Origin of the sequence: Pseudoalteromonas sp. BSi20429 (assembly GCF_000238895.1) — a bacterium.
In the GTDB taxonomy this organism is placed as follows: Bacteria; Pseudomonadota; Gammaproteobacteria; order Enterobacterales; family Alteromonadaceae; genus Pseudoalteromonas; species Pseudoalteromonas arctica.
Map to the genome: position 1 here is coordinate 1 of NZ_BADV01000066.1, position 115,343 is coordinate 115,343.

At 38.9% G+C, this 115,343-nt stretch carries 109 protein-coding genes (1 of these 109 running past the window's edge); 32 read left to right on the forward strand and 77 right to left on the reverse strand.

All coding sequences use genetic code 11. From position 1 onward, the window contains the following. Both P20429_RS19665 and P20429_RS07645 read left to right on the forward strand, forming a co-directional pair. The coding region (locus P20429_RS19665) for a hypothetical protein (RefSeq protein WP_033026906.1) at positions 1-1,750 on the forward strand (1,750 nt) is incomplete at its 5' end. 65 nt (positions 1,751-1,815) lie between these two features. After that, positions 1,816-4,749 carry a TonB-dependent receptor gene (locus P20429_RS07645; protein ID WP_007584246.1) on the forward strand — a complete coding sequence of 978 codons (2,934 nt, stop codon included), beginning with the start codon at positions 1,816-1,818 and terminating at the stop codon, positions 4,747-4,749. Positions 4,750-4,840: 91 nt separating this feature from the next. On the opposite strand, the gene P20429_RS07640 is transcribed toward P20429_RS07645, so the two are convergent. The 9 genes from P20429_RS07640 to P20429_RS07600 form a co-directional block, all read right to left on the reverse strand. Next, the gene (locus P20429_RS07640) at positions 4,841-5,560 is read right to left on the reverse strand and encodes a hypothetical protein (protein ID WP_007584248.1); all 720 of its coding nucleotides are present in this window, start codon (positions 5,558-5,560) and stop codon (positions 4,841-4,843) included. A gap of 54 nt (positions 5,561-5,614) precedes the next feature. After that, entirely contained in the window at positions 5,615-7,087 is a 1,473-nt protein-coding gene (locus P20429_RS07635) for a S41 family peptidase (RefSeq protein ID WP_007584250.1), read from the reverse strand. Positions 7,088-7,260: 173 nt separating this feature from the next. Next, positions 7,261-7,632, reverse strand: a complete 372-nt coding sequence (locus P20429_RS07630; protein ID WP_007584259.1) for a DUF3703 domain-containing protein — start codon at positions 7,630-7,632, stop codon at positions 7,261-7,263. 97 nt (positions 7,633-7,729) lie between these two features. Then, complete coding sequence (locus P20429_RS07625) at positions 7,730-8,974, reverse strand: sodium:proton antiporter (RefSeq protein WP_007584260.1); 1,245 nt, start codon at positions 8,972-8,974, stop codon at positions 7,730-7,732. 196 nt (positions 8,975-9,170) lie between these two features. Beyond that, a complete protein-coding gene (locus P20429_RS07620) occupies positions 9,171-9,719 on the reverse strand; it encodes a DoxX family protein (protein ID WP_007584262.1) in 549 nt (182 codons plus the stop codon). 26 nt (positions 9,720-9,745) lie between these two features. Then, entirely contained in the window at positions 9,746-10,573 is an 828-nt protein-coding gene (locus tag P20429_RS07615) for a DNA-binding domain-containing protein (RefSeq protein WP_007584263.1), read from the reverse strand. Then, entirely contained in the window at positions 10,570-11,496 is a 927-nt protein-coding gene (locus tag P20429_RS07610; RefSeq protein WP_007584264.1) for a DUF692 domain-containing protein, read from the reverse strand. Before P20429_RS07610 ends, P20429_RS07615 begins: the two co-directional genes overlap by 4 nt. Continuing rightward, on the reverse strand, positions 11,486-11,833 hold the full coding sequence (locus tag P20429_RS07605) for a DUF2282 domain-containing protein (RefSeq protein ID WP_007584265.1): 348 nt from the start codon (positions 11,831-11,833) through the stop codon (positions 11,486-11,488). The genes P20429_RS07610 and P20429_RS07605 overlap by 11 nt, the downstream gene beginning before the upstream one ends. 583 nt (positions 11,834-12,416) lie before the next feature. Beyond that, on the reverse strand, positions 12,417-13,937 hold the full coding sequence (locus P20429_RS07600; protein ID WP_007584266.1) for an aldehyde dehydrogenase family protein: 1,521 nt from the start codon (positions 13,935-13,937) through the stop codon (positions 12,417-12,419). A 172-nt stretch (positions 13,938-14,109) separates the two neighbouring features. On the opposite strand from P20429_RS07600, the gene P20429_RS07595 reads away from it, so the two are divergent. Continuing rightward, positions 14,110-15,003: an AraC family transcriptional regulator gene (locus P20429_RS07595; protein WP_007584276.1), complete on the forward strand. Its 894-nt coding sequence runs from the start codon at positions 14,110-14,112 to the stop codon at positions 15,001-15,003. An 84-nt stretch (positions 15,004-15,087) separates the two neighbouring features. Here P20429_RS07595 and P20429_RS07590 read toward each other — a convergent pair whose 3' ends face one another. The 4 genes from P20429_RS07590 to P20429_RS07575 all read right to left on the reverse strand — a co-directional run bounded on the left by P20429_RS07590 (position 15,088) and on the right by P20429_RS07575 (position 17,539). Next, entirely contained in the window at positions 15,088-15,540 is a 453-nt protein-coding gene (locus P20429_RS07590) for a nuclear transport factor 2 family protein (RefSeq protein WP_007584284.1), read from the reverse strand. A gap of 157 nt (positions 15,541-15,697) precedes the next feature. Continuing rightward, positions 15,698-16,078 (reverse strand): STAS/SEC14 domain-containing protein, encoded by a 381-nt coding sequence (locus P20429_RS07585; protein ID WP_002960091.1) that lies wholly within the window; start codon positions 16,076-16,078, stop codon positions 15,698-15,700. A 98-nt stretch (positions 16,079-16,176) separates the two neighbouring features. Beyond that, a complete protein-coding gene (locus tag P20429_RS07580) occupies positions 16,177-16,869 on the reverse strand; it encodes a cupin domain-containing protein (RefSeq protein ID WP_007584295.1) in 693 nt (230 codons plus the stop codon). A 49-nt stretch (positions 16,870-16,918) separates the two neighbouring features. Then, on the reverse strand, positions 16,919-17,539 hold the full coding sequence (locus P20429_RS07575; RefSeq protein WP_007584301.1) for a glutathione S-transferase family protein: 621 nt from the start codon (positions 17,537-17,539) through the stop codon (positions 16,919-16,921). A gap of 390 nt (positions 17,540-17,929) precedes the next feature. Between P20429_RS07575 and P20429_RS07570 the strand changes: the two genes are divergently transcribed. Beyond that, positions 17,930-18,448, forward strand: coding sequence for a TetR/AcrR family transcriptional regulator (locus P20429_RS07570; RefSeq protein ID WP_007584304.1), 519 nt, complete (start codon positions 17,930-17,932; stop codon positions 18,446-18,448). An 85-nt stretch (positions 18,449-18,533) separates the two neighbouring features. On the opposite strand, the gene P20429_RS07565 is transcribed toward P20429_RS07570, so the two are convergent. The 5 genes from P20429_RS07565 to P20429_RS07545 all read right to left on the reverse strand — a co-directional run bounded on the left by P20429_RS07565 (position 18,534) and on the right by P20429_RS07545 (position 25,384). Next, positions 18,534-20,003, reverse strand: a complete 1,470-nt coding sequence (locus P20429_RS07565) for a carbon starvation protein A (protein ID WP_007584306.1) — start codon at positions 20,001-20,003, stop codon at positions 18,534-18,536. Positions 20,004-20,273: 270 nt separating this feature from the next. Next, positions 20,274-21,191 carry a carbohydrate kinase gene (locus P20429_RS07560; RefSeq protein WP_007584308.1) on the reverse strand — a complete coding sequence of 306 codons (918 nt, stop codon included), beginning with the start codon at positions 21,189-21,191 and terminating at the stop codon, positions 20,274-20,276. 2 nt (positions 21,192-21,193) lie between these two features. Then, entirely contained in the window at positions 21,194-22,717 is a 1,524-nt protein-coding gene (locus P20429_RS07555) for a mannitol dehydrogenase family protein (RefSeq protein ID WP_007584310.1), read from the reverse strand. Between the two features lie 60 nt (positions 22,718-22,777). After that, positions 22,778-24,499, reverse strand: coding sequence for a cytosine permease (locus P20429_RS07550; protein ID WP_007584312.1), 1,722 nt, complete (start codon positions 24,497-24,499; stop codon positions 22,778-22,780). 210 nt (positions 24,500-24,709) lie between these two features. Then, positions 24,710-25,384, reverse strand: coding sequence for an HAD family phosphatase (locus P20429_RS07545; RefSeq protein WP_007584314.1), 675 nt, complete (start codon positions 25,382-25,384; stop codon positions 24,710-24,712). A gap of 427 nt (positions 25,385-25,811) precedes the next feature. On the opposite strand from P20429_RS07545, the gene P20429_RS07540 reads away from it, so the two are divergent. Both P20429_RS07540 and P20429_RS07535 read left to right on the forward strand, forming a co-directional pair. Next, entirely contained in the window at positions 25,812-27,338 is a 1,527-nt protein-coding gene (locus P20429_RS07540; protein ID WP_007584316.1) for a catalase, read from the forward strand. Between the two features lie 134 nt (positions 27,339-27,472). After that, entirely contained in the window at positions 27,473-27,988 is a 516-nt protein-coding gene (locus P20429_RS07535; protein ID WP_007584318.1) for an ankyrin repeat domain-containing protein, read from the forward strand. A gap of 72 nt (positions 27,989-28,060) precedes the next feature. On the opposite strand, the gene P20429_RS07530 is transcribed toward P20429_RS07535, so the two are convergent. Together P20429_RS07530 and P20429_RS07525 are read right to left on the reverse strand one after the other, a co-directional pair. Next, a complete protein-coding gene (locus P20429_RS07530) occupies positions 28,061-31,216 on the reverse strand; it encodes a M1 family aminopeptidase (protein WP_007584320.1) in 3,156 nt (1,051 codons plus the stop codon). Next, positions 31,210-32,073, reverse strand: coding sequence for an ABC transporter ATP-binding protein (locus tag P20429_RS07525; protein ID WP_007584322.1), 864 nt, complete (start codon positions 32,071-32,073; stop codon positions 31,210-31,212). Before P20429_RS07525 ends, P20429_RS07530 begins: the two co-directional genes overlap by 7 nt. A 343-nt stretch (positions 32,074-32,416) precedes the next feature. Here P20429_RS07525 and P20429_RS07520 point away from each other — a divergent pair, with 343 nt between their 5' ends. Together P20429_RS07520 and P20429_RS07515 are read left to right on the forward strand one after the other, a co-directional pair. Further along, positions 32,417-33,925, forward strand: a complete 1,509-nt coding sequence (locus P20429_RS07520) for a sensor histidine kinase (protein ID WP_007584324.1) — start codon at positions 32,417-32,419, stop codon at positions 33,923-33,925. Continuing rightward, positions 33,919-34,599 (forward strand): LytTR family DNA-binding domain-containing protein, encoded by a 681-nt coding sequence (locus P20429_RS07515; protein ID WP_007584325.1) that lies wholly within the window; start codon positions 33,919-33,921, stop codon positions 34,597-34,599. Before P20429_RS07520 ends, P20429_RS07515 begins: the two co-directional genes overlap by 7 nt. A gap of 60 nt (positions 34,600-34,659) precedes the next feature. Here the strand turns inward: P20429_RS07515 and yddG are convergent, their stop codons facing one another. Beyond that, on the reverse strand, positions 34,660-35,574 hold the full coding sequence (yddG, locus tag P20429_RS07510; RefSeq protein ID WP_007584327.1) for an aromatic amino acid DMT transporter YddG: 915 nt from the start codon (positions 35,572-35,574) through the stop codon (positions 34,660-34,662). A gap of 182 nt (positions 35,575-35,756) precedes the next feature. Between yddG and P20429_RS07505 the strand changes: the two genes are divergently transcribed. The 7 genes from P20429_RS07505 to P20429_RS07475 all read left to right on the forward strand — a co-directional run bounded on the left by P20429_RS07505 (position 35,757) and on the right by P20429_RS07475 (position 43,504). Continuing rightward, positions 35,757-36,410, forward strand: a complete 654-nt coding sequence (locus P20429_RS07505) for a TetR/AcrR family transcriptional regulator (protein ID WP_007584328.1) — start codon at positions 35,757-35,759, stop codon at positions 36,408-36,410. A 3-nt stretch (positions 36,411-36,413) separates the two neighbouring features. Then, positions 36,414-36,896 carry a putative 4-hydroxy-4-methyl-2-oxoglutarate aldolase gene (locus P20429_RS07500; RefSeq protein WP_007584329.1) on the forward strand — a complete coding sequence of 161 codons (483 nt, stop codon included), beginning with the start codon at positions 36,414-36,416 and terminating at the stop codon, positions 36,894-36,896. Positions 36,897-37,360: 464 nt separating this feature from the next. Further along, positions 37,361-38,563, forward strand: coding sequence for an amidase family protein (locus P20429_RS07495; protein ID WP_007584330.1), 1,203 nt, complete (start codon positions 37,361-37,363; stop codon positions 38,561-38,563). After that, on the forward strand, positions 38,560-40,161 hold the full coding sequence (locus tag P20429_RS07490) for a gamma-glutamyltransferase family protein (RefSeq protein WP_007584331.1): 1,602 nt from the start codon (positions 38,560-38,562) through the stop codon (positions 40,159-40,161). Before P20429_RS07495 ends, P20429_RS07490 begins: the two co-directional genes overlap by 4 nt. Then, positions 40,149-40,973 carry a sulfite exporter TauE/SafE family protein gene (locus tag P20429_RS07485; protein WP_007584332.1) on the forward strand — a complete coding sequence of 275 codons (825 nt, stop codon included), beginning with the start codon at positions 40,149-40,151 and terminating at the stop codon, positions 40,971-40,973. The genes P20429_RS07490 and P20429_RS07485 overlap by 13 nt, the downstream gene beginning before the upstream one ends. 3 nt (positions 40,974-40,976) lie before the next feature. After that, positions 40,977-42,206, forward strand: a complete 1,230-nt coding sequence (locus P20429_RS07480) for an alanine--glyoxylate aminotransferase family protein (protein ID WP_007584333.1) — start codon at positions 40,977-40,979, stop codon at positions 42,204-42,206. Between the two features lie 14 nt (positions 42,207-42,220). Beyond that, on the forward strand, positions 42,221-43,504 hold the full coding sequence (locus P20429_RS07475; protein ID WP_007584335.1) for an allantoate amidohydrolase: 1,284 nt from the start codon (positions 42,221-42,223) through the stop codon (positions 43,502-43,504). 128 nt (positions 43,505-43,632) lie between these two features. Here P20429_RS07475 and P20429_RS07470 read toward each other — a convergent pair whose 3' ends face one another. The 16 genes from P20429_RS07470 to P20429_RS07415 all read right to left on the reverse strand — a co-directional run bounded on the left by P20429_RS07470 (position 43,633) and on the right by P20429_RS07415 (position 54,437). Continuing rightward, positions 43,633-43,935: a hypothetical protein gene (locus P20429_RS07470; protein ID WP_007584337.1), complete on the reverse strand. Its 303-nt coding sequence runs from the start codon at positions 43,933-43,935 to the stop codon at positions 43,633-43,635. Between the two features lie 44 nt (positions 43,936-43,979). Further along, the gene (locus P20429_RS19670) at positions 43,980-44,228 is read right to left on the reverse strand and encodes a DUF1272 domain-containing protein (RefSeq protein WP_033026910.1); all 249 of its coding nucleotides are present in this window, start codon (positions 44,226-44,228) and stop codon (positions 43,980-43,982) included. Next, positions 44,222-44,584: a 2OG-Fe(II) oxygenase gene (locus P20429_RS07465; protein WP_007584341.1), complete on the reverse strand. Its 363-nt coding sequence runs from the start codon at positions 44,582-44,584 to the stop codon at positions 44,222-44,224. Before P20429_RS07465 ends, P20429_RS19670 begins: the two co-directional genes overlap by 7 nt. A gap of 236 nt (positions 44,585-44,820) precedes the next feature. Continuing rightward, the gene (locus P20429_RS07460) at positions 44,821-46,359 is read right to left on the reverse strand and encodes a glucan biosynthesis protein (protein WP_007584344.1); all 1,539 of its coding nucleotides are present in this window, start codon (positions 46,357-46,359) and stop codon (positions 44,821-44,823) included. Between the two features lie 480 nt (positions 46,360-46,839). Next, positions 46,840-47,136: a YcxB family protein gene (locus tag P20429_RS20585; protein ID WP_007584346.1), complete on the reverse strand. Its 297-nt coding sequence runs from the start codon at positions 47,134-47,136 to the stop codon at positions 46,840-46,842. 501 nt (positions 47,137-47,637) lie between these two features. Then, positions 47,638-47,955 (reverse strand): hypothetical protein, encoded by a 318-nt coding sequence (locus tag P20429_RS07455; RefSeq protein ID WP_007584349.1) that lies wholly within the window; start codon positions 47,953-47,955, stop codon positions 47,638-47,640. An 87-nt stretch (positions 47,956-48,042) separates the two neighbouring features. After that, a complete protein-coding gene (locus P20429_RS07450) occupies positions 48,043-48,267 on the reverse strand; it encodes a hypothetical protein (protein WP_007584351.1) in 225 nt (74 codons plus the stop codon). Positions 48,268-48,366: 99 nt separating this feature from the next. Beyond that, entirely contained in the window at positions 48,367-48,879 is a 513-nt protein-coding gene (locus P20429_RS07445) for a hypothetical protein (protein ID WP_007584353.1), read from the reverse strand. 101 nt (positions 48,880-48,980) lie between these two features. Further along, complete coding sequence (locus tag P20429_RS07440) at positions 48,981-49,328, reverse strand: hypothetical protein (RefSeq protein WP_007584355.1); 348 nt, start codon at positions 49,326-49,328, stop codon at positions 48,981-48,983. 401 nt (positions 49,329-49,729) lie between these two features. After that, on the reverse strand, positions 49,730-50,164 hold the full coding sequence (locus tag P20429_RS07435) for a hypothetical protein (protein WP_007584357.1): 435 nt from the start codon (positions 50,162-50,164) through the stop codon (positions 49,730-49,732). A 79-nt stretch (positions 50,165-50,243) separates the two neighbouring features. Continuing rightward, positions 50,244-50,642 carry a hypothetical protein gene (locus tag P20429_RS19680; protein ID WP_033026913.1) on the reverse strand — a complete coding sequence of 133 codons (399 nt, stop codon included), beginning with the start codon at positions 50,640-50,642 and terminating at the stop codon, positions 50,244-50,246. Positions 50,643-51,138: 496 nt separating this feature from the next. Then, positions 51,139-51,534, reverse strand: coding sequence for a hypothetical protein (locus P20429_RS07430; RefSeq protein ID WP_007584359.1), 396 nt, complete (start codon positions 51,532-51,534; stop codon positions 51,139-51,141). 100 nt (positions 51,535-51,634) lie between these two features. After that, a complete protein-coding gene (locus P20429_RS19685) occupies positions 51,635-52,324 on the reverse strand; it encodes a hypothetical protein (protein ID WP_033026917.1) in 690 nt (229 codons plus the stop codon). Positions 52,325-52,438: 114 nt separating this feature from the next. Next, a complete protein-coding gene (locus P20429_RS07425; protein ID WP_007584363.1) occupies positions 52,439-52,810 on the reverse strand; it encodes a hypothetical protein in 372 nt (123 codons plus the stop codon). A gap of 518 nt (positions 52,811-53,328) precedes the next feature. Beyond that, complete coding sequence (locus P20429_RS07420; protein WP_007584365.1) at positions 53,329-53,580, reverse strand: Rho-binding antiterminator; 252 nt, start codon at positions 53,578-53,580, stop codon at positions 53,329-53,331. A 17-nt stretch (positions 53,581-53,597) separates the two neighbouring features. Beyond that, the gene (locus P20429_RS07415; RefSeq protein ID WP_007584366.1) at positions 53,598-54,437 is read right to left on the reverse strand and encodes a DUF417 family protein; all 840 of its coding nucleotides are present in this window, start codon (positions 54,435-54,437) and stop codon (positions 53,598-53,600) included. 286 nt (positions 54,438-54,723) lie between these two features. Here P20429_RS07415 and P20429_RS07410 point away from each other — a divergent pair, with 286 nt between their 5' ends. After that, a complete protein-coding gene (locus P20429_RS07410) occupies positions 54,724-56,190 on the forward strand; it encodes a DASS family sodium-coupled anion symporter (RefSeq protein ID WP_007584367.1) in 1,467 nt (488 codons plus the stop codon). Between the two features lie 348 nt (positions 56,191-56,538). Next, entirely contained in the window at positions 56,539-56,883 is a 345-nt protein-coding gene (locus P20429_RS19690) for an N-acetyltransferase (protein ID WP_033026919.1), read from the forward strand. A gap of 3 nt (positions 56,884-56,886) precedes the next feature. On the opposite strand, the gene P20429_RS07405 is transcribed toward P20429_RS19690, so the two are convergent. The 6 genes from P20429_RS07405 to P20429_RS07380 form a co-directional block, all read right to left on the reverse strand. Beyond that, a complete protein-coding gene (locus P20429_RS07405; RefSeq protein ID WP_004334621.1) occupies positions 56,887-57,522 on the reverse strand; it encodes a trimeric intracellular cation channel family protein in 636 nt (211 codons plus the stop codon). Between the two features lie 172 nt (positions 57,523-57,694). Further along, positions 57,695-58,114, reverse strand: coding sequence for a hypothetical protein (locus P20429_RS07400; protein WP_004334618.1), 420 nt, complete (start codon positions 58,112-58,114; stop codon positions 57,695-57,697). A gap of 12 nt (positions 58,115-58,126) precedes the next feature. Continuing rightward, a complete protein-coding gene (locus P20429_RS07395; RefSeq protein WP_007584370.1) occupies positions 58,127-58,441 on the reverse strand; it encodes a hypothetical protein in 315 nt (104 codons plus the stop codon). Positions 58,442-58,516: 75 nt separating this feature from the next. Further along, positions 58,517-59,002: a hypothetical protein gene (locus tag P20429_RS07390; protein ID WP_007584378.1), complete on the reverse strand. Its 486-nt coding sequence runs from the start codon at positions 59,000-59,002 to the stop codon at positions 58,517-58,519. A 21-nt stretch (positions 59,003-59,023) separates the two neighbouring features. Next, the gene (locus P20429_RS07385) at positions 59,024-59,488 is read right to left on the reverse strand and encodes a hypothetical protein (protein ID WP_007584380.1); all 465 of its coding nucleotides are present in this window, start codon (positions 59,486-59,488) and stop codon (positions 59,024-59,026) included. Positions 59,489-59,502: 14 nt separating this feature from the next. Continuing rightward, complete coding sequence (locus P20429_RS07380) at positions 59,503-60,099, reverse strand: RDD family protein (protein ID WP_007584382.1); 597 nt, start codon at positions 60,097-60,099, stop codon at positions 59,503-59,505. A 681-nt stretch (positions 60,100-60,780) separates the two neighbouring features. Between P20429_RS07380 and xdhA the strand changes: the two genes are divergently transcribed. The 8 genes from xdhA to puuE are packed head-to-tail and all read left to right on the forward strand — an operon-like array spanning position 60,781 to position 69,851. Next, a complete protein-coding gene (gene xdhA / locus P20429_RS07370) occupies positions 60,781-62,280 on the forward strand; it encodes a xanthine dehydrogenase small subunit (RefSeq protein WP_007584389.1) in 1,500 nt (499 codons plus the stop codon). Beyond that, positions 62,267-64,606, forward strand: coding sequence for a xanthine dehydrogenase molybdopterin binding subunit (gene xdhB, locus P20429_RS07365; RefSeq protein WP_007584391.1), 2,340 nt, complete (start codon positions 62,267-62,269; stop codon positions 64,604-64,606). The genes xdhA and xdhB overlap by 14 nt, the downstream gene beginning before the upstream one ends. Then, positions 64,599-65,489 carry a xanthine dehydrogenase accessory protein XdhC gene (gene xdhC, locus P20429_RS07360; protein ID WP_007584393.1) on the forward strand — a complete coding sequence of 297 codons (891 nt, stop codon included), beginning with the start codon at positions 64,599-64,601 and terminating at the stop codon, positions 65,487-65,489. The genes xdhB and xdhC overlap by 8 nt, the downstream gene beginning before the upstream one ends. Then, positions 65,486-65,986 carry a 2-oxo-4-hydroxy-4-carboxy-5-ureidoimidazoline decarboxylase gene (gene uraD / locus P20429_RS07355; protein ID WP_007584395.1) on the forward strand — a complete coding sequence of 167 codons (501 nt, stop codon included), beginning with the start codon at positions 65,486-65,488 and terminating at the stop codon, positions 65,984-65,986. Before xdhC ends, uraD begins: the two co-directional genes overlap by 4 nt. Beyond that, on the forward strand, positions 65,983-66,333 hold the full coding sequence (uraH, locus tag P20429_RS07350; protein WP_007584397.1) for a hydroxyisourate hydrolase: 351 nt from the start codon (positions 65,983-65,985) through the stop codon (positions 66,331-66,333). The genes uraD and uraH overlap by 4 nt, the downstream gene beginning before the upstream one ends. A gap of 2 nt (positions 66,334-66,335) precedes the next feature. Beyond that, entirely contained in the window at positions 66,336-67,700 is a 1,365-nt protein-coding gene (gene guaD, locus P20429_RS07345; RefSeq protein ID WP_007584399.1) for a guanine deaminase, read from the forward strand. Between the two features lie 5 nt (positions 67,701-67,705). Further along, on the forward strand, positions 67,706-68,917 hold the full coding sequence (locus P20429_RS07340) for a urate hydroxylase PuuD (protein ID WP_007584401.1): 1,212 nt from the start codon (positions 67,706-67,708) through the stop codon (positions 68,915-68,917). A 1-nt stretch (position 68,918) separates the two neighbouring features. Continuing rightward, positions 68,919-69,851, forward strand: coding sequence for an allantoinase PuuE (gene puuE / locus P20429_RS07335; RefSeq protein WP_007584403.1), 933 nt, complete (start codon positions 68,919-68,921; stop codon positions 69,849-69,851). Positions 69,852-69,919: 68 nt separating this feature from the next. Here the strand turns inward: puuE and P20429_RS07330 are convergent, their stop codons facing one another. Beyond that, entirely contained in the window at positions 69,920-72,421 is a 2,502-nt protein-coding gene (locus P20429_RS07330; protein ID WP_007584405.1) for a S8 family serine peptidase, read from the reverse strand. Positions 72,422-73,004: 583 nt separating this feature from the next. On the opposite strand from P20429_RS07330, the gene P20429_RS07325 reads away from it, so the two are divergent. Genes P20429_RS07325 through P20429_RS07310 form a run of 4 tightly spaced genes read left to right on the forward strand, consistent with a single transcriptional unit; the run spans position 73,005 to position 76,135 of the window. After that, on the forward strand, positions 73,005-74,507 hold the full coding sequence (locus P20429_RS07325; RefSeq protein WP_007584406.1) for a curlin: 1,503 nt from the start codon (positions 73,005-73,007) through the stop codon (positions 74,505-74,507). Positions 74,508-74,545: 38 nt separating this feature from the next. Next, positions 74,546-74,947 (forward strand): curli production assembly/transport protein CsgE, encoded by a 402-nt coding sequence (locus tag P20429_RS07320; RefSeq protein WP_007584407.1) that lies wholly within the window; start codon positions 74,546-74,548, stop codon positions 74,945-74,947. Next, on the forward strand, positions 74,937-75,362 hold the full coding sequence (locus P20429_RS07315) for a curli assembly protein CsgF (protein ID WP_007584408.1): 426 nt from the start codon (positions 74,937-74,939) through the stop codon (positions 75,360-75,362). Before P20429_RS07320 ends, P20429_RS07315 begins: the two co-directional genes overlap by 11 nt. After that, complete coding sequence (locus P20429_RS07310; RefSeq protein ID WP_007584410.1) at positions 75,362-76,135, forward strand: CsgG/HfaB family protein; 774 nt, start codon at positions 75,362-75,364, stop codon at positions 76,133-76,135. The genes P20429_RS07315 and P20429_RS07310 overlap by 1 nt, the downstream gene beginning before the upstream one ends. A gap of 147 nt (positions 76,136-76,282) precedes the next feature. Here P20429_RS07310 and P20429_RS07305 read toward each other — a convergent pair whose 3' ends face one another. From P20429_RS07305 to P20429_RS07280, 6 genes are all read right to left on the reverse strand, one after another. Then, positions 76,283-76,972, reverse strand: coding sequence for a response regulator transcription factor (locus P20429_RS07305; protein ID WP_007584415.1), 690 nt, complete (start codon positions 76,970-76,972; stop codon positions 76,283-76,285). A 248-nt stretch (positions 76,973-77,220) separates the two neighbouring features. Then, entirely contained in the window at positions 77,221-77,742 is a 522-nt protein-coding gene (locus P20429_RS07300; protein ID WP_007584417.1) for a hypothetical protein, read from the reverse strand. A 56-nt stretch (positions 77,743-77,798) separates the two neighbouring features. Then, positions 77,799-79,337 (reverse strand): EAL domain-containing protein, encoded by a 1,539-nt coding sequence (locus tag P20429_RS07295; protein ID WP_007584420.1) that lies wholly within the window; start codon positions 79,335-79,337, stop codon positions 77,799-77,801. 78 nt (positions 79,338-79,415) lie between these two features. Next, the gene (locus tag P20429_RS07290) at positions 79,416-80,051 is read right to left on the reverse strand and encodes an SGNH/GDSL hydrolase family protein (protein WP_007584423.1); all 636 of its coding nucleotides are present in this window, start codon (positions 80,049-80,051) and stop codon (positions 79,416-79,418) included. 8 nt (positions 80,052-80,059) lie between these two features. Continuing rightward, positions 80,060-80,569 carry a DsrE family protein gene (locus tag P20429_RS07285; RefSeq protein ID WP_007584424.1) on the reverse strand — a complete coding sequence of 170 codons (510 nt, stop codon included), beginning with the start codon at positions 80,567-80,569 and terminating at the stop codon, positions 80,060-80,062. Positions 80,570-80,641: 72 nt separating this feature from the next. Continuing rightward, complete coding sequence (locus tag P20429_RS07280) at positions 80,642-81,115, reverse strand: flavodoxin family protein (RefSeq protein WP_007584426.1); 474 nt, start codon at positions 81,113-81,115, stop codon at positions 80,642-80,644. A 76-nt stretch (positions 81,116-81,191) separates the two neighbouring features. Here P20429_RS07280 and soxR point away from each other — a divergent pair, with 76 nt between their 5' ends. From soxR to P20429_RS07265, 3 genes are all read left to right on the forward strand, one after another. Then, positions 81,192-81,650 carry a redox-sensitive transcriptional activator SoxR gene (soxR, locus tag P20429_RS07275; RefSeq protein WP_007584428.1) on the forward strand — a complete coding sequence of 153 codons (459 nt, stop codon included), beginning with the start codon at positions 81,192-81,194 and terminating at the stop codon, positions 81,648-81,650. A 411-nt stretch (positions 81,651-82,061) separates the two neighbouring features. Then, positions 82,062-82,703 carry a hypothetical protein gene (locus P20429_RS07270; RefSeq protein WP_007584429.1) on the forward strand — a complete coding sequence of 214 codons (642 nt, stop codon included), beginning with the start codon at positions 82,062-82,064 and terminating at the stop codon, positions 82,701-82,703. Further along, complete coding sequence (locus P20429_RS07265; RefSeq protein ID WP_007584430.1) at positions 82,693-83,778, forward strand: rhomboid family intramembrane serine protease; 1,086 nt, start codon at positions 82,693-82,695, stop codon at positions 83,776-83,778. The genes P20429_RS07270 and P20429_RS07265 overlap by 11 nt, the downstream gene beginning before the upstream one ends. A gap of 60 nt (positions 83,779-83,838) precedes the next feature. Here the strand turns inward: P20429_RS07265 and P20429_RS07260 are convergent, their stop codons facing one another. From P20429_RS07260 to tssM, 27 genes are all read right to left on the reverse strand, one after another. Next, positions 83,839-84,345, reverse strand: a complete 507-nt coding sequence (locus tag P20429_RS07260) for a DUF6795 domain-containing protein (protein ID WP_024592003.1) — start codon at positions 84,343-84,345, stop codon at positions 83,839-83,841. 401 nt (positions 84,346-84,746) lie between these two features. Beyond that, on the reverse strand, positions 84,747-85,730 hold the full coding sequence (locus P20429_RS07255; RefSeq protein ID WP_007584432.1) for a hypothetical protein: 984 nt from the start codon (positions 85,728-85,730) through the stop codon (positions 84,747-84,749). Positions 85,731-85,738: 8 nt separating this feature from the next. Beyond that, positions 85,739-86,068, reverse strand: a complete 330-nt coding sequence (locus tag P20429_RS07250) for a hypothetical protein (protein ID WP_237715159.1) — start codon at positions 86,066-86,068, stop codon at positions 85,739-85,741. A 377-nt stretch (positions 86,069-86,445) separates the two neighbouring features. Further along, positions 86,446-87,420 (reverse strand): transposase, encoded by a 975-nt coding sequence (locus tag P20429_RS07245; protein WP_007584437.1) that lies wholly within the window; start codon positions 87,418-87,420, stop codon positions 86,446-86,448. Between the two features lie 219 nt (positions 87,421-87,639). Then, entirely contained in the window at positions 87,640-88,563 is a 924-nt protein-coding gene (locus tag P20429_RS07240; protein ID WP_007584438.1) for a hypothetical protein, read from the reverse strand. Next, positions 88,564-88,746, reverse strand: coding sequence for a hypothetical protein (locus P20429_RS07235; RefSeq protein WP_007584439.1), 183 nt, complete (start codon positions 88,744-88,746; stop codon positions 88,564-88,566). A 51-nt stretch (positions 88,747-88,797) separates the two neighbouring features. Beyond that, positions 88,798-89,295 (reverse strand): hypothetical protein, encoded by a 498-nt coding sequence (locus P20429_RS07230; RefSeq protein ID WP_007584441.1) that lies wholly within the window; start codon positions 89,293-89,295, stop codon positions 88,798-88,800. Positions 89,296-89,501: 206 nt separating this feature from the next. Beyond that, complete coding sequence (locus tag P20429_RS20885) at positions 89,502-90,116, reverse strand: hypothetical protein (protein WP_007584443.1); 615 nt, start codon at positions 90,114-90,116, stop codon at positions 89,502-89,504. Between the two features lie 486 nt (positions 90,117-90,602). Next, positions 90,603-91,349, reverse strand: coding sequence for a hypothetical protein (locus P20429_RS07225; RefSeq protein ID WP_007584445.1), 747 nt, complete (start codon positions 91,347-91,349; stop codon positions 90,603-90,605). 100 nt (positions 91,350-91,449) lie between these two features. Beyond that, complete coding sequence (locus P20429_RS19705; protein ID WP_237715160.1) at positions 91,450-92,649, reverse strand: dolichyl-diphosphooligosaccharide--protein glycosyltransferase subunit 2; 1,200 nt, start codon at positions 92,647-92,649, stop codon at positions 91,450-91,452. 51 nt (positions 92,650-92,700) lie between these two features. After that, the gene (locus P20429_RS07220; protein ID WP_007584449.1) at positions 92,701-96,555 is read right to left on the reverse strand and encodes a toxin VasX; all 3,855 of its coding nucleotides are present in this window, start codon (positions 96,553-96,555) and stop codon (positions 92,701-92,703) included. Beyond that, entirely contained in the window at positions 96,552-97,577 is a 1,026-nt protein-coding gene (locus tag P20429_RS07215; RefSeq protein ID WP_007584451.1) for a DUF4150 domain-containing protein, read from the reverse strand. The genes P20429_RS07220 and P20429_RS07215 overlap by 4 nt, the downstream gene beginning before the upstream one ends. Next, complete coding sequence (locus tag P20429_RS07210) at positions 97,574-98,473, reverse strand: hypothetical protein (RefSeq protein ID WP_007584456.1); 900 nt, start codon at positions 98,471-98,473, stop codon at positions 97,574-97,576. Before P20429_RS07210 ends, P20429_RS07215 begins: the two co-directional genes overlap by 4 nt. After that, positions 98,463-99,494 carry a DUF2169 domain-containing protein gene (locus tag P20429_RS07205; RefSeq protein ID WP_007584465.1) on the reverse strand — a complete coding sequence of 344 codons (1,032 nt, stop codon included), beginning with the start codon at positions 99,492-99,494 and terminating at the stop codon, positions 98,463-98,465. The genes P20429_RS07210 and P20429_RS07205 overlap by 11 nt, the downstream gene beginning before the upstream one ends. Further along, positions 99,484-100,644, reverse strand: coding sequence for a hypothetical protein (locus tag P20429_RS07200; protein ID WP_007584467.1), 1,161 nt, complete (start codon positions 100,642-100,644; stop codon positions 99,484-99,486). Before P20429_RS07200 ends, P20429_RS07205 begins: the two co-directional genes overlap by 11 nt. Before the next feature lie 4 nt (positions 100,645-100,648). Continuing rightward, positions 100,649-101,065, reverse strand: coding sequence for a hypothetical protein (locus tag P20429_RS07195; RefSeq protein WP_007584469.1), 417 nt, complete (start codon positions 101,063-101,065; stop codon positions 100,649-100,651). A gap of 17 nt (positions 101,066-101,082) precedes the next feature. Next, a complete protein-coding gene (locus P20429_RS07190; protein ID WP_033026923.1) occupies positions 101,083-103,104 on the reverse strand; it encodes a type VI secretion system tip protein TssI/VgrG in 2,022 nt (673 codons plus the stop codon). Between the two features lie 25 nt (positions 103,105-103,129). Next, positions 103,130-105,865 carry a type VI secretion system ATPase TssH gene (gene tssH, locus P20429_RS07185; protein ID WP_007584473.1) on the reverse strand — a complete coding sequence of 912 codons (2,736 nt, stop codon included), beginning with the start codon at positions 105,863-105,865 and terminating at the stop codon, positions 103,130-103,132. 18 nt (positions 105,866-105,883) lie between these two features. Further along, complete coding sequence (gene tssG / locus P20429_RS07180) at positions 105,884-106,867, reverse strand: type VI secretion system baseplate subunit TssG (RefSeq protein WP_007584475.1); 984 nt, start codon at positions 106,865-106,867, stop codon at positions 105,884-105,886. Continuing rightward, a complete protein-coding gene (gene tssF, locus P20429_RS07175) occupies positions 106,864-108,582 on the reverse strand; it encodes a type VI secretion system baseplate subunit TssF (protein WP_007584477.1) in 1,719 nt (572 codons plus the stop codon). The genes tssG and tssF overlap by 4 nt, the downstream gene beginning before the upstream one ends. 21 nt (positions 108,583-108,603) lie before the next feature. Continuing rightward, positions 108,604-109,011: a type VI secretion system baseplate subunit TssE gene (tssE, locus tag P20429_RS07170; RefSeq protein WP_007584478.1), complete on the reverse strand. Its 408-nt coding sequence runs from the start codon at positions 109,009-109,011 to the stop codon at positions 108,604-108,606. A 56-nt stretch (positions 109,012-109,067) separates the two neighbouring features. Beyond that, a complete protein-coding gene (locus tag P20429_RS07165; RefSeq protein ID WP_007584479.1) occupies positions 109,068-109,553 on the reverse strand; it encodes an Hcp family type VI secretion system effector in 486 nt (161 codons plus the stop codon). A gap of 245 nt (positions 109,554-109,798) precedes the next feature. Beyond that, positions 109,799-111,325: a type VI secretion system contractile sheath large subunit gene (gene tssC, locus P20429_RS07160; RefSeq protein ID WP_007584480.1), complete on the reverse strand. Its 1,527-nt coding sequence runs from the start codon at positions 111,323-111,325 to the stop codon at positions 109,799-109,801. 10 nt (positions 111,326-111,335) lie between these two features. Next, complete coding sequence (tssB, locus tag P20429_RS07155; RefSeq protein ID WP_007584482.1) at positions 111,336-111,857, reverse strand: type VI secretion system contractile sheath small subunit; 522 nt, start codon at positions 111,855-111,857, stop codon at positions 111,336-111,338. 76 nt (positions 111,858-111,933) lie between these two features. Beyond that, positions 111,934-113,505 carry a TssA family type VI secretion system protein gene (locus P20429_RS07150; RefSeq protein WP_007584484.1) on the reverse strand — a complete coding sequence of 524 codons (1,572 nt, stop codon included), beginning with the start codon at positions 113,503-113,505 and terminating at the stop codon, positions 111,934-111,936. Beyond that, entirely contained in the window at positions 113,502-114,494 is a 993-nt protein-coding gene (gene tagF, locus P20429_RS07145) for a type VI secretion system-associated protein TagF (RefSeq protein WP_007584486.1), read from the reverse strand. The genes P20429_RS07150 and tagF overlap by 4 nt, the downstream gene beginning before the upstream one ends. Before the next feature lie 10 nt (positions 114,495-114,504). Next, positions 114,505-115,343, reverse strand: the end of a protein-coding gene (tssM, locus tag P20429_RS07140) for a type VI secretion system membrane subunit TssM (RefSeq protein WP_007584492.1). Its footprint extends 2,833 nt past the window's final position; only the last 839 of its 3,672 coding nucleotides appear in the window; the start codon falls outside the window, past its right edge; its stop codon occupies positions 114,505-114,507.

The window sequence follows — 115,343 nt, forward strand, 5'->3', positions numbered from 1 at the left end:
TATAGATGCTAGCGCATTTGAAAACGGCCAAACCTTTGCTATTGATTACGTACGTGTTTATCAATGTGCGTCAAACCCTGAAACAGGTAAAGGCTGTGAAACTATTCGCCCGGGTTACAATAGCCTAGACGATGCATTGCTTGAAGGCGATGCACCAATTCCTAGCCCACCTTCGACAGGCATTGCAACACCACTGACTATTTTTGGTGAGTCATTTAATCCAAATTGGCCTGCATGGGATTGTTGTGGAGGATCTACTCCCGCTATTGTTGCAGATGAAACCCAAGGTGATGTAGTTGAATTTGTAGTAGGTGCAGAACCCACTGTAATGGGCTTTATTAGCCGTGAGATTTTTATTACTGACGAAGCAGGAAAAGCCAGCCCGTTTGATGCTTCTCCAATGCTGGATGAAGGTTACGTTCGTTTTAAAATGAAAGTAACAAATGCACCAGGCACTGCTGATGCAGCTTGGCTTGTAAAACTTGAAAGTAATGAAGGTTCTAGCGCATTAGAAATGCCGATTACAGATAGCATTGAAGGCGAAAGTCCTGTTGTTGGCCAATGGCAAACTTATACATTTTTATTAAAAGATCTAGATGCTGCAAATTTAGATATTAGTGCAATTGATGTGATCATGGTGTTTCCAGCATGGGGCGCAGGTGAAGGCGCTGTTTATTTAATTGACGATGTTGAGATTACTCAAGATAACTTAGGCGTATCACCTGAGCTTACTATTTTTACTGATGAGCAAAATCTAGCATGGCCAATGTGGGATTGTTGTGGTGGCTCAACCCCTGTTGAAGCTATGGATGATGAAGAGCATGGTTTAACCGCAGAATTTAGCATTGGTGCAGAGCCTACTGTAATGGGCTTTAATAGCCGCACATCGTCAGGTGGCGCAGGTGAATCGTTTGATGCTAGTAGCATTTTAGATGAAGGCGTTATTCAATTTGATTTAAAAGTAACGTCTGCACCGAGTGACCCAACTACACCGTGGTTGTTTAAAGTTGAGTCAAACGAAGGTGACTCTGCAGTAGAGCTTGAATTAACGGCAAGTGTTGAAGGCGTAGCGCCAGTTACTGGCGAGTGGCAAACATATACGTTTAAGCTGTCTGATCTTGCAGCTGCTGGCTTAGATGTAAGTACTATAGATGTACTAATGATTTTCCCAGCGTGGGGTGCAGGTGAAGGCTCTGTTTACCGTGTAGATAACGTTAAGATTTATAATCCAAATGCAGCGCCAGCTGCAACGGGTGAGCTTACTGTATTTAAAGATGCAGCTGCCGATCAGTGGAGTATTTGGGATTGTTGTGGTGGCTCTACACCAACAACAGAAACCGATGATGACGCGCATGGCGCAGTAGCGCAATTTAGCATTGGTTCTACTGCTACAGTAATGGGCTTTATTGCTGATGAAGACGTATCGTTCGATGCCTCTGCAATACTTGAAAATGGTGTAGTTCAATTTGATATGAAAGTTGTATCAGCCCCTTCAGATATTGACGCACAATGGCTATTTAAAATTGAATCAATTGGTACATCGAGTGCCGTAGAGCTTGCTTTATCTAGCAGTGTTGAAGGCCAAGTACCTGTAACGGGCGAATGGCAAACATACACCTTCCCTCTTCAGCAATTATTTGATGCCGGCTTAGACATTAGCGCATTAAACGTAATTATGGTTTTTCCTAGCTGGGACATGGGCGATGGCGCGCTTTACCGTATAGACAACGTGATTATTGCAAATCCATAAAACACACACCAATAGGCGCTTAGCGCCTATTGCTACACAACAACATTTTATAAAGCAGAGCTATTATGAACACATTCAATTTTAAAAAGAGCCAACTTGCGGCTTCTGTGTCTCTCATCATTGCTGCAAGCACATTAAACACAGCTATTGCGGCAGAAGCAGAAACAAGCGTTTCATCTGATGTAGAAGTTATTGAAGTAAAAGGTATTCGTGGTTCACTTATTCGTTCTATGGATATGAAACGCGACTCTTCTGGTATTGTAGATGCTATCTCGTCTGAAGAAATGGGTAAATTCCCAGATACCAACTTAGCAGAATCATTACAACGTATTACCGGCGTATCGGTGAGCCGTGCAAACGGTGAAGGTAGCCAAATTACAGTACGTGGTTTTGGCCCTGAGTTTAACTTAATTACCTTAAATGGCCGCCAAATGCCGGGCACAGGTTATACACGTTCGTATAACCTTGAAAACATCGCCTCTGAAGGTGTAAGTGCCCTTGAAGTATTTAAAACAGCACGTGCAGACGTGCCAAGCGGTGGCTTAGGTGCAACGGTAAATATTTCTACTGGACGCCCTTTTCAAAAGCCGGGTCAGAACTTTTCAGCAACCGTTAAAGCAAATCACGACTCGTCAAACGAAGCTGGCGATGACGTAACACCAGAGTTTTCTACTGTTTACAGCAATACTTTTGTAGATGACACTTTTGGTTTTGGTTTTTCGTTTTCGCACCAAGAGCGTGACTTTCAAAAACAAAGTGCCAATATTCAAGGCTGGCAAGCAAACGTAGACCTACCTGATTTAGATAGCAGCAACGTTGTTGATAACCGTACAGATACATCAGGTAACTACTACTTCCCTAAAGACATGAACTACTCTATTGAAGATGTAGAACGTGAACGTACAAACGGACAAGTTACTTTTCAGTTTGCACCGGTAGATGGCTTTGTAGCAACACTTGATTACACCGCAAGTAAAGCTGTAACAGGTTCTCAAAGTATTGGTTGGGGTATTTGGAACGACTTTGGTAGCAATATTAATGGCTACGAACTAGATGAAAATGGTACAGCTGTTTATGCTGATATTAGCGGTAACGATGCATCATTCACAGCTAATAAAGGTACTACAGAAGTAAAAGCGCGCTCTCTAGGTTTAAATCTAGATTGGGAAATTAACGACACGTGGCACGTAGAGCTTGATTACCACGACTCTAAAAACGAAACTGATAACGGCGCCGACAAAGGGCTGGGAAGTGCCGGCCAAGTAATTTTAGGTTCGGATCAGCTAGCTAATAAGATTTATGATTACCGTACGGGCGAAGTACCCAGTGCACAAGTTAATTGGTTAAATGGCACAAGTGAATTAACGCCTGGCGAAATTGATTCAAACTTTAGTCAGTTTATTCATTCACCAGGTGAATCAAACATTGAACAATTACAGCTACATACAACATGGTATAACGAAAGCTATGACATTGGTTTAGTTAAAGTTAAATTTGGCGCATCACGTACAGAACAAAACACCGGTGGTTACACCGCGTGGAGTGGTTTAGTAGGTGGTCCAGGCTTTAACCCATCGTATACAGAAATATTCCCAGATAGTATGTTTACCCGCAACGACACATCAGGCCTTTTAGATCAGTTTGATGGCGGCGGCAGCGACTTACAACCTGGTTACTACTATACCTATGACTTTGACGAAGCTGTTGCGCGCCAAATTGCGTATTTAACGGCTGATGTAACGGGTGGCGATGCATATACAGCTAATGCATACGCAGACGGAATAGATAGCGAGAGCTACGTAGAAGAAATCACTAATAGCTTTTATGTTCAATCAAGCTGGGAATTTGACGTAAGTAACTACTACGTAAAAGTAAATGCAGGCCTACGCTATGAGCAAACAGACGTAACAAGTACTGTGCGTCAACGCGTTGAAGATCAAGTTAATTGGATCAGCGCTTCAGAGTGGATCATGCAATACGCTGCTGGCGGCGATGATAACTTCTTAGAGCAACAAGGTGATTACGATGTTTTACTGCCTTCAATCGACGTAAGTGTTGATTTAACTGAAGACGTAGTAGCCCGCGTATCTTGGGGTAAAACAATGTCGCGTGCACCACTAGGTAATTTAGCCGGTGGTCGTAGTTTAACAGGCAGCCCAAAACCAGGTTCTCGTACAGGTGGCCAAGGTAATACAAACTTATTACCGTTTGAATCAACAAACCTTGATTTATCACTTGAGTATTACTACGCAGAAGGCAGCTACGCATCTGTTGGTTACTTTAAAAAAGATGTTGATAACTTTATTCAAACCACCATTACGCAAACCACTATTGATGGCTTGCACGATATTTTAAACGGCCCTCGTTACTTACAAGCCGTAAGCGATATTGAATCACGTGGCGAGCAAGCAACAACCGACGCTATTTTTGCACAAATGATTGCCAGCGGTTACGGCAATGCAAATGGCGTTATTGAGCCAAACAGCGACGATCCGCTAATTACATGGAATATTAGCCAACCGCAAAACACCGACAGTAAATCGGTAGATGGTTTTGAAGTTGCAGTTCAACATCTAATTGGTGAAACCGGTTTTGGTGTAGGTGTTAACGCGACGTTTGTAGATGGCGACGTTGAATTTGATAGCGAAAGCCTTGACCAACAAGCACCACTTACAGGCTTAAGTGACTCAGCTAACTTCCAAGGCTTTTACGAAAAAGACGGCCTATCAGTTAAAATTACTTATGCATGGCGCGACTCATACCTAATTGGTGTTGGCCAAGCACAAGGTTCAGCTGATGCGCCTCCGCAATATGCTAAAGCGTATGGCCAATGGGATATGAGCGTAAACTACGATGTAAACGAAAACGTAACGGTATTTTTTGATGGCATAAACTTAAATAATGCAACCGAAGAAGGTTACGGACGTTACGAAGAGCAGTTCTTATTTGCTAATCAATACGGTCCTCGTTACTCAATTGGTGCTCGTTACACGTTCTAACTAAATTTCCTTTAGTAAAAAATGCAAAAAAACCGCTCACTGAGCGGTTTTTTATTGCCTTAACTCTTAGTTATTTACCAGTAATGAGCTGTTAACCTCCGACCTTTGGTAAAGGCTTCTTACTTAATATTTCAAATGTAATTAAATCCACAAGCATTGAATAAACCACATTATTATTAATAAAAATAACAAAAAGCTCCCCGTCAGAATTTAAACCTGATTCAACTATACGATTATAATCTGTAATAATTTCAGTGTAATTAGAGCCATCAACTTTACTTAAAGCAAAAGTCCGATTGTCGGTGTTATCCAATTTATTATCTAAATTTGTATCACTATTTATTACTTCATAAGAGATAGCGCGGGTGGCTGACCTTTCATTAAACTCATCATCTACAAGTGGCATTATATCTATAATCAACTGATCTATAGATTTAAATAACCAAACAGAGTTATTCGTAATGCTATTAGTGAAGAGAACGTTTTTTGATCTAGTTGGTTTATAGCTACTTCCGCCAAACTCATTATATATCCCCAGTACTTCACTTTTTTCTACAAACAGTTTTTCGGACTCAAGTGCAATAAAATAAAAATCAGTACCACTTATTTTATGTGGATAACCTAAGCGCCAGTTTTCTTCTTTGTTATCGTCTTGAGCTAAATTTAATGTTGTTTGTTTTACGAGAATTTGATCTTTAAAAATGACAGAAGCAAGTTGATAAAAAACAAACAATATAGCAATTATAAGTCCACTAAATAAAACTAGCCCATTAAGATTCCATACCCATTTAAAAAATTTATCTGATTTCATGTTATTCCAACTTCTAAGCTACTTAATTCTAAAGTAGGTAATTATTTACAAATCCTAGTATTTTTTAATCTGCTCAAGCAGCCGATTGGTTGTCCAATCAATGCCGTTATACGCAATATCTGGCTTGTAGTAAGCCCCTGCCCCTCGCGCTCTGTTTACGTATACTTTGTTAGGTACAATAACTTTGCCTAAGCCTGAAGGTAAATCAGCTAAACGTACCTCCATATACATAGAATCAGCACTACTTGGTGCACCAAATAACGTTGTATTTTCAAAAAGCTTAAACTTATCAAGTGCATCTAAACAAGCACTAGCACATTGCGGCGGAACAATAACAAACACCTTGGTTTTAAAGTCACTCACTAAAGGTGTATGTGGTATGTTATTTAGCGTATTAGTCTTTTCTTCTACATAAAACGGGGCATCATTTTCAAGTGATAGAGCCATGCCAGCAGCGACGGTTTTAAGAGTTTTCAGTACTTCGGGTTGATCTTTTACAACGCTAAATAAAGACTCTACATAGTCAGTATTATCTTTTGATGCTCTCCACCATACTTGCGTGTTTTGAGAAGTATTATTTGCTTTTTGCTCTACTACTTTTTGGCCCCATAATCCTTTTGCTATTTGTGAGCTCCAATAAGATGAGCCACCTTGGTTATGGCGCAAATCTAATACCACGGCTTTTGCAGTAAGTAACTTGCTACGCTGCTGTTGTATTTTTTCAAATACTTTATTGTAGGCAGCAGTTTGTTTATCGGTTGATGAAAAGCTAGGCATAGCAATCCAACCAATGTTTTTTTCAGGCCACGTTAAATCAATGGGGAGTTCATCACCGTTATAAGCATTTTCTAAATGCTTGCTTGCTGACTTAGGCTTTACTGACCAATTTAATACTTGTGTATAGGTATCACCATTGGCTTTAACAAATTCACATGCTTTTAAAGGAGTTAAAAATGGATTGCCCTCGTCAATTAGTAACCGCCAACCTTGCTGCCACCAATGCCCAGGTTGTGCAACTTCACCATGAAACTTAAATATTCTCTCACGCATTAAGGTATCAGTGCTTTGCCCATCACATTGGCTTACAACGTCACCTTTGCTAATACTTTTGGTTTCGCTGTAATACACTTTTAGCGCATCACCTCGCCAAACAGCACTAAAGCCTGGCCAGCGGCGCGCGGGTCTATCTACGCTTGAAAACGCGCCAGCATGGCCATCTTGTAAAACAGTACTAAAACGAGCAATTGCCGCAACATGAACCTGCGGCCCACTCGCTTGAGCCGACAATGTAAGCGCCTCTGCTTTTGCTTGTTTTAATAAATCAGGGAAAGTTGGGTTATTAACATCAAACATACCGGGGTGATTTTGTGTAGTAATACTATAAGCCGCGTTAATATCGCGCTCTGTTATACTGCGCCACTGCTCTGGCGTTGTGGGTACAGCTTGCTCATGTCCAGCATTTACAAGTGGTGATAGTAGTAAAGTTGGGAGTAATACATAGTTGATTATTTTTGTTTTTATAGTCATAAAAATCCATTTAATTATTAGCTTTTTAAACATGCTAAGTTAAATATAAGCTGACAATAATGCAAAGTTTACTTTTATTTATAATTAAGAGCTAGTTAGCTAACTGAAGCATTTTTAAAAATTAGTCGGGGAAGCTATTTTTCGCCAAAAATGAAGTACTAATCAATAATGCTTTATTGTACATCTGATTTAGCGCGTGCAATATAATCTGAATACTCAGCAGAAATAGGCATGACTTTGAAGGGGCTGACGTTTGCCCCGCCAGTGTTACCGCTGGGAATTAATCCAAACGCAGTTTTGGTAGCTGCTCCAGCAATACGAAATGTCTGTCCTAAAAGCTCACGTAAATCGTTTTGCTTAAACGCCCAGCAAAACATCAATATATGCACTTTAACATGAAAATAAGTAGATTCTTGACCGAGTACATGAGCATTTTCTAAATGCTCAAATGCCTCTATAAACTTGCCATTTTTATTAGCTAAATGAGCTAAATCTAATTCGGCATTTACATATAATTTTATATTTTTAGTGAATTGACTAAACATACTTCTATCCCTGTAAGCGTATAACGAGTATTTAAAGCAACTCGTTTATAGCCTATGTTTATTAATGGCCAAACAATAACCGAGTTCCTATTTTGGTTCAATTGCTACTTTTGTTTTTTAGTTTTGCGAGCTCTCTTGATTTAATTTTTAGCACTTTAATTTTAGCGCCGTACCAATTAGCCATAGGTGCTGCTGCAATACCGTGTATTAAAGTGCTCATCCATACAGCGTTAATTGCAACAATTAAAACTGAGTGACCGTACTGGCCTAAAATATCTTTAGAAATAATAAGTGCAAAAAGCGCTGTGGCAAGACCTCGAGGTCCAAAGAACCCCATAAACACTTTTGTTAATACTTTAGCTTTAGTGCCAATTAACGATAGGTAAATAGCAAGAGGCCGTACAATAAATATACTTACTAAAATATAACCAACAACAGGGAGGGTTAAATGCTCAACAGCTGAAGGAAGTAAGCCAAGTCCAATAATAACAAACGAAGTCCAAATTAATATTTGCCCTTCACTCTCAGTAAATTGGTATATAAATCGACAATGGCCTTTTACAATATTACCAAAGGCTAAACCTGCAACAAACGCTGATATAAATCCATTTCCGCCCAGTAAACTTGCCATTAGGTATGATGTGCCGGTAAGTGCTAAAACACCAATGCCTTCATATATAGTCGATGATATTTTTTTTGACTCAGAGTATAAAAATAAACGTCCGCTCGAGAACCCCATAAATGCGCCAACCAAAATACCTATAAATATTTGGCTAAATCCAAACACTAACCATGACATTTCATTTTCTTGAGAGCCGGTTTCCATAGCAACTATACTGGCAAAAAATAAAATAACAGGTAATGCTAGTCCGTCATTTAAACCACTCTCAACGGATAAACTTTGTCGCTCGTTTAAAGGGACACTTTCATTGCTAACAACAGCTTGACCTAAAGCTGCATCAGTCGGTGCTAAAATTGCCGCAACTAAGGCTAGCATTGCCCAAGGCCACTGTGGGAAAAACAAATAAGCAAAGCCTGTACCAATCAAAATACTCAACGGCAAGCCTATCAATAGCATTCTTAAAGGCCATGTATTTTGCCTTTTTAATCTGCGTAGGTTTATTTGTGAAGCATCTAAAAACAATAATACAACTAGCGATATTTCTGCTATTAAATACACGGTTTCATGTGCATCGCCTATATTAATAAGTCCAGCCTGAGATACGGCAAAACCAATACCTAAAAATACCATTGGCGCGGTAATAATGGTTGTGGACAGCTTTTTTGCTAGCATAGAGTAAGCACTAACTGAAAAAAGAAGAATGAGTAATCCTATTTCCATTGGGAGATCCTATTAGGCGTGGCTTAGTATTTTTATTAGAAAATATCAGGGCTGGGGTTAGTTATATTAAATCAGCACAATTTATTGAGTTAATTTGTATTCGTTTACTTAATCTAAAATAATAACCGGCACCTAAATAACACTAGTCTGCCGGTTACGTTTAACCTTTAACTTTTAACTTTTAATATGCAAAAGCTTATTTAGCTGCTGCACGTTTTGCGTCTAAACCAAGTAACTTATCAATAGATAAAAAGCCAGGTCCACGAGCAAAAATCACTAATAATGAAACAGCCCACCACGATGCCGGATTAATCCAATGATCCAGTGTAGGAAAAACTGCAAGCTGAATAAACATTGTCATACCAATAAGGCCTAACGCTGCAAAGCGAGAAAACAAACCGATAATCAGTAATATTGGGAGTAACACTTCAACAACACCAGCAACCACAGCAAGTGTTTCAATTACTTTTACAAGAAATGAGCCATCAACATAATCTAATGTTTGTGGGTTACAAAGTTGCAAGGCACCTTCTCTAACAGGATCAGGACAGAAAAATTCGTATTTAAATAGGTCGTATTTATCAACATTAAATTGTAAAAAGCCATCCCATTTGCTCAAACCAGAGTCTAGGAATACTTTAGCGACCATAAAACGAAGAAAAAACAGCGCTATGGGCTCTAAGAACCGCGATAACTGCTCTCCCATCTGCACGTACAGTTGTTGTATTTTTTTTATCATGCCCATATTTATTCCTACTCTTGTAATGTGTACTAATTGATTTGGATTTCTAATAATTCATTTTGTAAGCATGCTGTAAAAGCTTCGCTCACTTCAAAGTTTTCATCTACTGTTATTGCTGCATCAAAAGCTTCACCCAACGACCTACCTGTACCTTGTAGGGCCTGCATAAGTTTAACTTCAGCAGCGCAAAGGGAACGGGCTTGCACCGCACCTTGCAAGCGCCATAACATAATAAAATCCTCAGTGGAGGATTTAGTTACAGCGACATCATTATTATTTGTTTTTAGCGAAATCCATTCAAAAAATGCGCCTTCACTCACACTAAGTAACAGTACGCTGGGGTTAAGCTTTACATTGAGTTCAGTAAGCTCAGTACCTTGTTCCATTAGTTGAGTAACATATTCTATAGTTAAAGTTTCAGTTGAATCAGCGCTCATCAAACTCATTAGCCACGCGTAATCTAAATGCGCAATATCAACTAAGTTCATATATAAATTTGATGCGCTTTGCTGATTCACAGTGACTTCAAAAATATGTTTATTTTCAATTTCACCATCTTCAATCAAGCCTGCAACAAAGTCTGGAAAGCTTAATCCGTATCCCACCAAAGTGCCCTGCTCTGGTGGAAAACGGTCAACATAAAGTCGTGCCATTTTACGAAAGGTCTCACTACCTACTTTTTTTTCACACATAGGAAAGTTAGCTATTAATGCATCAACGCAGCCTTTATAAAACCCGTTTCTATACACAGCTAATCTTTTAATGTGCGATGGATTTTCGCAAAAATGCTCCATTGCACTTGGATCGCCCGTTCGCAAATAGCGAGTAAAAGCATCAATATATTGATTGGTACTCATTGGGGAACCACTTCTTTATGAGATATATTTAAGCGGCTTTGTAACTCGCTTTGATTCAAATAGTTTTGCGCAGTTTCTCGCTCGCTCATAAGCTCTTCAAACGATGGTATATTAGCATCTCGCTCAACAAGCACTGGTCGCTGACCAAATATCTCAATTGCTTGTTCTAGCAAATCCCATACAGGAGTCGCTACCGGTGCTGCATGGCTGTCTATCAATAGTGACTGACCAAGAGCTGGATCCGGATCGTGCCCTGCAATATGAATTTCTCCAACAAGCTCAGCGGGGATCTGCTTTAAATAATCAAGCGCATCAATACCCGTGTTTTTACTACTGATATATAAGTTATTAATATCGATCAGTAAGCCACAACCAGAGCGCTTAGCCGCCTCAACTAAAAATTGAGGTTCATCCATATCACTTATAAAATCTAAATAGTTACTTGGGTTTTCTACTAAAATTGACCGACCTATGCCCGTCTGGTAACAATCAATCCCATTAATTAAAGACTCAAGAGCGTCTTGTGTGCGAGGTAAAGGCATTAAGTCTGCAAAATATTTGCCCTCAGACTTAGACCAAACTGCATGTTCAGATACCAGTGCTGGTTGAAATTCATCAATCAACGCTTTAACTCGTTTAGTATGAGCAAGCATCGCTTTATGATCAGAGCCTAACGAGCCGCCAACACCATGAAAACTAATATCAAAATTTTCACGTATCGCTCTCAAATAATTTAACCGAGGTCCACCTGCTACAAAATAATTTTCTGTATGCACTTCAAACCAAAGGTTATTATTTGTAACTGGCTGTTTTACTGGTAAAGCTAAAATGTCGTCAAGATGTTCTGGCTTTAAACTAAGACCTGCACCTAATTGCTCCCCAGCAACAATGTACTGGGGAAAACCTGCTTTATTAACCTTCAAGCGAGCCTTTTCCATTAGGAGTTACAATTGATTCACACACGCCTTTAGGTGCATATGTCCATGCATTAGCTTGGAAGTCTGTAGTTGAAGTGCCTTCACAACTTGTTCCTGCACCTGCTTTACAATCATTTTCACCAGCTAAAGCAATACCAAAACATTTATCTTTACGACCGCGAACTTTATCACCAGCTACCCAGCCTTTAAATTGCTCTTGTACTTTTGCTGAAGCGCCTTCTGCAACTTTTAACTGGCTGTTAGGACCAGCTACTGCGCCTGCACTTAATACTGCTGCTGATGCGCCAATTAATAAAGCCGTAGTTAAATTTACTTTTTTCATTTGTATGCTCCTGATTAAAATATTTTTTCTTGTTTTATCAATGGATGCTAATAAACATCCACATTTTCATAAACAAGTACAATAAGGATAAGCGGTATCGCCGTTTTATCAATTTAATAGACCTATCGTTGTTATAAAAACTTTCAGATTATTTGCTTACAACGAAAATACAACTGTAAACAAGAAGTAAATATAGTGGACTAAGCAGTTAATACAAACATTAGAAAAGCTAACCTAATTGTTTTGATAATGAATAAGCTTGGAAAAGTTCATATTTAGTGGATTAGATGCATTGAGGCACTTTGTTTTGGTAATGATCTACAAATAGAAATTTACTTAACTGAGGAAGGATAAAAATATTATTTAAAGGCTCCTTATATTTACACCACTGTATACTCGCTAAATTAGCGCTTTTTAAGTAGGACTCGTAAACACCGTCATTATAATGTTATTTTCTGCAACGCTAAAATGTTGGACTACATGGCCATTATCAACGGTTGATTGCCTATAAAAAAAGCGCTACAAATAGGTAGCGCTGGCATTATTACTTAATGGTTGTTTATTTAAAGCTTAGGCTCTTTATTTAAAAGAAGCCGAGCGGATCTTCACTGTAGCTCACTAATAGGTTTTTAGTTTGTTGGTAGTGCTCCAGTGCCAGTTTGTGCGTTTCGCGCCCTATTCCTGATTTTTTATAACCACCAAACGCAGCGTGTGCTGGGTACATGTGATAGCAGTTAGTCCACACTCGCCCTGCTTCTATTTTGCGACCCATACGATAAGCACGATTCATGTTTCTGCTCCACACACCTGCACCTAAACCAAACTCAGAGCTGTTGGCAAGCTCGAGTGCTTCGGCTTCATCTTTAAAGGTCGACATTGAAATAACAGGGCCAAAAATTTCTTCTTGGAACACACGCATATCGTTTGTGCCCTTTAATAACGTAGGTTGTATGTAGTAACCACCGTTTAAGTCATCACTTAGCTGCTCTACATTACCGCCAGTGAGTACTTCAGCGCCTTCTTTTTTGCCTATTTCAATGTAGCTCAGTATTTTATCAAATTGCGCTTTTGAAGCTTGTGCGCCAACCATAGTTTCGCTATCTAGCGGGTTTCCGCGTTTAATTTTTAAGGTACGTTCGAGTATTCGCTCAATAAACTGCTCGTAAATGTCTTCTTGAATAAACAGCCTTGATGGGCACGTACACACCTCGCCTTGGTTGAAGTAAGCAAGCACAGCGCCTTCAATAGCTTTGGATAAAAACGCATCGTCTTTTTCCATTACATCATTAAAAAATATATTAGGTGATTTACCACCGAGCTCGACCGTTGAAGGAATAATATTTTCAGCAGCGCATTTCAAAATATGTGAGCCCACAGGCGTTGAACCTGTAAATGCAATTTTAGCGATACGCTTGCTTGTTGCCAGTGCTTCACCCGCTTCTTTACCAAAGCCGTTTACTATATTTAATACGCCTGCAGGGAGTAAATCGCCAATTATCTCCATTAAAACTAAAATAGAAGCTGGTGTTTGCTCAGCCGGTTTTAAAATTACACAGTTACCTGCAGCAAGTGCTGGTGCTAGTTTCCAGGCGGCCATTAAAATAGGGAAGTTCCACGGAATAATTTGCCCAACAACCCCTAGTGGCTCATGAAAATGATACGCAACGGTGGTTGCGTCTATTTCACCTATAGTGCCGTCTTGCGATCGTAGGCACCCTGCAAAGTAGCGAAAGTGATCTGCCGCTAGCGGAATATCAGCAGCGAGTGTTTCACGAATTGCTTTACCGTTATCCCATGTTTCGGCAACAGCTAGTAACTCTAGGTTTTGCTCAATTCGGTCGGCTATTTTTAGCAGTATGTTACTTCGGTCGGTCACCGACGTTGTGCCCCATTGCTCTCGCACTGCATGCGCTTTGTCGAGAGCCAGCTCTATGTCGTCTTTGTCTGAACGCGGTATCTGGCAAAATACCTTACCGTTTACTGGGCTTATATTATCAAAGTATTGGCCATTTACAGGCTTTACCCACTCTCCGCCAATGTAGTTCCCGTATTGTTGTTTAAAGTTTACGAGTGCGCCGTCGCTACCTGGATTTGCATATATCATGTGTGTGCTCTCTTTATTGTTGTTAGCTAAAGGTCGAACATTTATATAAAACAAAATGCTTTATATTTAATCAGTGTTGTTTGACATTAGCCTAACAAGCGCCTAAAAACTTGATTAGCTGTCCACAAAAGTTGTCTGTGAGTCCAAACTAATAAAAACCTAAAGGATTGATATGCACACATCTCAGTTAAACAAAAAACGCCAACAACTTGATGTATTAATAGAAAACAAAGTCACATTCGCTGCAGATAGCAGTGAGTTGAGTATTTACGACACGTATCAAAGCGCGCAAAAGGTGGCACTGCACTCAAACGAGCTGCTGTTTTGTGCCATGCTTAGCGGCAAAAAGGTAATGCACGTAGAAAGCAGCCAATACCATAAAGCATTTTTACCACACGAGTCGTTTGTATTAGCGCCAGAGCAAGGTGTATTAATTGATTTTCCACAGGCATCAATGAGCACTCCAACTACTTGTTTAGCCATTGAAATTAGCACAGATAAAATAACGAGCGTGGCGAATGCACTAAACATGCAGCAAAACTTTGCACACGATGGCTTGTTTGAATATGTACCGCAGTTAGTGCATACCCAACATAATATGCAAACGCAGCAATTATTAGAGCGCATGGTGCATTTATTTAGCGAGCAAGGCGCACAGCGGCATTACTTGATTGACTTGTCATTAAACGAATTGATCACCCGTTTATTGCAACAACAAAGCCGCGAGCTATTGCTGGCTAGCTGCGATAAGCCACGCCTTAAAACAAAAGTCAGCGATGCCCTGCTTTATATTGAAGAACACTTAAGTGAAACGCTCGACATAAATACCTTATGCAAAATAGCCTGCATGAGCCGCAGTAAGTTTTATCAGCAGTTTAAACTTGCATTTGGCACTAGCCCAGCCCTTTGGCAGCAACAATTAAGACTTAAAAAAGCGCGTACTCAATTGCTACAAGGCCATGCAATTAGTAAAGTTTGCTTTGATGTTGGATTTAATAGCGCGAGCCACTTTAGTCGTTTATTTAAACAAACGTTTGGCATTGCGCCTAAAGAGTGTCGACATTAGCCCTAAAGGGGCATTACCTGAGTTGGCTGATATAATTTAAACGATTAAAGCCCCATATTACGGGGCTTTAAGTTAGAGTTATATCTATTGCTTTATAAAAGTGACACCTTTTGGTATTTCATCTTGGGGTAACCGAGTAGAGTGCATTTGCGATAACAACCATTTGTCGCCCACTTTTGATACAACGGCACTTTCTAACCAATAAATATCAATACTTCTTTCGGTGTTTTTAATATTGGCTTTATTCCAGTAATTAATAAATGCAACATCACCCACTACACGCGAATTTATAACACTAAAATAATTAGTTCTTATAAAGTCAGAAGGCTTAACAACATTTATAAAGTCATTAATAGTCCACACTTCACCGTGCTCTAAAAGTAAAAATGAATCATCAACGGCTGCACGCATTTGCGTGTGATCAACGTTAGAAACAGCCAAAAAAAGATCGCTCACCGGCGTGAATATGTTGTTATCTTTTGCATGTATCGATGTCGAAAATATCAGGAATGTAATAAAGGTAAGTACTTGTTTCATTGTTTTTATAATGTGTAGTTTGCTCAATAATAATGAGTGTATTTTAATAGAGCAGTATTAACAATTGAAATAAACCGAATGTAACTACCTAACAATGTTACCCATAGAGCAAAAAAGCACTCTATAAGAGTGCTTTAATTTAATTTTTTCAATCAAGCTATTCATCTAGCCAATCTATGGCTGCGGTAGCATTTTCAAAGTATTGAACCTCACCCGAGATAAACCAGTTACCTATTTTTGCCATTCGAGCTTGCCACTCTTTATTACCGTAAATAGCTACTTTTTTAAATTCTTTAGAGTGCTTAACACCTAACTTTAAGTCATCCCACGCTGCGCGTAGTTCCCAACCTTCAAGTTCGCTACCATCTATTAAGGCGTTTACAACTGGGTGCTTAACTTCGCCAAGAGCTGAGTTTATCATTGGGGTAATTATTTTGTAGTCGTCGTGAGTAAGCGTACCAACGGCTTTAAGTTTTAAAAAAAACTCTCTTCCTGCACGTTCAAGACCAATCGATAAACCATGTGTTGTGTGTACCATTACTGCTCTCCTTAAATAGGCTGAGCGGTAAAAGTACACCTTCTAAAATTAATTAGTCCTGAACTAAATCAATAAACAACCTCAAATAAACGACTCAGTTACGCATTTTTTACGCGAGATATCTGGTTTTCTACATCAGTTAAATGGCCCGTTTTAAGCCATACTTTTGCACCATTAATTCCCGCTTTAACGTTAACGGAGCTATTAATAGGCACTCTTAACCAACTGTTTTTTACAAGGGTATCGGCTTGCTCTTCAAATGAGCCTTCAAGTACTAGCAGCTCTGCTCCACCTTTTGCGCTTATAACCATGCAGGCATTGGGCTCAAAGTGCAACAAGCTTACCTCTTCAAAGTCGTCTTTGTATAAAGGGGTTACGGCTACATTGTTAAAACTAGGATGCGCCGCACTTTGCATCAAGTCTGTTTGCAAACGCACGTGCGTTCGATCCCCTGGCTGAAACTGCCATAACTTTACAAATATAACGCAGCCATTTTCAGACCCCGGTTTATGCTTTGATTGCGGTGGATTACGGATATAAGAACCTGCCGCAAAGTCACCATGTTCATCTTGAAATACCCCTTCAAGCACAACAAACTCTTCACCGCCTGTATGTACATGCGGCGAAAATTCACTGCCAGGTGCATAACGAACAATGGTCGTTGCGCGAGCAACTTCGTCGCCCACTCTATCGAGCGCTCGCCTATCAACCCCCGCCATTGGCGATGCAACCCACGGGAGCGTTTCGCTATGTACCACAACTCGTTTACTAAAATCGGCAGCAATTTTCATATTTGGCTCCTAACCGTAACTCCACTTAAATTTTAAACTAACAACCTAATTAACCAGCAACACTTGGGCGTTTTGCCACTTTTTCTTGCCATGCAACTAAATGGGTAAGCTCATTCGGGATTACTATTTGGGCAAATCCAGCAAATACCAGCCCAGCATACAATGTAATATCAGCAATACTAAACTGCTCACCGCCAACAAACGCCGATTGCGCCAAAACATCATTAAAATAGCTAAACCCTTGGCGTGCTTTTTCGCCTTGTTTTTCACCCCAAGCCACATTTTGATACGTTTCAAGCTCTGGACCTAAGCCATCAGTTGCATGATGAAAGTAAGTTGCCACAGCGTCAAGCACCATAGATTCTGCGCGCTTTTGCATCATGTTAATTACTGCACGCTCTTTTGCGGTTTCACCCATTAAAGATGGGCCTTCAAATGCGGTATCAATATACTCAGTAATAGCGGTACTTTCTGATATAAATGTGCCGTCATCTAGCTCTAATACGGGCACACCTGCTAATGGGTTTTTAGCTAAGAAGGCTTCTGTTCTGTGCTCACCATTTAATAAATCAACAGGTACAAACTCAACATTTGAAGTGGCATTTTTTTCAGCTAAAGCGATACGAACACGAAGTGGGTTTGGAAAGTTTTCTACATCATAAATTTTCATAGCAATCTCTATCTTTATTGTTTAAAAGTGAATTAATGGCAGTAACCTACCTACTGATAGGTAATTTATAATATTAAACTAAATTTAAGTCAACGTTTAAATTTTTCTGATTTATAGGATTTAACTTAATTAATAATAAAATTAGGGGGTTGCTTAAAAATAAAAACGCTTGTAAATAACTACCTACTGGTCGATAATTTTGCTATACCAATTGCATTAAATAAGTGATCTATTATTGCGCTAAGAAAGTAGCGCAATAACAAGGCGAAAATTATGACATCTAGTTATTCTATATGAATAATTTTTAACGCAGTTAGTGAGTTGTTTAATGCGATACAATGATCATGTTTTAATAAAATTGGTATTACTGCAGATAGGAAAATATTAAAAGTGAGTAAAAAAGAAGCGTTATTAAAAGCAGCTGAAAACAAGGTGCGCCTTGGCGGGTACAGTAATTTTAGTTTTAGAGAGCTCGCCAGCGAAGTTGGAATTAAGAGCGCCAGTGTGCACTATCACTTTCCGACTAAGGCCGATTTAGGTGCTGAGCTTGCTCATCAATATACTAATTCTTTTTTAGCTGCGTTAGGCGAGCCAAGCGAGCTTAAAGCAAGCGGTAAAAATCCTATTGATGTGTACACTCAGCTTTTTAGAAGTGCATTAGTAACCGATAAAAAAATGTGTTTATGTGGTTTGCTAGGAGCCGAAAGCGATAGCCTTCCAGATAAAGTACGCCTTGAAGTAAAACGCTTTTTTAATCAAAATTTAACATGGCTTAGCGCTGCGCATTTAGCTAATGGTGAACTCAACCCTACTAAAGCGGCTATTCAAACAGTGAGCTTGCTTGAGGGCGCTATGATGATAAGCAAAACGCTCGACGATAACAGTTACTTTGAACTTGCAACTCAGTAATACCTAAATTTAGTACACAAAAAAAGCGGGCTATTCATAATGAATAGCCCGCTTTTTTTAATGCTTGAAATAACTTATGTGATTATTAAACCGCTGTTGGTTTAACTTTATGCTTAGAGTGCACAATAGCTAAAACAATTAAGCCAATCACTGTTACTACAGCACCAATAGGTTTACCTAAATCACTTGATAAGTTAAGACCAATTGCGGCAGTACCAATATAAGAAACCGTTACCGCAGTTGCTATAACAGCAGGAACACTCGCAATCCAATGGAATGTACCACGGTCAAACAAGTACTTAGTGGCAAGCCATAATACGCTTGTAGAAAGCAGCATGTTTGAAAATGCAAAGTAGCGCCAAATTAATGAGAAATCGAGCTTCGTCATAAAGTACGCTATGGCAAGTATAGGTAACGCCACTAATAAGCGATTACGTAAACTTTGTGGAATATTAAACGCATCAACAACTGTTAAACGTAGTGAGCGGAACGCTGTATCACCAGAAGTAATTGGGAATACGGCTACTGCAATAATTGCCATTATACCGCCAAATACGCCTAAGTAACTGTTAGCTACATGGTTAACAACTAAACCTGGACCACCTTGATCAAGCAACGCTTTTAAGCCCGCGTAACCATCTGGGAACGCTGCAATACCAGCAAGTGCCCATACACAACCTACAATACCTTCACACATCATAGCGCCGTAATAAACTGGACGTACGTATTTTTCGTTAGTTAAACAACGCGCAATAATAGGCGCTTGAGTAGAGTGAAAACCACTAATAGCACCACAGGTAATTGTTATAAATAACAGTGGCCATGTTGGTAATCCATCTGGGTTTGGCTCTAAAAAGTCATGTGCGTGGTCAGCTTCAAAGTAAGCTAAAAAGTCACTTGGTACCGGTAAGTGCGGCGCATTAATAAGTAATGAAATAGCAATTGCCACTGTCATTACAATCATTAGGGCACCAAAAATTGGGTAAAATTTAGTAATGATTTTATCAATTGGTAGCAAAGTAGCTAAAAAGTAATACGCTAAAATAGCAAGTACCCAAAAGGTATTATTTGCCAGTATTGTACCTTCAAAAAAATCAAGGTTACTTAGCAAACCTGCAGGGCTCATAATAAATACTACACCTACAAAAAACAGTAGCATGGCAGTAAATACAAGCATAAAGCCTTTAAATACGACGTTGTAATAATGGCCTGCGATTTCTGGTAAGCTTTTACCGTCTTCTTTTATACTCATTACACCTGAGAAGAAGTCGTGTACAGCGCCACCTAAAACATTACCAAGTACAATCCATACTAGTGCAACTGGTCCGTATAAAGCACCTAAAATTGGGCCAAATATTGGACCTACGCCAGCAATGTTTAAAAACTGAATTAAAAATGCTCGTACAGGGTGAATAGCTACGTAATCAACACCTTCGCTAAAGCGTTTTTGTGGTGTGTCAGCAGTTGAATCCAAACCGGCTTGTTTTTCAACAAATGGGCTGTAAAACTTATAGCCCAGTATTAAAATAGTGAGGCAGATAAAAAAGATGATCATAAAGCACGTTTCTCTTTTTGTATTTTAGTTATAGAGCGCATTGTGTGTCGCCCCGCCTTTTCAATCCGTGAATAATCGACGAACAATAACAAAGCTTCAACCCTCAAACAATAAGACGTTTAGCTAATACAATAATCGATATAAGCCACTATTTACGCAACCTGCACACTTAACGCTCCACATTGAATATTTATTACACACGTCTTATTTTGGGCACAAAAAAAGCGGTTAAACTTTTACGTTATAACCGCTTTCACACACAATGTTTTTTTAAAGTGGGTTCATAAACTCACTAATTTGTTGATGCGTTAAAGTAGGTGTTGCGCCAGAACTTTCGGCGACCATTGCTCCAACGGCACATGCAAAGTCAACGGCATATTGCGCGTCGTCGTTGCTACAAAGCTGATAAATTAACGAACCTAAAAACGAATCCCCTGCGCCAACAGTGTCAATTACGCTAATTAAATAACCTGAATTATAAAAATTTTCGCCTTTGATTGTTAATAAAGCACCGTGGCTACCTTTGGTTACACATAAGTAATCGGTATTTGTTTGCTGTGCTATAAACGCTAAATTTTGTTCAAGCGAATGAAACTTACAACCCATCGCTTTTGCTATTTCGTATAGCTCTTCATCGTTTAATTTAATAAAGTCTGCTTTATTCATTAAATCTACAAGTGTTTCTAGCTTGTAATGCGGTGCACGTAGATTTACGTCAAATACTTTAAAGTTTGCAACATCAACTAGTTGATTTAATGTTGCTAAAGACGCTTCGCTTCGCCCAATTAGGCTGCCAAATACAAATACATCGCTACTTTTAACTTTACTAAGTAACTCATCAGTAAGCGCTATATTATCCCACGCAGTGTCTGCCACTATTTCATAACTTGCTGAGCCACCACTGTCGAGCGTTACCTCAACCGTGCTAGTTTTTTTGTCACTATTAATAGCAATGTATTCGCAGCTTACGCCTTTGCTAGTAATTTCGCCAAGTAACTCAGCGCCTAACTCGTCGTTGCCAACAGCGCTGATCATATCGGCTTTAATGCCAAGTGAGTTAATACGCACACACATATTAAGTGGCGCGCCACCTAGGCGTTTACCTGAATCAAAACAATCCCACAGCACTTCGCCAAAGCAGCTAACACTTACGTTTTCGCCTGATTTATGATTAATTAAAATGCTCATAATTAGTTACTCTTTTGATCAAGTACAGCCTGCATAATGGCTTTAATTTTACTATTAGGTGCATACAACGCAGCAATCGACTTTTTATATTCAGCAGTAAACGTTTCGTTATGCTCAAGCTTACCAAACAAGCTCGTTAACTTTAAAAATGCAGACGGGCTAGTTTGAGTCTCTTGCGCGTAAGAATTAAGCTCTTTGTGCATCGCATCTTGAATTTCAAGCTTGTCGCCGTTTTCACTTAAACCCTTATCGCTGTATAAACACCAAGTTGCAATAACAAGCGTTGCCAGTGATACATCTCGACCTTGTACTAGGTTTTCGTTAATTGTGGCAATTAAAAACTTAGGCAGTTTAGCTGAGCTTTCACTACAGATACGCGCTAGGCTGTCTTTAATATTAGGATTAGCAAAACGCTCTATTAACGTATCTTTGTAGCTTTCAAGGTCAATGCCTTCAAGTGGTTCAAGATTTGGCGTTACTTCTTTATCCATAAAAGCACGCAGGTATGTGGCAAATAATTCATCAGATACCGTTTCGTCAATAGTGCCATAGCCATGGATTGAACCTAATAAACCAAGCACAGAATGCCCTGCATTAAGTAAACGTATTTTCATGGTTTCATAAGGCGTTACATCAGTAACAAACTGTGCACCAACAATATCCCAATTTGGACGAGAGTCACTAAATGTGTCCTCTATTACCCATTGTGTAAACGACTCACAGGTAATTGGCCACTCGTCGCTAACACCATATGCATCAACCACGTAATCAATATCACTCTTTTTAGATACCGGTGTAATACGGTCAACCATCGCATTTGGAAACGATACGTTTTGCTCAATCCACTCACTTAGGTCTTTGTCTTGCTCTGTAGCAAAGGCTAAAAGCATTTTGCGTGTTACGTTACCGTTGTGCTGAATGTTATCGCACGACTGCACTGTAAATGCGCCTAAGCCTTGCTCTTTACGCAGTTTTAACGCAGCAGTAATGTAACCAAACGCTGTAATTGGGTCGTTCGGGTTATTAATGTCGTTAATAATATCTGGATTACTGTAATCAAACTCGCCCGTTGCAGGGTTAAAGTTGTAGCCGCCTTCGGTAATAGTAAGCGACACAATTTTAGTATCGCTGTGCGCTAACTTATTAATTACCGCTTGTTTGTCCTCTGGAGCAAACAAAAAGTCGATCATTGAGCCAATTACTTTATTATCTATTTTACCGTCTGGGTGTCTAACAGTAAGCGTATAAAGGTAATCTTGCTGCTTTAAAATATCACGTAGACCACGGTTACCCTCTAAAAGGCCAACACCACATATGCCCCATTGTTCAGAGCCTGGAGTTTTTAAAAGCTCGTTAACATATACCGCTTGATGAGCACGATGAAAGCCGCCCACGCCAATATGAACAATACCGGCTTTAACTACGCTACGATCGTAGGTTGGTGTATCAACATGGCTTGGTAATTGAGCCAAGCTTTGTTGGTTTAGCCCTGTAACTAGAGCGTCAGTGTGTTGATGTTGCGTCATGGTGCGACCTTACTAAACAAAAATAAAATATAAATTACGATACTGTATTACGATAAGTAATTACGATGCTGTATTGAGTACTTTATGGCGTTTTAACGACCAGTACGCAGTAACAAAATAAATAACAGTACAAATAAAACAGGCTATTTCGAATTGCGATTTATTAGCGCTGTACATACTCATAGTTTCACTGAAAAACATCACCTGGCTGGCAAATATAAAAATAATAACCAATGAAACCGTAGAAACCGCATTAAGTACTTTGGTAAATACAGAGCTGTCAATTACTGGCTTTGGAATGTCTTTAGCTTGTGCAGCTTGATATTCTTTAATATCACGTTGCTCTTGCTCTTCTGCTTCAATCTCTTGTGTGTAATCTTCACCGGCGCCGTATTTTTTAGCTAAAAGTGTATAAATAACGATTGTGAAAATCCACGTAGGAATAAACAAGTAGTAAAACGACATTACATCAATAGCATTTAAACCAAAGCCAAACACAAGCGCTAACGCCCAAGATGCTATAGCCGGTACGCTGCGGGTAATATTTTTATATTTAGCCCAGTAACGTGTTAGGCCAATTTTAGGAAATAACACATGTTCAGCAAACACAATGCCCCCTACTGGCACAACTAATAAGCCTGCGTAGGTAAGTAGCGGAAGCATTTGTGAAAATACAAACGGGAAACACGCAATAATCACGGTTACAACACCTACAATAGCGGTTGTGCGTTCACGTGATTGATTAACAAATATAGATTGTGCTGCAAGGCCTGCACGGTAAAGGTTTGCGTTAGCTGTAGTCCAACCGGCAATAATTACAATAACAAAACCAGTCCAACCTAATGCATGGTATGCAACATCGCCCGGATCAAGTGATGAAATAGTTGTTTTAAGTAATACCGCAACACCTGCGCCCATAATACCGGCAGAGATCCACGCTAAGTAATGACCAAAAAACATGCCCACACCAGAAAACAAACCATAGCTTTTGCGTTTAGCAAATCTAAAAATAGCCATGTCGATTAAACCAAAGTGAGTAATTGAGTTAGCAGCCCATGCAAAGCCAATCACTTCTAATAGGCCAATACCTTTTTCACCATCGGCATTGGTGCCCGTCCATATGGAGGAGTCGCCTATGGTCATAAAGTCGCTAAAGCTAGTTAAAGAGGTAGAACCTAATACGTGATTTGAAAGCTCAGGGAATAACGCGAACGAACCTGCAATAAATATAACAAATAGCCACGGCGCACACAGTTTCGAAAAGTCAGCAACCGTAGAAAAGCCATACATCGCAACAAACACAACAATAGAGCCAACAGCTAAAACAATGGCTACAAACCAAAAGCTATTTGGATACCAATCAAGTTGTGCAGGTATATCAAACAAAAACCGCACGGCGGTGGAGGATACCGTGATCATAGCGGCCGATATAACACTAAAAATAACCACGTTAGCCCAGTTATAGAGCTTGGTCATTGAGTTACCAGCAATTTTGTTTAAGTAGTTATATAAACTTAAGCGGGTTTCTACTGCAATGGGTGCAGTAATCAGCCACCAAGAACACATTGCTAACAGGTTACCTATTAATAAACCCAGTAGAATGTCGATGGTTGAAGCGCCTAATGCAACAAACGTTGCACCAATAACAAATTCAGTAGCCGCAACATGTTCGCCAGCATATAGCCCTGCAAAATGTTTCCAGCCGTGAAGCTTATTATTAGCAACAGGAAGTTGCTCTTCGTTTACATCTTTAAATGTTTGTGTGTGTGGACTCGTTGCCATGGTATTTCCTATTGTTAACAGCAAAGTATTTAATACCTAAATACTTTGCCTTTTATAATTTGGCTTTTAAACGCATGATGTTTCGCCATGTTTTGTTTTATTTTTAGTAAAGCAAAACCATCTACATTTATATTTTGCGTTTGCTTGCCTGTCAGTGTGTAAGGCGAGCAAATCGCGTTTAAAACTTTGTTTATTTAAAAAGCTGCGTGTTTACTGCTTTTTAAGTGCAGGGTATGCACTAAAAAAATCTTGCCAATGCGTTAAATGATCAACATTTGGGTAAGCACTGTGTACATGATTAACAGAGCCTTGCATATGTTGCCCACCGCTGTAATGCAGTACTTGCATGTTGGCGTCAATTCCTGCATTTACGCCGGCTTTACTGTCTTCAATCACTAAACAATGCTCTGGCTTTACACCCATTTGTTTAGCTGCATGTAAAAATAAATCGGGTGCTGGTTTGCCACGCTTAACTTCGCTGCTGGTAAAAACCGTATCGCTAAAGTACTTACTTAAACTCACTACGCTCAACGCTTTTGCGGTGCGTGCTGGGCTGCTGCTAGTAGCTATACAAATAGGCACAGCTAAATTGTTAAGTACGTCTTTTATACCGTCAGTCGTGGTTAGCCCTGTTTCAAATTCGTTTAACAGTGCTTCGCGGTAGTCACCTTCAAAGCTTTCAGGAAGAGTGACATTAAATGCATCCGCTATTTTTTGGCTTACTGTTTTAAAATTGCAGCCTAAAAAGTGTTGCTGTACATAAGCACGGTCAATATCAACGTCTTTTTCAACAAGCATATTAATGAGTACTTGTGCGCTTAAAATTTCGCTATCAATAACAACGCCATCACAATCAAATATCACTAGCTCAATGTTAGTATTCATCTTGTCACCTTATTAAAACTGTTTGGTTTAGCTAATTTAAGTATAACGAGTTAAGCGCGATTAATATTGTGCAGCTTTTTAGTGCAACTCAATAATGAGCATAAGCCCACCGATTGAGCATATTCCCTTTATTGCACGAATATGTCAACACACTGTAAGTATAAAACGCACCAGCTTGGTGAAAATACACTCAGATAAAACTAAAAACCTTTGTATTTAATCAACTTTATAAAAGCATATTGCGACCAAGGTCGTAGTAAAAAAATTCCGTTAACGTAAAAAGTGCTCCTGTTAATTTATTTCATCTGTTTTACAAATCACTTCAATCTAATTAATCAGTTTTACCGAAGTTAATAAAATCAATACTATCGTTAACAGATTAACAGCCTGCACCACTGCCGGCACTTTTAAATAGATGAGGTCGACAATGAATACTCAAATAAACAAAACAAAATTAACACTAACTGCACTAGCACTTGCAATGGCATTACCGGCAAGCGCAGCAACAACACTTACTAAAGATAACGGCGCAGCTGTTGGCGACAACCAAAATTCAATTACTGCAGGCGAACGTGGCAGTGTATTACTAGAAGACGTGCAACTAATTCAAAAACTACAACGTTTTGCACGTGAGCGTATTCCTGAGCGTGTTGTGCATGCTCGTGGTACTGGCGCACACGGTGTGTTTGTAGCATCAAAAGAGCTAGACGATTTAACAATTGCAGCACCGTTTGCACAAGCAGGTAAAGAAACAGACGTATTTGTTCGCTTTTCATCTGTAATCCACTCTAAAGGTAGCCCAGAAACACTGCGTGACCCACGTGGCTTTGCAACTAAGTTTTACACAGACCAAGGTAACTGGGATTTAGTAGGTAATAACTTACCTGTGTTCTTTATTCGTGATGCAATCAAATTCCCAGACATGGTGCACTCTTTAAAGCCATCTCCGGTTGATAACATTCAAGATCCTAACCGTGTATTTGATTTTTTCTCGCATGAACCAGGTTCTACACAAATGCTAACGTGGGTTTACAGCGACTACGGTACACCAGCAAGTCTTCGTAAAATGGACGGTTGGGGTGTACATGCATACAAAATGATTAATAAATCGGGTGATGTTAAATACGTTAAGTTTCATTGGGTAAGCCAGCAAGGCATTGATAACCTTGACGCAAAAGAAGTGGCAAAAGTACAAAGCCAAAACTTTCAACATTTAACACAAGATTTATACACTGAAATAAACAGAGGCAATTTCCCAAAATGGGATCTGTACATTAAAACGCTTGATCCATCGCAGCTTGATGACTTTGATTACAACCCGTTAGATGCAACAAAAATGTGGTTAGATATTAAAGAAACTAAAGTAGGAACAATGACGTTAAACCGTATGCCAACTAACTTCTTCCAATCTACGGAACAAGTAGCAATGGCACCGGCAAACATTATTCCAGGTATTGAGCCATCAGAAGACCGCTTATTACAAGGTCGTATGTTTTCTTACGCTGATACACAAATGTACCGCCTAGGAGCTAACCACCAGCAATTGCCAATTAACCGTGCAAAAGTTGAAGTGGTTAACTACAACCAAGACGGTGCAATGAACTACGGGAACACGACAAGCAATGTGAACTACCAGCCAAGCCAAGAAAACGTAGCTGAAAACCCAATTGCACGTAGAAGTAACACAGAGCTAAAAGGCTTTGTACAACAAGCCGCGATTAAAAAGCAGCAAAACTTCGCGCAAGCAGGTGTTATATACCGTGGTTTTAGCAAGCAAGAACGTACAAACCTAATTAATAACCTAGCAGGCGATTTAGGCAAAGTGCAAAACAGCAGTGTTAAACACAAAATGCTTAGTCACTTTTACAAAGCTGATAGCGAGTACGGTACACGCTTAACTAAAGCTGTAAACGGCGACCTTAAAATGGTTAAACAACTAGCCGCTAACTTGTAAGTAGCTAGTTGTAATTAACTAGCTGTAAGTAATCAGTTGTAAAAATTAGTCCCAACTAAGCAAGCAGCTATATAAGCAACCACAATTATGAGGAAGGGATAACCCCCTTCCTCTTTTTATAAGAGACAATTGTTATGCGTAATTTATTAATTATAGTCGCTCTACTACTGAGCTTTACCAGTAGCGTTTACGCTCAAAATACCCCAAGTACACAAACACCCAGTATGCAAGTTGAAAGCCAACATTCTGCAAAAACACAATACCAAAGCTTATTTGCTTATTACTTTGCCGCAGCACGTACAAACGACACCGCTGTAATAGAGCAATTTGTAGATGCTGGTATTCCTATCGACAGCTACAACAATAAAGGCTACACCGCGTTAATGATTGCTACTTACCATGGTAATAAAAACACGGTTAACACACTTTTACACTTAGGCGCTAATGCCTGTCTAGAAGATAACCGAGGCAACACAGCGCTAATGGCCGCTATTTTTAGAGGTGAATTTAGTATAGCTAAAACACTCGTATCACTTGATTGCGACAACGCGCATCAAAACAAAGCCGGTCAAACAGCCGAGCAATTTGCACAAACATTTGGTCAACAAAAAGTTATAGAGTTACTAGCGCAGGTAAATAATGCAAAATAATCTGCACGCAACAAAAAGCCCTAAAATAATAGGGCTTTTGATTTACTAAATATATGTTCAAATTAAACGTACTTACTCTAAAAACAGTGTGTTTATTAAGCTTTCTTGTTCTTTTCCAGCTTCATGTTTTAATGCTCGTATAAAATCCATAGAATTGGCGGGACTGTTTGGATAACCATGATTTTTCCAAACCAACTTGAGCGCATTAATAATGGGTTCATCCCCAATAGCAGCGCGTAGCTTAGCAAAGACAATGGTTGCTCGCGAATATTGATCAAAGCTTTGTGTAGCATCAACCAAGGCTGTTCGCTCCTTTATGTTCATCAGCATACTTTGCTCATAGCGTGTTGTTTCATACTCAACCAGCGCTTGCATTGTCGCTTTCCCATAACGCTGCTCTATAACAACAAGCTCAATATACTTTGCCATAGACTCCACTAAAAAAGCGCTATCTGAAAATACCCCATTACCAATATCATGGCCAAACCATTGATGCGCGGTTTCATGAACTGCACGGCGATAGCGTTGATCAAAGCCTGCATTAGCGCTTGGCTTTGATCTAAAACCAACACTGTCTTCAATAAGTATAAGTTGCGGCAATGCATAACCTGTAGCACCAACACTAGGCGAGCCTATTAAACTCAATTGTTTTGCTCTATAAGGGCTTATATTATTAAGCCATTTTATTGTATCGCCCATTGCGCTAAGGTTTACAGCTATAGACTCCGCTCGTGCTGGCTCGTTTTTATCTTTAGCAAACACGTTTAATATCACGCCATTTTGCTGTTTGGTAACAGGGGAATAAGGCACCGTGACCCAAGCTGGGATTGCATTTATGGGTGTACGAGTCTCAAAATGAAATATTTCGCGGTCATCTTTGCTGGTACGTGATATTTCCTCTCCTTGGGTTATAACCTGATAACCCCTTGTTGAACTCACTTTACTCGACATAGTAAGCCACTGGTAATGAGTACTTGCTTTCGCCGTTTTAGCAAATAGCTTCGTGGGTCTAATCACCGACTTCACTTTAAGTGCGTGTTGCTGACGAAGTATAGGATCGGTTAATTCATAATTATCTTGATAGCCAACAGTCGGCAATAAAGGCACTGATCGTATATAGCTAAATTCAGGGGTTATTATCTGATGGCCTCTTACTGGCCAAAGCTTAGCTTGATGAACATCAAACCGCGTAACTAGTTTACGAATTTCTCCTGGCTGCATTTCATTCTCAAACTTAAACACAGCTTGATTAAGCAAGGGAAAGCTTTTAGCCCTTTGCGCGCCATCGATTTCAATATCGGCCCATTTATAAAAACCAGAGCGCCCAACCAATATCTCTTTAATAGGGGCTTGATGGGTGTTTTTTAAGGTATATATTAAGGAAAAATGAGCTTGCTGCTGATGCGGATAAAAGCCTACATTAGCATCAATGTGCACAATGTTTGGCTGTGCTACATTGCGCCATTGTGAGAATGCTTTTTCGTATTGTGCTTTAAATGCCTCGCGTTTATGCGAGTTGGTTAAAGGCTTCTCCTCAACCAGTCTTAAATGTAATTGAGTAAATAGTGCCACAGTAATAAGTAAAGGTATAAGTAACCAAAAATGTTTAACCCCCATTACTCTTTGGCTCAACCCGGCACCTCGGTGATTAAAAATCCCCGTAATTATAACTAAACTTATACACGCCACTAACCAAACTGATATATAAGGCCAATAACTACTGATACTTGCACGATAACCCCAAAAGTTATCAGGTGCCTGCAAAGGCGTCCAACCAACACTCCACAATGTATGCGTGAGGCCAAGGCTAGTCATTATCGGTGTAAATTTGATCAGTAAAATAACAGCAATTAGCAAACCCGCAATAAGCTGCGAACGACACAAATTAAATACACACAAAAATACGCACGCAATAATGGCAAGCACAATTGTCATCAAAAATAAAATGGTTAAATGTACTTCAAATTGATATGCACTGTGTAAAAACCACTGAGCTGCACTTGCCCCTAATAAGCTCATTGTTAAAAAAAACAATATCATAGTACCTAGGGCCAATAACTGACTGTTTAAAAAGTAATATGTTTTGAGCGGTGTGGCAGCGATCAGCTCAGCTATATTATAGTATTTAGCGAAACAGCTTACTTGCCAGCTCCACAAAGCCATTAATAAAGTGCCAAACAACAATTGCATATCAAATGCATAATAGCTAATTGCATCAAGGCTTGTGGTGCTCATAACACTCATTGGTTCAACATAACCAGACGACGAGGCAACACTATTAAAAACTATCACCGGCCAAACAAAAATAATCAGTAAAGTAACAGGGTGTGAAACCAAATTAACCAGCGTAATTTTGTATAAACTGGCCATCATCAAAAATGGTTTTTTTGTGACTTTCGCTGTTTTATATTCAGCGGGTTCTAACGTGTTGTAACGAATGTATTCGTTAGTATTTTTACCATTTTCACTCTTTAATAATGTGTGTTTTTTATTTTTACTAAAAGTAATATAAAAAATACCAACAGCAAGCATACTCACAACAACGCGATTAATAGCAAATGAAGCTCCTAATGAATTGGTTAAACTGTTTATTACGGCTGTGTATGCAAAAGGGTCAAGCCAAACAAATAATGTATAAAATCGATTGCTTATAATACTACTTCCAGCAAGCATTGGATTTCCGGTAATACTTGCAAGCATTATGTAGCCTATCCACAACACTGTAAAAACAACATAATTGGGTAATGAATTAGCTGATTTATGGCAAACAAAAAAGGCAACAACAACTAAAAAGCAGCTATTTGGTAACAACACTAAAAAGCTATTAAATACAGTAAAAGAAACCATATTTGGTATATAGCCCAATTGCCTTACTTGCATGTATATCATTACTAAATCACTGATTAAACTAATAATAAAAACCAAGCAAATCAGTAAGCATACTCTTGCTAAACTGCGCTTAAATAAGCTAGTTTGCGTAGCATAAATAAGCTCCTGCATTGACGCGTGCTGATCTCGTAAAAATATAACGGGCGCCAATACTCCTACAAGCACAGGTAACTGCATCATTTGTAGCATTGTAATATTTAACTTAAATTGTTTTAACGAATTAACTTCAACTGCTGCAAGCCCAGAGGACAACATAACCGCAAATACCAAAGGGATAATAATGCACAGCCAAACAAGTGGTTGGCGCACTGCATATCGCCACTCATTAAAAATTAACATGTTTGACTTCCTTCATTGAGTCCAAAAAAGTACTTGTCTTGAAGCGTAGCGGGCGAGTTTATTGCATTTTGTGCAGGCGCTGTGTCTGCATACACACGAAATGACGCTCTACCATAGCGATGGCTCTTACTTAATACATGCTGATTTGGTATGCCCGTAGGTAAACTTTCGAGCTGCCAAATCTTACCTTCTAAAGGAACTAGTAACTCTTTTACGTCACCGCTTTGTATGAGTGCTCCTTGATCTATAATGGCCACGTAGTGACATAAATTTTCTACATCTTCAACAATATGGGTCGATAACAATACCAACCTATTTTGACTAATACTAACGAGTAAATTATTTAAACTTTCTCGTTCCACAGGATCGAGCCCAGCAGTGGGTTCATCCATAATAATTAGCTTTGGGTTACCTAACAAAGCCTGAGCCACACCAAAACGCTGCTTCATTCCTCCCGAAAAATTAACGACCTTTTTATTAGCAAACTGAGTCAAATTGGTTAGCTCAAGTAAACTATTAATTTGGTTTTTGCGTGCATTACCATCTATGCCTTTTAATACGGCAATATGCTCAAGTAACGCCCGACAACTCATGTTGGGGTACACGCCAAAATATTGTGGTAAATAGCCTAGCTGCGATCTAAGCGCATCTGGTTGGCTAATCACATCAAGGCCATTAAAATTAATATGTCCGGAGTCGGCATTTTGTAAACACGCGAGTGTGCGCATAAGTGTTGATTTACCCGCTCCATTAGGGCCAAGTAGACCGACCATACCGGCGGGTAGAGTGATCGTCACATCATTCAAAGCCTGCGTACCATCTGCGTATTTTTTGTTGATATTTTTCAGTGTAAGCATTAGTTTCATCCTTAATTGGTATAGCACCAGCTTAAGAAAGCAAGTCAATACAAGCGAGAAAATAATGGTTAACGTATTGAAATAAATGATGAACATAAAAAAGTAACGTTGGTCATTTAAATATGACCTTTCATCATTTAAATAAACGGCCTAGTATGCTTAAAACGGTTACTAACCCTATGAAATAAAATAATTATTTTAAAAATAAATTATGATTGAAACAATTTTATGGATAAACTAGCGCGCTCAGCGTAGTGAATTGTGCAAAGGTAATGTTTAAAATAAAAAGACAATTTTATCTAAGCATATCTGCTCAGAAACTATAATAAAAACGGAGTCACATATGCAGCAAGCCAATACACCAATATGGCAACGCTTTAGCATTACCCAGCTAATAATTTTTTTACCGCTAATAGCCGCTATTATGCTCGACTCTCATATACGCTTTTTGTCATCACATATGGATTCAACTAGCCAATATCTGACTATTAATATTCAACTTTTTTTACAGTGTATTCCCTTTTTTATTGCCCATGCGTTTGCATATCGTTTATTACTTACACCCGCAATCATAGTTTGGCTGTTAGGCTTTTTAGCCTATCCATCTCTCTTGCTAGTATTTAATAACCAACTTCTTAACTTTTCGCAATGGCAATACCTTGATGCACAATGTTGGACACTGTGCGCATCTGCAAGTGGTATATGGCTTATTACTAAACGCACTAATAAAAATAACAATGTGTTGAGTAATAAATGGCTTAAATCCTTGTTTTCACTTGATACAGTCGTGTTTATAGTACTTTTAGGTTGGGCAATAGTTACATCAAGCATACTCAATACGCACACTGATCCTATGTTAAACCAGCCTATTGAGCCTGTTATTGATGTTTATAAAGTATTCACACAGTTTGATACTTTTTTAGGTTACCTTTGGCAAATTACTGTTTGTGCCGGATTAGTATATGGAGTGTATTTATTAAATAGATATTTATTAATACGCTACGTATTAACCTATCATGGCGTATTAATATTTTTGTTTGCAAGTTTAATAAGCCTCGTTGTACTTACACCTATATTAACATCGTGCTTGCTACTGTTACCTATTAACGATTTACCCTCAGGCATTGCTAACTTAACACCAAGCGGTAATGATAATATTTTCAGCCCTGAAAATTATCAGTTCGTATTTTTGTTTTTGGCTATAAGCACACCGATTATTTTAGCGTTTGAACGACAGCAACAACACGTTCAAATTAGCAACATTGCCCAACAACAAACAAAAACAGAGCTAAAGCTACTTCAACAGCAAATTAACCCTCATTTTTTATTTAATACATTAAACAACCTTTACGCACTGACATTAAAAAAAGCAGATAATGCACCAGATCTTGTTATGCAATTAGCTAACTTACTGCGTTACAGTGTTTATGAAGGCCAAAAAGCACTGGTGAGTTTAGAAAAAGAAATTAATTACTTAAAAGGTTTTATTGCATTGCAGCATTTACGAAGTGCTGAGCGCTGCAACTTTGATGTGCAATGGCCTGAATATCAACAACACTATTTAATTTCGCCACTACTGTTAATAATGATTTTAGAAAACGCGATAAAGCATGGTGTAGAGCCCACCTCACAAAAAGTAACGGTTGTGTTTAAAATCACCATGGCCGATAACATACTAACGCTATTTTCCTCTAACCCTATTCTACCTAATAACAATTCAGAGCATGGGATGGGACTTAACAATTTACGCCGTAGGCTAACTCTTTTATATCCAAATAAGCACACATTAATTATTAATGAAAATAAAAACCTTTGGCAAACCACACTTAAATTGGAGCTGGCTGCATGCTAAACACAATAATTGTTGATGACGAGCCGCTCGCGCATGACGTTATACTGCATCATTTAAGTGCCCATAAAGATATTAATATAAGCGGACAGTACCTTACCGCTAAAGATGCATTATGTGCTTTAGCCACATCATCTATTGATTTGTTATTTTTAGACATAAACATGCCCGAACTATCAGGCATTGCATTACTAAAAGTGCTCGCGAATCGACCACAAGTGATTATTATTAGTGCGTATCAAGAATATGCTTTAGCCGGTTTTGAGCTTGACGTAACTGACTACCTACTAAAACCAGTCTCTGCGCAACGCCTTGAACAAGCACTCAATAAAGTACGGAAAAAAAGAAAACACATAACGCTAAATCCCAAGGCACCTCTGACTATTACGCTTAAAATCGATCGTGAAAAACATAAAATTCAATTAAGCGACATAGACATGTTTGAAGCGTATGGAAATTATGTAAAAGTATGGCAAGGTGAAAAAGCATTACTTGCAAGCTGTACTCTCAAATACATATTGCAGGAACTTGATACTTCATTTATTCAAGTCCACAAATCTTACGTTATTAACAAACACAAAGTGGTTGCGTTAAGTAATGAAAGCGTTCAACTAGCATCAGGCGTGTCAGTTAAAATTGGCAAGTCATTTAAACAACAAGTGCGCGACATTATTTAATCTGAGGTCTTGTTTTATGTTTACCTAAAACATAACTTTAAGCTCCCCCTAACAACGACTCTAGACTTTAGCGCTTAACCTTTGTGGCTTTTCTCGCGTTACAAAGTAGCAAATTAGCGAGCCCACTGTTACCAGTACAACCCCTTGCCAAAACGAAGCACTCAGCGTAATAGATAAATACAACGCCGAAATAATACTAGAAAACACCGGTGTAAAGTACGAAAGCGTACCCAACAGCATTAAGTTACCGCCAATAATAGCTTGATTCCACAGCGCATAACCGCTCCCCACGACTACACCGGCTAATAATAACGTCATGCTTGAGCCCAGTGAAAACGTTAATGGCGCTTCATTACTAAAACCATATTGCGCCCACAAACTCATTGCCGTAACAGTAAAAAATAACGTAATGGCATTTTTACCATTACTCAGCTTTTGCGTTACTACGCAATAAATAGCCCATATAAACGCTGCAGCTAATGCCATTAAATAAGTAGCAGGATTATCAGCAAAGTTAGTAACAAGCGTATCGACCGACATTTCTTGATCGCCCGTAATACACCAAGCAACGCCTAAAAAAGCAATAATCATGCTTGGGTAAACCCAGTAACTTACTTTTTTACGACCAATAATAATAGAGAGCAGTATTGTTAGCGTGGGCCATAAATAATTAATAACCGCCATTTCCATTGCCTGATGACGACTATTTGCCATACCAATAGAAAGCGCCAAGCAAATTTCGTACGATACAAATAATAAAGTACCTACTACCAAGTAGCGTTTCGAAAAACCACTAAACTTGGGCACTCCCATAACCAAAATTAAAAATATCGCACTGACAGAATACATAGCCGCAGCACCACCAATGGGGCTAAACAACTCAGAAATATCCCGTAGTAATGCAACTAAGCAACTCCACAGTAATATTGCAGCGACTCCATATAGTGTATATTTATTTTTGTTTATAAAATCCATTTGCCAATCCAAAAGTACTACTCGTAAATTTGAAACTAAACTAACAGTAATTATTTAATTAAACAATTAAAGTTAATAGCTTAAACCTCTCGCCTATTTTTAACATTCACCCTTTTTTAGTAATTGACCTTTTGGTCAGTAAAGCTACAATCAATCAATACGTTAAACACGCAAACTCTATAATGACCACACAAATAAAGCCAAATAAAAAAGAAATTACACGCGAGAAAAACCAAAAATTAATTTTAGATGCCGCCGAGCAATTGTTTTCGCAATTAGGTTACGACGGAGCAAGTATGAGCATGGTTGCTAAAGAAGCGCAGGTGCCAAAAGCTAATATTTTGTATTACTTTAAAAGTAAAGATGGTCTGTACGAATCTGTGATCGACCGCATAATAGCTAATTGGAACTTAGGGCTCGATAACGTCACAATTAACGACGATCCAGCTACCGTGCTTTATAACTATATTAAAAGCAAAGTAATACTCGCCGTAAATCAGCCAATGCAATCTCGCTTATTTGCTAGTGAAATACTGCGCGGTGCCCCTTATTTACAAAACTACTTTAGAACCAATACCCGCCCTTGGGTTAAACAAAAGGTTGATGTACTTCAAGCATGGATGGACGCAGATAAAATGGATAAGGTTGATCCCTACCATTTGCTTTTTACTATTTGGTCTACCACGCAATATTACGCCGACTTTCAGGCTGAGGTTTTACTCGTAATGAACAAATTAGAGTACGACGAAACCGATGTGGCACAAATTACGCAATCAATTGCCCACATAATTTTAAAAGGTATTGGTCTTAAAATACCTGAGCAAAGTGAGACTTAACCCATGACATCCTTTACTACACCCGATTTATTTGACGATCATCGCGATAACGTACAAGTAGCAGACAGCGGCCTTTATCACTTTGGTAAAAAAACCACGTTTTATGGCAAAGTAGTTACCGTTACCTGCCCAGAAGACAACTCTTTTGCTGCCGATATATTGCATGAAAATGGTGGAGGTAAAGTATTAGTTATAAACGGGTTTGCGAGCAAACGCTTTGCGTTTATAGGCGATATTATGGCTGAGCGTGCCTTAAGTAATGGCTGGGAAGGCGTAATAATAAATGGCTGTTGCCGAGATATAGAAATACTTGCCACGATGAACTTACCTGTAATGGCGCTAGGCTCTACACCGCGTAGTACCTTAAAGCGCGGCTTTGGTGATAAAAACCAAGCTATTACCATGCTTAGCACCACCATAGAACCTAACGATTGGGTTTACGCCGATATTAACGGTTTAATCATCAGTAAAACGGCCCTTATTTAGCACTCAAAACCATATAAATAAAGACCAACTTGGTGCAACTTTGCACCAAGTTGGTTTGTTTTAACTCATTTTAGTGTCACTATTTTTATAGCCCACATTTATAAATCTCATACAACCCACTAAAACCTGACCAATTGGACAGGATTTTAATTTATGGCATTTCTCTTGCTTAGTCTAAACACTATAAAATCAAAACTACCGATTAAAAAGCGGAGTTATACCAATTGCATTAAATTAGTGATCTACCATAACGTGAAGAAAATAGCGTAATAACAAGGCAAAAATTATGACATATAGTTGTTCTCTATGAATAATTTTTAACGAAGTAAGTGCGTTATTTAATCCGATAGAATGATCATTTTTTTAATAAAATTGGTATTAAAATAATAATAACCAGCCCGCTTTTTAACCACTCTTAACTTAATAAGTAAGTACTTGGTCAGTTTTATAATAATGAGCTGCAAATGAGTGATAAAAAAAACAAAAAAAGTATATTTTGCAATCACGGTCCTACCCTGTGGCAAACAAATCAATCTGGTCTACTTGCAAACAATCGCTTAGCCGTAAAAGATGTATTTGCAGTAAAAGGCGAGCGTAACAGCGCTGGCAATCCACACTGGTTTAAAACAGCTAAACCGGCTCAAAATACGGCAAGCTCGGTTAATAAGCTCATGACCGCTGGTTGTAACTTTATAGGCTTTACCCACACAGACGAACTGGCTTATAGCTTAGAGGGTAATAATATACATTATGGCGCTGCGCAAAATCCTAAATTAAAAGGGCATGCTTGCGGTGGTTCGAGTATGGGTTCGGCAGCAGCTGTGGCTGCTAACTTAGCCGATATTGGCTTAGGTACCGACACTGGTGGCTCAATTAGAATACCCGCCAGCTATTGTGGTTTATATGGCATAAGGCCAAGCCATAATGTAATTGAAAAAGAAGGATTAATTCCTCTCGCCCCGTCTTTCGATACCATAGGTTGGCTTACCCAAAGCGCCGAGCTATTAAACGATGTAGGTAATGTACTGCTACCAAATCAAGTTATTAATAAAGTAAATACGCTGGTTATTTGCGAAGCACTCTTTGAACTCGTTGACCCCTCTTTACAAGCACCACTGGGTAAGCTTTTAGAAAAAACCAAACCTTATTTTAATCATCATATCGATTTTAAGCTCCCCAAAAGCAGCCTGCTAAGTGAGCTTGCCGATACCTTTAGAATATTACAAGGTCGTGCGATTGCAAAAACGCACCGAGACTGGCTTGAACTCCCAGATCAGCTTTCTCATTTTGCACCAGCAATTGCGGCTCGTTTTAAAATGGCACTGGCTTTAACCGAGCAAGAAGAACAAGAGGCGTTAAAAATACAGCACGAGTGGCAAACAATAGTCGCTAAAAACCTAAACAAACACAGCTGCTTATTTTTACCCACCACACCCACAACCGCACCTAAATTAGGCGCCGACACAAGCGCCTTACGCATGCAAATTATTACGCTTTCGGCAATTGCAGGACTTAGTGGCTCAGCGCAAGTGCATTTACCGCTGGCTGATTTAACAAATGATCACCCTTATGGTTTTTCATTAATGATGACCCACGGTAACGATAAAAGCTTACTTGCTTGCGTTAAGCACCTAGCTGCACACTTTAAACAGGACACACCGGCATGACCACACACAACATTGCATTTACCGCATCTCATTTTTCGGCCACTGAGGCGGGTATAAATATACTAAAACAAGGCGGTACAGCTACCGAGGCTATGGTAGCGGCTGCCGCTGCGATTAGCGTTGTGTATCCACATATGAACTCAATTGGTGGCGACAGCTTTTGGCTTATCGATAACCCAAATCAAAAAACGCCCACAGCTATTGACGCCTGCGGCCGCGCAGCAACTAATACAACGGCGTATAACCCGCTCACGCAAATACCAGAGCGCGGCGGATTAAGCGCACTTACTCAAGCGGGTACAATACGCGGTTGGCAAAAAGCGCTTGAACTAGATGAGCACGCAGCACTACCACTGTCAAAAATTTTAGCACCCGCTATTGAGCTTGCGCGCGAGGGCTTTACAGTTACAAAAAGCTTGCAAGCAGGCTGCGAAAAGCTAGCCGCTGTTAACAATACCAATGACGCGTTTAAAAGCCTCTACATACCCAATGGCAAGCCCTTACAAGCAGGCCAGCATTTTAAAAACCCTAAACTTGCTGCAACGTTTGAATACCTAGCAAAACATGGTTTGAACGCATTTTATGAAGGCGCACTTGCCAACTCATTTGCCGCCGACTTAGCAAAAGCAGGCAGCTCAATTACCGCAGTTGACATTGCAAATACTAAAGCCGAGGTAGTTACTGCGCTAAATGCTAACTTATCAGGTATTGATTGCTACAACTTACCCGCGCCAACACAGGGCGTGCATTCACTACAAATAATTGGTGCCGTAAATAAGTTAAAGCATTTAGCTAAAACCGATGCCGATTGGACGCACTTAATTGTTGAAGCAACTAAACAAAGCTTTACGCATCGCCCTACCCTTTGGGCTGACCCTGAAGTATTAGGGGATGATTATAAAAACGCACTAACCGATGATCGCTTAAGCCAACTTGCTAACAATATTGATATGAGTAAAGCCAAACAATGGCCATTTAACGCAGAGCCTGGCGATACCGTGTGGATGGCTGCCAGAGATAAAAACGGGCAATTAGTCAGCTTTATTCAAAGTATTTACTGGGAATTTGGCAGCGGAATACTAATGAGCGAAGGCGGCTTTGTGTGGAATAACCGAGGTTTAAGCTTTAGTTTAAACAATGAAGATATTGATGCGAGTAACAATATCAACGCCCTTGCGCCAAATAAAAAGCCGGCTCATACACTTAACCCAGCAATGGCAAAGTTTAGCGATGGTCGTCGACTTGCTTACGGAACAATGGGCGGTGAAGGGCAACCACAAACTCAAGCCGCTGTTTTTGCAGGCTACGCATGGCGAAATAAATCTATAAAACAAGCAATTAGCGACCCTCGTTGGTTACTTGGACGCACATGGGGCGATACGAGTACAAATTTAAAAATTGAAAAAGAGTTAGTTTTTCATATAGAACATGAATTAAATCAACGTGACCACGATTGGGTAAGCGTTGATAATAATAACGAAATGATGGGGCACGCTGGGGCTATTTTAGATACACCTACAAGCCTTGAAGCTGCAACAGATCCTCGTTCAGATGGACGTGCAACAGTAACTACAGCAGGAACACAATGTCAGAAATAATAAATCAATGGCCAATTATAGTAGCCTTAATAGCAACCGGTATTTTTGCCGGTATTTTAGCAGGACTTTTTGGTGTAGGCGGCGGTATTGTTATCGTCCCTGTGCTGTATTTTTTACTGCAAGGTTTTGGCGTAAGCCCAGAGTCGGCAATGATGATAGCCACCGCCACATCACTTGCAACCATAGTACCTACTTCGCTTTCATCTATTCGCTCGCATCATAGCAAAGGAAATATTGACCTTGCGCTAATAAAGTACTGGGCACCGTTTATATTAGTTATGGCGGTAGTCGGTAGCATTATTGCTCATTCCGTTCGCGGTAACGCATTAGTGCTCATGTTTGCCTGCATTGCTATTTTAGTCAGTTTAAACATGTTATTTAGAGCCGGCGCACCCGCACTTGTAAGTAAGTTACCAGGTAAATTTGGTCAAGGCGTTATGGCAAGTATTGTAGGTGGTTTGTCGGTAATGATTGGCATAGGTGGCGGTACTATTGGCGTACCTATGCTAAACGCATTTAATGTACGCGCCCATGTTGCAGTAGGAACTGCGGCCGTTTTTGGTTTATTGATTGCGCTACCAGGCGTTATTACCTTATTAAGTATTGGCACAACGCCAACCGATGCTCCCCTAGGTACGTGGGGGTTGGTTAACCTCCCTGCCTTTTTTCTTATTATTCCGCTAACTATTTTATTTGCGCCTATTGGCGTAAAAATTGGTAGCAAGCTGGATCAAAAACAACTAAAACGCGCTTTTGCAGTTGTCTTAATGATAACTGGCATTCGCATGCTCATTCAAACTCTGGGAGCTTAAAGTATGTTTAATAACACGCAAGTTCAAACCTTAAACCCACCACAGCGTTTATTAATGGGACCAGGTCCAATTAATGCAGATCCTCGTGTTTTACGTGCTATGTCGGCGCAGCTAATAGGCCAATACGACCCGGTAATGACGGGCTTTATGAACGAAACTATGGCGCGTTACCGCGAAATTTTTAAAACCAAAAACGAATGGACCATGCTAATAGATGGCACATCGCGCGCAGGGATCGAAGCCGTATTATGCTCAATTTTACGCCCAAGCGATAAAGTACTAGTGCCAATTATGGGGCGCTTTGGTCACCTACTTGCTGAAATAGCAGAACGCGTTGGCGCAAAGGTGCACACAATAGAAGTACCGTGGGGCGAAGTGTTTACGCCAGAACAAATCGAAAAAGCCATTGTTGATGTAAAACCCCATGTACTTGCTATGGTACAAGGCGATACATCCACCACCATGAACCAACCTCTTGAGCATATTGGCGATATTTGCCAAAAGCACGATGTACTATTTTATTGCGATGCCACCGCCTCTATTGTGGGTAACGAACTTCCTGCCGATGAGTGGAAACTCGATGCACTTTCTGTTGGCCTACAAAAGTGTTTAGGCGGTCCTTCTGGATCAGCGCCATTGACACTAAGCGACAAATGCGCCGAGTGGATCCAAAAACGTAAAAAGGTAGAAGCAGGCATTCGCACTGCCGATCATACCGATGGCACAGAACCCTTTGTGCGCTCTAACTATTTTGATTTAGGTATGATCATGAATTACTGGGGGGAAGAGCGCCTAAATCATCATACCGAAGCCACCAGCATGCTGTACTGCGCCTCAGAATGCGCCCGCATAGTAATTGAAGAAGGCGTGGATAACTGCGTAGCGCGCCACAAATTACATGGCGATGCCATGCTAACCGGCATTCAAGCACTGGGCTTAAATGTATTTGGCGATTTAACGCATAAAATGAACAACGTACTGGGTGTTTATATACCCGAGGGCATTAATGCCGATCACGTACGCGGGCAAATGCTAACCGATTTTGGAATAGAAATTGGCACCTCGTTTGGACCACTTCATGGCAAAATTTGGCGTATTGGCACTATGGGCTACAACGCCCGAAAAGATACCGTACTACAAACACTTGCAAGCCTAGACGCTTGTTTGCATGCCAACGGTTACAAAGGTCCTAAAGGCGAAGCTGCCATTGCCGCCCTCACTCACTATAAATAAAAAAAGGATTTAGCATGACGATTGTAAGCCCCATTTTAAAGCCTTTGTTAAACAAAGAACTTGCTGATGAATACGCAACACGCGCTTTATCTCGCTGTAAAACTCTCAGCGCACTATCGCAAATGCAAGGTGGCATTCACCGTGTGTACTTATCAAAAGAGCACAAAGAGTGTAACGCCGTTACTGCATCATGGATGGTTGAGGCAGGCATGCAATCGTGGCAAGACGAAGTGGGCAACCTGTGGGGTCGGCTTAAATCATCAAACCCACATGCTAAACGTTTAATTATAGGGTCACACCTCGACACAGTACCAAACGCAGGTGCGTTTGATGGTATTTTAGGTGTACTACTGGGGATAGAAATTGCAGCGCTTGCAAATAAGTTAAAGCTAGACCTGCCCTTTCATTTAGATGTAGTGGGCTTTTGCGATGAAGAAGGCACCCGCTTTGCCACAACTTTAATTGGCTCAAAAGCCCTCGCTAACGAATTTGACCCACAGTGGCTAAACATTGAAGACACAAACGGCATAACTATGCGCCAAGCCATGCTCGACTTTGGCCTAAACCCTAACGACTACGCAAAGGCCGCACTAAACAAAAACGAATTACTAGCTTACTGGGAAACTCATATTGAACAAGGTCCTGTACTCGAATCGGTTAATCAGGCGTTAGGGGTTGTAACTGCAATTGCAGGAGCAAAGCGCGCCATGCTTACCCTAACAGGGCAAAGCGGTCATGCGGGTACAACCCCTATGAATTTACGTCAGGATTCACTAGCAGGCTGCGCTGAATTAGTAACCGAAATTGAAAAACTAGCAAACAATGCTAAAAACGGCGAAGTTGCAACCGTAGGGCAAATACAATCTCGCCCCGGTGCAACAAACGTGATTGCAGGTAAAACAACCATAAGCCTAGACGCACGTGCACAAAGCGACACCGATCTCGCTAACTTACTAAGCGCCATACAAAGCAGCGCACAATCTATAGCAAGCAAACGCAATTTAACGCTTGATTGGCAATGGACTCATGCCGCCGGTGCCGTAGCGTGCGATACTCAAATTCAGCATTTGTTTTCAAGCGCATGTAAACTCAATAACCAAGCATCGCCTTCACTTGCCTCAGGCGCAGGGCACGATGCAATGGCAATCGCTCCAATTTGCCCCGTTGGCATGTTGTTTATACGCAGCCCTGGCGGTATAAGCCATCACCCAGCAGAAGCAGTTATCGACAGCGATGTAACAAAGGCACTCAGTGTAATGTACAGCGCGCTTTTACTTTATGTGAAAGAGTGTGAGTGATTTTAAGGTAATCGAGTAAACCAAGTATATTAACTTGGTATGCTTAGGGGCTTAAACCTCCTCAAAGTCATTTGGAGGTTATTACTGAAGGCAGGTAAATGCAGGAATATACGTTATTTAAAGTAGCTTTATCGAGCTGCCCTTTGCTCTTTTAGGCTAAGGCGTTTATGTGAGCTATATACATGTTGAATGTTTGTACCATTAACCAAATATGCATCCATTTCAACGGTAATTAAACCCGATAATGGCTTGATTTCTAGAACACCCAACTCACCTAAATTTGCAGATAGTAAAGTATTATTCCTAATAGCTAACAAAGTTTTGTCAGTATCTCGTAAGTCACCATTCACATATAATTTAGCACCACTAAACCAAGAGTTAATTATTTTAACTTTGATTGACTTAACAGTAAATTCAAAGGATTTTCTCATCAGATCTCCATACCCAGAAAATGTAATTATTATACTTTATGTTCTTATGTGTTTGGCGCATAACCATTTTCGTTTAATACCCGCTTAGTCGATGCTGGGTAATTTTTTAGTGCAGCCAAAGGGCGAATTGGCCGCTGAACCAAATTACCTGAGCAGTTTGGGCACACGTTATTTAACAGCGTTTGAGCACAGCCAGAACAAAACGTGCATTCAAATGAACAAATAAAAGCCTCACTGGACTCTGCAGGTAGATTCTTATCACAACATTCACAATTAGGTCTTAAATCTAGCATTTAGCGCTCCCTTTTATCCACCCAATGCTGAGTAAATATCTATTACCTTTTATAACTTTTGATACCTGATGCTCACTTACATCAGGGCGGAATAGCTTAACCCGCTTTGTTTCAAATATCGGATTACTGCAAATAAACTCACCACCCAAATCTGCTTCTTTAAGCACTATATTCAATCGATAGTGCTTACCAGATTCAACTTTGTCTGTGTGTGGTGCTATTTCACTTCCTTGTGGGAATTTAAGCAAGTAAGTATCAAATTTAATTGGCCACGTAGCACCACAAATCAACATTTTATCGTAGCCTGATTTTTGTCGGCCTCGCTCCCAACAAAATAATTTACTCAAAAAAAACATACAATCCCTCGAAACAGCTAACAAGCTGCAGGTTAACGCGTTTTTTTATTTTTATTGATAAACAAACCATAGCCGAGTTCATATTTTGATTCAATCGATTACTGTATTTTACGTGGGATATAAAAGGGAGTTTTAATGGTGTTTTGATTGGCGTTTTAAAAGACATTATGGTGGCTATAATTACCTAGCAAATCAAAATATAGCCACCCGTTTTACTTTAATGCTTATTTAAGGTCTTATTTAATCGTTACCTTTGCATCACTTACCCATGTTTCAGTTATAGCTTCATCATTTTTATCAACTAAATACGCGCGTATGTTCACCGGATTGTTGTTAGCTTGTTTGTAGTCAAACGCTAATCGCCATTGGTTTGTACCAACTACCGGATAAACCCCAATAGGCTCTAGTATTTCACCATTGCTGGCTTCAACAATCGGCTTTATACCACTTTTGTTATCTAAGCCTTTAAACACTGGGCCTTCAAAATCAATCACCATCTTGTTAACGCCTTCAGGAATAGGCTGGCCGGGAATTCCGCCTAAGCCTTGGCGAGTATTTACAACGCTTGCAAGCGTTTTTGATTTTGGATCGAGTGGACGCCATTCTATATCATAAGAAAAGGTAAACTCATCACCTTTGCGCGCCTCTTTTTCAGGCACCCAGTAGGCAACAATGTTGTCAAACGTCTCATCTTTTGTAGGAATTTCTATTAACTGAACTGCGCCTTTTCCCCAATCGTCAGTAGGTTTAATCCACGCTGATGAACGCTTATTGTAAAATACGCCGTCGTCTTGGTAGTTATTAAAGTCACGATCTCTTTGGATTAAACCAAACCCTTTTGGGTTCTCATCAATAAAACTATTGGTCGACACCGACTGAGGATTATTTAATGGGCGCCAAACGTATTGACCCGATCCGGTGTGAATCGCTAGGCCATCGCTGTCGTGAATTTCAGGGCGCCAATCTTTAGCTTCTGTTTTATCTTTTTGTGAGTACCAATACATACTGGTTAATGGCGCTACGCCTAAACGCTCAACATCTGCGCGCATATACAAATTTGCCGTTACAGAAGTAATATGGCCTTTGGCTTCTTTGTTATCTTTACTTAAACCAAACCGATAAGCACCAGTGATAGAAGGCCCTTCAAGCAATGCCCAAACAGACACACTTTCACCTTTTTTCTCTGCAGGGCCAATCCAAAATGCAGAAAAGCGCGGAAATTCTTCTGGTTGATTCATACCCGTATTAATCGCGATACCTCGAGCAGACAGTCCATATTGCCCCTCTGGCCCGTCGGTACGAAAATAAGACGCACCTAAAAAAGATATCCAATCTGGTTTCATATCTGGGCGCATTATTCTAAAACCTGCAAATCCAAACCCTTCTGGGAGATCGTGAGCTGGGCTGTCATCAGGCATATCAAAAACATCATTACTAAAAGGTACATTTTGAACCTGATTTTTATCGTCTCTGATGAAAATACTTACTGGCTCAGGAAAATATCGCCCAGGGTAAAATAATTGTACGGGCGCCTTTTTTCCACTTGGATATAAAGTTTCATCTTCTTTAAAGCGTATTTTCCAATGTTCGTCATACGTAATTTTATCGATTAACTCCGGCGCTGGCACCTTAGTTGGCGTATAGGGCTTTTCGGCTGAGGCTTTTGCTAGGGCTTTTAAGTCTTCGAATGAAAACTCCGTTTTATCTACTGCTTCTGTCGCGTAAGACGACATCGAAGTGCTAAAAATAATTGCGATAAATAACTTTAATTTCATAAAAAGAATGTCCAATAAATTGAGTCAAATAAAAATGGGAACGCTGCACGAACGTATGTTTAACTTAAAGTTCTGTATGGATATTACGTGACGTAATATGAACTAGCGTTTACTAAAGTATTGTTATTTGACTACAGGACCTCCCATAATTAATTTGTTTTTGGGGCGGCGCGTTTGATGATATCGCTGAAGTGAAAATAAGTGGGATAGCGCAGTTTATTGGACGAAGCCGTCAAGAGGTATGGATATATTTAGATTTTAGTTGCCCACTATTTTAAGGCAAATACTTGTAGAGTGGCTGGTTTTTCTATTCGTTGTAGTTACATAGTTGATTTGGGCTAAAGCGTATTATAAGCAGTAAAAAGTGAAGGGTAAGCCTATATAGAACTCTGGTATTTAAATCGATAAGGATTACATTTAGGTGTTGAAAAACAAAGAGGCTCACCACTTTTAAAATTTGCAATTAATAGCTAAATTTGACTAGTCGTCCACCTCAGGGCGTGTTGTTACGTGTTTGTTCATCGTAGCTAAAAGATCTTCTTTACATTTATCAGGTTTCAACGACTCAGGGTTGAAAATTATGGCAAGTACTTTATCAACATATACATAGATTGAACCATTAACTTCTTCGATATGCTCTACAACATCCCAGTCATAAAAGTTATAACCATATTGGTGGATTTCTTTTATACCATCAGCGCTTATTTCAAACTCTTTAGGACCAATCATTATTCCATTTTCATTTGGTGTAAAACATTGTGCAATTTTCACTTCCATAAATTTACTGAGAGCGACGTAAATAAAAAATAAAATGGATAATGTGAAAACAGAAAAGAACAACTTATTTTCTATTCCGCCAGACTGAAACTGAAAGAAGGACATAAAACTAAAAGTTAGCACCAACCAAAGACACACATTTTTAAGCATGGGTATCCATGTATAGGATTTCAACACCTTAGATGCTGTGTGAGCGTAAAAAGCGTCATAGTCGGCTTTAGATGTTTTAATTTTAAGATTCAAAAGATTCTCCATAATCTGAGATACGTATAATTAGCCTGTAGATTAACTCGTTTTTTATTTTTTATTGATAAACAAACCATAGCTGAGTTCCTATCAACTTAAAATCAATTTACCCATGCATTTATTGACCGTAATATTCCGCTTTTTATTTTAAAGAGAATCAGGCTTAATAAAGCCAAGTTGTTTACCATTCTATAATTGATAATTTCCGTAACGGTTAGAATAAGGTCACCCTAACTGCCCTTCATCATTAGTCATTTAAAACGCCTTTAACTGTATTATTTTTTTAAGACGTTTTTTAATGACCTTTTGCTCGCAATAAAGCCCGATAAAACCACCAACAGCAATTGAAGCCACAACCAAAAACCAATATAAAGGGCTGTTAGATGCCTGAATACCCGAAATATAAAGGTATAAGTTGAACGGGATAATAAAAAATAAGCTACCTAATACTTTAATGAATTCCCTAAAAAGCTCTGTATCAGACTTTGCTTTGTCGATATGAGAGTTAATAGTTTCATTTGATATCTCATTTAGCTCTGGGTATGTCTTTTGTAACCAATTTAAATAATTCAATTATGCATCCTTGTATTTTTATATCTAGTGCTGCCTTAAATAGGCAAAATATATTTGTAAAAATAAGCATTGTGGCAGCAAAGCGAACTACTTTTTGTTCTTGGTTAATTTATTGCTAACTTCATATTTAGCTTTACCTTGGTTTGCACGTAAACCTGCAAAATAGGTTACAGCAGCTATAGGTAAGCAAATAAAACCGTATGCTTTAAAGCTTTCTAAAAAACCACTTTTCTCGCTTATAATGCCACCAAATAAAACCCCAAGAATGGTAGGCAATAAAATAGCTGCAGCTGCGTATATAAATTTTTTCATTCTTCAATCCTTTTATGATTAGTAATTTTGTTTGTAATGATGCTCACCAAGAGCAAAATGTATTTTTATCTTATTTTAATTATTCTTATTGGCTACTGGTTAAATAACCTTTCGCATTTTATTTAATAACTCGTAGCATGCTTTATACAACAGTATTTCCATGTCTTCGTTATGATACAAAGGACCCCAACGAAAAAAGCCTCTTAAGCTAAATTTTTTAGCTATGAATTCGCGCCACGTAACAGATTTAGAAACGCTGAACGTTTTAATCGTTTTGTTGTGTTTAATGTTATACAAGCGCGATACTAACTTAACTTTTGGTCGCCAAAATAGCGGAATAATAGCTGTATCAAAATCTATAGTGAATGCATCACCACCATGCAAAGTAACTATAACAACATCTAAACCAATATCTGACTTTTTAGGCTCTTTAATAGACGAAATACTGTGAAGACAAAAAATATCTTCAAGCTTCTTGTGCATATGATCTTGTAGTGAATCGCCCGTTATATAAAAAAACGACTCTACCTTAGAAAAATGGCTGTTATTAGCTACAGCTAACGATCCCAAATAAACATTTGGCTTTTCAGAGCTAAACCAATCGAATAGCAAATTTAAATTCCTTTTTTACTTATGCCGAATAGGCCGTAAGGTTGTTATCTAAGGTTAGGATGAAAGAGCAAAAACCAGCTTTTTTTGTTCTGCTTTACGATTTATTTACGCTCAACTCTTTTACGACGTAATTGAATACCAAGTAATGTCCCTAATAAAACAGCAATAACATGCAGAAAAGCTGGAATTAAATATATCAAAAGCTCCATTGATATTTTTAACAAGGTGTATAGTAAGGCACCGACACTTAGATTAATAAACCAATAAACCGCCGCAACTAAAAAGGCTTGTTTATAAGGGCTCACTGTTTGCTTATAACCTAAGTAACAATAAACGATTAAAGAGGTTACAAATCCGAGGACGTAATAAGTAAAAGTTAATGAGGTACTTTGAGTCATTTCATCAAAGCCAACAATCTTTGTTGCTATTGTTGATAAAGCAACTAGCAATAAATACAAGCCTACTGAAAAGAGTACAATCCTAGAATATCTCACGATAATCCTTTAGCAATACAACGAGGCTGTAGAATAGCTCTAACAGCCAGATTCAATTAATTAGTTTCTTTAATCTTAACGAGCCTGTAGATTAACTCGTTTTTTATTTTTTTGATAAACAAACCATAGCTGAGTTCCTATTTTGGTTCAATCGTTACTGTATTTCACGTGGAATATAAAAAGAAGACTAGCTGTTGTTTTAATTGGTGTTTTGGAAGGTATTACGAGAAAGTTTAGTGTGGTTGGCTTTTTACTCTTTCTTTCATTGTTGCTCAGATTTTTGCGTGACGCACCGTCACAAATAAAACCTAACCAACTGATATCATTTATTATTTATGTAAAAGCTAGAATGAATCTCATCCTAACTCTTTAGCTTTTTTTAACTCTATTTTTGAAACGTAAAATACAATACCAGCAACAAGACCTACTATAGAAAATAAAAACAATTGTAAAAAGCTATATCCATAACCTATTAACGTAATTGAACCATTTTCGACCAATACCTTACCATTAATAATTGAGCTATCTAAACCTGAAGGGAAAACAAAAAAGAAAGAAACTAAGTAAGTAGATATAACTGAAGATTTGAGCACTGTATTTAGCGAATAACCACAGCTTTTAGTGATAAATTTATAAATGGGAAATGCTGTTACTGGAACCAAAATTAGAACAACTATTAACGTCCAAATAAATATACCAAAAGGAATAATAGTAAATTTCATTTCAATTGCCATTGGCGCTAAAAATGCAACAACTAAAGAGGCTAAAATAAAGCTAAATATTGTTCTCAACTCGAAACCCTCTTAGAAAGCTAACGCCTGCCATAACCAGATTTGTGGCGCTCTTGCACAAATCCGGTTAATGGTTTTGTTATGTAAGGTCACCGTCAAGTCCAAATTTTTCCCTGTTCAAAACTAGCGCTGCCAGCACAGTTACTCCTAACACTGTACCAACAGGGAACATGAAGAGTAACAATGTTGAATATATTATTAGTGCCCAAAAAAGCCACTTAGTTCGATAGTTTAAGCCCACAACGGAAAATGTTAAAAAGCAAAGTGCAACTAAAAATAAGATGAACCCTGTTACTGTAGACAAAGCTGTTGATGACATTTCTTCTTGTGATATTTTAGGTTCATTACTTCCAAACAGCGTTATCTCTTGAAATGAAGAGGACATAATTAAATACGAATCAACAATTCCCCAAAGAGGTGCCCAGAAAAGCAATAATCCCAAAACTGCGAAGTATTTCCCTATAGTTTCCTTGTTCATCATCTCTCCTCACGTAGTTACGTAACGAGCCTGTAGATTAACTCGTTTTTTATTTGTTTTTATTGATAAATAAACCATAGCTGAGTTCCTATTTTGGTTCAATCGATTACTGTGCTTTTACGCAGCATATAATGAAGTGTTTGGTGTTGTTTAAATTGGCGTTTTGGAAGGTATTACTGAAAAATTTAGTGTGGGTACCTTTTTACTCTTTCTAGAATGAGCAGGATTATCTGTGCGTTATTTATTTTGGGCTAAAGCACCGTTAATTGACCAAGATAGTTGGCAGCAAGGAGCCAAAGGAAAGCCCTATAATACCATCATCAGATCATTGGCATTTAAGCGGATACGAATACTATTTAGGTGCTGGAAAGCACACAGCCCTACGATGAATCAACTTACTTAACTGCATTAAAAAGTAAGGGATCACCGCTGTTAAAATTTGCGGTGGAAAGTGAGCTTTAGCGCTTGCTGTCCACCTCAGGGCGTGTTGTTAGTTTTATTTTGTGCTGATTGAAAATAATGAACCGACTCTCCAATCGATATTATCCCCGATTGCTGACGCTGTTTTATGCAATGCTGCGGAAAAATTATCTCCTGAACCACAGATACCACAATTTTGGCACTCACATAGATAAGTTTTGTTCTCTAATTTATAGACATTTAACTCTTTTTCACCACATTGAGGGCAGTAATCAACCGACTCAAAAAATTGTTTCTTTTGCATTTGAAGCGCATCAATAGCCTTTTTCCTTGTTTTCGCTATTAAAGCAAATGCATCTGCATTCAAATCTTTGATATCAGAGTCAAATTTTTCTTTTGCTCTTTCTGCTGCGATCGGTGGTTGAAGTGCTTCTTCAGGGAGATCTTCGAAATAATCAGACCATTCGCCCATATCCATTCATCCTTTTTAATGTACACACTTTGATAATAAACCTAACGCCCGGCTAAGCCGCCGAAACGGAGTAGGTTGTTTTGCGCAGCTTGTTAGTGTTTTATATTTGATCTAACTCGTCTTTCATTTGCTTACGAATGTTGTCGCGTACGAAGATAATCTCTCGACCTTGTTCTTCAGCTTTTATCTGAAGCGGATACAAAATGGTCTGATTTGCCCAAAACTCAGGGCTTGCCATCATTTTCAACATTTCTTGCGCGGTATTAGTAGCTTCGCCTACTTTAGCTGTGAGTTGATCCAGATGATCATCTAAAACTTCTGAAGAAATTAGACGTATGCTATTAGTTTCTGTGGTGAGTTTTAAGTGCTCTTGGTTTAGCTCACCAAATAAACCCATCATGCTCTGGTTAAACTCAGCGATGGCTTCATTTTGGGTTGACTCATCATTAACCAAATAATTTTCCATAAACTTTGAGTAGATTGGGCCAAAACGCTCCATGAGAATCTCATTGCTTTTGGCATGGAATTTATCGAGAAGAGTAAATAATTTAGCAAATTGAATCTTCTTTTCTTCGTACTTGTGTTTTCTTAACTCAATATTAAGGGCGTTATCCTTTTTAAGATCCTCGAGCTCTCTAGTATATTTAATCTGAACTTGCTGCTTCTGGTCTTCTAAGCTTTCAATATCTTCTTTTAACGCTCGATTCTTGCCTTTCTCTTTACCATAGGCAATAAAATATCCTGAAGCTATTCCAAGTAGAAATGATATTAATCCAATTATGTATTCCATTCGATTCTCGATCTCAGATGAACACTAACGCCTCAATGACAGGCAAAATTTGGTTAGCTAAAATACGAGCGGAGCAAGATAGACAGCCGTATTTTATCCTTTTTTATTAACTTGTTAGCGCGTACTTTGCTGAACTTTTGGTTTTTCCCATGCAAGAATGCTTACACAGTAATTTACGCCAACCACCAAATACTCAGTTACCTTTGCATTATCTGCTAATAGAAAACCATTTCTATTCTTTTCTAAGTCGAACCAACCATCAGAATTTATTTCATGAAGCCAACCTGCTTGTAAAGAACAATCAGGCCAAAACTCTAGCAAGTCACCTTCATCTAAAACCCGAAAACCTGCTGGATCTTCAAAAATAATATCGATTTTATCTCCATCGATAGATATTGTGATCTCTAGAAGTTCAACATCAAAATTGAGGTTTATCACCTCAATCGTGTTTGTTGAATTATCAAACTCTATAACTTTAGATTTCACCAAAACCTCAGAGTACCGCTAACAGCTTATTGACAACACTTTGGGGGTTATAACACCCCAAAATGGCGTATATTACATTGTTTAATAATTCCACTAAATAACTTTAATGTAAACAAGTGATTAGGCATGTTATAAAAAGGTCTTTGTTATTTTTCACCAAAACGATTTTTAATGATGTTATCGGACAAAATCAAAACAGCTGGCTCTGTAAGTTAGCTTTATTTATGTAGCTACCTTTTACGAGCATAATTAACAAACGTACGGATACTAAGCGCTAGTTAAGGCTTATTGAGGCTTACTTATACTGGTTTAGCATTGTTATACGCTTTAATAGTTGGCGTTTAGCCTTATCTGGTGGAAAAACTCGATTATAAAACAGAGGAAAAAGTAATAGGAAAATTTTGGCTTTATGTATTTAGCGCGTAATTAGCTAAAGCATTGGTGAGATAAGCGAGCCTTAACATATTAATGATACAGGCTCGCTGGGGTGTTTATAATAAAACGAATGAGTGAGGTGCTTACTTTATATCAAATTTCACGTGGTCAAAGTATGGGTTTTTCTCACGCGCTTTAAGTATACTAATTGTAGTGAGCACAATGAGTTGCAACTCGCTATTTACGCTAACAACTATGCATTCGTCTCTATTAGCATTGCGCTTTGTGTCAGTTGCTACGCCACATACACCATCGCCATTTTTTAATATAAGCTCAATACTTAAACGGTGCATACAGGCAATTTCGATATAGTCGTATTGGTTGCAACTGATCATAATGTCCTCTTTATATGTTATTTAGTCGGTTTAAAAATCATTAAAAAAGCAATAACAACAAGGTTGGCTATATACCAAAGATCTTTAATTACAAACTGCCCTAAGCGCTCCAATAAAGTGGAAGAACTAAATGCACCGGTTGCAGTAATTAAGAATGTTTGGGTCATCATAAATACGCTTAAACACGCTAAGCCACTTACAATAATTAGCTTTTTATTATTTAAAAATAGCCCTAAGCCCAATAACACGGCAAATAATACATCAAACCCGCCAATTACGTTAGACGCGCCTTGTACGCTAAATACCGTGTATAACCACGACATAAACGGTGAGGTTTCTACTAAACTTACAATGCCTTTTGCTTCAAACTCATAAAACTTCATGCCGCCGATCCACAGTAAAACCATAGCAACCGGTATAAAGTTTAAAAGTACGTGTTGTTTGTCGGTAAGTTTGTCTTTATAAAACAAAAACAAATACAAAGGCACTACTGCGAAGTATTTAATTATACCCTGCCCGCTACCAATGATTGGAAAGCCACCAAGTTGCGCCATCCAACGGTTACTGGCAAACAAGGTAAGTAATGCAACTAAACTTATAATTGCTGCAAGTAAAAGTGCTGGTGTAGGTTTCATTAATTTAAGGCGAACGAGCACGGTGGCAAACGCTAAGGCAATCATAAATGAGCCACTAATTAAACCTAACGCAGATACAGACATTAGCGAATCAACGCCATAAAAACTAAACGTAGCCGTTAACGTATTAGGGTTTGCTCCTAACGCAAACGATAAGCCAAGTAACAAAAAGCTACTCGCTAATAAAAAAGTAATCACGTTGTTGGTTAATTTTAAGTTCATTGTATTTCCAAGTATTCGTTGAGGTTTATAAAGACCTTACGAGCCGATAAAACAATTCAAGCTAACTCTTAAAAATATAAGAGTTGATTAAGCACAACGTAAGCTCTCATCGGGTAATGTAATCAATCACTTTAGTTTATAGTTTATTACCTCTTTATTAATAAAATTAAATAAGTCTAATATTCATATGATGTGCGTCATTTTTTTTATTATAAAATGAAGTAGAATAACGTCGCCTTTTCAATACACAGAATGCATGCATTTCTAAAACTTAGGGACATTTTTAATGAAGGGTACTGATATTCGAGTTACCTCTGGACTGATTTCTATAGCCATTGTTTTACTACTTTGGTTTGCTGTACCGCCCCCGCAAGGTGTTACCGAAAACGCATGGCATTTGCTCGCTTTATTTATTGGTACTGTAGTTGCCATTATTGGTAAAGCAATGCCAATCGGCGCCATTGCTATTTTAGCTATTACTTCTGTTGCGTTAACCGGCGTAACTAATGACAGCCCATCGGGCGCTATTAAAGATGCATTAAGTGGCTTTTCTAATTCATTAATTTGGTTGATTGGTATTGCTATTATTATTTCTCGGGGTTTAGCTAAAACTGGTTTGGGAAATCGTATTGGCTATAATTTTATTTCTCTTTTTGGTAAAAAAACAATTGGTATTGGTTACGCACTCGCACTTTCTGAACTTGTTATAGCGCCTGTAACGCCAAGTAATACCGCGCGAGGCGGCGCTATTATTCACCCAATAATGAAGTCGATAGCAACAAGCTTTGGCTCGTCCCCTGAGGAAGGCACATCTCGTAAAATTGGGCACTACCTTGCTTTAGTGAGCTACCATATAAACCCTATTACATCAGCTATGTTTATTACGGCGACTGCGCCAAACCCGCTAATTGTAAAACTGATTGCTGATGCCACCGGTGCAAATATTAGTATTACTTGGGGTACGTGGGCGCTGGCAGCGCTTGTTCCTGGTTTGCTATGTATTGCCCTTGTGCCTTTGGTTGTTTATGCCATTTACCCACCTGAAGTTAAAAGTACACCCGACGCTAAAACCTACGCAGAATCTAAATTAACTGAAATGGGCCCAATGAGTTATGGCGAAAAAATAATGGTGGGTGTTTTTGCTATGCTGCTTGTTTTATGGGCCGGCGTGCCTGCAATGATTTTAGGGGCTGACTACGCAGTTAACACAACCGCAGTGGCTTTTTTGGGTCTGTCGGTTTTATTAGTGACTGGTGTATTAAGCTGGGACGATGTACTTAAAGAAAAGTCTGCGTGGGATACCGTTGTTTGGTTTTCAGCATTAGTAATGATGGCCACTTTTTTAAATAAATTAGGTTTGGTAACGTGGTTTTCAACACTTGTTGAGAGCAACATTGCGCAACTGGGCTTTGACTGGATTGTATCGGCTATTATATTGGTAGCTGTGTATTTTTATGCTCATTACTTTTTTGCCAGTACCACAGCACATATTACTGCTATGTTTGCCGCATTTTACGCCGCAGGTTTAGCGCTTGGCGCTCCGCCTTTATTTTTAGGTTTACTGTTAGCTGGCGCTTCATCACTCATGATGTCGTTAACGCATTACGCAACGGGCACATCTCCCATAGTGTTTGGCTCAGGCTATGTATCATTAAAAGATTGGTGGGTAATGGGTCTTATAATGAGCATTATTAATTTAAGTGTATGGGGAATTGTTGGCGGGCTTTGGTGGAAAGCACTTGGGTATTGGTAGTATTGCCTTTGTTAGCTTGGCTTGCACATTTAATACTGCGCACATATTTTGATTAGTTCTACAAATATAAACATTAAGGCTGTTGCAAGGGAGCACTATGGTTTTTAAATTTATAAAGGCAGTATATTCAGACCGAGACTACTTATTAAGCCTCAGAAAACTGACTATGGTTGAACACTTAAAATGCCGGGTTATTTTTAATACCAATTCGCTTAATTAAGTGATCTATTTTGAGGCTGGAAAAACGTGTTGATAGCTAGGCAAAAAATTCGCTATTTAGTTGTTCTAAATGAGCATTTTTTAACGCAGGTAGCGACACGTTTAGCCCCGCAAAATGATTAAGTATTATTGCGGATTGGTATAACAGATCAACAGCATGTTTTAAGGCTTGATGATCAATATGACTGCTCCCATCTTATAGTTATAAATGAGGTACCAATTGGTACTTTAAAATACCAAACGCACGCTCAACACGTTGAAATAATGCAATTACAAATACATCCATTGCACCAAAATAAAGGGTATGGGAAAGCGGTTATTGAACAAGTTATTACAAGTGCGCAGTCAAAACCGATTAAACTCACCGTGCTTAAAAAAAACCCAGCATTAGGACTTTATAAGCGGCTGGGTTTTACTATAACGGATGAGGATAATTACGAGTACCACATGCAAACGCGAGCTACTCGTAGCTAAAAATTAGTCGCTTTGATCTCTGAAGTCTTTTTTTCTGAAAATAGTTAAATGCCAACCCCAATGCAAAGAGCCTAATCTTAAAAAGATAGTCGTGAAAAATGAGCCTAAAATACACCAAATGTAATCTACATTAAGGCTAAATAAAGCGGCATAAACTGCACCACCCGCTAAACACGCAGAGGCGTAAGGTTCGCTGCGCATAACAGTTGGCACCTCACGGCAAATTACGTCGCGTATTAAACCACCAAATATACCTGTAGTAATGCCCATGGTAATTGCGACCACCATGCCAGAGCCATTAATGAGTGCTTTTTCTATCCCCATAATATTAAATAGCGCCATACCAACAGCGTCTACCAATAAAAAGTAGTAGTTATTAACGCGCGGTAAGTATCGAATAAATGCAATTGTTGCTATAACGGCCCCATAGGTCGAATATAAATACTCTGGGGTAGCAATCCAAAATACCGGTTTGTTTAAAAGTATATCTCTGAGGGTACCGCCCCCTAGTGCTGTAACGGTTGCAACCACTACTACGCCAAAGCCACTAATGTTTTTTTCATACCCAAGCAATGCCCCTGCAACAGCAAAAAATGCGACACCGAGTAACCCTAGTACCATAAAGTATTCAGCAGTCATGGTAATTCCTTTTTAAAGTTTATTAGGAGTTGTATCAACTTACGTGCCAAAAAACATCCCTTAAAATTTGAATTAACTTTAAAAAATACATTTAAAAACAACGCTATAATTTACACTGAATGCAGTTTCAGGTTAGGTTTTATAAAAGGTAATATTTGAGAAGGTAATTATTTTAAAAGTAGGTATTTTTTACACGTTGTTTATAAGTAGGCCCATAAATTAAGCTGGCGCTATTTATACACTCAAAGTAAGCAAGATAGCCTACAAAAATTGACTCAAAGATTAATAGGCTAATACCTATCCAACTTGCAGAATTAATATATTCAAAAATAAAGAAAATACAAACTATTACCCAAAAGCAGTTGGCTATAGCTAATACTTTAATGGCTAATAAGCTTCTTGTTCTTTTAAATGCTAATAAAAGTGCGCATATACCATAAAGTATATTAGCTGCTGTAATAAATTGAAGTGCATGTAAAGGTAAAGAATAAATTTCGTAGAACCAAGATTGAAAACTAAACAAAGTTAAACCAGCAAGTAAACCTGCTATACCGTCAAGGTAGAGTATGTCTAATTTTTTATGTGTAATCACTTTTAATACCCTTCAACTTTTTAACTGGGCTGCCTTTTTAAGCGCCCACCAACCAATTACTAAGCTCATTAATATACGTACAGGAAAGTAAATAATAGCTGGTAGGCCAAATAACCAATTGGCAAAGCCTTGTGGCATTACATAAAATGCGACCCGCTTCACCCAAAATATAAACTCAACATACTGCGCTAAAAAGTCATTAAGCGATAAGCTTAGTAGCGCTAATTCATTACTTATTAGAACCCATAAGACATATAAACCAAGCAGACCATCACCCATACTACCAATATAAGATGAGTAGCCTATAAATAATAAAAAACTGCGCATGGTAAGTCCTTCTTAGCTATACCAACAAGTTAAAATACAAACTAGCTAATCCAAAAAATATTAAAAATGGCTTTGTTAATTGCACCCTTTAGACGTTTTAACTAATTGAATATTATTAACACTTGCGTGTACTCCACAGTAAAACATGTAGTTAGAGCAATGATAGTTTTCATCCATAATATTCAAACCATTCTCATCAAATTCTAGCTCAAACTTACAGTTAATATCGTATTCGGGCTCTTGTTCTTCAAACACCAATTTTTTACCCTTTAGTATTAAAGGTAATGGTTCTGTCGTCCCTTCTAACGGAGCTGTGATAGTACAAATATGAAAGTTAAAGCCCCAGATAAAACCTTCTGTAAAATATTTATCGTCTTTTTTAAATATATTTATATAGCTCGTTTTTAATTTAAAGCGCTCATTACTTTCGCTACCATCGTCGTTGAGCATAGGGATAGCGCTAGTTATTTTGTCTGTTCTTGAATAGCATCCTTCAAATGAGCCTGCATGTGAATATCCACTAAAGACCGCACTTGCTAGCATAAAAGCTGTTTTAATCATCACTCGCTCCTTGCTGTAATGTTAAGTTCGCTCAAAAAAACGCCCTGTATCGTCTGTCATTTTTACTGGTAAACCGTTACCAACCATAAAGTGATAAAAACGTAAATCATCAATCAAGTCAGGGGCTGATATTTCTATGTCTCGGTAGGTCGCATCTCTAAATTTAAACCTTAAGGTATGCTCAAATCGCTTCGTTTGACAATAAAGTACTTCTTCTAGCTCAGACACCTTTATATTTATACCAAGTAATTTAAATTCACCATTGGCAATATCAATAGCTTGTGATTGCTTATTATTTGTAGATAGCCATTCAATAACCACTCCTAAAGAAGATAATCCAAACAAATATAAAAACTGATGCAATAAAGGTTTTTCGTTAATTACTTCCATGTAAAATAGCAAAATGACAATAAATAATGCTGATAAAGCCAAACTATAGACTATTTTAAATCCGGGTAGTTTTTTTTGCCTAGGCAAAGCTGCCATAATTAATATCCTGATTAATCTACATAACTCACTTTTGTTCCCGCTAAATGATCATGTAAACATCGTTTATCTTTTCCAAATATAAATAATGGATTAACAAAACCAGCTATAAACTGACCTACCGAAGGGACAAGTGATAATAGTTGCATACAAAGCATGCGTTTAAAGTAAATTGTAGTAAAGCTTGCTTGTGTACCATCTAAATTTTCAATACGGATAGACATTAAAGATTTACCAATTGTTTGTCCGCGTTGGTACATAAGGTAACCATGAAGCACTAACGTGCTTAATATGCCATAACCTAGCAAACCTGCAGATAAAGTAAGTGTTGGTTGGCTTAAACTACCAAACCCTACGAGCATGAATACAGGTATAAAACAAACAACACCTAAAACGCCATCAACAATAGCAGCCACTAGCCTATCTGAGCGCGTTGCTTTTTCTCCTGCTACTTTTGATACAATATTTTCAGATGGGCTCTGTGCTTCTCGCGTTTTAATTAAGTCGTCTATTTCTTTTGCTCGTTCTGGGTAGGCTTCGCGATCTATAGCTCTCGCTGATGAGTAAAGCTCATCTAAAGTGTAGGTAGAAAAATCTATTTCAGAGTCCATGAAAGCTAAGTCCGTATCTTCTTTTTATCGTAATTTAACATAATTAATTTATGTTATTCAATTATTTATGTGTTTTTAATAACATACCATAACGTGTTGGCGTTTTTACAATTCGATCCGCAAGCATGCTGGTATGTCCTGCTAAATCTAGCGCATCAGCAGGCTCTTTTATATTCATTATACCTATCAGCTTAATTAAGTGAGCTATTTTGAGATAAGAAAATCGTGTCGATAACAAGGCAAAAATTTCGCTATTTAGTTGTTCTATATCAGAAATTTTTAACACAGTTAGCGTCAGGTTTAAGCCTTTAAATTGATCAAGTACTATTGCTGATTGGTATTATACGGCCATTAAAAAACATGTCCCCTTGGTCAGGTTTAACCACATCATAAAGCATTTTCATTAATGTGCTTTTACCAGCCCTACTTTCCCCTTTAGATTTAAATAGTAAAAGCATTCGCTTCACCGTGCCTTATTTTTAAGGCTACTCCGTTATTACCTATACCTCGACAATTTAACCCAACAGCCCTTAACTGACCAAGCGGTCAACAATGGCATAGTAACTGCAATAAGCTAATTAAAGATTAAAAAGTATTTTTGTTACCCGTGCGCAAACAACAAGAAAAAACATACGCCAAGCCTTTATGTATCAGGGCTTTATAAAAATTAAGGGGGTCTGTGTGATTCAATTTTTATTAAATAACACGCCAATTGAAGTACAAGAATGTTCGCCAAGTCTCACCATTTTGGACTGGCTACGCACCAAAAAAGGGAAAGTGGGCACCAAAGAAGGGTGTGCAACTGGCGACTGTGGCGCGTGCACAATTTTAGTAGGTGAAGAGCGTATAAATGCAAACGGGCAAGCTAGTTGGCAATACAAAACAATGAACAGCTGTTTATTGTTATTAGGGAATGCGCATGCAAAACATATAGTAACGGTAGAGGCTGTGACTACTGGCTTATACCCAAACTTAACCGATTTACACCCCGTACAACGTGCACTGGTGGAGTGTCATGGTTCGCAATGTGGTTTTTGTACGCCTGGTATAATAATGAGCTTGTTGGCTCTTTATATTAATGAACCAACGTACCCTGGTAAAAAAGCGGTTATTCATGCACTTGGTGGTAACTTATGCCGTTGTACAGGTTATAGCCCAATATTACTTGCAGCCGAAAAAGCCTATAGCTATGAACGTAAAGCTGAACCGTACTCAGCAATGGCCGCCCAATTTAAAGCATCACTTAATACGCAATATGATGACGATATTCCATTTTTAAAAAATGGTCCTCGCAAATTTTACTTACCACAAACTGCCCAACAACTTGTTGAGCTAAAAGCGCTTTATCCTTATGCACATTTAGTTGCTGGTGGCACCGACTTTGCCATTGAGCTTAGCCAAAACATGCTCTTACCGGATGTAATTATCTCCCTTAGCCAAGTAAAGGATCTTTGCACCTTGGCAGATAATAACGGTGAGTTACACATAGGTGCAGCGCTACCTTATAGCCAATTTGTTGAGGCATTTTATAACCATTACCCAGAGTCAAAAGAGCTATTTGAACGCTTAGGATCAAGCCAAGTACGTAACAGCGGCACACTAGGTGGCAGCATAGGGAATGCCTCTCCGATTGGCGATCCCGCTCCACTTTTAATCGCTCTTAATGCATCAATGGATTTATTAAGCAGCGCTGGTTCGCGCACTATTAAAGTTGCCGACTACTTTATTGATTACAAAAAAACAGTTCTTAAAAGCGATGAAGTAATTAGTAAGTTCACCATCCCAAAGCGCCCAGAGTCGCTAAAACTGGCCTGTCATAAAATATCAAAACGCTTTGAAGACGATATATCTACCGTGTGTTTGGTGCTTGCTATAGAGCATTCACAAAACATGATTACTCAAGCCCGCTGCGCTATGGGCGGTATGGCAGCTATTCCTAAGCGCGCGCAGCATCTTGAGCAAAAGCTGGTATCTCAATCATTACAAGTAAGTAGTTTTATAGACGCAGCAACGGCTATTAACGATGACTTTACGCCCATGAGCGATGTAAGAAGCAGTGCGCGTTATCGCACCACGGTAAGTAAAAACTTATTACAACGCATTGGTATTGAGTTTTGTGAGCCGCAAGCACGCAACAATAACAACATTGCCATTACGAGGATCTCACATGCGTCACTTTGAAATGGATAACCTAAAAGCGCAAGGTGGTAGCGTTGGACAGTCTAAATATCACGAAAGCGCTATTAAACAAGTTTGTGGCAGTGCAAATTTTGCCGACGATAATCCTGAGTCTTACGGTTGCCTGCATGCATACCCAGTGCTCGCCCCTATTACAAGCGGCTTTATTAAATCAATAGATACCAGTCTCGCACTGGCAGTTAAAGGCGTTAAACGTATTTTATCGGCCGAAGATGTTCCGGGTAAATTAGATATTGGCCCGGTATTTCCTGGTGATGTATTACTCACTAGTCATGAAATTCAATACCACGGGCAACCTGTATTAATTGTCGTTGCCGACAGCTACGCCATAGCACGCCGCGCAGCGCGTTTAGTGGTTATAGAGTGCGAGCAAACCACACCCATACTTGATATTAAAGAAGCCATTAGCAAAGAGCATTGGGTGAGGCCGCCCCATTCACTTAACCGTGGTAACAGCGAACAAGCCATTAATAACGCAGCCCACCAGCTTAAAGGCGAAATAAACATAGGCGGGCAAGAACACTTTTATTTAGAAGGTCAAATAGCGCTGGCGCAACCTGATAACGACGGGGGGATACATGTTCAGTGTTCTACGCAACACCCTACTGAGGTTCAACACTTAGTTGCTAAAATTTTAAAAAAGCCATTTAGCTTTGTAAACGTAGAAACCCGCCGTATGGGCGGTGCTTTTGGCGGCAAAGAAACCCAAGGCGCACCATGGGCATGCCTTGCAGCTCTTGCGGTTTACCACCTTGGTTGCGCAGTAAAAATGCGCCTAGCCCGTAGCGACGATTTTAAATTAACCGGTAAGCGCCACCCTTTTTATAATCAATACCATGTTGGTTTTGACGAAAATGGTTTAATAGAAGGTGCCGACATTACCGTAAATGGGTTTTGTGGCTACTCGCCAGATTTATCTGATGCAATTGTAGACCGTGCCATGTTTCATGCCGATAACGCCTACTACTACCCAGCCGCCACAATCAAGGGTAATCGCTGTAAAGTAAATACCGTAAGCCATACCGCATTTAGAGGATTTGGTGGCCCGCAAGGAATGATTATGGGCGAGCTAATAATGGACGATATAGCCGCCAAATTAGGTAAAGATCCGCTTGAGATCCGAAAACTCAATTTATATAAAAAAGGCCGCGATACCACGCCGTACCATCAAACCGTAGAGCAACATATTTTAAAAGATATGATTGCTCAGCTTGAGGAGTCGGGTGACTACTGGGCACGTAAAGAGGCTATTAAAGCATTTAACGTATCGTCACCTATTATCAAAAAAGGCCTTGCGATGACGCCGGTTAAATACGGTATCTCGTTTACGGTACAACATTTAAACCAAGCTGGTGCATTAGTACATGTATATAGCGATGGTTCGATACATTTAAACCACGGCGGCACCGAAATGGGCCAAGGGCTCAACACCAAAATTGCGCAAATTGTGGCCCATGGCTTTGGGGTTGATTTTAACGCGGTAAGTATTAGTGCTACGCGTACCGACAAGGTACCAAACACTTCACCAACAGCGGCCTCAAGCGGTACCGACTTAAACGGTATGGCAGCCCTTAATGCAGTAAACACAATAAAAGAGCGCTTAATAAACTTTATTATCGAGCACTTTGAAGTAAACAGCCAAAGTATTACATTTAAAGATAACCTCATTACTTTTAGTAAAGGGGAAATTAGCTTTAGCGAACTTGCAAATCTCGCTTACATGAATCGTATATCGCTTTCATCAACGGGTTATTACGCTACGCCTAAAATTCACTACGATAGAGCCAAAGGTGAAGGCCGCCCATTTTTTTACTACGCTCACGGCGTAGCACTCAGCGAAGTAGAAGTAGATACGCTAACTGGCGAAAACACGGTAACCCGCGTTGACATACTGCACGATGTAGGCAGCTCAATTAACCCAGCACTTGATATAGGCCAAATTGAAGGCGCCTTTGTACAAGGTATGGGCTGGCTAACAACCGAAGACTTACAATGGAATGATAAAGGCCAGCTTGCAAGCTTTGGCCCAGCCAACTACAAAATACCAGCCATTGGCGATACACCTGCCGAATTTAACGTCAATCTTTATAACTCAGCAAATCCAGAAACCACCGTGTTTAGATCAAAAGCCGTAGGCGAGCCGCCATTTATGCTGGCCTTTAGTGTATGGAGCGCTATTCGTAATGCCATAAGTAGTGTGGCTGATTACAAATACACCGCCCCATTGGATACACCCGCAACCCCAGAGCGAGTATTGAGTGCAATTGAGCAAACCGCTAGTTGGTTTAAGGAGCATCAACATGACTAATTTAAATGAGTCGTTTCAGGGTTTTCATACTCAAAACTGGGCGCAGGCTATAAACGAGCACGAACAAAGCGGCACTAATTATGTAATTGCCACGGTACTTGGCACAAATGGCTCAACCCCTCGCGGCACAGGCTCAAAAATGGTAATAAGCGGCGAGCATATTTACGACACCCTTGGCGGTGGCCACCTTGAATACGTAGTAATAGAAAAAGCCCGCGAACTACTTGCCAAAGGCGAAGCCGCCCAAGTAATAGAGCAATTTAACCTAGGTGCAAATTTAGGCCAGTGCTGCGGCGGGGCTGCCACAGTTATGCTTGAATGCATGCAATGCGAGCGCTTTACTTTAGATATTTACGGCGCAGGCCACGTAGCACAGGCGCTTATTGGTATATTGGCACAACTACCTATGCGCATACGCTGGATAGATAGCCGCGCAGATGTATTCCCACAGGCTATTCCAAATAACGTAGTAAAAGTGATTGATGAAGAGCCAACAGAACAAGTAAAGCGTGCGCCTAAAGCTAACAACTACTTAATATTGACCCATAACCACCAGCTCGACTTTGCACTCACCCAAGCCATTATTAAACGCGCTGATGCCAATTGGCTGGGCGTTATTGGCTCTGACACTAAAGCAAAACGTTTTAAACAACGCCTAGCCCATCGCGATTTTACAGCCGATCAAATACAACAAATGACCTGCCCTGTTGGGCTTAAAAATATTACGGGCAAATTACCAATGGAAGTGGCTATTTCGATTAGTGGACAGCTAATTGCCCTTTATCAGGCTATGCAAACCCAAGCGCCAAAACGCCAAGGCTTGCAGTGGCGCACACTAAAAAATGCCTTAATTAGCACCACGCAGGAGGAAGTAGGCGCATGAGTAGCTTACAAATAAATACGCTAAATGATGCACAAGCAAAACAAGCACTTGAGCATTGCTGCTCGGCCCCTAACTGGGTGGCAGCCATGGTAAAAGCAATGCCATTTAAAAGTGCTCAACAGCTGTTTGAATGCGCAAAAAGCATATGGGATAGCCTTGGCGAGAGCGACTATTTAGCTGCCTTTGAAGGCCATCCGCAAATAGGTGACTTATCAACCCTTAGCAAAAAATACGCTGCTACCGCACAAAAAGCGGGGCATGAGCAATCGGGTATGAGCAAAGCAAACGAAGCCGTACTTACCAAAATGATCGTTCTTAATAAAGAGTACCTGAGCAAGTTTGGCTTTATTTTTATAGTGTGCGCCACCGGTAAAACGGCCGAACAAATGCTTGAACTCATAGAGCAGCGCATACACAACACCCGCAGTACAGAGCTTAATATAGCCGCGGGCGAACAAGCCAAAATAACAAAAATAAGATTGGAGTCACTGCTATGAATAAAAGTATGAACAAAAGCCCTATAACCACCCATATACTCGATACCAGCACCGGAGAACCAGCAGCAAACGTTGCTGTTAAGCTATTTAAACTTACAAATAACGAATGGGTACAACTAACCCAAGGCACAACCGATACCGATGGGCGAATTACCGACTGGCTAAATACAGAAGTAGAATTTGCAACCTATAAGCTAGTATTTGATTTAGATAGTTATTACCAAAACCAACCTATCCCTGCGTTTTACCCAGAAGCGCAAATAACGTTTAGATTACAAGATACTAAACATCATCATATCCCATTGTTGCTTAGCCCATTTGGCTACTCTACATACAGAGGTAGCTAACTATGAGCACGCAAAACAATAATAACTTAACAGTAGTTTGTGCCGATATACTCGACTTTGTTGACGACCCGGCCATTGCTGGCGAAAGCGCCCATCGTTTTTTTGAAAAGGGCGCATTAGTTATCAAGCACGGCAAAGTAGTTAAACTTGGTTACGAGCAAGACATATTACCTACGCTTGATAAATCAGCGCGTGTTATCCGCCACGATGGCAAACTGGTTATGCCTGGTATGATTGACACCCACATACACTTACCACAAACCGAAATGGTGGGGGCGTACGGCGAGCAACTGCTAAGTTGGCTAACCGAGTATGCGTTTCCGACAGAGAAAAAATTTACGTGTAAGCATTATTCAAAAGAGATCTCTAATCGCTTTTTAGACGAGCTGCTGCGCAATGGCACAACCACCGCCCTTGTATTTGGTACTGTGCACCCGCAATCGGTTGATGCGTTTTTTAAAGAATCACAAAAACGCAATTTACGCATGATTGCCGGTAAAGTAATGATGGACCGTAACTGTCCTGACGACTTATCTGATTGCGCGAAAACAAGCTATGACGAATCCAAAGCCCTAATAGAGAAATGGCACAATGTTGACAGGCTAAGCTACGCAGTTACACCGCGTTTTGCCCCCACATCAACCCCTGAGCAATTACAAAAATGCACTCAGTTACTTGAAGAATACCCAGACACCTACCTGCACACTCATCTATCTGAAAACAAAGACGAGTGCGAATGGGTTAAAGGGTTATTTCCAGAAGCTGAAGATTACCTTGGCGTGTACGAGCAAGCAAAAATGGTACGCAAACGCTCGGTATTTGCCCATAGCATTCATTTATCTGAGCGCGAGCTTTGCTGCCTTGCCGATAACAATGCGGCTATATCGCACTGCCCTACCTCAAACCTATTTTTAGGCTCTGGCTTATTAAATTTAAAAGCCTGTGAAGAGCACGGCATAAACGTAGGCATGGGTACCGATGTAGGCGCAGGAACAAGCTTTTCTATGCTACAAACAGGTAACGAAGCTTATAAAATCCAACAGTTACAAGGTCAAAAGTTTTCAGCATTTAAGGGGCTGTATTTAGCAACACTCGGCGGTGCTAGAGCGCTCGATTTAGAAGGGACAATTGGTAATTTTGAAGCCGGCTGTGAAGCCGATTTTATTGTAATGGATTGTTCGGCAACTTCGTTTTTAAAATTTAGAATACAACATGCCAAAACCCTACATGAAAAACTATTTGCAATGATGATGTTAGGCGACGACCGCTGCGTTGAGCAAACCTACATTATGGGTAAAAGTGTGTATAAGCGCGATGATAACAATCAATTTTCAGACACCCGCTCACCGGTATTAGAAGAGGCTTAACTGTTATGGAAAACTATTTATTTGAGCTTGCTCATTTAGTACTGCGTTACTTTCATGTTATTGCTGGTATAGCCTGGATTGGCGCTTCATTTTATTTTGCATGGCTTGATAACAACCTACAAACACCACCGCAGTGGAAAATCGATAAAGGCATAAAAGGCGATTTATGGGCCGTGCATGGCGGTGGCTTTTACGAAGTAGCTAAGTATCAAAATGGCCCTGAACAAATGCCTCACACCCTGCATTGGTTTAAGTGGGAAGCCTACACAACGTGGATCACCGGTATATTACTATTTAGCTTACTTTATTATGTTGGCGCCGATGTGTATTTAATTGATAACAGTAAAAGTGAGCTAAGTAAATTTGCAGCTATTGGCGCATCCCTTGGTTTTATTGGCTTAGGCTATGGTGTTTATCGTTTATTGTGTAAAACCCCACTGGTTGAAAACGGCAAAGTGTTTATTGCTGTAGTTATTGGTTTATTAGCTCTGTGGACTTTTGGGGTTGATCAACTATTTAGCGACCGCGCTGTGTATATTCATGTAGGTGCACTTATTGGCACGTGTATGGTGGGTAATGTATATCACATTATTATGCCAGGGCAGCGCTACATGGTGAGTGAAGTAGAAGCTGGTAGAATCCCTGATTCAGCGCCAGGTTTAAAGGCAAAGCTGTGTTCTATTCATAATAACTACGCCACATTACCTGTAGTATTTATTATGCTTAGCAATCACTTTCCTTACACGTATAGCCACAATTTTGGCTGGCTTATTTTAATTGCGCTGTTTGGTATTGGTATGTGGATACGCCATTACTTTAACTTAAAACATCAAGGCGTTAATAAACCTTCAGTACTTATAAGTGGTATCGCAGCATTTTTTGCCCTTATGCTAGCAATAGCACCTTGGCCCAGCAGTACAACAAATGCAGACGAAAACGCGCCTTTACAAGCAAGTATTACCGACGCACAAGCGTGGGATATAATCAGCAAACACTGTACGCAGTGCCACAGCGAGACACCCACCTCTGAGCTTTTTCAAACAGCGCCACTTGGCTTTAAACTCGACTCAATTGAACAGGTGAAAAAGTCGCAAGTACTTGTGCATACTCGCGCCGTAATAACTAAAGACATGCCACTGGCTAATATGACAAAAATGACAGACACAGAGCGCGAAGCGCTAGGCTCTTGGCTCGCAGCGCTTAAAAAGGAGCAATAAAATGAGCGATCAATTTAAAAACTACCCGCGCGATTTAATTGGTTATGGCCCAGATGTACCTCATGCAAACTGGCCTAATAAAGCACGTATTGCCGTGCAAGTGGTATTAAATTACGAAGAAGGCGGCGAAAACTGCGTATTACATGGTGATGCAGCCGCTGAAACGTTTTTATCAGAAATAGTCAGTGCTCCCCATGTAGAAGACCGCCATATCAGCATGGAGTCTATTTACGAATATGGCTCGCGCGCGGGCGTGTGGAGGTTACTGCGTTTATTTAAAAAATACGATATACCGGTCACCATTTTTGCAGTGGCGATGGCCCTTGAGCGCCACCCCGATGTAGCTAAAGCCTTTGTTGAAGCAGGCCATGAGATTGCAAGCCATGGCCTGCGCTGGATTAATTATCAAAATATAGATAAGCAAACCGAGCGCGAGCATATGCAACAAGCCATTGAGATTATTCAAACGCTTACGGGTAAAAAGCCCAAAGGCTGGTATACCGGCCGAACTAGCCCAAATACCGCAGCACTTGTAGTTGAAAATGGTAATTTTTTATATGATTCCGACGATTACAGCGACGACCTACCTTTTTACAGTATTAAAGAAGGTAAGCCACAGCTTATTGTGCCCTACACGCTTGATGTAAACGACATGCGCTTTGCTGCCGTGCAGGGTTTTAACGCAGGCGATCAGTTTTATAATTATTTAAAAGATGCCTTTGATACGCTATACGAGGAAGGCGATCCAGAAGGTGAAAACACCCCTAAAATGATGTCGATAGGTTTGCATTGTCGCTTAATTGGCAGACCAGGAAGAATAAAAGCATTAGCACGGTTTTTAGAATATGCTCGCTCGCATGAGCAAGTATGGTTTGCCACGCGTGAGCAAATAGCCGAGCACTGGCTTAAAACCCACCCGTATAAAAAAGCATAGTTTATATTTTTTAAAACATAAAAAAGCCCAGCAAAGCTGGGCTTAAATTACTTTAGGAGTAGTGAAATTTATTCAAAAGAAACGGTGATGATATTCGAACACACATTTTCTGTTACACATAATTGGTAATCGTACGATGGTAATGTAGCTCCACGCACGTAATCACGGTAGCGACCATTATCTGCAGTGGTATCAACTAACTCACCATTACGGTAAACGCTTAATGACTCTGCACCAACTTCTTCCCAGCTAAGTTCTACACGCATCGTACCTAGGCGTGTTTTGTTAGCGCGTTTTAAGTTCAGTTCAAGGGTCACGTCACTTACAACAACGGCTTGGGTAAATGTATCTGTATTACCTTCACTGTCAGTAACAGTTAGTTCTACATCGTAACTACCCGATTGCGCATATGCATGCACAGGGCTTGAATCTGTTGATGTAGCGCCATCGCCAAAGCTCCAGCTCCATTGTGTAATGTCGTTATTGGCATCATTGCTTGTATCTACAAACGAGGCTGTTAAACCTTGCGTATCAACAGTAAAGCCTGCACGTGGCGGTTGTGCACTTACTTCGCCTATAGCGCTAAGCGTAAGTGACCAGCCATTAATTGTACCTGTATCAGCGGCTGCAGTATCTTCTACATGAAGAGTCCAGTCACCATTTGCTACTTCGCCATTGAATGCACTAGACGTGAAGCTCTTAACAATATCATCGTTACTACCACCAACATTGCTTTGCAATGTTACCTCTGTACCTTGTGCAGATATTAGTTTTACAACTAAGTCACCAGAGTAAGTATGAGTAATATCAACATCGGCGGTTGTGCCAAATACGGTTAAATCATCAGAAACATTAATTACTGAGCTAATCCCCTGTGGAGAATTATCTGGAATTGCTACGCTACCAGTACTGCTGTAGGTAAAGTCATTTAACCCTAATGGTTGTATCATTAATTCAACCGATTGCTGTTTAACAATATCACCCGCAGTGGCCGTTACGGTAAACTCGTAATCTCCCCACTGAGTATCAGTATCGGTTTCAACATTTAGTATCACGTCATCACCAGGGCGCGCTGTAAGCGATGATAAATAAGCACCACCTAATGTTGTTGATAATTCAAGCGTTACTTCCTCATCCCACTCGGCAATTGAGCCAATTGTAAATGTATAGCTTGTAGCCTCTCCAGCTATAATTTGTTGGGTAAGCGGGCTAGCTGATATTTTAAAACCAGGAGTTGGATCCGCATCAATAAGTGCTTGGTTAACATTAAGTCGCGTACCGGCTACCGTTTTCCCCTGCAGTGCAGCATTAGCATCGCCCGAGCTCATTAATAAATCTTTAAGTTCTTGAGTAGATAACTCTGGATTAATAGATAAAACTAGCGCAGCTGCGCCAGCAACATGCGGTGTTGCCATTGACGTACCAGAATACGATGCATAACTTTCACCCGGTGTAGTAGATAAAATAGCAGTACCTGGTGCGCCCATATCAACACTGGTTAAGCCCCAATGAGAGAACCACGAAATATCATCAGTTTGGTTAGTACTTGCAACCGATAGAACACTCGCATTTTCGTAGTTTGATGGATAATGTGGGTTTACATCGTTATCAATAGTGTCGTTACCTGCTGCAGCTACAAACAGTAGCTCCGCAGCTTCACTTGATTCGATTGCATCAGCCAGCGCTTGGCTATAGCCACCGCCACCCCAACTATTATTTAATACGCGGATGTTAACACCAGAGTTTTTTAGGCCAACCATGTAATCAATACACTTGATTGCATCTGATGTTGATCCATTACCTGCTGCATCTAAAAACTTACAACCAACAAGTGATACTTCATGATTTACACCCACTACACCCACAGAGTTATTACCACTCGCACCTATAGTTCCAGACACGTGCGTTCCGTGACCTTCATCATCCATAGGATCGCCACTATTGGTAATCGCATTGATACCATGAATATCATCGATAAAGCCATTACCGTCATTATCAATACCATCGCCTGCGATTTCAGAGGTATTTACCCACATATTGCTCGCTAAATCGCTATGGCTATAATCAATACCTGTATCGATTACACCAACAACTACATCACGACTACCAGTAGAAATAGTCCACGCTTCTACAGCATCAATATCAGCGTCTGCCGTACCACCGGTCTGACCTTCATTATTTAGGCCCCAAAGCTCATCAAAACGAGGGTCGTTAGGTGCGCTCGCAATACTTACTCGGTAATCTGGCTCAACATATTCAATAGCTTGATGAGACTTTAAGCGCTCAATAGCTTCTTTAGTGCTCATGCCAGACACTTTAAATTTAGCAAGGCGACCTGAGAATAATGATGTGAAGTTATCATCAACTTCATCATTATTTAAATCTGTAATTTTTGCTTTAACCAAGCTTCGTGCTTGTTTACGCATTTGGGGTGTTGCATTTTTTTTATATTTAACAATAACAGAGTCACTGCTTGCAGCTGCTTGTGGAAGAGCTCCTGCATCAGGTAATTTAGCCGAAGCCAAACAAGGTAGTAAAGCAAGCGTAATAATAGATAATTTTGTTTTCATTGTTCTATCCATAGTTGGGTTAGCTTAGAAGCACTAAGCGGGTTTGTTCACTATTTCAAGTACAAGGGATCACGTGGCAAGTTATAAGCAAACTAGTAAATACGATATTTGACAAGTTAAAAAGTTAAAAAGAATTAAAAATCATAAATTTTGACCAGTTTGGCTATAAAAAAAACACTAAACACAGTCATTTTAATGAACTGCCCCATTACAACCTTACCCATTATAGGGTCAAACTTTTTTACTACTTTTGCTTACTATTACATTAAAACCCACCAGTTACACACATAAACCGATGATAATAAAAGGTTAATTATTTGGTAAAAAATGATGATTTAAGAAAATGAAATAGGGGAATACAGTTAATGGGTGATTATGAATTTGAGCTTAAACTTTGTTAGTTCAATATTTATGACAAATTAAAACTTAATTATTTATAGTCACATATTACGCTTCACCTACTTCTAAAGTTACGCAAGCGGATCACAAAAAATATATCGGCACGGCATGCTGAAACAACAAATACCTTATTAAAACCTATAACATTTAGGGTATTTGATTTTAATATTTCAAGGAGAAAATAATGAAGTTGAATAAATCACTTTTAAGTTGTGCTGTTGCAATAGCAATGGGTACCAGCTTTGCCTCATATGCAGATACCGACAACAAATCAGCATCAAACTCAGAACTTAGTACAAAAATATCTATACTTAGCACCGCTAATTCAATGACATTGGCGCAATCGCAAAATAATAACACCGCGATTTTAATGCAAGAGGGAGATAGTAATACTATTGAGGTTTCGACTACTGGAAACGAGAACACAACAGAAGTTACTCAATTACAATCAGGTAATTATGTTGGCGTAACAACAATTGGTAACAACAACGAGCAAGTATATGCCCAAGATGGCGTTGCCAACGGTGTAATTACCGAAGTTACTGGTAATAATAATTACCTAAATGTTTTGCAAAGTGGCCAAGGCTTTTTTGTAAACAACGAAGCTGTCAACATGATTGTTGGTGACGACAATATCGTTGATGTAGAGCAAGGCACTGGTGGTCATTGGTTTTACAACTTAGATATGAAAGGTAATGGCAACGAAATCAGTTCATTACAAACAGGTGAGTGGCATGAAGCTGAATTAACCTCTGTAATGGGCGATCAGAATAGTCTGAGTCTTGAGCAAAACGGTTACTGGAATACCTTCAAAGTGAGTTCTTTACAAGGCAACGATAACGAGCTTGATATTGAACAAGACGGCGATCGTAATACTGTTACCTTCACTGATATTTTAGGCGATGCAAATGAGCTTTCAATTGAACAAGAAGGCAATACTAACGCAGTAACATTTGTAGCTGTATTAGGCGATGAAAACGAAATTGATTTAGACCAAGAAGGTTCTTTAAATACTATCGAATCAAACTTATTCGAAGGTCAAAACAACGAAGTTACAGTAACTCAGGTTGATTTAAGCAACTCAACAACTGTTGATATTATTGGTGACGATAATGAATTAACGGCTACACAAGTTGGCTTATTAAATGATGCTTACATGGGCGTTTTAGGTACCGATAACGAATTTATGATTAACCAAGTAGGTGAATCAAATTCAGCACACGTTGTTAACTTTAATGGGTCTGAAAATGACGTTAACGTTATTCAGTCCGGCCAAGAAAACACTGCTGTTGTTGAGTCTTCATATCCTGATATATCTCTAACATCAAACGACAACGATATCGATATTATGCAAAATGGTTCTCAAAACGAAGCCATGGTTACACTTGCAGGTATTTTAGATAGCAACATGAACCAAATTGACCTAGCTCAAACAGGTGAAATGAACGTAGTTGATATGATGGTTGAAGGTAATGGCCACAGCATTGATATTTCACAAACTGGCGAAGGTAACTGGGTAGTAGGAATGGAGCAACCTGCATTTTTAGTAGGTGGCGAAAACGTTTCGTTTAGCGTAACTCAAATGGGTAACGATAACATTGTTGAAGGCGCCGTAATTGGTTTCAACAGCACTGTTTCAGTGACCCAAATTGGTGACGGTAACGTGACTTCTATTACTCAAATGTAATTATTGAGGTTGGGGAGAGCAACTCTCCCCATTTAGTTATGCATAATAATAAAAACCATTACCAAGTATTATTACTTACGCTTTCTCTGTTTTTAATGCCCGCATCTTATGCCGCTGAAGAGTTGGAGATTGACGGCCTACTACTTGATAGGAGTATTAGCCGCTTTGGTCATCAGTTCTATTTTGAGTTTTCTAATTACTGGCGAGATCTCCCTTCAACTGCAGGTTTTAACATTGAAATTAAAGAGACGGTCATTCCAAAAGCAGGCACAAAGCTGTCGTTAATAATGAATAACCAACTTGTTTACGCAACTTACTTAGGTAGACGACTAGAGCCTTTAAATGAGCGTGTGGAGCAGGCTGTTTATACAGTGATAGATGCAATGGCTCGCGAAAACATGGCAGTGTCAACACCCGATATGGCTAAAGATGGATGGTAAAATGAAAAATATAGCCCTTATAATAATAACAACATTAAGCTTTTCAGCAGCAGCAACTGAAATAATTTACACCCCAATTAACCCAAGCTTTGGTGGTAACCCACTCAATGCAAATATGCTGTTGAGTAAAGCCCAAGCTCAAAACAAGCATAAAGCACCGGTAGTAGAAAAAGGTTACGCTGAACAATTTCAAGAAACTCTAGAGCGCACCTATTTAAATCGTATGGTAAGAGAAATTACCGATATGGCATTTGGTGAGGACATAGAAGATAGCCTTTTCAATCAAGACTCCATATTTATGAGTGGCGATTATCAAATTGAAGTTATAACCAGCACAACCGATTCTATTACAGTAAGAATAACAAATATAATTGATGACACCGTGGTGATCATTGAAGTACCGAGGTTTGGATAATGTATAAACTACTAATAACAATAATATTAATAGGATTGAGCGGTTGTGCGAGCCTAGGGAATTTAATTCCACCATCGCAACAAAAAGCAGTTAGTTTAGAACCAACCGAATTATTCGCAGATCTGAAAAACTTACCTAAACCTGTTGGCAGTATTCCGGTATCTGTTTACTCATTTAGAGATCAAACAGGTCAATATAAGCCACAAACTAACGTTAGCTCATTTTCGACTGCCGTTACTCAAGGTGCTAACTCAATACTCATACAAGCATTACATGAATCTGATTGGTTTACGCCGGTAGAGCGTGAAGGTTTACAAAACATTTTAACTGAGCGAAAAATTATTCGTGCGGGCCAAGCCGATAATCCTAACCAAGCTGATTTACCTCCGCTAACAACCGCAAAAATCATTTTAGAGGGCGGTATCATAAGCTACGACACTAATGTAAAAACAGGTGGTTTGGGTATGGAATACTTTGGTATAGGCGCATCAGAGCTTTACCGCGAAGATGCTATTTCAATATACTTACGCGCTGTTGATGTTCGTACAGGACAAGTACTACTAAGTGTAGCCACCAGCAAAAAAGTACTTAGCCAAGAAATGCGTGCAGGCTTTTTTAGATACGTAAGCTACAAACGACTAGCAGAAGCAGAAGCAGGCTTTAGCGACAATGAACCTATGAGTATTTGTGTTACCCAAGCAATAGAAAAAGCACTCACAGATCTCATAACAAAAGGTATTGATAAAGGCTTATGGGCTAAAAAATCAGCATAAACTGACTTCCTAAATTAACTAAAGGCTACATATTGTAGCCTTTATAAGTTGTGTGGTTAGTGATTTGAAAGTACTTCGCTAACCCAACCCTTATAAAAATCTAGAGGATAACGTTTTTACTTAAATAGCGTCTTAATGGCTTTACTCTTATTTAGCCATTGGCAGCAAAACAGATATATAGCGCTGCGCCCAATTAGCAAGCTCCACCCTGTTGCGTGAGTTAGTTTTTTTAAACGCACTGTATAAATGTGTTTTTACAGTGTGGTCGCTAATGTTAAGTTTATCAGCGATTGTATTGTTACTCGCACCCTGTGCAATTAAATGAATAACAGACTTTTCTCGTTTAGTTAAATGATCGTAATCGTCCTGCTTTAATTCAATGTCGTCGTGTAAGCTATTAAACGACGATGCCACGGCTAAAATATCGTTAAAAGCTTTTGAAATCACTTTACGCGTAAACCAAAGCTCGCCAGTATTAACACGAAGTAACCCTTTAAAAATATCTTCTGGTGGATCAGACTTATAAAAAACACCATTAAAATGGTTAAGCAATAAGTTTTGCTCGCACACATCTTCTTTATCAACATTAAAAATGACAACGCTATAGTGTTTAGCTAAACAAATAAGGTCAGTCGGAATAAGGTCTTGCCATTTGCTTTTAGCACCATCGATTAAAAACAAATCATAATTTGTGCGCTGCTCAGCTTTAGGAATAACCTCGTCCATTTTAATATCACCAAACAAAGCTTGTAGTGTTCTTAAAATAGCGGTGTAGTTGTGTGAATGAAAAGATGATTGAAACGTTGTTTTTACAAATACCGAGTTTTTATGGGGCATAAATTTCGTCCTTGAAACATTTACACTACATTACCTAAATCAAATACAACTTACAATGGGATTTTGATATTAAAGTACTGTTATTCTTTCTCATCCTAAAATAGATAAAAATCAATTAAATCAATGCAAAACCTTCATCAATTTTATTTTTAAAATTGCTTTTATAAGATAAATAACAGATCGGATTAGTGGCTTAATAACTTATAAAGCCTTAAATATGCATTAGCCTAAACTAACTTTAGGATCAATTATTCTATACTCGCTTTTAGTTTATTTAGCGCATCAACCGAAAAACCTCGATCATAAAAATATAAAATTTCGCCGCTGCTATTTATGAGTACTACACGTGAGTTATTTGGGCTTTGATTACCTGTAAACTTTTGAACTGTTTCACCATCTTTATAAATAGTGATTACCCCACCCCATAATTCTTTAGGGATGCCTTTGCGCATACCGCTGTCTATAAATGTGCTAAACATACGTGGTGCCATGCCGGCAATGGTTGGTAGTTCGTATGTAGGGAGCGTTACACCCGCCATATCTAAACCAATTAACCAACGGTCTATATCAAACTGACTATCTTGCTTGTACCCAATGAGCAGCAGTGTTTTATCTGCTTTAAAATCGCTGGGTATAGTCACCATGCTTTGCTCTAAACTTTCGCCGATAATGCTTGGGAACTGTTTACCTGTTAATTGCTGGTTTGGATACTGTGTTGTACATGCACTAAGTAGTAAAAATGCAAAAGCACTTAATGTTAATTTGATCATAATAAACCTAATATTTATAAATTTCATAATGATACGTTTAGTATGGCAGCTGAGATCTAAAAATGCTGATTAGTTATATAATTTTTAAATTTAGACGCCGTCATGGGCTTACCATACTTCCAACCCTGCCCATAATGCACACCCGCCATTTTTAAAATCGCTTCTTGCTCAGTGGTTTCAATCCCTTCTGCCACACAGGTATAATTAAACTTATGCACAAGTTCCATAATATTTGGGATCATAGAGGCTTTTAAGCCCTCAGTTGCTATATCTTGAACAAACGTACGATCAATTTTAAGTTGATGAAAGCTCAAATTTTGTAAGTTTCTTAAATTCGAATAACCCGTACCAAAGTCATCTAATGATAAGTTAAATCCCGATTCAACTAAGGTTCTAAAATGAGCATGCGCAATGCTTGTATCAAGGTATTCGTCTTCAGTTATCTCTAAACAAATAATAAAGCGTGAGTTGGTAAGCTCTGTAATTTGCGGCAGTAACGACACATTACCCAGCTCTACATCACACGGAAATATATTAAGCGACACTTTAAAGCCTTCTGGCAATAACTCTATAGAGGTTAACTCTTTTATTGTGGTAGCAATCATTGCCTCAGTAAAAGTCCAAGTTAAATTATTTTTTCTAATAACCGGAATAAACTCATCTGGAAATAAAGCACCGTACTTATCTTCAAAACGTGCAAGTACCTCGCAACCAATCAGCTTGCCACTTTGCAAACAAATAATGGGCTGGTAAGTCCAATAAAATGATCCCTTTTTGAGCCCTTTACGAATACGTTGATTGGTAGAGCGGCGTGCAGCAATCCTCGCATCAACTATTAACGCACTCGATATGCCCGCTAAACAGGTTAAAATTAACGAAATTATTAATAATAAGTGATTATTAGAAAAAAACAGACTCCAAGGCAAGTGCACTACTACACAATATTGACTACTTGTAGAACTGCAAACTGAGTTAGTTTCGTAAGGAAAGAAAACGCTGTTTTTTACCTGCTGGTACAGCCCCTCTTTACCTGCTAAATGATGCAAAGTATTTGGTGTTTTATAAATAACTTCCCAATCTGGCGCAGTAATTCCGATGTTGGTAAAGGGCGTGCTCTGCATAATTAAATTATAGTCCCCTTGTCTGACTATAATTACCTCCATAGGGCGCTCACTAAATAATAATAGATAAAGCTCTGGCTCAAAACGAACCCTCACCTGTTCATCATCTCGAATAAAGTCAGGCTGTTTGTCGTTAATTGGTTTACTTAATAAGCCTGCGCCAGTAGTACAAACTAGCTGGTTATCTTTAAAAAAGCCTATATCAATTACATATTTTGCGTCAAATAAAGCGCGGCGCATCTCAAGAAGAGTTGTATTATCACACTGTTTAAACGCAAGCCTATTTAATGGGGTAAGAATTCGACGCCTCTCTGCAATTGCACCTTCTACATGACCGAGAATATATTCAGCATCATACTTTGTTTGTGCTGTTAACTGCTGCGCTGCAAAATTGAGCAAGATAAAACAGCCAGTTACAAAAACTAACCCTCCGGTTAAAATGGCTATAATAGATTTTTGTTGGTACTTTTTCATAGCATCTCGAAGTTGTTAATTTATATCACTACTTTATTAGATGATTGCATAAGTCGCATTAAATTCAAACAGATAGATTCAAGAATTATTGAATGAATTTTGAACCAATTGAGTAATTTTAGCACTTACCGTTAAATGCTGATTACTTTCAAAGTGAATCCCATCACCGGCTGTTACATTAATAAATGTATTAAAATCAATAAAAGTACATTTATTATTAGCCGCAACGCTTTTAAATGCACTAGAGAGCTCTGTTGCTTTTGTATCTGCACCTTCGTAAATACGCGAATACTGCTCGGTGATTCTTATTTTAGGTGGGCTAGCAATAATAATTTTAGGAGATTTTAAAGTACTACCTTGCTGATAATAAATATGTATTGAGTTAATTAAATCATTTAAGCCACCTGCTATTAAACTAGGTGTTAAATTAAAACGTTTTTTAAGATCGTTTGTACCAAGGGCAATAATAATAAAGGCGAGCTCATGCTTATCCAAATAAGGCTTTAGATAACTAACACCATTAAGCACGCCATCAAACGGTGGATTATGCACTAACGTGCGGTTAGGCTGCCCTGCCTCTATTACGTTAAAGCCACACCCTAAGTTTTTATTTAATAACGATGTCCAACGGGTATTTTCATCAAAGCGTTTTCCCGTTACAGGGTTTAAACCCCACGTATTAGAATCACCAAAGCAGAGAATATTTTTTGTCATGTTAATTATTAAAATGGATTGAGTGTATAACCCTGCTGTTGCAGCTGGGCATGTGCTGTCATCGCCGAAAGTGACATTTGCACACCTCCAATTAGTTGTTCTGGTGCTACTTTATAATGCGTAGCCGATTGCCCACATACATAAACCACGGTGTTATTGGCCAACAATTGCTTTATTAAACTTTGATTTTTGTTATCTGCTTTAAAACGTTCTTTATATTCACTATTAGCCAATACATCAACGCTAGCACTACCATGTACCACTAACGCTAATTGAATATTATCTGGCTTTACACCGTGTGCTACATGCATATTAATAAAACGTGCAAGTGAGTTTATTGAATTGTTCTGCTCACCTTTTTTAGCGCCATCACCAACATCAAAGGCTATTTTAAATACCGTAGAGTCACTTATCTGAACATGCTCCGGGACACTATAAAAGTAACCAAAGTCTTTAATAAGGTTTTCACCCGCTTGCGAAAATGGGCTTATAAGTAAAAGTAATAATAGGTATTTCATAAACAATCCTGTGTTTTAAATAAGTTAATCTATTTATAAAACTAACAGAAGCAAAGAAAAAAGGGCAGCTTATCATGCTGCCGATTGAGTGTTTTTATGATGGTGGTTAATAAACTGCATACCTAAATAGCTAAATGTTCGTTTAAACATTTCTACAAAAATATCAGGCGCTTCAAGCGATGATGCGTTTGATAACAACGAAAAATCTTTATTACGTAAAGTCCGTAACTTCGGCTTCAAGGTTTCGTCATCCATGTAATCTGTGATCCTATCTATAAAAGACTTCATTTGTACCGTAGTGTTATACCAATAAACAGGAGACGCGAACACCCAATGGTCGTACTTTAAAACCACTTCAAATAGCGCGTAAAAGTCATCATTTTTATAGTTTTTGTCATAACAATACGGCGCAATTTTATAATCATCCAGACAAATTACGCGCACATCATTTTGCTCGGCAAAGCTATTAACATGGGCTGTGGTATTGCCGTTTTTTCGTGCGCTTGAATAAATAATAACAGTATTACGCTCAAGTTTTTGTTGCATTTAGTTAGCTCCTTTTTTAATGTGGTAGAAGCTTAAAACCTCAAGTTATATTGAGGTCAAATGAAGGATTAAAATAATGCCAGTAGGACAAAAAAAATTAACCGAAGCTAACCTAACCGTTGGCTATGTAGCGAAAAGAAGTGGTGTAAAAGTATCTACTCTTCACTTTTACGAAACTAAGTTTTTAATTAAGAGCTGGCGAAATAATGGTAATCAGCGACGCTATAAACCTGATGTATTACGACGTGTAGCTGTAATAAAAGCAGCTCAAGCGATGGGAATTACGCTCGATGAGATTAAAAACACCTTAGCTACCCTACCCGACAACCGCACACCAACAAAACAAGACTGGTCAGCACTTTCAAAACATTGGCAAGCGCAACTTGATGAGCGAATTGCGCATATGCAACGCCTGCGCGACAAAGTAGACGGTTGTATAGGATGTGGTTGCTTATCACTTAAAAGTTGCCCAATTTACAATAAAGATGATCATTTAGGCGAAAATAAAAGCGGCGCTGTGCTTTTAAATACATAGTCTTTGCCTGTGTAAAAAGTTCTCCACTTTTGTATAACAAAAATAAATCCCCCTCTTAGGCGTTGGGCCAACAGCGCCTTAAATATAAAGGCTAACTACGCCTCATTATTGAGTTATTAAAGAAGGTTTTTTTAGTCCGTTTATTGGTAATACGTTACTTTGCTAACAAAATAGCCTCAGGTACTACAAAAACTCTCTATTCATTAATATAGAGTCATGAAGTTTCTTGTTTAGTTGGATCGCTAGATGATTTAAAAAACAATTTAAAATTTAGGGGAAGGGCTATACTCGAATGGTTTCTTTAATATATGTAAAAAGTATATTCAATGTAGGTAGGAGCATTGCTAACTGGTTAATTTTTAAGTATTCTTGTGCGCCTAAAAAGGAAGTAAATATTCAAGGAACAAACTGTTGGAACCAACTAATCACACCCCTGAAAACAATACAAAACCACCTGTAGTTACTCAAAAATTTTCGCAAGCCCTTAAAACGGTCGATCACAAAGAACTAAAAAGTACTGGTTTTTGGCTAAATCAATTTTTTATGGTTATTTCTACTATATTCGGCGTGTATTTAGCTGCTCAAAGCGGCTTAGAACAAGCGCTTAAATTTGACTCATTTAGTAAAATGGAAGATAACTACTATTTGCGCACCTCCTTATTTGACGAAGTTGCTGATAATGCAAACAGTATGGAAGAGTATGCTAATTTACTTGCAAAAAGCCCATCAATAAAAGAAATTGAGTATTTTAAACCAACACTCGAAAAGTACATTTGGCAAACGATGCAGTACTCTCCAACTACACTCGAAACCCCAAGTGAATTATTAACGCAAATACGTCGATTTTACTCAAGAGCTAAATTTTTAATAGACGCTGTAGCTAATAAAAGGATTTCCGCTAGACAAGCAGCTGAAGAATTAAAAGAGATTACTAATTTAATTAAAACTCAAACACTCCCTGCATTAAAAAATAGCGCTAAACAATTAAAAATGGAATTACAGCAGAATGATATTTCTGTTGGTTCGTTAAAGGAACTTACAAATGCCAACTAAAAGCTGTCCACATTGTAAAGATCATCCACTAGAAGTAACCAATTATCAGGGTGAAGAAATAGATATTTGCCGTGAATGTGGTGGCTTATGGTTCGAAAAAAATGAAGTGAATCGCATGATTTCCGAGATAAATGACGGCCCAGAAGGTGATAAATTTGAAACTCACTTTGGTGAGCCATTAGGCGTTTCTGAGCTTGACTGCCCTGATTGTAAAAAAAGTTTAGAACGTTTTCACTTACTGGAAGCTTTTCATACCGAAATTGATGTTTGTAGACACTGCGATGGCACCTGGATTGATAAAGACGAACTTGAAAGTGTTGAAAAAAGCCCTGAAATAAAGGTGAGTTTAGGCGAGCTAAACCAAAAAGTGAGTTGGAAAACCTACTTGTTTCAATTTTTAACGCAAATGCCTGTTGAATATAATATTAAGCCACAAAAGACTCCTTGGGTAACTCGCGGTCTTATTGTTTTAAATACATTGATTTTTGCACTTTATTTTTTAAACCCGAGCTCATTCAGCTATGTCATTGATAACTTTGCCATGACACCTGCAGATTTAAGCAAAGGTAATGAGCTATGGACTGTATTAACTTGCGTATTTTTACATGGCTCTATAATGCATTTAGTTGGCAATATGTACTTTTTATATATAGTTGGCGATAACCTAGAAGATGTTTTAGGCCATAAACGCTTTTTGTTATGGTATTTAGCCTGTGGACTACTCGCATCGTTTGCAAGCTACATTGTAAGCCCAATGTCTACAATTCCAGGCGTGGGTGCAAGTGGCGCTATAGCCGGTTTATTTGGCATGTATTTAATGTGGTTCAGACACGCAAGCCTTACTTTTATGTTTATAATTTATCAGAAGAAACTTTCTGCGGTATGGTTCTTCGCTATTTGGTTAGGATTTAACATTTTTGGTGCAGTAACAGGCCCCGATGGCATTGATTATGGTGCGCATATTGGTGGCTTTATAGCTGGATTAATTATTGGTTATATTTTAAAAAGTAAAATATTAGAGCAAAACCCTATTATTCGTCTGCTAAATCAAAAAGAAGCGCAACTTAAACGTTAATTAATTTAATAAAGTCATCAATAATAAATTGGTGACTTTATTAAATCTCACTACATAAACTTATAACTTACAGCGAGTATATACGGTAAAAAAATGTCCTGTGTTTTTAATCGGTATATCGTATGTTATTGGCTCTTCAGTAAGCTCGCACTCTAAATTACTTAAGTTATCAGCAAATAAGCCTTGATGCTCTGTAAAAAGAGTATTTAGAACCCATAAAACTGAATCATCAGTATTTTTATTTTTTATATGAATACTTTGCATTAAAGAGCTATTAAAAAACATGTTTGAAGGCTTTGAACTGCGTATTTTTTTATTATTAAAATAGAAGTAACCATTGCTGTCACTTATAGCTTCATCAACATAAGTATCGCCATAAATTAGCTCTCTTGTCACTGTAACGCCTTGTTGAGGCTCACCATTGCTTAATAATCTGCCTTTAATAGACAACGACAACGTAACGTCTTGCTTGTTAAAAAAGCCAAACATATCTGCATATCCTTGCATTGGTATTAATAAAAATAGAATAAGTGTTAACGTCACGCCTGCTGTTCTTGTCTTGATCATAAAAATCCCTCTTGTATTTGTATTTTTAGCCTAACAACAAAAGCCAACTTGTAACATATTTTAAATCGCTATTCCTAGGATTATGCCTATATAGATTTAGCTAATTTACTGGCGATATTAAAAATAACTACAATAATAAAGTCTAAATATTTATACATTGCTATAAGCGAGGTAAGCTGACCTTAAAGTATTAGAAGTAATAAATATAAGATGTCATATTGTCAATTAACTAAAATACACAAACCGTTTAACATTCTTCGTAGAATTAATTGAAGATTATTTTTTAGACTGCGAGCCGCCTAAGTACTTATAATTAAGCATATACTCCTTTAACAAACTCAAACTATGTATAGCTCAAGCTCAAACTTCCTTTAAGTTATAAAGCAGCTTTTGTAATGCGCTTAAGGTATGCCCATAAACAGCTGTAGCGCTAAACGCTTTGCTTTGTATTTCCAGGTTAGTTTTTCGATACGCTCAGGCTCACCCTTAAAATGCAGCCAAGGCTTAATTATTTCTTCGTTAGGTGTCGCTCTGATCCAATTAAAATGAGCAGCCTCTTTATTAAACGTTTGCCAAATTTCGGCTTGTTGAGCAAGTGAAAAGTCGGTCCAAAATTTATTAGGTCTGTCATTTTTTTTATCAAATTCAGCGGTGAGTTCATCAAGGTGTCGGTAGTTTTCATACTCAGGTACATCAGGAAGTGGTTGGCTGTTGTCCATAAAACGCACTACACGCTCCCAATATAAATAACAGTTCATTGGGTTATTTGAGTTATCTGGCACTTGCACAACAATTTTAGTGTCAGGGTATTTATTCTCATCAACATGGCTTATATAGGGTACAAATCCCATTACACCCGGGCGTGTTGCAACCATATCTAAATGGCATACAATATCAGCCCATTTAAAACAACAATTACCCTGCTCATCACGCGCTTCGCAACCAGGGATAGGATAAGTAAAGCCTACTAGCTGCTTTTTTCTGTCAAAATATATTTGCTTTTTAGGGAGGTAACTCTCTGTTATTGGCAATAAATTAAGAAAAAACAGGTTCCAAGAAAAAGTAAGTGCAGGCACCCACCAATGATAAGGTTCATCCGAGTATGTCATCACAATACAAGATAAGAAGAATATAAAGCTCAGAACACCACCAATAGCCATAGGACCAAAAAGCAAAGCTCTAGCAGGACTATTCCCGCACATTTCTATTTTATATCGCTCTGGATGTTTTTGTATTGCTTTTTGCTTTCTTGCAGGTAAATCATATAAATAGCATAAACCTTTGAATTTTTTCTTGAGGCTATTTAATCGCTCAGGGTAAAAAAAGCAATTAAAACGCGTTTTTTTAGGCATGGTATCAACAGCTAGGTAATCATTATTTTGCATTACTTTCCTTATGCAATTACTAAATCAGAAGAGGCATTTTCAATTGGCTTTTCAAACGCATCAAAATCTATCGGTAAGGTTAAATTTTCGTTGTATATAAGTGTTGATTTTATTTCAACATCAAACACACTGATACTAGGTGATTCAATTTCAAACTCATAAACTGCAGCATTTAGGCTAAGGCTATTATCATCAAATTCACATAAATATTCTTTAGTACCTTCAATCCACCCTGCTTCTTTGTAAACATCCAATGTTGTTGGATGTCGCCAAGAGTATTTTACATCTAATAGCAACTCGGACTTACCAACAATAAACATTGGTAAATCTACTTTCACCGTATAATAACTGCGATTATCAAAAAAAGTAGGCGTATTAATAGTCACTTTGGGCGAAAATAAAACACTTTGAATATATTTAAAGTATTGGTTTGGATCTGAGAAAGTATTGTAAATAGCCCCCTCTTCACCTGCAAATACACCACGCTTATTCTTGGCAAATGAAAATTAAACTAGACAGCCACTTTAATTGAACAAATAAAACTGTGCCATAAAATCTACTTTTTAGGTTAAAAACTTACCTTTCCTTATCTATTTCTTTTATTTAATTCATTAAATAAAACATTACCGCTGTTAAACCTAAATTACATGCACGAAAATAACTGCATGATGCAGTTGTGATTTATTATTAAATAGTTTGACTGAGCAGTTTAAGTTTATGCGAGTAGTTTTTCACAGTTACTGATGTTCGCTCGCCGTTTTCTGTTTAAATTTTCACAGTAACCGGCTTGTGAGGATGGTCTCCCAACTGCACCATGAAATACACGTGTAAATTGGGTTGTGAGTTTTAACCAGTTTTCTGGCGATATATTCACTCTTTCTAGTAAAGGCAAATGTGTACTTTCAATATACCCTCGCTTATCTTCTCGTATACAACGTCCTGTTAATTCAACAAGTTCAAGGTACGATTTAAGCTCAAACGGGAGTCCTTTTGGCATGATTTTACGTGACATGCCTGCAAAGCGGAGCAGTTTTTTTGGTTGTTTACCCTCTTTTGCGTATGTTAAGCGTACTTGAGCGCTGGTATGGTCTGACTCTTCTGGAGTGTTAGCCATTTTAGCTCTAATTGGGTTTAAATCGACATACGCCATACAGGCGGCAAGGGATGCTTCATCTAGTAATGCTTGTGACGTAAAACGTCCTTCCCAAAATCTACCTGTACAGTTATCTTCTTTATTTGCTCTGCGAGCAATGCTTTCATTTAATAACCGCATAAACCAACTTATGCTGGATAACCTTTCTCGGTATTGCTGTACTGTTTGATTAAAAAATATGAGTTCTATTTTGCTTAGCTTTTCGCCCTGGATGTATTTTTGTGTAATCAATGTACCTTTACAAAGCTTATGCCAACGAATAACAATGGCTTTGTCATTCAGTCTATTGGCTTTTTTATCATCAACATACAGTACTAAATGTGTATGATTACTCATTACGGCATAAGCACACACATCAATACAAAATACCTTCGCTAATTCAAGTAGCTTATCTTCAACCCAGCCTCGTCGATGTTCGTAAGACTTACCTGTAAAGTGGTCTTCACCACACAGAAAGGCACGTCGAACACACCGTGAAATACAATGATAATATTTCGTATCAACCAAACTTACTTGACGCTTTCTTGCAATAGCCACAAGCCACCTGCCTATTTATTGTACTTGCTAAAATTTAGTCACTAAATTAAAAAAGCGCAAATTTAGGATGGATGTCTAGTTTATTTCTTTACTTATATTAAAATATTTATTAAAGGTTGTTTTTTAGCCAGCGGGCCACCTAAGTAATTATAAATAGACATATTATTCCTATACCGCCCTCGCATTAGAGTATGTAGGGTTACCCTTTATTTTTCTTAATCACAAAAGTAAAATATTGAGCTCGTAAGCACGTTTTATATTTTTCTCTAATAACTCAGGGTCATCACTAAAGGGAGCAATAACATAATTAACCTCATCCATCGGGTATTTTTTTTCACCATCAATATCCGTATGAAAAACATATTTATAGTTATTTTTTATCTCGGGATCGAGGGGGTAATTATCCATAAAGGGGCCAATTTTATCGCCCTTCCAAACCATGCTATATCCCTTATCTAGATAGTATTGAACTGAAGGTAACATTGCGTAAGGGATAGGTTTATTTTTATCCATAAATTCATTCAATAGCGTCCATAGATTACATGCATCGTCATAGCCATCAGCAAATGCGACTATATACTGGCAATCCCTTTTACCATGTTTAGAATACTTTTTTGGAATCAAGCTATCTACAGGCATACCCGAGCCTAAACTAAATCCTAATGAACCTCGGTACAGTTCAACTTCATCAAAAGGGATCACAAGTTCAGGGTTACCACCAAATGCAGGGAAATTCACATTGCCGGTTTTTCGGTCAAAAACGACGGAGCTGGCTCTGGGAATGTTTGCTTTTTGATGGTAAATGAATGTAATAATTAATAATAAAACTTGCCCTAGAATAAACAAAGGGTGAAAAAGAAATGAGTCTAAGAAGTGTTGTAAACTTTTTGCTTTAAATAACCCAAGTATTTGCATTACTGTCAAAATCCCAAAAAATGTTAACATCAATGCTACAGTAGCTTTTTGGAAAATATCCCTCATACTTCCCATTAGTAATAGCCCGTAATAACGGCCATCTGCCCCCAGTTCATCTTTTACTCCTAAAAGATTGTTATAGTCGACTTCCACTTTTCGGTAATACTTTCCCATGTCAGTTGGTTTTTTAGGGGGGCGCAATTCCGATACTTGTTCGGTATTTATCATTTAAAACCCTAACTCATTTTTTAGTGAATAATTTAATAGTGATAAATTCACTTCGGTTGTTAGCCATTTATTTGGCTCTTCAAGTTCACCGTACTCATCGCGTTTTGATGTTGGCAATATAAACTTATTATCTTCAAAGGCTGTGCTAACTGATGCGCCCTTACCTTTTGGATATGTTTTCACCCTCGTACAACTAAACTAGACATATATGTCGTTTGTTTCGCATTTAATATCTTAATTCTCTTGAAGCTGACTTCTTAGTTTATTTATATAGTTATTTAATGCTTCTGGGTCTTTAGCAATTACAAAATTGTCATTCTCAAGTGTTTCGATTTCGTAACCAGTGGCATCAATAATTTTAGAATCCACATAAACATCTATCATATCACTAAAATATGACTTCCAATTTGTTGAAAATTGAGACGCTATTTGTATACAACCATATATTAGTACAAAGCTAACTGATGCTATTGGCCCTGGGTATAATTGCCAAAACTCGGATAAGCTCATATCACCTTGAATATATAATTGGTCAGGTCCAATAAAAATAGTTAAAACGGAGGCTATGAAAATACAACCGAATACAATAGCAAGCATCGACCAGAATTTTTCCTTTGGATTTGACTTTACACTTGCATGATAAATAGCTGTAAAGCCTTGAATGGCAAACACTGCCGGAAGCGCATCAAGATCAATGCGCATTTTATTAGCTTCTATATTATTATCTTCCATATTAATTGATTCCTTTAAAAATTTTCAAATATAGTTTTGGTTAGTGGTACTTAGCTTCTTAAATAAAAATTTTCACTAATATAGTGAATGGCCTAAATTAAGTAATAAAAGATTCTAAAATTTATTTAATACACATGTGGACAGTTCACTTAGGTACATAAAAAAACAATGTACTCCATATAAAATTATCTTTTTAAATAAATTACTCAGGGTATCCCACACGTTAATTGCATAAATAAACGTTTTGCTTTGTATTTCCAATTAAGTGTTTGTTTTCGCTCGGGCTCAGGCGTCCACCGTAACCATGGTTTGGTGATTTCAGGTTGTGGCTCGTCGCTGTACCAATCTATTTTGTATGCCTCAGCATAGAGCTCATCATAAATTTCTGTTTGTTGTGCAAAGCTCATGTCACGCCAGTAAACCTCAGGGCGATTGTTGTGCTTATCAAACTCAGCGGTAATTGAATCTAGGTGCCTGTAACCCTCATATTCAGGTATATCAGGTAATGGCTTTGTTTTATCCATAAAGCGTACTAATCGTTCCCAAAACAGTAAACAATAAATTGGGTTTTGTGCTAACTCTGTCACTACAATCGTCATTTTTGTTTGTGGGTATTTATCTATATCTTTATGGGAGAGTCTTGGAAAAAATGCTCGCGAGCCCGACTGCGATGTACTTTCGTTTATTAATGAGCACTGCATATCTCGCCAATCAAAGCAGCAATTACCAAATTCATCGCGCTCGTCACAACCAGGAATATCAAAGGTGTAACCGACTTTACCTGTTTGACGATCAAAATACGCTAACTTAGGAGGCGCCATCCTATCCCAGAGTGGTTGGAGATTTAAAAATATAAGGTTCCCTATAAGCACCAAGGATAATAGAGTCAGCGGGTAAGGCTCTGAGCCAAATGGAATCCACCATAATGTAAATAACCCTATAAAAGAACTACCTGTGAACCCTAAAAACATGGGACCAAAGATAAGTGCTCTCATGGGATCATTACCGCATGAATGGACTTGAAAGCGATGAGGGTTACTACTAAAAACTGATTTATCATCATATAACCAATTAGCTAATAAGCATAACCCATTGAACATTTTCCGCAGATACAGCGTATCGCCTTCTTCATAGAATTGATTAAAAATTGTTTTTTTATGTAATGGGCCACCTAAGTAATTATAAATAGACATATTATTCCTTTAGCAAACTAAAACTATGTATAGCTCAAGCTCAGATTTCCTTTAAGTTATAAAGCGGCTTTTATAAACACTTAAGGTATTCACATAAACAACTACTGCGCTAAGCTATTGCTCATTGTTAGTTTTAGCTAAATTAATTCCATATGTTTTACGGTATAGCAACGACAAAAGGGAAAGTAATGTAATTAAAATAAACCACGTTATATTTGAATTTAAAAAAGCGCCTTTAATAAAAGAAGCTGATATGAAACTCAGTGTATTAAAATCTATTTCACCTTTAATATAAAGACTTAAGAAAGGAAATAAAATCATAATAATTAAAGAAAATAAGATTAAAAAACTGACCAAAAAGAATGATAAGAGTTCTTTCTCAGCAGCCCCCCCAGTAAATGTGCCTGTTTTATCTAATGTTTTTAAATAATTTCGAAAATAAAAAAAACGTTCACTTTGGCTCTTTTCTTTTTTATCTTTTGTCTGTTTTAAATTAAAAAAATGTAACAAGGACAAAATCACTCCACACTCAATCAAGTAATAAAAAACATAAGGGTAATCACCATTGATAACTATAAAAAAATTAGACAAAACAAAATAGACACAGAGGTTAAATTTATCCGCCGTTTTTAATACTAAAAAAAACACTATAGACATTACCAGTGGTAATAAAAAAAACGAATCCCAAGGTACTAAACTCGAACATGCTCCAGCTAATGTACTGCATATATTATTATCGTATGTAGTACTATTAAAACTTAAAACGGGTCTTGAGTTTAATGAATTATAACTCAATAAAAACTCGACAAAAAAACTCATAAGCATTGCGAGTGATAAATTTTTAAATGCAAAGCGATTCATAAAAATCCTTTTAAAGTACCTTAAACAATAAAAGCGCTATTGTTTAAGGTTGGTTTTAATAAAGTAAAGCTACTATTTATGCTCAACGCTGTTTTTTACATCACCAAACTTCATGTCTGTTTACTTGGCAGTCATCCGGGTCTAAATAAGGTTTTAGCTCCTCAGGAAAAGCGTGTTTTTCCGTTATATCTTTATCAATTTTGAAGTAATGCTCTATCGATTGGTACAAATGCGTGCCAAGTGGGATTGATGTATCCATAAAGGTCATGGCTGTGGCATATTCCAGTGAATCCCATTCACGATTAAAACCACCCACATAAAAAGTAGGCTTGGTGAAGCGATAATGTTTAGGGTATTTTAACGGCACCATAAGAGACACAAACACACGTGAACCACCACGGGCTGAACCGACATTACGCTCATTTGCACCATAGCAAACAATGTCTTCGTAAGGTAAGTAAAACGGTTTTCTGAATAATGTATGCGGAGTTTTTACAAGCCCGGTATGACGATTAAAATAAAAATTATCTCGGTGCGCTAATATGGCCCGGTGTTTCAGCATATAAAAACCAACAATAAACATAGGTGCATATATAGCAAATGGGACCCACCGATAATCCTCCCACACAAAACCAATAACACCCAAATCAACGAAAAAAAACAGAACTGCAGCGACCATTAACAAGAAGCTTAGAGCAGTAAATAAATTTGACCACCCTCCAAACCATGAAATAGCCAACTGCTTACCATCGCTCTCTACCCAATGCCCCTCAAGTGTTGAGCCACGGTTAGGCGACTTGAGCTCTGCTGCATATTCATCAGTAAAACGCTTACTTTTAAACGTGCGTGTTTTAAACCCGCAGCCATTGAGTGCTTCGGCTTTTTTTAATCGCGTTTCATAACTGTCTACATGTAAGTAGTTTCTTGGCAGTTGCTCTTCGTAGGTTTGTCTATCCCTACGGTATTTAATTTTATTTTCAGACCTTATGCTTATTTCTGCCATTTTCTCAGGGTTATTTTTTCTAAACTCTTCAATGCGCACTACAGCTTCTTCGTCTAAAGCCAGTTGCTTTATGGTTTTGTCTTTTGCTCTTGTAGGGTCCCGATTTGGGTTTTCAGCGCACCACTGGTTAATTGCGTTAATACGGTTTTCTCTTTTTATTTTTTCTCTTTCTTCATGGGTTAAACCGTCTTCTTGTTCAGCAATATAGCGCTCAAGATCCTCGTCACTAATAAGGCTATCAAGTAAGTCATCCAGTTTGCTTGATTTATCCAAGCCTTTATCACCACTACTCATCATTAGTCCTTTCTTTTCTGTACTTCTTTTGTATTGTTTTAATAACTTAGCTTTTTATAAATTAATTACAGCTTGGCTAATTACTTGGCCAATGCGGTGGCTGTACTTGCGCTCATCACCCTCTTTGTAATACTCAATGGGCAAGCCATAAGTGCTATTAAACCCTTGAATAGTCGGTTGGCCTTTACCATCTGGGTACACCGTGGCCTCTAATTTAAGCTCTATTTGGTCGCCGGGCTGCAAGCCGAACTCAGTCAAAAATGCATTATAATTTATTTCTGCTTGCCACCCTGTTCGTGAAGGCTGAAGCATCCATATCGCATCTACTAATATGGGGGAACTAAGGGGAATTTGTTTAAATTCTCTATGCTTTGTATAACGTGACATTTTAAGTTGTATTATTTTTGCATATTTTTCAGCTGCTTCAACATTATAACCTCGATAAGGTGCAATCATATTTGCGCTTGTTGGATTAACTACTCGCCAATAGAGCTTTGTATCGACGCCTTCTTTTACCGCAGCAACTGGCGTGGATAAACCAATTGAAATAGTTTTAGCTAAGTTGCTTGCAACCAGTTTTGTATAGGGCTTGTAAAGTGCATTATAGACATCGAGTAATGCTAAGTCAGGGCGGTTTAGCCACTGAGCGGCTCTTACACTGGAAGAACCATCATTAATAAAGGCAGCTTTCCCCCATGGGCATGCATGAAGCCATGCCTCAACCTCTGCTTCGCTAAAGTAATAAATAAGCCCTGCCGCAATAAGAACTATCACTAAGCCGGCAATACCAAATACAGCTATCAAGGCTGACGCCCCTTTGGTAATGATTGCAATACCTGATGCGGCCGTCATGCTTAAAAAGCCTAAAGCCATAATAGAATTTGCTGTCGCAAGGCCTATATTACCTTTGTTATATTCATTAACCGCATCCCTCACGGCCACATATGTACTTATTGCGCCTGCGAGGAACGTCGCTGCATTAGCGGCATAAGATAACGCTACCTTCGCAGAGGTAACACTGAGCCTTCCTCTTAGTATTTTTTTAGTAAACTCACTAGCAGGCACTTTGTTTCTAGAGAAAAGTTTCAACTGTCCAGAGCTTGGCATACCATAACGACGCTCTACCAAATCTTTACCAATATTCACCATAACATCTAACAAATCAGCATACGCTGACGTTTTATCCATTAAACTGACGCCATCACCAGTTATAACTGTATAAAAGTTAATGGCCTCTAGCCCAGAAACAAACGGCAAAACACCAATACTGGCTGTGCCAACTTTGCCCACTTGCTGCTTACCCAATGCTGCTTGCGCGTATTTTTTGAGGGATTTATTATGATCTTTATACCCAGTTAAATCCCAGTTAGTTTTAAGCTGAGCAGTTTCAAAAGCCTCTAAACCATCTTCAAGCCTCTTCTCTACTGCTTCCAATGCAGCTAACTTGTTTTTATCAAGCGCAACCATTTTTTTTATCACTTTTTTCTTGGCGCTGTCTGCTTGGTAGTATTGCTTAGTAACCATAGCTTCTAATTCATTTAAAGAGCCATCTAAACTTGTAATAAGATCTAAACGCGCGGGTATCGTTACTTTATCGTTGACTTTAAGTTTAACAATGGGCCGCGTTCCGCCATTGCCTGGGTAACTACCTTGGCTCAGTGCTTCATCGATTCCTTCGGTTATTTTATTAAATTCTAAAATTCTTTGTTCGGCACGCTTAGAACGGCTGTCAAAATTAAGCGGGACGACTGAATCAGGTAAGTTACCTTCATAGTAGTCATTAACATCAATATCAATCTCAACAAGTAAACCATCAGAAACCATATGCGCGAGATGCATTATTTTTTGATAGGGGTTATACGACATCGCAACTGACTTAATACGCGCCTCACTATTAAGCATGTCTAAACCCACACTTTTTAGTGTTGATAAATGCGCTCGTGTTACACTACCTTTTGTTTTTGCTTGTTTAAGGAGTGTTTTATAGTGCTCTAGTTCTTTGTTTCTTTGTTTAAGTTGCCTGTTTAATTGCTCGGTAATGTCACCGCCATCTATACCTTGGTTACGTGCTTCTTGAATTAGCTTGTTACGTGACATTTCAAAGTTTTTAATTTCACTTTGTTTATTTTTTATCTGTATTTCTAAATCTTTTGTTTGCCGCTCAAGTTTATTACTTTCTCGCTGTAAGCTAGATTGCTTTTGCATGCGGGCAGTAAACACATCTTTAATTGTTCCGCCACCTTGAGACATAGAATAAGTGGCAGATGGTACTTCCATAATAATATTAAAGAAGCCCCATACAGCTTGGCTACTACGCCTAAATACTTGCGTTAAATCGCCTTCTATATAACCATTAAGTTGATCATCTTGCTTCTCCAAAGCCTTAAATTCATCAATAGAAAAATCAACATTTTTAGGATCTTCTTCATCTCGAAAACACTTATATTCAGTTAAATTAGGCTTACTATTGGTTTCATCAGGGAATAGTAACTTATGTAGTTTCAACAAATTTGAACGGTCACTGGTATCCTCTGGGTGTGTACCTAACACTTTTAAGATTATATGTTGCCCTAGGTCATTACTGTCGATTTGCTTAAGCTTTTGCGCGTCTTGGTCATACACTACACTTGAGCGAAGCAAGTCTGCCGTCAAATCTTTTAGAGGGGCTAATACGTCACACATAAGTTGATATATGTCGAGTCGTCGGTTACCTGAGTAGTATGCATAGTCTCTTGCACATTGATAAAAGCAAGAAGCAGTCTCTTCATCCTCTATAAGGTCTTTTACATTGGCTCTTAGCTCATTGATATACTCACCAAGCACAAGCACTTTTTCTGTTGCTAGAAACTTTCTGAACGCTGCTTTATCAAATTTATTTTCTACCCACTTTTTATAATCATTAGCAATGTCCTGTTCTTGTTCAGAAACACTGTCTTCACCATATGTTGCTAATTTGTCAGACACAGATTGCGGAAAAGCAAAAAAGGTTTGTTGAACAAACGATGCTAATTCAAGTTCACCTCGCTGCCCTTTTGAGAGCTCATCAACACTCGAAACCGTTTGTCCATTTGCTACTTGCTCTATCGGTAGTGAACTAATCACTGAGCGAGTGAGCGTGATATCTGCAGCAGCTTGTCTTACTTTTCCTATTGCGTCAGGTATAACGGGGCAATAGACTCCAGCTTTATTCACCACATCGAGTGCAACATGCTGAGGTAACTGATTACTATTATAGCCTTGCTCAAAATCACCAAGCTTATCTAACGTAAACAATCTGTTGCTTCGAAGCTCTATTGCATCAGCATTATTCTCACCTGGCTTAACAGGCTCTCCATAGTTTAACCTTGGATCTTCAGGATTAAACCCTCCAAATAATTGAATCTGTTTCCACGACCACTGGACTTCAGAAAAAGCAATTTGTACTTGGCAGTTACTTCCATTGAGCTTATTCGGTACTATTATCGTTTTAAGTGTTTCACCAGTCGCCTCACGAAAACCTTTATTTGTTTTCCAAGTAAGAGCGCCTTTTTGCCAAGCAAGGTTAACATCATTAAAACGCGTAACGCTTTCTTTGGTCGTTACCTTAAGCTCACGCCATAAATGACCGTCAACAAAAATGTATAAAAAGCCATCTCTTAAGTTCGTTGTATGATCGTCAATTTCATCTGCAGGGTGGGCATATCTAATTGGAAATATATGAACTAACTCAATATCAGCTGTACTATCACTCTCCTCTTTAGCATCTACCTGATATAACGGGATTTTATAGTAGCCTTTACTATTTCTATTTACAGATTCATCTTTAACCATGAGTGATACATTTTTTACACCATCTGATTGGCGTTCAAAAACAAGCTCTCTATGTGCATTTTTTTCATCAATTTTATCTGCTACATTTAGATCACTCATACAATTGACACTCCATCTTCATCTAACTTTTCTGATCCTGATATTTTTATGACTATTTTTTTACCGGCTTGCTGGTCAGCCAAACTATCCCTCATTTCTACACTCAATCCTCTTGGTGATGCGCCACCTGATTGCGCTAGCGGCATAGGCGGGGTGTTTTTTGAGTTTGAAATCATTGGGTCGCCTTGGCGAACAGCGGGTTTCCCTTCAATGAGTACATTAAATGAGCCCATAATAAATTCAGCTTTACCATCGTTAGTGCCACTCATTAGGCCTCTTTTATCTCCGGGTTTATCGCCTTTACTTTTTGAAAAGTTACTTTTTATGTTGGCAGCACCGTTACCGTTTATTTTGACTGACCCCGCCACACTGGCTACATCACTTGCTGCGGCCATATTTGGATAAGGGATTGGGATGACACTTGGGCCTACCGTCGTTAAACATATATCAATAGTGCTTAGCTTGCCGCCGCTACTTTGGTGCACTGCAGTGCGGCCATTAATCAATACATTTTGCCCTGATACTGTGGCTACTTGCGCGGCTTGCGATTGCGTATCTTTGGTTAACTGCTCTTGACTGCCGGCTTGCCACCCTAAGTGACCCGACACTAAATCTAAAAATGCTTGGGCATTAGTAATAGGTTTATTAACGTCCATACCCGTTTGAGGCTCATTCCACGGCAAGATAGGTTCGTTTTTTTCATCATCCCATTGCGGGGGTGGAATTATATAGTCAGGTATAAAGGTGCTTACCATTTCACCGAGTGTTTTTTCACGGTATTTGGGGCGGCCTATTTCAGCTAAAAATGCCGCATCTCCACTGGCTCGGTCTTCAAAAATAGCGACATTGCTGGCTTTACCTAATGCGCCGTTACTTCGGGCACTATTATTAAGCCCTAATAGTGTTGGGTTGTTGTGTCGCCATGTTAACGATCCACCTGAGCGCACATCGGCGGTTAGCGCGTCTATATCGTACTGAACACTGCCTGCTTGTTTACCTGCGGCTGCATTAATGTATGTCATGAATTTTCACTCCTTGAAATTTTTATTAATTGCTCGTTAGGTGAATTAAATAATAAAAATACATGCTGTAACCCTTCATTTAGTGGGTTATTTAAATAGCTATTTGCAAGCACAAACCCCGCTGGATCGTTTGCAACGCCTTGATGGCCAATAGTATTATTTAAGTTGGCGAGCTCTATTAATTCGTCTTCTGGGCTATACAATGCTTGTGTATTAGCAAACCATTTTTTTTGCCATGCTAACGACTCCTTTCCTGCAAATAGGTAAGTATCATTAACACAAGCCTCAGCTTGGTTGAGCTGTTCGTTTAATTCACCATTATAAAGGTGTGCACTAAGGGTACCTTGTAAATGGGTAAGTAATACACATCCACCTTCACCGTTAATAATGCCTGGCGGGCCGTTTAACACTTGCACCACGTTATTTTTTGCTTGATGGCTTACGTATTGGTAGCTAACGCAAGAGTCGAGTGCAATTATAAGTGTATCGGGCGCTATGCTTTTTAAATCAAGCGTTGTAGTTTGTATAAAATCAGGTATTTGCTGAGAAATTACCTCAGCTAAAAGCTCACTAAGGGTATCGTCACTTATTACCGGGTTGTTTAATTCATCCTGTGGTAATACAAACACTATTTGACTTATACGGGATGTTTTTCTGAGGGTTGCGATATCGAGGTTTTCGAGCAGCTGGCTTAATAACAATAAGCACTTAGTTTGCCTATCGAGTTGAGCAAGCTCTTCTATTTCTACCATTATGTAGGGGGCATCTAAGCTTACATCGCAACGAATAAGTGCTTTGCTTGGTTTTGAAAACAACATTTGGTTTGCAACAGCGGTATATAAGCTACTTGGTTTACACCCTGTGGCATTAATATGGCAAAGTACGTCAAACTTCATTGTTAACTTCCTTTTTTGCCACGACTAACTGGCTATTTGCGCCTACGTGTATTGCATCAATATAACCGCGCCATAACAAAGAAAAACTTTGCGCGTCAGAATCAATAACCAACGTATCGCAGCGCAAGTTAATGGTATGTCTGTTTAATGTGTTAACTAGCTGAACAATAGGCTCTTCAAATGGAAGTTCAACTCGTTGGTGCTGCCCATATTCTTGTAACGGGTATAACCCTGAAAGTGAAAACGCCCACCCTTGTGCAAACTCTTTTTTTACTCGCTGATCTAAAGGTGCCATATTGTTAAAATGTTCATCAAGCACTGTTTTAAACGGATAATTGCCTGCCATAAGTGCTTTTTTATCAATGTCGGGCATAAGTTCGATACGCGGTGACCAATGTGATGGTATAGCTGAAAAGCTTGCAACTGGGGTAGTATGACTCGGTTTACGAAGTAGTTGATTTGCGTATTCAATGCAAGGTAATTGCTGCCCTTTTGCTTGTTTGTTTTTAAGCTTAAATCCTCTCCCTATCGGATTTTCAAGCAGATAATTAGACTCATCGTTAAGATCTTTTCCACCAAAAGCATTGCTGTAATTAATGGGTGTAGGCTCAATAATATTCGGATCAGTTGCAACAGGCCCAAGTAAAGAGCGCTTCCAAAAGCGTGCGCCAGTTACACGTAAACGTTTTTTAAATAGTGGCTGCGCTTTATCATGAAGGCCAAGCTCTACTTCAATTACTCGCGCTTGTTTGGCTTTAGGCGGGTAAGCTGTAAAGTCGCCATACACTTCAAATCCATGCTTAAAGGCAACTTGTTCGTTTACTTCTCTAAGTGGTGTATATGCGGGGTCGCCATCGTAATCATCGGCTACAACAATATCGGGTCCGGGCTCGTTTGGTGTTACATTGCCTTTTTCGTCAAATTCAAAGTTTTGTTTTACAAGGACAACTTTAGTCAGCGTACGGTCACTCAACCAACCATCAAAAAAACTAGCCTGCCAAGGAGAAAAATTATTCAGCACTTGGACTCTCCGCTATAACACTTTGCCATTGTTTGGCGCTCAGTAATACATGGTACAAACCACAGGCCTTTTGCAGAGGATAATGTGGTGCTACAACACGTTGCACAACTTCACCTGCAAGTATTTTTAATTTTTGTTTTGCATTACTGCAGACAAAACTAATGCCGTTTAATAATTGATCCCCAGGGACAAGTGCAAACGCTTGCCTTACATGCTCTGCATCGTCAAGGTTTATGCCGCTGTGTACGTTTTTTTCGTTATTTGATTCTACTACAGTTACTTTGTTTGCTTGGGCAAGCGCTCTGTTAGTAATAATTAGCCATGCTGCGTAAGCTGGTTTTTGAGTTACCCCATGCGCCATTAAATTAATAAATAAAGGCAATGCACGCTTATATACAAAGTGGCTTAGTACATGTTGGCAAAGCCCGGGGTTAGCTTTACAAAAAAGTAGGCAAGGTTCATCCCAGCGCGGATCGTTAGTAAGCCCTGCTAGGGCAAGTAATTTTGCTTTTTTGTCGTCATCATTTGTTTTGGCAAATACTTTAAATAGTATGTCTGATACGTTACTTGTTTTATTACAATAGGCATTCACGAGTGCTGAATAAGCAATATCAAAGTTAGCATGTAGCATGGCACTATTTAGCTCTGTTTCACTCAATTGCTGTGAAAAAAGTAAAGTAATCGCGTTACTATCAAGCTCTTCTTTTTCGTTGAGTACACTATTGCGCAGTGCTTTATTATCATCTAACTGCCAATAATCAAGTAAGTGTTGTAATACACTGTAATAACTTAAATGTTTGTCCGACTTTAAAGCTAAAAAAGTTTCGGCGCTGTTAAGTTCACTTTTTAAATTAAGACTTTGTAGCAATAGCGTGTAGATACTGTGGTGCTCAGGGCTCTCTATCGCAAGGGTAATAAATTCATCAAGCGCTAAATGGCTTACTTGTGTTAAATTTTTGCCTGCAAAATAGTCTATAGGTGCTTCAGTTTTTAAATCGCTGAGTGTGTATAAATGATTTAGTAATTGGCTTTCAATTACATTGAGTCGAGCAAGCGGGTAAACACCTTGCGCTTGCAGCTTTTGTTTGTGTTTTAATAAAGTAGTTAAGCGCTGCTGATGCTGCTTAACCTTAGCGACTTGAGCAAACATAGTATTAATTAAGCCTAATTGGCCAGCCAGCCAAGGTAAGATCTTGCTCGCTATTGGCTGTTATATCTCGCCCTTCGAGCACTATGGTCCCGTCGGCAAATACTTCTATCGTCCCTTTAGCGGTTTGGAGGCTAATACTTTGCTGTGCTTCAATAGTTATATGGCCTTGGCTATTTTTAATGAGTGCAGCGGGCGCTTGATCTTCATTTGCAAGTAGCCCTGTTACTATAAAGCCTTGTGCAGTGTGGGTAAGTAGTACTGTGTCGCCCACTTGGCATGGTGTTATATGCGCCGCTTGTGCTACAACACTCTGTTCGTCGTTATTTACTGTAACACCTTTAACTCGGCCAAATTCATCGACTTTACTTACAGGTGCAAGTTGCTGATCGTGATTAAATATACTTTTAACTTTAGCGTTCATTAAATTACTCCTTTAACTTAGTTATTACTAATTGCACTGCCTTTGATTGCTATATTAGTGGCACTTAACGTTATATTAGTGGCGTCAATTGTAAGGTTACCCGCAGCATCAATTTCTATACTTGCGCCACCTTGGCTTAACTGAATTGACCCCTGTCCATTTGCTTTTATAGTAATATTTTTACCACTGTTTAATTCTAAATCACCTTGAGGTGCTTGTAGCTCAAGGTTGCCGTCTACCGAGTAAACGCTAATATCTTGTCGTGCTTGCATTTTAAGCTCATCAGTTGCTGTGAGCTCTAAGTTACCGTCAGTCGCTTGAATACGACTATTTGAGGCTGAGTTTAGAGTTAAATCCGCAGCCGAGGTAACTGTAATATCTCCCTCGCGGGTTTGAATTTGCAGATTGTTTTCTACTCGGGTTGTAAAATTATTAGCGACTGTAAAATTTGCGTCGTTCTCGGCAATAAACTGTAGGTTTTCTTTCGCTGAAATTTTAACATCACCATCAACAGACTTTAACATTGCCTGGTGCGCACCATTTGTTGCATCGAGTATTAATTGGTTTTTATTGTTTTTATTGGCAAGGCTTATCTTCTCTTCGCCTTTTTTGTCATCCATTACAAAGCTGTGCCCAGCTTTAGTTACTAATTTGTTTTCAGTTGGGTTTTCGCTTGTAACAGGATTTGGTGCATTTTCATTATAAAGCGCGCCTAAAATTATAGGCCTATCTAAATCACCATTTTCACCACAAACGAGCACTTCTGTACCTTGAGTTAGTGGAAAATGCATACCGTGCCCGCTGCCACCGTAAGGTTGCATTAAACGTGTAGGACGGCTTTCTTGGCCTTCTCCATCTTGATTAAACGGTAGTTTTACTACGTAGTTACCTTTGTCATCAATTTCTTGCTCAATTAATGCATTAAACGTTGCAAACACACGTCTCGCTGGGCGTAATGGAGCTTTATAAGGCTGGTTAACACTAATTAAATAAGCTTGGTTTTTATACGTTAAGCCCTTTACATTAGAGCCGTATTCAACCGAAGCACTTTGGCTACCTTTGTGCTCTACACGCGTCACTAAATACTGACCATCATGCTCTGGGTGGTCATAAATATTTAAACGCATACCAGGGCGAAGCGCCCTGCAGTCTGTATCTATTATTATTTGCTCACGTTGGCAATCAAACGCTTGCTGTCTGATAGTTGCTAAGTCTTGCCCTTCGTTTGATTGCCCGTAATTATCACCGTAATGACTATCTTCACCAAAACCAATAACTGACGCACTGTTATTTTTTGAAACTTGCAAATTACCCGGAGCTTGGTAGTTGTAATCATCTAAGTGTGTACTTTGCGGAAATAATTGGGCCTGCCTGCTTATAGCAAAAATTGACTCACTCGTTCTTACTTGCCCAGATGGTGGTACATAGCTTAGGTTTATTTCATCAAACTCTTGCGCTATACCATTAGAATCATTGCAAATATACAATGTACATTCACCACCCGTTTGCTCTACAAAGCTGTACACAAAACCGTGCTTACGCATTAAGCGTGTTACAAATTCGTAATCAGTTTCGTTGTATTGCACAGTCATATCGAGCATGGTTGAGCTTGCTTGTACATTTAACTTTTGCGCAGGGAAACCTGCTTTTTCAAACACACTCAAAATGATTTTACCTGCATCCATAGCAGTAAATACACGGTTAGAATGCTGATGCTTAAGTAATGTTAAATGAGAACTCATGATCAAAGTATAGTGATACCCCTGATGACTTTGACCATGCGCTATAAAACCACTAATTAACCCTGAAATAGTACGATCTAACATTGACCACACTAGTGATAACGATACATCTTTGCCTATTAGCATTTCAGATGTTAAATGTTCAGGGCTCAATACTTGGATTTTAAATTCATAGTCTTCACATAAACGATCGTCCCTAGACTCAAAGTCAGTTACATAGACCATCCCGTCAGGCATGCCCTGTATAGCAACACTAAAGTGACTTTTATTGGCCTTGAGCTCGTTAAATATGTCCATGAATCCCATTTTTACATCCTTTTATTTAAGCGTTATCTGCAAATGTCGCCGTAATTTCGTCTTGTTCGTCAACGGCCAGCGTTAAAATATCAGGCATGTCTTCTTCTGCCATAAACTCTAAAATTGATTTAGCGATACCAGGAAGTATTTGCTGCTCTATAACCGCGTTCACCATACGTGCACCACTATCTGAAAGCGTACATTGAGTAGTCAGTTTTTCTAAAACACTGGCATCTACTCGTAGCTGCATTTTGTGGTTTTCGTGCAAACGTGTGGCAATGGCTTCAAGTTTCAAGCTGACGATAGACTGTAGAGCTTCAGAATCAAGCGCTAAGTAAGGTATAACTTGCATACGGGCAAGTAAAGCAGGCGCAAAAAAAGCAAGTAACTGCGGCTTAATTAAATCAGTCAGTGCACCGATTGATGGTACTTTCCAAGGCGTTCCGTCTTCATTAATAGGTGCTTGCGTTGGATTTAGCGCTTCGTTAATAGCTGCTTCTTGATCGCTTTGCTGTACCTGTTCTTCCTCGTCATCTTGAGGGCTTAGGTCTATAACTGTAGGCGGTGTACATGCATCGATTAACTCTGCTGAGCCTAAATTAGATGTCATGATAATTACAGTATTTTTAAAGTCTATTTCACGTCCTTCACCGTCACGCATGGTGCCGCGCTCAAACACTTGGTAAAACATGTTCATTACATCTTTGTGCGCTTTTTCAACTTCATCAAGTAAAATTACTGAATATGGACGCTGTCTTACCGCTTCGGTTAACACACCACCTTCACCATAGCCAACGTACCCTGGTGGTGAACCTTTAAGTTGCGATACGGTGTGCGACTCTTGGTATTCACTCATGTTAATAGTGGTTAAAAATTTATCACCACCAAATAATTGTTTAGCTAAGCAGCGAGCGGTTTCTGTTTTACCCACGCCCGATGGACCAGCTAGTAAAAATACGCCTAGCGGGCCTTCATCGTTGCTTACGCCGGCTTTACTCACTCTTAGTGTTTGCGCTATTTTAGCGAGTCCAGCCTGCTGCCCTATAACTTCTTGGCTAATTGTGGCTTCAAGATTAATTAAATTACTAATCTGATCTTTTACCATTGCCCCTACAGGCACACCGGTCCACTGTGAAATAATTTGCGCAACAGCATCGGCGTCTACTTCACTAAATAAGCCGTTGTCTTGTGTATTTTGCTCTTTTAGTGATTGGCGAAGTGTCAGCAATGATTCGCTATCAAGCTCTTGATCTGTTGCCTGCTTTATCTCGTTAATTTGACTCAAAGTCGAAATTTGAGATTCACGCGAGTGAGTAAGTTGCGCCAATTTATTTTGTGCAATAACCAGCTCTTCAACTAAATGGGTAAGCTTATCTTTATCAACAACTAAACCTTGCCCTAGCTCTACATTGAGGCTATTGATTCTGGTTTCTAAATAATTAATGTGCTCGCGCTCAGACTCAATGGCAGCGGGGTCTGTAGCAAACGACATACGTACTCTTGCCGCTGCGGTGTCTAATACATCAATAGCTTTGTCTGGTAATTGGCGGCCTGTTATATAGCGCGACGATAAAACAACAGCAGCTTCTATAGCATCATCCGTAATTTGAATATTATGATGCTCTTGATATTTATCTTTTAAGCCTGCAAGCATTAATTGAGCCGCTTGCTCTGTTGGCTCATCCACTTTAATAAGCTGAAAACGGCGCTCTAGAGCGGCATCACGTTCAAAATACTTTTTATACTCGCTCCATGTTGTTGCCGCAACGGTTCTTAATTCTCCGCGTGCTAATGCTGGCTTTAGTAAATTTGCCGCATCACTCATGCCCGCATCGCCACCGGCACCAATTAAAGTGTGCGCTTCATCGATAAACATAATTATTGGCGTTGTTGAATTTTTAACTTCATCGATTACTGTTTTTAAGCGGCGCTCAAACTCACCTTTAACGCCGGCACCTGCTTGCAATAACCCCATATCAAGCACCAATAAGCGTACGCCTTGCAGGTCACTTGGTACTTGGCCATCAATTATACGCTGGGCAAAACCTTCAACGACGGCTGTTTTACCTACACCTGGGTCACCCACTAAAATAGGGTTATTTTTTCTTCGACGGCATAACACATCGACCATCATACGAATTTCGTCATTACGACCGAGAACCGGGTCGATTTTACCCTGTTTTGCTTTTTCAGTTAAATCTTCACAGTACTCATCAAGCGCAGCTGTACCGTGCGATGAATCTGTTTGATTTGCAGACTTTGATTTAGCTACTGGGTTTAAACGCTCTGAAGATTGCTGACAAATTTTATCTAAATTTTCAGCTAAAAAGCGTGAATCTATTTTATCCAGTAAAGCAGGTAGTTGAAGTACAGGGCTGTAAGGTAATAACTCTGTTAATGAATCAATAAGCGCAGCACCTGTTATAAAATCACTTTTATGCTGAACATTAGCACTTAACCATGCACGCTCTAGCCATTCGTATAAACGACGAGAAAATGTAGGCTTACTTTGATTACCGGCAGGCTGTCTATTTAAAAAGTCTAATAGCTCATGCCATACTTTGTCTTGATTAATATTAAAGAAATGAAAAATGTGCTCAAGGTCACCATTACTTCCTTCTTCCATTAACTTAATAAGTAAATGCTCAGGAAGCACTTCAAAATGACTACGACTACTCGCAAACCCAGCTGCTGATTCAAGTGCTGTTGCGGTGTGGCCATTTAATTTATCTATGAGTTGTTTTATGCCTTTAGCATCCATTTTTTTATCCTTAATTCCTTAGTGTTTATACTGTTGATGGCTGTAGCTATGTGTTGTTGTATTTGCAGCTGCGGCCCCTAAATATGAATTATGTCCAAGTACTAGCGGTTGCTGACCTAAAGCTTGTTCGGCAACAGCCTCATTAGCTACTTTTATTTGGCAAACCCACTCTACATTACTTGGTAAATGCGCAGTCAGAAGTGCAGCCATTTTTATACCTTCTTCGCTTCTTGGCGTTAAACTCATGGCTGTATCACTATTAACTGGACCTATATCTATTGTTAAAATACTTCCGCTAACTAATACCTTCGTACCAAGTACTGCAGAGCTGCCTAAAACCATTTGGTTTTCTTCGCCGATTGAACTTGGTGTATCTATTTTTTGCCAATTTGCTCGTGTGTCGTCAACTTTTAGCGTGTCTATATTTAAACTATGTTTAAGAAGCTGCGCTAAGCCAGCAGCGCTAGTTTGCTTTAAACTTGCAATACCACACTGAATTTTTTGATCAGTTTTTCCCAGTAAAATAGATTCAACTAACCCATCAAATTGGCTCGCGCCTCTGCCTGCTATATTAATTTGCGACTTTTTCCAGGCCTGAAAAAGTTGGCAATAAAGTACATGATTAAATATATCTAAAAACTGACGAACGCGGTCACCGCTTTGCTCATCACTTGCTGCTTGCTCTAATACATAGTGTGGCATGGGTGCATCCACACCATACAAACCTAAAAAAGAGGTCGATAAGCTTAATCTTCCTCTGCCATCATTCTCTAATACACATTCGCGTACATCAGTAGCCGGAAAACCAAGCTCTTTAAAAGGTTTAAAAACAACTCTGTTACTAATCCCTTGCTCTAGCTCTTGAGGTGCGGCCCAATGTTTTTCTATTAAGCTCATCGCTTTAAATAAGTTAAACCGCCAAGGCTGCTCAATAAGTAGTTCTATTGGCGCGGGTAACTTAGACCAAACTGGGTGCGCATGATTTTTATCAGCGTAACTCATAGCTGATAACTCTTACCCGGTTCAATATCCCAACTCCACGATTTATAACTAGGAATTGCATTAACACGCGTTTGTACGCTTTCATTTATAGGGGCATACATTAAAAAGAATTCGTGTAATACATTACAAAAATGATATAAATCAGCATCACCAACAAATTTACTTTCATCAATATCAATAAGTACATCAACACCTTTAATAAATATTCCGCGTTTAATTTGGCTGATTGGCGTTGCTGTTATTTTTAAAATGCTTTCAATTCGTAATCGATTCTCAGCTTTATTAGACCAATCAAATAACACTAGTAATCTTTTTAGTTCTGTAACTTGCGTAATTTGTGAAAACTTTACATTTAATAAGCTAATAAGCTGCCAGTGTTTTGGCTGACTTGGACATGCTAAATAATTAGTTGGCCGTATAACATTTTTAACCTCAACGATGCTCGGCATATCTTTTCCGCCTTCGTTCAAGTCTCCCTCTTGCAAAAGCTGACGAGGCCAACCTGCATTAAAAGAAGTTAAATCAACTGATAGAGTTTCTTTTTCATCTTCTAAATTAAAAGGAAGTTGTAAATAATGAGTCGGGGCTGCTGCACCTACGTCTTTTGTGAGCACAGTAAATAGCTTTTTTTCGTCTTCAAATACGCTTTGATAACGAGGAGTGTAATCATACGATTGCCCGGTTATAGAGTTTCGACCTGCAACTGCATCTACCGTATAACTAAAAACGTGGTCAAAACGTGCCTGATCTGCACTTATCATATAATCAGTTCTGTTTGGCTCTATTTTAATTGGCTCTGCAGCTTGGCTAAATAAATTAACTGCTGGCACGCAATTGATTAAAATGTTCTCTTTACTTAACTGATGACCCGGCGGTAATTTATTATCACCCCTAAATACGATTTCAAAACGGTCAATATGTTCAGGAAACTCTTCGTCTTTTAAACCATCAAATGTTAAAAAATAAAACCTATCTTTTGCATTAAAATAATCAAGTAATAGTGCATATCCAGGATGGCTTTTAGCTGCACTAGGCAGTAAAGCGCCATCTATATCTAAATAAGTAGCGCTGCAACCTTTTGCTTTTAACTTTTTGTTGAGCTCAAAATGGTTAGCACCAAAATCAAGTTCTGCTTGTTTATTAGGTGTTTTTAATAATTGAAATAAAGCACTGCATAATGGTGTATCGCCACGTAAATAAAAGTTTAGTTTAGATAAATCAAAATTACTTCGTTCACCTTGGCATACAAACTTAAGCCCTATTCGTAGCTCTGCACCTAAGTGCGACTCTTGATATCGAACATGCTCAACATCTAATGGGACAACGTCTAAACCGTGAGTTGTGCTAAAAATTATTTTTTTATTATCGGCCTTTGCTTTAGGCGGATTAAGCTGTAAACCTTTTGAAATAGTGTGTGTTTTTTGCATAGCCAATTTAGGCTTAAATTGCACCACAGTACTAGAAGGATAATAACTTAGGAGTATTGGACACAGTTGACGCAGTACTTGCTCTGAAACTTCAGGTACTGACTCATCTAAACGCTTTTGAGTATGGGCAGTTAAATACGCTACGCCTTCTAATAAGCGCTCAATATGAGGGTCTCTATCTTTTAATGCATCAATGTTAAGCATTCCTGCATGCTCAGGATAAAACTGAGCAAACTGCTTACCAGCTTGGGTTAACAAGCGCATTTGTGCATCAAAATATTGCTGCATTCATCAATCCTTTAAATAACATTAGTTAGTGTTTTTTGCATGTTGTATAACGTCTGCTTTACCGCCAGATTCAAAACGGGTATTTAACTTGATACTTTGCCCGCTCGTTAAAAAAGCTTGAATATCTAGCCTTATTACACAATTATCTTCTTTAATTTCAACAGGTGTTACATTTGCATATCGTACGCGTGGTTCGTACTTTTCTATCAATTTTTTAACCTCAAACGCTAACGTGTGTTGTGAGTATGGTAACCCCTCGTAAATATCTTCTACATCGGGCAAACCATAGTCAGACAAGTGCTTCAGCACTCCTCTTCTTGCATTTAAAAGCTCATTTAAATGCTTGCACACACTGACTTGCTCATCAGTTTGAAAACCATGATGACCATTGCGTGTAACTGGTTGAGTTAAAAAATCGAATAACGCCATATTTAGATCTCAATAAAAGGATATGCTTGCGCATATCCTTCAAAATTACTGACTAATTAACGACCTTCAGTCCAAGAGTCAGAGAACTCGATGTTGCCATCTAAGTAAGTCCAAGTAATGCGTTTGTAACGTAGACAAACTGTTTCAAGGTGCGGGTAACGCTCCTTGTCTAAGTCTTTAACGTTATGCATTGTTGGTGAGATCGAAGTGATCTTTACATCTTCCAACTTGTGGCAGAAATATTCACGCTCAGTCCCTGTGTCATCAATACGGTACCATTTAAGCTCTAATTGCTTAAGTGTTTGACCGTTTGAACACGCTTTGTACAAGTACGGCGTAGCCGCATCAACAGCTTTTGTAATTACAAAAGGTTCATGCTTACGAGTACCTGTAAGTTCACCTGTATCGTTATCCGTAGGAATACGAAGTTCATGATCAAAGTGTAGGATCTCAATTGAACCTTCACGCTCTGCAACAGTTACAGAACCTTTGATGTCATTACCTTGGTCATCCTTTAACCACATGTACGCTGGAATTGCCATTTCATTATTCTCCTTTTAGAATGAAGTGTTTCCTGTTAGTTGGCATTGGCATAAACAGTAATATTTATGCCCCCCAAAAAGCCCTCTGCTTCATGCCACTGGGGAATATGTCCCAAGTTGGATGCAACCAACTTGGGGCAATTTTTTAGACTATAAGTCTTAATCCTTTATGTACACCTGCCAACTACTCACCAAATTGACGCATTTGATAGTACTTAAATCCGTTTCATTGGCGGCGTAGCAGTTCATTTTTCGCCAGGCATTTGCCCTACTAGCGCTAAACGAACATCAATCCCTTCAACTTGGAAATGAGGAACAATGTACGTACTTACTCTGTAGTAACCAGGGTTACCTGGAATTTCTGCTACAGTCACTTTTGCATCTTTTAGTGGATGCGTAGCAATAAGAGATTCATCAGGGTTGTTCATTTTAGTTACTAATGCGCCAAGCCAATCATTAAGCTGCTGCTCTAATTCATGGCGAGGTTTACTTGAACCAATATTTTCACGCTGTAAAACTTTTAAGTAATGCGCAATACGCGATACTAAGAAAATATATGGTAAGCGTGAGTTAATTCTTGCATTAGCTGTTGCTTCATTTGTTTCTAATACCTGTGGCTTCTGCGCACTATTAGCAGAGAAGAAACATGCAAAATCTGAATTTTTATAGTAACTAAGTGGAATAAACCCTTGGTTAGCAAACTCAAGTTCTTTAGTTTCAGAAATAAGTACTTCAGTTGGAATTTTAGTTTCTGATCCTTTACCAGCTTCAAATGAATGCAGCGGAAGATTTTCAACTTTACCACCTGATTGCGGCCCACGAATATTTACAGCCCAACCATTATCATGGAAACTACGGATGATATTTGCAGCAAATGCAAATGTTGCATTACCCCACAAATAACGTTCATGATGCTGCGCACTTACATCTTCTTGGTAATTAAAGTTACGAAGAGGATTTGTCTCACCGTAAGGCAGACGTAGTAAAAAGCGTGGGAATGCTAAACCAATGTAACGAGAGTCTTCTGATTCACGGAAGTTTTTCCAACGAAGGAACTCAGCGCGTTCCATGTAAGAACCCAAATCTTGGATTTTAGACACTTCTTCCAATGAGTCTTTAAGAAAAAACTTAGGACCAACACTGCCCATAAACGGACAATGCGCTGCCGCAGATACACGAGATATTTCTTGCAGTAACGATACATCGGGTGCCGAACAATCAAATTCAAAGTTCGAAACCATTGTTGATACTGGCTCACCACCTGGCGTATCGTAATCTGAAGTATATACATGCTTGTATAGTGCAGATTGCGTTGTATCTGGCGCCTCTTCAAAATCGTCTCTTAGAGTTTCTTTATCTACATCAAGCATTTCTATTTTAATATTAGCGTTGTTAGGCGTACGGTTAATTAGGTAACGTAACGAGCGCCATGCTGATTCCATTTTTTGGAAATTTGGGTGATGTAAAATTTGGTCTAACTGCTGAGAAATAATAATGTCTACCTTTGCGATGTAATCATCTAAAAGTAATTTATCAATTCGAGTTACTTCTTGGCCACTACTGCTAGCCATATCTAAAAATACATTTATAGCTGCTGTTAAGCGCTCATTTGCACGAGTTTCAGCTAGGTTGCTTGCATCTCTAAATGAATCAAGTTTGATTTCATCTGCAACTGGAGAAATATCAACCATTCCACATATATTTTCATAAGTGGATAAAGGAGCTTGCTCCGTGGTATGCGCGGCAACATTTAATTGTTCTTGCATTGACATGGTAATCTCCTTATTCAGTTATTGGTTGTTTTTCATCTTCAGACGCTAGCGGCGCAATTTCATCCAGTTTAGCTTTTAACTCATCTAGCTCTGGCTGATTTTGTAAAACACGCTCTAATTCTTTACGAAGTGATGAGTTATCTAATAAATTAGATTTAAGGTCGCGAAGTAAATTACGCATAGCCATCATTTTATTAAGCTCTGGCACTTGAGAAGCAACTGATTCTGGGTCAAACGATTTAAAAGAATCAAACTCAAGGTTTACGTTAATTTCGCCGTCACCTTTAATTTTGTTCGCTACCTGAAAGTTCGCTTTAGGCGCCATATCTTTAAGCACTTGCTCAATATTATTTTTATTAATTGTTACGCGCTCACGCTCAGATAGTTCTTGGCTATTTTGACCATTTGAGTAGTCACCAATTACTAGCATCTTTAATGGCAATTCACTTTTTTGTGAAGCGCCATCTGTATCAAGCTCTAACGAAATATTGATCCGAGCTCTGGGGATCTCTTTTTGAAATGTATCACTCATGTTTTTTCCTTTGCAGTTTGGTTATCTACCGACTCAATTCCAATTAAACCTCGACATATTAGTCAAGCCCTTGTAACTAAACCCACGCTAATGCTTGTGCAGGGTTAGTTACCATCATTTGCTGACTAATATGTTTAGCAGCTAAACTCATTTCATCTTCTGGCGTTTGTGACAAACTTGCATAACACTGCTTGGAAAATCGCCATACTTCCATGCAAAAACATTGTTGCCATTGCGCTAAGTCATGCGCTTTTATTTGTTTTAGTAACACGTTTAATAATGCTAAAGCATGTTCGTAATGCTCAGCTTTAATTAATAATTTTGCCTTTAATAATTGCGCTTGAGCTTTATCAAAATCGTTTAAAATATTTATTTGATCGACTTTAATTAATGCCGTCGATAACTGCCCTTTTTCGACGTCTTGTATTAACTCGCTATACTGCTCATCAAACGCACTACTTTGAGAGCTAACAGACTCTGTTTTTGCAGAATGTGATAACTCTTTTAAAAACTCTTTATTTACAGATGAACACAACGGACTTCCATCGTCATACTGTAGGGAAACTAAAGCAGGAAACTGCTCATTTAAATTAACTAATTGTTGCTCAAGCCAATGAACAAGCGGCAATTTATTTAATTTTTTTAATGCATTTAAACTAAGCACTTGGAGATTTAAATTAAATTGCATAGCCCCTTCCATAAACAACCCTTCGGCTAAATTTAAAGCTTGTTCAGGTTGCTCACTTGCCAATGCATTTTCAATTGGAGCAAATGCTGCAGCTCTAGGAGCGGGTAAACGCGTTTTTCCATTTTCGTTAGCCGGTAATGCCAATCTTGTCCAACGTGCAGCTCGCGATAACTTTATTACTCGTTCAATGTTATTTTGTTCTTTATCGAAGTTAAGTAGCAGCCTAACCGCACTTAAATACGCTGTATCTGAAGCAATATCAGCATTACCAATACTAACCTGGCTAGCAACTGCGGCTGGTGCCGAATTATTAGTTTCTGATTTTGGAGCCGTTACAGCTGAATTCTCAGCTAATTTTTGCTCTGTGCTAATCGCTTTTTCTTCTTGCTCTGGTTCAGCTACAGGCACTGGGTTTCGTTTTTCTTGTTCTTTAGCCCACTCATTCAAAGTCGATAGAGGGCCAGATTCGTTGTCTAATAACGCAACACACTGCTCATTGTATTGAGTCAAGGCAGCTATAAGTTCAGGCCATTGTTCAGCGTTTGTATTATGCCCTTGGGCAACACCCTTTAAACGTTCTTGCTGTTGTAAAAACCATGTATTAACTGCAGCGCGCATTCTGGCTTTTAGTGGGTGCACCTCATCCGTATAAGTAGTCAACAAACGATTAAATAACAATAACGTATGCGTTAAACCTGTAACCCCAAACTCACTTGTTGCAGCTAGTGCTAAGTAACTTACTATGCGTAAATCTTTACTTTGAGTGTTGAGTAAATCTGATGCTTGTATAAACATCACTTTAAAGTCAACTTCCCCCACTCCTGATGAAGATGCTTTTAATGCTTTAAATGTTTCTTCATATTTTAAATCTTCTCCACACTTGTTCCCCGGCAAAGGAGCACTTAATGCTTCAAGCCATTCAATCCAGGTGGTATGTGTATGCGGCGCTTTATTACTCATGATTTACACCAACGACGAAGTGCATCGTAAACACTCACGTTATCCATATCAGCAAAATTAAGTGTTTGTGAAGACGGCTGTTTTTCTACTTTTAAATTACATAGATCAACAATATCGTTTGTTTTTTTATCGTATTCCCACACACTATTAAAGTATGACGCTGGAATAGGCCTACAAAAAATAGTTAAACTAGGCGCTTGATTCTCATCACCTAACTGATAAAAAAACCAAGGCTGCCAATTATGATCTGCCACCATAGATGCAACTAAGTGCAACCAAAACCCGGCAACTAAGGCACTTTCATGACTAAAACTAGGCATTGGTAGGCGAATACCAAACTGACTTCTTAAACACCCTCTATTAGCGATAGATTTAAGCACAGCTGATAGCTCTTCAATTAAAATTGCTCTTTTAGCAATATCGTTCAGGCCTAAATGCTGCCAAAAAACGCTCATCGGAATAGTTCTAAGTTTATCAAGCTCTAGAGTTAAATTTGGTTGCTGTTTAAGTGCATCAGCTACACGGTTATAATCTTGTGCTTTTTGCTCCATTTCATTAATACTGGCAGCTTGTTTAATATTTTCATTTACACCTAAAAGGTGCTCTATTACTTGGCTTGCAAATAAAAATAGAAAAGCAGGATGTCGCTTATATGTATCAAGCCCACTATGTACAAAAGAGCTAAATGGGTAAAAACGACCACTGCTATCTTTACTTGGCTGCAAAACGCCAAGTAAACCACCATCATCAGCATTGCCAGATATAAAGAACAACGACTTAGTTCCATTCAAGTGACTTGTATCCGTTGTTTTTCTACCACGGTTTAAATGTGCAAAGCCCTCTTGCAACCAATGATCAAATCCAACCGATTCTCTAGATGAAATATTAAGCTTTACAAAGTCTGGTCTTATCGGTGTTTTACCCATAAAACCAAAGCTGTGTTGCTTAACCAGTGTCGGTGTTTTCTTTTTAGTAAATAAATTAAACATTGCTAGCGGCCTATTGCATTGTTCGCGACTGCGATTGAGCCAAGCTAGGGCTTTGTGAAAACAAAGAACTTGGCAATGCAAACGATGTAAGCATGTATTTTGAAAATATACCGCTGTTGCGTCCTGATTTAAGAGAAAACTGGACTGTTAACACCTCATCAGATTTATCTTTTAATTCCCACGTTGCTAAAAATTCTGTGCCTTTAATCCACTTAACACTGGCTGAGTTAAGCACTTTTAGTAGTGCCCAAGGTCCGCCTTGCTCGATAGAAATACGACGCCCTTTATTATCTAAACCATACAGAACCGCTTTTTCTGCAGCCCCTCGACCAGGCCACGAAAAATTACGCCATTCTTCAGGCTCATTGCGATAGCGATAACCTTGCTCACTAAAGCCTAAGTATGTTTCACGAATACCTCGGTGTGGAACAGGCATCATCTGAAAAGTAAAACCAGCACTGTCGGCACCACTAGAAAACAACGAACGAGTTACTTTATTTGCTTTAGTTAAACCATCAAGTAATTGCGCGCTAAAACCAATACCTACACCATTCCATTGTTTTTCTTCCCACACACCGCGGCGTACTTTCATAAATGGTTTGAGCTGGGTGTTAATAAAGCTCCATAAAATTCCTGATTCAGAATTTAAAAATTCAGAAACATCTGCTATCGCAGCATCAGGGCCAGTTAAGTTAAATGGATATTTACCAGCTAAACTGCTGTTATACATAGTATAAACCTGGTTTTCCCATTCTTGGTTAAGCTGAGTACGTGCTTTTGCCATGATAGTCGCTATACCACCATGAAGCGGAGCCTTAAATAGCTTATCTAGCGTTTCTTTGGTTTGAG

Coding starts and splice junctions, on each gene's coding strand:
- P20429_RS07645 (WP_007584246.1), top strand. CDS start 1,816: ATGAACACATTCAATTTTAAAAAGAGCCAACTTGCGGCTTCTGTGTCT.
- P20429_RS07640 (WP_007584248.1), bottom strand. CDS start 5,560: ATGAAATCAGATAAATTTTTTAAATGGGTATGGAATCTTAATGGGCTA.
- P20429_RS07635 (WP_007584250.1), bottom strand. CDS start 7,087: ATGACTATAAAAACAAAAATAATCAACTATGTATTACTCCCAACTTTA.
- P20429_RS07630 (WP_007584259.1), bottom strand. CDS start 7,632: ATGTTTAGTCAATTCACTAAAAATATAAAATTATATGTAAATGCCGAA.
- P20429_RS07625 (WP_007584260.1), bottom strand. CDS start 8,974: ATGGAAATAGGATTACTCATTCTTCTTTTTTCAGTTAGTGCTTACTCT.
- P20429_RS07620 (WP_007584262.1), bottom strand. CDS start 9,719: ATGGGCATGATAAAAAAAATACAACAACTGTACGTGCAGATGGGAGAG.
- P20429_RS07615 (WP_007584263.1), bottom strand. CDS start 10,573: ATGAGTACCAATCAATATATTGATGCTTTTACTCGCTATTTGCGAACG.
- P20429_RS07605 (WP_007584265.1), bottom strand. CDS start 11,833: ATGAAAAAAGTAAATTTAACTACGGCTTTATTAATTGGCGCATCAGCA.
- P20429_RS07600 (WP_007584266.1), bottom strand. CDS start 13,937: ATGATATATGCAAATCCAGGTAGCGACGGCGCACTCGTAAACTTTAAA.
- P20429_RS07595 (WP_007584276.1), top strand. CDS start 14,110: ATGCACACATCTCAGTTAAACAAAAAACGCCAACAACTTGATGTATTA.
- P20429_RS07590 (WP_007584284.1), bottom strand. CDS start 15,540: ATGAAACAAGTACTTACCTTTATTACATTCCTGATATTTTCGACATCG.
- P20429_RS07585 (WP_002960091.1), bottom strand. CDS start 16,078: ATGGTACACACAACACATGGTTTATCGATTGGTCTTGAACGTGCAGGA.
- P20429_RS07580 (WP_007584295.1), bottom strand. CDS start 16,869: ATGAAAATTGCTGCCGATTTTAGTAAACGAGTTGTGGTACATAGCGAA.
- P20429_RS07575 (WP_007584301.1), bottom strand. CDS start 17,539: ATGAAAATTTATGATGTAGAAAACTTTCCAAACCCACTTCGTGTTCGT.
- P20429_RS07565 (WP_007584306.1), bottom strand. CDS start 20,003: ATGATCATCTTTTTTATCTGCCTCACTATTTTAATACTGGGCTATAAG.
- P20429_RS07560 (WP_007584308.1), bottom strand. CDS start 21,191: ATGAGCATTTTAATTAATCATAAATCAGGCGAAAACGTAAGTGTTAGC.
- P20429_RS07555 (WP_007584310.1), bottom strand. CDS start 22,717: ATGACGCAACATCAACACACTGACGCTCTAGTTACAGGGCTAAACCAA.
- P20429_RS07550 (WP_007584312.1), bottom strand. CDS start 24,499: ATGGCAACGAGTCCACACACACAAACATTTAAAGATGTAAACGAAGAG.
- P20429_RS07545 (WP_007584314.1), bottom strand. CDS start 25,384: ATGAATACTAACATTGAGCTAGTGATATTTGATTGTGATGGCGTTGTT.
- P20429_RS07540 (WP_007584316.1), top strand. CDS start 25,812: ATGAATACTCAAATAAACAAAACAAAATTAACACTAACTGCACTAGCA.
- P20429_RS07535 (WP_007584318.1), top strand. CDS start 27,473: ATGCGTAATTTATTAATTATAGTCGCTCTACTACTGAGCTTTACCAGT.
- P20429_RS07530 (WP_007584320.1), bottom strand. CDS start 31,216: ATGTTAATTTTTAATGAGTGGCGATATGCAGTGCGCCAACCACTTGTT.
- P20429_RS07525 (WP_007584322.1), bottom strand. CDS start 32,073: ATGCTTACACTGAAAAATATCAACAAAAAATACGCAGATGGTACGCAG.
- P20429_RS07520 (WP_007584324.1), top strand. CDS start 32,417: ATGCAGCAAGCCAATACACCAATATGGCAACGCTTTAGCATTACCCAG.
- P20429_RS07515 (WP_007584325.1), top strand. CDS start 33,919: ATGCTAAACACAATAATTGTTGATGACGAGCCGCTCGCGCATGACGTT.
- yddG (WP_007584327.1), bottom strand. CDS start 35,574: ATGGATTTTATAAACAAAAATAAATATACACTATATGGAGTCGCTGCA.
- P20429_RS07505 (WP_007584328.1), top strand. CDS start 35,757: ATGACCACACAAATAAAGCCAAATAAAAAAGAAATTACACGCGAGAAA.
- P20429_RS07500 (WP_007584329.1), top strand. CDS start 36,414: ATGACATCCTTTACTACACCCGATTTATTTGACGATCATCGCGATAAC.
- P20429_RS07495 (WP_007584330.1), top strand. CDS start 37,361: ATGAGTGATAAAAAAAACAAAAAAAGTATATTTTGCAATCACGGTCCT.
- P20429_RS07490 (WP_007584331.1), top strand. CDS start 38,560: ATGACCACACACAACATTGCATTTACCGCATCTCATTTTTCGGCCACT.
- P20429_RS07485 (WP_007584332.1), top strand. CDS start 40,149: ATGTCAGAAATAATAAATCAATGGCCAATTATAGTAGCCTTAATAGCA.
- P20429_RS07480 (WP_007584333.1), top strand. CDS start 40,977: ATGTTTAATAACACGCAAGTTCAAACCTTAAACCCACCACAGCGTTTA.
- P20429_RS07475 (WP_007584335.1), top strand. CDS start 42,221: ATGACGATTGTAAGCCCCATTTTAAAGCCTTTGTTAAACAAAGAACTT.
- P20429_RS07470 (WP_007584337.1), bottom strand. CDS start 43,935: ATGAGAAAATCCTTTGAATTTACTGTTAAGTCAATCAAAGTTAAAATA.
- P20429_RS19670 (WP_033026910.1), bottom strand. CDS start 44,228: ATGCTAGATTTAAGACCTAATTGTGAATGTTGTGATAAGAATCTACCT.
- P20429_RS07465 (WP_007584341.1), bottom strand. CDS start 44,584: ATGTTTTTTTTGAGTAAATTATTTTGTTGGGAGCGAGGCCGACAAAAA.
- P20429_RS07460 (WP_007584344.1), bottom strand. CDS start 46,359: ATGAAATTAAAGTTATTTATCGCAATTATTTTTAGCACTTCGATGTCG.
- P20429_RS20585 (WP_007584346.1), bottom strand. CDS start 47,136: ATGGAAGTGAAAATTGCACAATGTTTTACACCAAATGAAAATGGAATA.
- P20429_RS07450 (WP_007584351.1), bottom strand. CDS start 48,267: ATGAAAAAATTTATATACGCAGCTGCAGCTATTTTATTGCCTACCATT.
- P20429_RS19680 (WP_033026913.1), bottom strand. CDS start 50,642: ATGAACAAGGAAACTATAGGGAAATACTTCGCAGTTTTGGGATTATTG.
- P20429_RS07430 (WP_007584359.1), bottom strand. CDS start 51,534: ATGGGCGAATGGTCTGATTATTTCGAAGATCTCCCTGAAGAAGCACTT.
- P20429_RS19685 (WP_033026917.1), bottom strand. CDS start 52,324: ATGGAATACATAATTGGATTAATATCATTTCTACTTGGAATAGCTTCA.
- P20429_RS07420 (WP_007584365.1), bottom strand. CDS start 53,580: ATGATCAGTTGCAACCAATACGACTATATCGAAATTGCCTGTATGCAC.
- P20429_RS07415 (WP_007584366.1), bottom strand. CDS start 54,437: ATGAACTTAAAATTAACCAACAACGTGATTACTTTTTTATTAGCGAGT.
- P20429_RS07410 (WP_007584367.1), top strand. CDS start 54,724: ATGAAGGGTACTGATATTCGAGTTACCTCTGGACTGATTTCTATAGCC.
- P20429_RS07405 (WP_004334621.1), bottom strand. CDS start 57,522: ATGACTGCTGAATACTTTATGGTACTAGGGTTACTCGGTGTCGCATTT.
- P20429_RS07395 (WP_007584370.1), bottom strand. CDS start 58,441: ATGCGCAGTTTTTTATTATTTATAGGCTACTCATCTTATATTGGTAGT.
- P20429_RS07390 (WP_007584378.1), bottom strand. CDS start 59,002: ATGATTAAAACAGCTTTTATGCTAGCAAGTGCGGTCTTTAGTGGATAT.
- P20429_RS07385 (WP_007584380.1), bottom strand. CDS start 59,488: ATGGCAGCTTTGCCTAGGCAAAAAAAACTACCCGGATTTAAAATAGTC.
- P20429_RS07380 (WP_007584382.1), bottom strand. CDS start 60,099: ATGGACTCTGAAATAGATTTTTCTACCTACACTTTAGATGAGCTTTAC.
- xdhB (WP_007584391.1), top strand. CDS start 62,267: ATGCGTCACTTTGAAATGGATAACCTAAAAGCGCAAGGTGGTAGCGTT.
- xdhC (WP_007584393.1), top strand. CDS start 64,599: ATGACTAATTTAAATGAGTCGTTTCAGGGTTTTCATACTCAAAACTGG.
- uraD (WP_007584395.1), top strand. CDS start 65,486: ATGAGTAGCTTACAAATAAATACGCTAAATGATGCACAAGCAAAACAA.
- uraH (WP_007584397.1), top strand. CDS start 65,983: ATGAATAAAAGTATGAACAAAAGCCCTATAACCACCCATATACTCGAT.
- guaD (WP_007584399.1), top strand. CDS start 66,336: ATGAGCACGCAAAACAATAATAACTTAACAGTAGTTTGTGCCGATATA.
- P20429_RS07340 (WP_007584401.1), top strand. CDS start 67,706: ATGGAAAACTATTTATTTGAGCTTGCTCATTTAGTACTGCGTTACTTT.
- puuE (WP_007584403.1), top strand. CDS start 68,919: ATGAGCGATCAATTTAAAAACTACCCGCGCGATTTAATTGGTTATGGC.
- P20429_RS07330 (WP_007584405.1), bottom strand. CDS start 72,421: ATGAAAACAAAATTATCTATTATTACGCTTGCTTTACTACCTTGTTTG.
- P20429_RS07325 (WP_007584406.1), top strand. CDS start 73,005: ATGAAGTTGAATAAATCACTTTTAAGTTGTGCTGTTGCAATAGCAATG.
- P20429_RS07320 (WP_007584407.1), top strand. CDS start 74,546: ATGCATAATAATAAAAACCATTACCAAGTATTATTACTTACGCTTTCT.
- P20429_RS07315 (WP_007584408.1), top strand. CDS start 74,937: ATGGATGGTAAAATGAAAAATATAGCCCTTATAATAATAACAACATTA.
- P20429_RS07310 (WP_007584410.1), top strand. CDS start 75,362: ATGTATAAACTACTAATAACAATAATATTAATAGGATTGAGCGGTTGT.
- P20429_RS07305 (WP_007584415.1), bottom strand. CDS start 76,972: ATGCCCCATAAAAACTCGGTATTTGTAAAAACAACGTTTCAATCATCT.
- P20429_RS07300 (WP_007584417.1), bottom strand. CDS start 77,742: ATGATCAAATTAACATTAAGTGCTTTTGCATTTTTACTACTTAGTGCA.
- P20429_RS07295 (WP_007584420.1), bottom strand. CDS start 79,337: ATGAAAAAGTACCAACAAAAATCTATTATAGCCATTTTAACCGGAGGG.
- P20429_RS07290 (WP_007584423.1), bottom strand. CDS start 80,051: ATGACAAAAAATATTCTCTGCTTTGGTGATTCTAATACGTGGGGTTTA.
- P20429_RS07285 (WP_007584424.1), bottom strand. CDS start 80,569: ATGAAATACCTATTATTACTTTTACTTATAAGCCCATTTTCGCAAGCG.
- P20429_RS07280 (WP_007584426.1), bottom strand. CDS start 81,115: ATGCAACAAAAACTTGAGCGTAATACTGTTATTATTTATTCAAGCGCA.
- soxR (WP_007584428.1), top strand. CDS start 81,192: ATGCCAGTAGGACAAAAAAAATTAACCGAAGCTAACCTAACCGTTGGC.
- P20429_RS07265 (WP_007584430.1), top strand. CDS start 82,693: ATGCCAACTAAAAGCTGTCCACATTGTAAAGATCATCCACTAGAAGTA.
- P20429_RS07260 (WP_024592003.1), bottom strand. CDS start 84,345: ATGATCAAGACAAGAACAGCAGGCGTGACGTTAACACTTATTCTATTT.
- P20429_RS07255 (WP_007584432.1), bottom strand. CDS start 85,730: ATGCAAAATAATGATTACCTAGCTGTTGATACCATGCCTAAAAAAACG.
- P20429_RS07240 (WP_007584438.1), bottom strand. CDS start 88,563: ATGATAAATACCGAACAAGTATCGGAATTGCGCCCCCCTAAAAAACCA.
- P20429_RS07230 (WP_007584441.1), bottom strand. CDS start 89,295: ATGGAAGATAATAATATAGAAGCTAATAAAATGCGCATTGATCTTGAT.
- P20429_RS20885 (WP_007584443.1), bottom strand. CDS start 90,116: ATGGCGCCTCCTAAGTTAGCGTATTTTGATCGTCAAACAGGTAAAGTC.
- P20429_RS07225 (WP_007584445.1), bottom strand. CDS start 91,349: ATGAATCGCTTTGCATTTAAAAATTTATCACTCGCAATGCTTATGAGT.
- P20429_RS19705 (WP_237715160.1), bottom strand. CDS start 92,649: ATGATGAGTAGTGGTGATAAAGGCTTGGATAAATCAAGCAAACTGGAT.
- P20429_RS07220 (WP_007584449.1), bottom strand. CDS start 96,555: ATGAGTGATCTAAATGTAGCAGATAAAATTGATGAAAAAAATGCACAT.
- P20429_RS07215 (WP_007584451.1), bottom strand. CDS start 97,577: ATGACATACATTAATGCAGCCGCAGGTAAACAAGCAGGCAGTGTTCAG.
- P20429_RS07210 (WP_007584456.1), bottom strand. CDS start 98,473: ATGAAGTTTGACGTACTTTGCCATATTAATGCCACAGGGTGTAAACCA.
- P20429_RS07200 (WP_007584467.1), bottom strand. CDS start 100,644: ATGTTTGCTCAAGTCGCTAAGGTTAAGCAGCATCAGCAGCGCTTAACT.
- P20429_RS07195 (WP_007584469.1), bottom strand. CDS start 101,065: ATGAACGCTAAAGTTAAAAGTATATTTAATCACGATCAGCAACTTGCA.
- P20429_RS07190 (WP_033026923.1), bottom strand. CDS start 103,104: ATGGACATATTTAACGAGCTCAAGGCCAATAAAAGTCACTTTAGTGTT.
- tssH (WP_007584473.1), bottom strand. CDS start 105,865: ATGGATGCTAAAGGCATAAAACAACTCATAGATAAATTAAATGGCCAC.
- tssG (WP_007584475.1), bottom strand. CDS start 106,867: ATGAGTTACGCTGATAAAAATCATGCGCACCCAGTTTGGTCTAAGTTA.
- tssF (WP_007584477.1), bottom strand. CDS start 108,582: ATGCAGCAATATTTTGATGCACAAATGCGCTTGTTAACCCAAGCTGGT.
- tssE (WP_007584478.1), bottom strand. CDS start 109,011: ATGGCGTTATTCGATTTTTTAACTCAACCAGTTACACGCAATGGTCAT.
- P20429_RS07165 (WP_007584479.1), bottom strand. CDS start 109,553: ATGGCAATTCCAGCGTACATGTGGTTAAAGGATGACCAAGGTAATGAC.
- tssC (WP_007584480.1), bottom strand. CDS start 111,325: ATGTCAATGCAAGAACAATTAAATGTTGCCGCGCATACCACGGAGCAA.
- tssB (WP_007584482.1), bottom strand. CDS start 111,857: ATGAGTGATACATTTCAAAAAGAGATCCCCAGAGCTCGGATCAATATT.
- P20429_RS07150 (WP_007584484.1), bottom strand. CDS start 113,505: ATGAGTAATAAAGCGCCGCATACACATACCACCTGGATTGAATGGCTT.
- tagF (WP_007584486.1), bottom strand. CDS start 114,494: ATGTTTAATTTATTTACTAAAAAGAAAACACCGACACTGGTTAAGCAA.